We start from the raw sequence: 115,343 nt of genomic DNA on the forward strand, positions 1-115,343 counted from the left end.
CATGCGACCATTAGCACCTCATGGTAGCTGTCCCTACGAACACTGCCGAGACCGCGCGCGCGGATCGACTTGAAATGCCTGAGAGGGCATCTGGAGCGAACGTGCGTTATCTGACAAAACTAGCGGCCGGGTTGGCCGCTACCTTGCTGTGCCTGACCGCGAACGCGCAAACGCTGGTGGTCGGAGACCAAAGCTACAACGCCCAGGCCGTGATGGAAGCGGCGGGGGTGCTGGACGACCTGCCCTATACCCTTGAATGGAAGCAATTCACCGCCGGCTCACCGGTCGCCGAAGCGCTCAACACCAACAGCCTGGACCTCGGCTTGCTCGGTGATGCACCCGTGCTGTTCCTCGGTGCACTGGGCGCGCCGATCAAGGTGATTGCCATCAGCCGGCAAAATCTCGAAGGCGTGGCCATCCTGGTGAAAAAGGACTCATCGATCCACAGCCTTGCAGACCTCAAAGGCAAACGCGCGGCCATCTGGAAAGGCTCCTGGAGCCAGCAATTGCTGCTGACTGCACTGGACAAAGCCGGCGTGCCAAAGGACTCATTGGACCTGCGCTACCTCAGCGCACTGGATGCTTCCCACGCGCTGGAAGGCGGCTCCGTTGACGTCATCGCCACCTGGGAACCCTACGTCACCCAACAGGAACGCCAGGGTGCGCGGGTGCTGGCGACCGCCGACGGGTTGATCCCGGCCCAGAGCTTCGTGGCCGCCAGCACCAAGGCCGTCGACACCAAGCGTGCGCAAATCAGCGATTTTCTCCAACGCCTGAAAAAAGCCCGTGACTGGACGCGCCAAAGCCCGGCCAACGCCGACGCGTACGCAGACGCCTGGGCCAAACGCACCCGCGCCGACGCCGACATTGCCCGCGCCTGGTTCGCCCGTGCGCGTACCACGGTCGAACCTGTGACAGCCCAATCACCGGTAGAAGCGCAAAAGACCGTGGACTTTTTCGCCAACCAGGGTCTGGTCAAGTCCTACCCGGCCGCCACCTTGTTCGACGACTCCTTCGCCGCGTCGCTGCAGCCTGCCGTCGCCAAAACCCAGCCCTGAATGCTCCAAGGAATACCTTAGTCATGACCAAACGACAGCTCAAACTAGGCGCCTTGACCATGGGCTGTGGCGGGCCTGGCCGCCACAATCTATGGCTCGACCCTCAACTGCCGGCCGATGCCAGCGTCAACGTCGACTGGTACATCGACATTGCGCGCCAGGCCGAAGCGGCGTTGTTCGACCTGATGTTCATTGTCGACAGCCAGTTCATAACCCCGGGCTCGCCCTCCCACTACCTGAATCGCCTGGAGCCGTTGACGTTGTTGTCGGCGCTTGCCGTGAGCACCCGGCATTTGGGTCTGGTCGGTACGCTGACGACCTCCTACAACTCGCCGTATAACGTCGCGCGACGCCTGGCCTCACTCGACCTGATCAGCAAAGGCCGCGCCGGCTGGAACGTGGTCACCAGCGGAGACGCCGGCACCGCCGGCAACTACAGCCGCGACGAACATTACGATTACGACACCCGCTACGGCCGGGCAGCCGAGCACGTCCAGGTGGTGCAGGGCCTGTGGAACTCCTACGAGGACGATGCATTCGTGCGCGACCGGGCCACCGGCCAGTTCCTCGACCCGAGCAAACTGCACAGCCTGAATCACAAGGGCGAGCATTTCTCCGTGGTCGGCCCGCTGAATATCCAGCGCTCACCCCAAGGCCAACCGGTGATCTTCCAGGCCGGCGACTCGGAACAAGGCCGTGACCTGGGGGCCGCCACCGCCGATGTCATCTTCACCCATGCCGCGAGCATCGAGCAGGGCCAGGCGTTTTACCGAGATATCAAGGGCAGGGCGGAGCGACATGGCCGTGATCCCGGGCAACTACTGGTGATGCCCGGCGCCGAGATTTATGTGGGCGATACCGACGAACATGCCCGTGAAATCGAACAGCACTATCACCAGGCCGACCACAGTTTCGAGCTGGCGTTGAAGGAGTTCGGGCGCAATTTCGGCTGGCATGATTTCACCCAGTACGACCTTGACGCGCCGTTTCCGCAGGAGAGTCTGGAGGCGGCACGCAGCAGTTTTTTTACCAATGCCAAACGCATTGCTGATCAGGCACGGGAGAAAGGGTTTACGTTGCGCCAGGCGGTGGAGTTTGGTCGGCAGCTGCGCCCGGGTGCCTTTGTCGGGTCGGCGCAGACGGTGGCGAGCAAGATGGCGGACTGGTTTGAAGCACGGGCGGTGGATGGGTTCAATATCTACATCGGGCATCCGCAGCAGTTCAAGCGGTTTACCCAGGAAGTCATCCCGTTGTTGCAGGCCCGTGGCGTGTACCGCACGGCGTATGAGGGGACGACGTTGCGGGAGAGTCTGGGGTTGGCGATTCCGCGAGGGGTTCGTAAAAGGTAGTCGATGTCGCCATACCCTCACGATAAAAGTGCCCACTGAAATCGCTGCTCAGGTCGAGTCTTTGTGCTAAAGGTTTTCGGTTTTCTACCGACAGTAACGGAGGAGGCCAAGTTTTCCGTTCGCCCGATGTTACCTGCCAAGATTGCCGCTAAATGCTTTTCGAACCTGAGCGAAAAAATCCATGTTCTTAAGAAATATACGAATCGCCGCCAGGGCGTTCATCGCTTTTGCCGCTATTGCGCTGCTGAGTGTGTTTCTCGGCCTCTTCGCGTTGAAGCAGATTCGAGAAGTTCAGTTCCAGGCGGCTGACATCCAGAACAACTGGATGCAGCGGGTCAGGATCCTCGCGCTGGCCAATGCATCGCTAGACCGTTTTCGCCTGGGTGAGATGGCACACATCCTGTCTTCAACCAACGCAGACATGCAGACCTACGAAGAAAAATCAGCAGGGCGCCTGAAAATCGTCAAGGAACAATTGACGCAGTACGCGGGATTACTCAGTACGACGGATGAAAGATCACGTCTCGCCGTGTTCAACCAGAGTCTTGATGTTTATGCGAAGAACCATATCGAGATGCTCCGGCTCTCGCGGGCGGGCGATAAAAAGGCTGCCGTAGAGTTTCTCAACAGCATACGAGACAGCTATGAGCAGATGACAAAGAACTTCGATCAACTCATAGACCTTGCCAATAAAGGTGCCGAACAGGCTGGCCAACAGTCTGTAGACGCTTACGAGCATGCCATCGGCGGTATCGCAATCGTGATTCTGCTGGTGAGTGCGGGAACAGTCATTGTTGCCTGGCTGCTGACCCGAAGCATTACCGCGCCCATCATCGAAGCGATGCACGTGGCCGAGACCATTGCCAGAGGCGATCTGACCCAACCCATCAACCCCACCGGTAACGACGAGGCCACACGCTTGCTCAGGGCGCAGGAGGTGATGCGCGATAACCTCGTGCAGACACTCCGGCAGATAACTGGCTCCTCCAACCAACTGGCCGCTGCGGCCGAAGAACTGAATGCTGTCACCGCCGAGGGCAGTCGCGACTTGCGACAACAGCATGGGGAGATTGAGCAGGCAGCCACGGCGGTCACGCAGATGACAACAGCCATTGAAGACGTAGCGAGGAATGCCGCGTCAACTTCCGAGCTTTCACAGGAATCGCGAAACATCGCCTTAAAAGGCCAGCAGCGAATGGTTGAGGCTTTAAATTCGATTCGATCGCTGACACAGGGTGTCGAACTGAGTTCCGAGCAAGTCGGCGGCCTTGCCGATCAAGCCAAGAGTATCGGCAAAGTCCTTGATGTTATTCGGGCGATTGCCGAACAAACCAATCTTTTGGCGCTGAACGCTGCCATCGAGGCCGCACGTGCGGGGGATGCGGGCCGTGGTTTCGCGGTGGTGGCCGACGAAGTGCGTGCCTTGGCACACCGTACGGCCCAATCCACCCAAGAAATTGAGCAGATGATCGGAGGCATCCAGACCGGGACCGCCAACGCCGTCAACACCATGCACGCCAGTAGCAGCATGACTCAGCAGACCCTCGAGTTGGCCGAGCTTGCGCAAAAAGCCTTGGCGGACATTGTTGCAGCCAACGACGAAATCAATGACCGTAACCTGGTGATTACCACCTCGGCTGACGAGCAAGCGCATGTCGCGCGGGCGGTAGATCAGAACCTGCTGAATATTCAGCAACTGTCGATTCAATCCTCAGAGGGTTCCAGCCAAACGACGGCCGCGTCACAGTCTCTTGCAACCCTGGCGTCTGAGCTGAACACAATGGTCAAGCATTTCCAGGTCTGATCAGTCATGGGATCGCCACAGCGCGTTCTGATTGAACGCGCTAATCCCATTCATGCCGGATCTACTCAGAGCGGCTCGGTGTGATTGACCCCTGCCTGCTCTTGATACCCTTTGCGCAGTTTCTCCGCGACCAGCTTCTCTGCTTCGCGCGAAGCTCGCTCGGGGCTGTCGAGGGACTTGATCAGGGTCTGGCCCTTGGTGCCGATGCGGCCGAAGTGCACCACCACCTCTGCCTCGGTGACGCCGATTCGCCAGAACTTGTTGGAGTTGCCTTCACCAAAGGTGAACTCGCGCATCGGGGTCGACGCTTCAGGGGGTGGAGCCGGCTCGACCTCAACCGTTTCCGGTTCGACGTCCGGTTCCGGCTCTGGCAGCGCGGGCGTTTCTTCACCCCGTAGCAGCGCTTCGATGCGATTCAGCACCTCTTCCGGCTCTCGCAGCCAGTCATGGCTGGGCACGTCGATGATCTTCCAGCCGAAGCTGCGCAACACGGTCGGGCGGAAGATATAGCGCTCACGCACGTCAGCTGCGGCCGCCGTATTGCCGTCCAGCAGCACACCAAGGCTGAAGTGTTCACCGCTGGCGTCACTGATCGCCAGGTCGCAGCGGAACTGCGAACGTCCCACATATTCCTGCACCGTATGCCCTCGCTTGCGCAACGCGGCAGCGAGAGCGCTGCGCAGGCTGTCCCTGGGCAGGCTGACCGCAAAGGATTGCTTGGCGCCCGGGTTGAGGTTGGCGAGGATGCCCTGAGAGCGCGGCGCATCTCCGTTGGCACTGGCCTGGGCGAACTGCAGGAACGCGCGCAATGCAGCGGCACCGTCGTTGTGTGTGTTGGTGATGGCCTCTGCCTCAATGCTGGAGACGATCGCCATGCGTTTGCGCGCGCGGCTGAAGATCACATTGAGGCGTTTTTCCCCGCCACGCTGGTTGATCGGGCCGAAGTTCATCAGCATCTTGCCGTTCGGGCCCGGCGCATAGCAGATGCTCAGGATGATTACGTCCCGTTCATCACCCTGCACGTTCTCCAGGTTCTTGACGAACAGGCCATTGAACTGCCCGGCGTCTTCGCGCACGTACTCGCGCTCCAGGCGGGTGGCAAAGGCCGAGTCGCTGGCGGCCAAGTCTTCCAGGGCTTGTTCGATAGCGCCTTGCTGGGCTTCGGAGAAGGCCACAATGCCCAGGCTCAAGCCGGTCTCGCGCTGCAGCAGTTCGCGCACCAGCTGAGCGATATACCGCGCTTCGGCCAGGTTACTACGACCGAGGTAGACGCCATCGCTCATCTTCAAAAAGCTGATGGGGCTGTCGAGCAGCGTGTCGGCACCCTGCGTCACTGCCAGGGCATCCGTGGAGTCCAGGGCGGCATGGGCCGGGGCAGGGCGCTCGATACGCCGGTCGGGGATGGTGATCAGCCGGCCTTCGTAGAACGCCGCGTTGGAAAAGCTGATCAACGCTTCATGCCGGCTGCGGTAGTGCCAGGCCAGCAGGGTCGCCGGCAAATTGCGTGCGGCCTGGCTCAGCAGGCTGTCGGCATCGAGGTTGATTGCAATCTGTTCGCCGTCTTCCATGGCAATCAGTTCGTTATCGTCCTGGTCCCCTGCGCTGGAGAAGAAGTTGGTCGGCGGCAATTGCATCTCGTCACCCACCACGATCACCTGCTGCGCACGGCTCAAGGCCGGCACGGCTTCTTCGCTGGGGATCTGGCTGGCCTCGTCGAAAATCACCACGTCGAAGAGGTCCGGGGTCAGTGGCAGCGTGTCGGATACCGACAGCGGGCTCATCAACCAGATGGGCTTGAGGTCGTTGATCACTCGACCACTGTCGCCACTCGCCATTTCGCGGATGGAGCGGTAGCGCATGGTCTTGCCCAGCTCATGCTCCAGCTCGCGGCGGCCCTTGGCATAGGCTTTCTTGAACTCGCGGGCCTGGGCGTCCAGCTGGGTCACCGACATCGCCGATTGCTTCACATGTTCCAGGAAACGCTGATGCAGCGTGGCGCTGAGCACATGGGCATTGCGCTTGAGCAGGCTGCTTTCCGCCTGGCTGACCTGACGGGCTGCCAGCCCCAGGGCCGGGCCGTCGAAGCGCGCCAGTTGCGGGTTGGCGCGGTACAGGCGGGTGAGGTTTTCCTGGGCAATCAAACCCTCCAGCGCAGGTTGCGCCAGGGCGTGCTGTTGCAGGGCAAACAGGCAGACGGGATCGGCCTGGTGCAGCTCTATGAGCAGGGGCAGGGTGTCGGGCAGTTCGTCGAGTTCTTCACGCAGGTCGCGCAGGTATTCGGCCAGCGCGCCCAGGCTCGGCGCCGGCTCAAACGCACAGTGTTGCGCAACCAGCTCGGCCAGGCGAGCAACCGGCTGTCGCAGGCTGGCTTCCTGGCGCACGCCGGGCAGGGCATTCGGGTTACCGCGCAAGCCTTCGACCCACTGGCGCAACAACGGTGACGTGCTCAGTTGCTGGAGCAGGGCTTGCAGGTTGTGCACGAACAGGTCGATGTCCTGGATACCGTAGCGACTTTGCAGGCGCTGCTGTTCGGCCTGCAACTCGGCGGTGGCGCGGTGTTCGCCGGCCAGGTTGTCGAGCACATTGCGGTAGCTGGGACGGACTGCGTGCTGGCTGAAGTCGTAGCGCCGCTGCAGCTCGCCACGCAGTCGCCACCACGCCGGTTGCAACCATCGCAGCAGCGAGCCTTCCAGGCGCTGCACCAGATCCTGGGCGGCCTGGGTGTCCTGGGGCGCGAGTTTGTGGCGCCAATGGCGGGTGGCTTCACCGGCGCTGTGTTGCTGCACGGTCAGCGTCTGCAACGCCGCTTGTTCGGCGTGCAGCGCCTGGGAGCCCGGTGAGCCCGGTTCCAGCAGGTCGAGGTGCGACGCCAGGTTGGCGCCGGTCAGTTGCTCGGCGGCCTGGGTCAGCACGCACGCATCCGCCAGGCGCGTATCACTGGACAGCAGGCTGGAGGATGACTCCATCAACTGCTCGACACTGTCCATCAACCCGCTGGCTTCATCCAGGAAGGCCTTGAGCTGGCCATAGGCATGCTCGTGGGTAATGAGACTGGAAGCCAGGTGGCTGAAAGGGTGGCGCGCAAAACTGTCGAGGCCGAAGCGCTCGTTGATCGCCTGATACAAGCGACCCGTCAGTTCGTTTTGTGCCTGCCAGCGACGCCAGTCGGGCAAGCGCTCCAGGGCCTCGGGGGGTAACTGTGCAGCCACGGCCGGCAGTTCGATGAGATGCCGCACCAGCTCACGCACGGAGCAGGCCAGGGTCTCCGGCACCCCGGCCATGGCTTGTTCAAAACGCTCGATCAGGCCCAACTGTTGGCTCAGGGTGGCCAATGCAGCGCTGCGTCGGGCCTGCAACTGCGGCGATTGCGCGTCGCCGGCAATCCAGCGCTCATAACACTCGCGCAGGTTGCCCACGAAGTCCTTTTTGTCGGTCTGGGAGTCGTGAATCAGGCAGCACAATTCGCCCAGTTCACTCTGTTGCAGGCGATGGAATACCACGTCCAATGCCGCGCGCTTTTCGCAGACAAACAGCACGCGCAGGCCGCGACCGGCGTAGTCTGCAATCAGGTTGGTGATGGTCTGGGACTTGCCGGTGCCAGGCGGCCCCTGAATGATGAAATTGCGCCCGGTGCGGGCCAGGCTGACAGCGGCGTTCTGCGTAGCGTCGCCGGCCACCACGTTCCATTGTTCCGGCAGCGGGATCGGATCCGGTGATTGGACTTCGACCTCCCGTGGCTCGATGGAAAACATCCGGTCAAACGATTCGTTTTGGGCCGGCTCGTCGATCAACTGCGCGTAGTCGCGCACCAGCGACATCTTGCGGTAGTTGAAGTTGGCCAGGGTGACCTGGGTCAGGTCGATGTCCCAGGCGTATCGATGCCCCTGATTCTCGGGCAGCGCGAAGGTGCTGTTTTCGGTGCTGCTGGCGACCATTTGCGGATGCTGGTCGCGCAGCGACGGCTTGCCGCCAACCGCGAGGCGCAGCGGCAACTGGCTGGGCAACACCTTTTGCTGGAACAGTTGCAGGCCCAGCGGGCGGTAGTCTTCGCGGTCGTAGCTGAAGTCTGGCTTCACCAAAGGCATGGCCGAGCGCTGACGGGCCCGGCGGCGCTGGAAGTGGTGCAGATGCTGCACCGCCTTCTGGTGGATCAATTCGATTTGCGGTTTGCTTTGCAGGCGCAACTCAACGCCAGGCTCGGTCAGTTTGATCTGGCGAGCAATGTCGGCGTGGATGTCTTCCAGCGACGTCTTTTGCAGGTCAACGGTTTCCGGCAACTGGATATCGTAGAGCTGGCGCAACTGATGACGCAGCACCGGGTTGAACTCCGCCTCGGTTTCATCGCACTGCAACATGAACTGGTCGCGCACGCCTTTTTTACGGCTCAACTCCACCGGCAGCCACAGCAGCGGGGTGACGATGCGTTCTTCCGGGGTGTCCTTGAGGTTGTGCCAGCGCATGAAGGCCACCACCAGGCGCAGGTTGCTGAAGCCGAACTCGGCGCGGTCACGGCGAGTTTCCTGGATGATGCGTTCCAGGGACGCCTGCAACCAGGTCTGGTCTTCAAACCGCAGCCATTGCTGCAGGCCAACGGGCTTGCCGCTCAATACCTGCTCGGAGAAACCACCGAGGGTCGGCTGCCAGGTGCACAACGCGTCGGGCCGGATGCTTTCAATCTGCATCACCAGCGGTACGCTGGCCACGGTCAGGTTGACGCTGGCCTGGGTCGGCCGGAAGTACAGCAGGCGATTGCGTCGCGACAGGTCGAACAGGCGGTTGCGCAGGTGCTCCAGCACCACGGTGCGCCGCGAAGCCGGGCCCTCGGCCTGGGCCAGCACGCGCTCCACATCCAGGCTTGCCGGCTGCTCTCGCCAGGATTCCAGGCGCCGGGCCAGGGCGTTCACATCAGTGGCGCGCTGATGCCGGTTGAGCTCGGTCATCTCGACGATCAGGTTAGCCAGCACCGGATTCAGCCGGCCATTGAGCTGGAACAGGTTGCGCCGGTGGCGGGCAAACGTCTTGAGGTCGTTGATATCGGAAAAGTCCAGCCCGCAGGCCAGGCACGCCAGCAACTGGCCGAGCTGAAAAATATCGGTGATTTCGTCGTGATGCCCGAGACGATGCTCCCAGCTGTGCAAGTCCGGCAGGAACACCGGGTGAGCGATAGGCTGGTGCGGGTCTTCCTGAACGTGTAGGTCGGTAATCGCCACGCCCGTTTCCGAATCCCGGGTCAGGCGGACCTTGCCGACGATATTCAGCGCAGACTCCGGGTTGGGTTGCACCTGCTTGATCGCCTCCAGCGCCAGGCGCGGCGGCACGCCCTCGGGGTTACGCAAGTACAGGGTGCGCTCAGGCCCTTGCAGCACATCGAGGAAGCTCAGCTGGGCGACACGCCCAAGCTCATGCAGTTGCGCCACCTGACGCAGCAGCGGCAGCGCCAGGAACAACACGTCGTCGATGGGCACGGCGGCGCCATCGTGGCTCAGCAACAACTGCGTGAACGTGACAGGCTGGGTTATTGGGTCCATGTGTCGACCTCCGCTTTGAGCGCGCGAACGATCGGGTCGAGCTCACGTTTTGGCAATTTGATATCGCGCTTGAGCACGCTGATAAAGTCATCGGCGCTGCCGAGCTTCTTCGCGGTGCGCGCGGCATACAGCAATGCTTCATCACGCAGGTCGCGGTCCACCAGGCTGAGGTCGAGCATGATGAAGTGCAGGTATTCGTGAATGCTTGCATCGATACGTTCGGCATTCAGCGAACCAAGGTCCAGCAGCGTTTCATTGTCCTTCCAGTCGGGAAAAAAGCCACGCACCTGATTGAGCACAACCGCCGACTGCAACACTGCTGCATTGATAAAGCTGGCGATAAAACCGCGGGTGAGGGCGGTCAGCTCCACCTGGTCGGTTACATCCAGGCGGTTGAGCGAGAGCGGCCCGCGTAACCGACGGTGCAGCCAGGCGTCCGTCTCCGGGAGCTGCTGCCACCAACTGTCTACCGCCTGGGAACGCAGAAAAGTCTCCGGGTGCGATATGCCCTGGGACAATTGCGCATCCTTGCCATCCAGCTCGCGGGCCTGCTGCAGATAATTGGCAGCATCGACGCTGACAATCCCGGTGTGAATCTTGACCAGCGAAGTGATGGATGCTTCCGGTCCGCCGGCCACCAGGGCTGCGCCGCGATCGGCATAGATTTCGGTGTGCAGGCTATATAAACGTGCGGTCTGCTCCAGGCTGGCCGGCGTATACACATCGGCCATCGCGTGATTGAGGATTCGCTCGGCGGTGAGAAAGTCACCGTCGTGCTCCGACCATAAACGGTAATGGGCCAGCTCATGCCCCAGCAACGCCAGTAACTCCTGGGCGTCGAGCCGTTCAAGGATCGGCCCGTAGAACACCACATGCACTTCACCGGCCAGGTAATACAGGCTCGCATTCATCGCGCCATCGCCAGCCTGGTAGAGGGTGGCGGGCGCCTGGATCTGCAAGCGCTGCAACGCTGTTTCGCACGCCTGGTAGGCCTGCGGGTGGGTTTCAGGGCTCAGGCGGTAGGTGTCTCGCAGCAATTGCGCGCGCACATCCTGGGCATGTTCCTGCTGAACCCCCAGGGATGAGGCCCAGTCCCATACGGCAGGTTCACGGGTTTTCAGGTACTCGACCACCTGTTGGTGGTAAGGCAGAGGCGTCAGGCTGCTGATGTCCAGCGCGGGGGTGCTCATCGTTCGAACGTCCTTGAGGATACGGCTCCATAAACTGCGCCTGGGCAGCAGAGGCGTGGGCTGGCATCCCGGTATCAGTGGTCGGCAATAAACGCGGAGCATACCTAGGAAGGGCAGAGACGTCATTTAAATAGGGACAGGCCGTCACCCAGGGTTTTGAGAACCCTCAGCCAGCAATTCAGATAGAGTTCACCGATTCCCCCCTCAATCATTAGTTGAAGTATGAATCGTCCGCTGTTTGTTTCTCTGGATGGGCCCAAGGGGACCGGCAAAACCACGTTGTTGGAAGCCGTGACGAAAGTCCTGAGGGCAGACAACAAAACAGTGATCCGGCTGTGCGAGAAAAAAAGTGATCCCCATCGGGCTGAAACAATGGCCCTGGTTAACCAACTCGTCAGAAACCCCAGCCGGGCGTTGGAGTGGGAGGTGTGTGAGCGATTGGCCGATAGCCGTGCCTGGATTTCCCGGCACGTGCTCCCTAAACAGCCACCCGGCAGCATCGTCTTGATTGATCGCTGGTACCCGTCTGATGCGGCGTTTCGCCGGACGATCCCGTTTGCGGAAATTCTACGGTTGAATATTGATCGAAACGTGCGAGTGCCAGACCTGCATGTCGGGGTTGTGACCACGCCTGACGTTTCATGGGCGAGGGCGGCGGCACGCCGGCGTGGGCTGGGCAGTACGGTAATCCATCAGTTGGCAGAACAGGTCGCATGTACCCAGGCGTTCGAGCAAGCGATTGCCGATAACGGTTGGGTGTTATGCCGTAATGAAGGAATGGTCGAAGACGCAACGATGCAGGTGGTGGCTGCGATACGTCACCTCGAATAACGCTGCTCTAGCAACGTGCAAGCGGTATACAGGGGAGGGCAGACGTTGTCATTCTCGACAGTCAGCCCTGTTTGGCCCGTTCAACTAAACTGGCGAGCAACACACTTCCTGCCAGCGCTCGGTGAGACGCCATGATCGCTCATACCCCCACACTTTTCGCCTGTGTTGCCCTGGTGGCGACGATAATGGCGTTTTGTTTGATTCTGGTCGGCCAGTTCAATCAGCGTGACGGTTTGCTGACCATTGGCTGTGGCCTGTTGGCGCATGCCCTTGCCTATGTGGGTTACACCTTGTATGGCCATGCACCGTTGTGGTTTACCTACGGCGCCGCCAACACACTGCTAGCGGTGGCCCTGGCCTTTTATGGGGCCAGTGTATTCAGGATTGTTGAGTTGCCGGTCTCCTGGTGGCGGGTATTCGCGCCAGCGGCGTTGATGCTGCTGTTGATGGTCGGCCTGATCGACACCCTGGAACCGCGAATGCTCGCGGCCACACTGGTCTTGATGGTGCAGTGCACATTGATCATCTACTGGACCCGCCGCTACGTCCCCGCCCTGGGGCGGGCACGGATGCTGTTGATCATCGGGTCGAGCATCAGCCTGATTGGCTTGGGCATGCGGGTGGTGGCCGTGCTGGGCGGAGGGGCTGCCGAGATGCGTTACGACGTCAGCAACCTCAAGCAAACCATCTCGGTCAGTATCGGCACCTTCACCGCAATGATGATCTCCCTCGGCTTGGTGTTGTTGTCCAAAGAGCGCAGTGAATCCTTGCTTCAGCACATGGCGTTGCGTGATGTGCTGACGGGCATCCTTAACCGTCGGGCGATCCTTGATCAGTTCTCCACAGAGCTGGAACGCGCGCGCCGCGACGGTTCCTGCCTGGCGGTGGCGATGGTCGACATCGATCACTTCAAACAGATCAATGACCGGTATGGCCACCTGGCGGGGGACGAAGTGATTTGTCACTGCGTTAACCACCTCACCCAGCGCCTTCGTCAATCCGACAGCATTGGCCGTTATGGTGGCGAGGAGTTTCTGTTATTGCTGCCTGGCACTGACTCAGAAGGCGCCATTGCCGCACTGGATACACTGCGCGCCTCGTTGGCCGAGTCGCCGGCTTACTACGGTGATTCAACCATCTCACTGCGCATCAGCATCGGTGTTTGCTGCGGGGTGCCTGATGAAGGCGACACCACAGCGAGCCTGCTTGCCAGGGCGGACGCGGCGCTTTATGAAGCCAAGGGCTTGGGGCGCAATACCTTGCGGTTGGCGCCGCCGTATTTCCAGCCGAGTGAAGCGCCGCTCAGTTCTGCATGAATGCCCAGAAAGCCTGGCGTATCAGCGAGGCCCTTCACGCTGCCGCCGTCTGGAGCTTTTCCTGGGTGGCGGGCTTGAGAATCGGCGTTAAGCAGAACATCAGGATGGTGACACCAAAAAGGGTCGCGTAGGACAAGGTATAGCTACCCGAGTGGTCGCGCAAAGCACCGAAACAGAGCGGCCCAAGTGCCGCGATCAGATAGCCAATGAACAGCATGAAGACCGTCCAGGCACCTGCTTGCTCGGGTGAGTCAACGTTATCCAGCGCCAGCGTCATTGCGACCGTGAAGCCCATCCCAAGACCGACTGCTGCCAGAACTACATACGCGCCAGGGGCCAGCGTCGGCGCAAGCCACATACCCGCCATGCCAAGGCCTGCGACCAAAGAAGAGAAGCCCAGCAGTGGACGACGATCGTGTGCTTTACCTGGGACCATCCCGGCGCCGACGCTTGCCAATGCAAAAACCGCGGTGAACAAGCCAAGCAGCACGCCCGGGGGCAGGTGCGTTACCGCCGTTTCAGACGATGCAGGAGCAAGCCACGCGAACCGGGCCTTTGGATACGAAATGCGTACTCATCCAGACCCAGCTGAAGTGACAAATGTCGGCATGTGTATGGGCTGACCGAAGTGATCCATGGAGGAGGGTGGTGTGACGCGAGAAATTCGTACAGTCGCTGTTTGTGAGGCGAGTCCTGAACGCAGCGAAGATTACCTGGACTACCGTGATGTTCCCCGGCAAATGACGGTCCTGGTTCGAAATCAACACTCCGGCGAATACAATGAGCCACACACGCACAAGCACGGGCAGGTGCTTTATGCGTCCAGTGGCGTCATGCGTGTTGCCGCGCAAAATGGACTGTGGTTCCTGCCGCCGAAAAGAGCGCTGTGGATCCCTGCGGGCGTTGTGCATGACCAACTGATGCTCAGTCCGGTCAAGCTCCGTTCGGTTTATATCGATCCAGAGGCATCACAGGCATTCGGCGCCGAGTGCAAGGTGCTTGAAGTCTCAGTGATGTTGCGTGAGCTGATTCTGGCCTTGGCAGACCAGCCGGTCGAATATCCTCAGAACGTTCGCAATGCGCACATTGTGGGGTTGATCCTCAGCGAGCTTGAATTGTCGCGCAGCTTGTTCCGACGGATAATGGGCGAGTCGCCTAGAGAGTTCTTGATCAGGGGATAGCGGCGAGCCAATCGCTTGTTTACGAGAACATCCCCACGCCACGTGCGGGCTTTCCACAATGAAATAATCTTCGGATCAACGCTGGACTCAGTGAAAAGCTGAACTTATTCAATCAGCCTGCCTGCTTAATAGGCGCTATTTACCGCATAGAGGGGAATGTTAATGGATGTCTCACCACGAATATCGCTCACGTCTCAAGGACCGGAGTTTTCTCGAATCGTGTATGGCATGTGGCGCTTGAACGAGTGGTCTCTATCGGTCCGCGAACGCCAGGAACTTATTGAGGCAGCACTCGAACTGGGTGTGACGAGCTTCGATCACGCGGACATTTACGGTGGCTATCAGTCCGAAGAATTGTTTGGTGAAGCGCTCGCTGCAGCACCGCACTTGCGCAAACACATGCAACTTGTCAGCAAGTGTGGAATCAAGCTGATCTCTTCTCGGCGACCAGAGCATCGACTCAAGAGTTACGACACGAGCTTCAGTCACATTGTCGCGTCAGCCGAAAGCTCACTACGAGCCCTGCGCACCGAGTACCTTGACTTACTATTAATACATCGTCCTGATCCGTTGATGGATGCAGATGAAGTTGCACGCGCATTCATGGTGTTACGCCAGGAGGGAAAAGTTCGCCATTTCGGCGTGTCGAATTTCTCACCGGCCCAGTTTAGTCTGCTCCAGGACCGGTTGGCCGCCAATGGTATGACATTGGTCACGAATCAGGTCGAATGCTCATTGCTGCACCTGGCCCCTGTCTACGATGGGACGTTTGACCAAGCTCAACAGTTGAAGTGCGCTCCAATACTGTGGTCGCCACTCGCCGGCGGGAGTCTTTTTACCGATTCAGGCCCTGTGGCCAAGCGAATCAGGGAAAGCCTGACACGCATAGGAGAGCAATTAGGAGAGTCTGCAACAACGGTTCTTATGGCGTGGTTGCTTGCGTTGCCATGCCAACCGTTGCCCATTGTAGGATCGAGACGTCTCGATGTTTTACGTGAATCAGTACGCGCTTGCCAGCTGGCCATTACGAAAGATCACTGGTTCGAACTTTTGCTCGCGGCACAGGGGACCGAAGTACCGTAATGAGTGGTGAAGGTCGAGAGCCTTTGATGTAGATGAAGGTGTCTCCCGTCGGTAGCAATCGGGAATTGCAGGTGCAACCTTGCACCGTTCGGAATGCTGCTCAGGGGGCATCATATTACTCGCGAATTGAGGCTGCTCATTGCCCCTCTCAGCTAGGTGATGCGTCGATTTGTGGATTTCCACAGGTAACGCTTTGTCTCGGCGCACGTATCAGCAGTGGCCCGAGCATTGCCATTAAAGCGAGCATCACCAGTGGGAAAAACATCAACTTGCCCAGGCCGAAGTTGCTCACGATCACCGTGATCACAGCAGGGCCCGCCAGCATTCCGGAAAAGCCGATGCAGTTGACGATCCCGATGTTGCGCCCGGCATGTGCCGGATCTCGGCGCCCGGCGGCGGAGATCATCAACGGTGCGATGCACGAAAGGCCGAGGCCAAACATCGCGAAACCGATAATGCCGGTGACGGCCGTGCTGCCCAAAATTGTGACGACCATTCCGAGTATGCACAGCGTGCCGCATCCAAACACCACCTGCGCATTACCGAGCGCAGCGGCCAGGCGGTCGCCAAAAAGGCGCCCCACGAATGACGCACCAACGAACAGTGAGACCGCCATGCCTGCGGTCGAGGTGGTGGTCTCGAACTCCCGGCGAATGTATTCCTGGCCCCAGTCGGCAATTGCGTTTTCGCCCATCATGCTGCCCAGCAGCAAGGTGCCGAGAGCGATCATCACCAGCAGCGTCTTGGCTGAAGGGCCCTTGCCGGTTTCGTCCCGGGACTGAGTGCCGGCTTGCCAGTCGTCAAGCCGGGCGTCGGGCACATCATGCTTGCCCAGCAACCATCGGCTGAACACGCAGCCAAGAATGAACATCGCCAGGCCCAGTACGGTGTAGGGCACCAGCACGCTGTCGGTGTAGAACCGGGTCAGCCAACTGCATGCCATGCCCAGCAGGAAGCCGCCCAGGGAATAGAAGGCATGGAAGCCGGACATGATTGAGCGTCGATAAAACCGTTCAACCTGCACGCCGTGGGCATTCAAGGCGGTATCCAGGGCACCGCGCAACAGCCCCAGCGCAGAGCCGAAACATAGCGCAAACCAGAAACCGTTGACGAAGCCCAGCGGGATAATCGAAAGGGGATAGGCGAGGGCGCCAACGGTAATGACCGGCTTGGCGCCGAAGGTGTCCAGCAGCCGCCCCACCAGCAGCGCACCGGTTGCGGAGCCGACACCGACCCCGAGGGCAATCAGGCCGAAACTCGAATCCCCGAGCTCTCCCGTCAAGCCAAGCTGGGTCCTGAATACGCTCACGCCGGTGGACCAGATGTACATCATGGCGCCAATCATCATGAAGCCGAGAAAGGTGGCGATACGCGCCTTGCGAATACGCGGGGGGATCGGGGTTTTCTGGAAAGTGCTTATCACGCTGCATGGTCCCTTTTGTTTTTGTGGGGTGGTTATGCAATTTTGAGTTATACGAATAACCTTGCGAAAGTAAAACCTGCACCCTATGGGCTGTCAATGCTTTATCAATCCAGAATATGTAACAGTAACAAGGCAGTGGCTGGCGCTTGAGTTTTAAGTTATACGTATAACTCTAACTGTCCAGGTATTGGGGTTTCCGTGTCGTCTCAAGAGTTGTTGTTGCCGTGCTCCACGCCGCACATGTCGGCCTACCGCTTGACGTTTCTGCTGTCCGGCCTGTGCATGGGCGCCTGGGCGCCGCTGGTTCCCTATGCGCGCAGTCGGGCCGGGGTGGACGACGGCGCATTGGGCATCCTGTTGCTGTGCCTGGGCCTGGGCTCACTGGTGATGATGCCGCTGGCGGGCATTCTGAACGCCCGTAAAGGCTGCCGCTTTACCATGCACATCGGGATCACTCTGGTATTCCTGACGCTGCCTCTGCTGGCGACCACCCATTCATTCATAGGCTTGATGTTTGCCCTGACCGTGTTCGGTGCCGGGTGCGGCGCGGTCGATGTGACGATGAACGTGCAAGGCGTGATGGTTGAGCGCGCGACAGGCCGGTCGCTGATGTCGGGCTTTCATGGCCTTTTCAGCCTGGGCACGATCGTCAGTGCGGCGGGAATCACCGCGCTGCTCTGGCTAGGCGCCACGCCGTTGCTGGCCAGCAGCGCAGTGATGGCGGCATTGGCTGCGTTTGTCCTGAGTTACGGGCGCCAGATGCTCGGGCGCAGCGGCGAAGAGGGCAGCCCGATCTTTGTGCGGCCCACGCGTAAAGTCCTGGTGCTGGGCGTGCTGTGCCTGTTCGCGTTCCTGGCCGAAGGTGCGATTCTCGACTGGAGCGCGGTGTTCCTGACCCAGGTGCGTGATGTAGAACCTTCCATTGCAGGCCTGGGTTACGCCTGCTTCGCCGTGATGATGGCGTTGGGGCGCTTGAGTGGCGACCGGATTCTGCTCAAACTCGGTGCCCGCACGGTGCTGGTGGGCGGCGGTTTGATTGTGATCCTTGGGTTCCTCACGGTGGTGCTCGCGACGAACTGGCTGGTGAACCTGGTGGGCTTTGCCGTCATTGGTATCGGTTTGGCCAACATCGCGCCGGTCTACCTGTCCCTGGCGGGCGCACAAAAGACCATGCCGGGGGAGTTGGCGATTGCCGCGGCCACCAGCCTCGGTTATCTGGGTATCCTGATGGGCCCCGCGGTGATCGGCTTGTTCGCCCACGCGACGAATCTATCCTGGGCGCTGCTGGCGGTTGCCTCGCTGATGGTCGCAATCATGTTCAGTGCCACACGACTGGTTCCGAAGGTTTCCCCTCAACGGGTACACTGAGCGTCTGTTTTTTCATGACCTCGCATGAGGTTTCAAAAGGATTGGGAAGCAAGCGATGGCCGTTTCAATGAAAGACGTAGCACTGGCAGCAGGGGTGTCCCAGCCTGCGGTGTCTTACGCCTACAACCGACCTTCCAAACTGTCCCCGGCCCAGCGCGAGCATATCCTCGAGGTGGCCGCTTCATTGGGCTACCCGGGCCCCAATGTGCTGGGCCGCAGCCTGCGCTCGGGCAAGATCGGCGCCATCGGGTTGATGATGATGGACAAGTTGTCCCTGGCCTTTGCCGACCCGTGCACCATCGCCATGCTGCGCGGCATCAGCGAAGTGGGCGAGCTGGAAAACGTCGCACTGACACTGTTTCCGCTCAACAACAACCGCCTGGTGGGTCGCGGCCAGGCAGCGAGCCACAGCAGTCTGGCCTTGCGCGGGTTGGTGGATGGCCTGATTATCTCGACCCTGCCCGATGATCACCCGGCGGTGCTGGCCGTGGTGAAGCACAGTATTCCGTTCGTGGTGATCGACTCGCCGCTGGTAGAGAATTCTTTTTTTGTCGGCATCGACGATCGCGGCGCGGCTCGCACGCAAATGCAGCATCTGCTGGACCTGGGCCACCGCAAGATCGGCGTCATCATTGATCGCCTCAACCCGGACGGTTATCGCGGCCCGATCGACCTGCAACGCTTCAAGAGCGCCAGCGAGCGAATTGTTCGCGAGCGCCTTACCGGTTACGTGGAGGCGGCCACTGCTGCCGGCCTGGCGTTCGAAGACCTCAGCGTGATCGAGGCCGGCGGGCTGGACTCCACATCGGGGCAGGCCGCAGCGTTTACGTTGCTGACCTCCAACGAAGTCACGGCGGTGGTAGCGTGTTCGGACGTGATGGCGATTGCCTGCATGAAAACCGCACACGCCCTCAATCGCCAGGTCCCGGAGACCCTTTCGGTGATTGGTTTTGATGATATCCCCGAGGCGGTGCAGCTCGGTTTGACTACCATTGCCCAGCCTATGGTGGAGAAGGGCGTATACGCCGCACGCTTGCTGACCGAGCAACTGAATGCCCCGGCCGATGAGCCGCTTGCGCCCGAGCAGAAGATTTTCGCCACCAAGCTGGTGGTGCGCACCTCGACTCGCAGTCTCCAGCCGGCAGACGTCTGATCCTGTTGGTAAGGGATCACTGTAGGAGCTGGCTTGCCTGCGATGGCATCGACCCAATACCACTGACAGACCGAGTCGACTGCATCGCAGGTAAGCCAGCTCCCACCTTTACCCGGGCTGTCCATTGAAGTGAGCCGCTACTCTGAGGGCATTCGCCGCGATAGTGAGCGCCGGATTAACCGCCGCCGACGACGGGAAGAACGAGCTGTCCACCACCCATACATTCTCCAGGTCATGCAGCTTGCAGTTCAGGTCCAGCACGCTGGTCGCCGGGTCCTTGCCCATCACGGCAGTGCCACACTGGTGGGAGTTCGTCGCGATACCCATGCGCGCCTTGAGGATCAGCGGATACCCCGCGTCACGCATGGTCTTGGTGGCCTTGCTCACCAGGCCTTCATGGGCCTTGAGGTTGTTCGGCGTCCAGTGAACCTTGATCGCACCGCGCTGCACGTCGTAGGTGATGCGGTTGTCCTGGGTCGGCAGATCTTCCGAGGTCAGGTACAGGTCGACGCTGTGGTCAGTGATATAGCGTGAAGCAAATTTCGGCAGCCAGGGCCGCATGGCACTGATCATCGGCTCGCGGATTTTTCCCAGCATCTGTACGTTACCCAAGGGGAATGCGTTGTGCGGGCTGGCGCTGTACCAGTCGTTGATGGCCAGGGTTTTCTGGAAGGTCACGTTGTTCTTGCGTCGCGGGTCCACCGCCAGCATGAAGGTGCTGTTGTGCACCATGTAGTTACGCCCCAACTGCCCGGACCTGTTGCCCAGGCCGTGAGGATGTTGAGAGTTCGCAGACTTGAACAACAACGCCGCGCTGTTGACTGCGCCGCACGCCAGCACGAAGCGTTTAGCACGCAGTGTCACCTCGCGCCCATCGAACAGCCCCCGCGCTTCAGTCACGGTTTTGCCATCGCTACCGGTGTTCAGCTGCTTGATCGTGGTGCGAGTCATCAGCCGAACGCTGCCATTGCGCAGGGCGGGCCTAAGCGCAGAAACTTCGGCGTCGGCCTTGGCATCCATCAGGCACGGATAGCCATCGCAGGTTGAACACAACACGCAATTGCCGCCATCGCCATAGTCCACCGCCGCCGGCATCACGAACGGCTTGAGCCCGGCGCGCTGCATGCTTTGCTCCAGCGCAACCAGTGCCGGGTCATGCTTCAGTGCCGGTTGCGGGAAGGGCCCTGAACGCCAGGGTTCGCTGGGGTCAATGCCGGCCTGGCCATGCACGCGGTAGAGTTTTTCCGCTTCAGCGTACCACGGCTCAAATTCGGCATAGCTGACGGGCCACGCAGGGGACACACCCTCGGCATGCTGGATCTCGCCGAAATCCGCCTCGCGAAACCGTGGCAGCATGGCGCCGTAGAATTTGGTGTTGCCGCCGACGTAATAAAACACCCCCGGCGAAAATACTTGGTTGGCCTGGTCCAGCCACGGTTCGGCATTACGATAGCGCCCTTGGCCGAACACCGCTTCAGCGCTCCAGTTCTGGATCTCACGCGGCAGGAAATCACCCCGTTCGACAATCACGATATCCAGCCCGCTGTCACGCAAGGCATGAGCAAAGGTCGAACCGCCCATGCCCGAGCCGATAATCACCACGTCACAGTTGATCGTGCCATCTGCATCAGGTGTCACCACGTCGAGGGCGCGCGGTTCGCGCGGCGCCCCCGGTTGTGGATTCAGCTCTGCATGATGCGAAATCAATGCATCACTCATGTGAGCCGCTCCGGCATTTACAGGTGTTGTTCGGAATTACGGATTTGCCAGTACTCATCCTGGCGTTCGTCGGTGATGTATTCCGGAATCGGGAAGTCCCACCAGCCCGGTACCCAAGGGCCAGCCGCATCGCGGTCGGTCGGTACTTCGATTAGCACCGGTACGTTCAAATCCAGCGCTTCCTGCAGGATCGGCTCAAGGTCTTCCGGGCGCTCCACACGGTAGGATTTGAGACCGAAGGCTTCGCCCACCGCCTTGAAGTCGGGGCTGTAGGGCGTGCCGTCCGGGTGGTTGAACTCGGTGCCGATATGGCGGCTGGTCTGCTTGCGCTGGCCACCGCGAATCGACATGTAGCCGGCGTTGTTCTGGATCAGGAACACCACAGGGATATTGTTGGTCACGCAGATCGCAATTTCCTGGGAGGTCATCAGGAAATCGCCATCCCCGAGAATGCACACCACCGGCTGGTCAGGCGCAGCCAGCTTGGCGCCGATAGCGGCAGGCACGGCCCAGCCCATGGACGAGAAGCCGCCGGAGGTCAGGTGCGTACGTGGCGTATAGACCGGGAAGGTCTGCTTGACCGCGCCCTGGGTGTTGCCCGAGCCGACCACCACGATGGTGTCGCGCGGGAACACTTTGCGCAGCGCGCCGAGGGGGCGTTGTGAGGTGAACGGGAAGCGATCGGAGTCACGACGGCCCGCCAGTTTGGTTTCCCATTCTTCCTGATAGCCGCGCAGGTCGCTCAGGTACTCTTCGCGCTCAACCGTCTCGTTTTTCAGGCTTTCGACGATGGCGGCGAGGGCGTATTTGGCGTCGGCACAAATCCCCACGGTCACCGGGTAGTTCTTGCCGATCTCGTGCGGGTCGATGTCGATGTGGATCAGCTTCGACGGCGGGATCGCAAAGGTCACGCCCTTGGCATAGCTGGACGACGACCAGTCAGTGAAACGGCAGCCCACGGCGATGATCACATCGGCGGTGGATGCGACTTTATTGCCGCACAATGTACCGGTCTGGCCGACGCTGCCGGCGAACAACGGGTGATCTTCCGGGAAGCCGCTTTTGCCGTTCCAGGTGGTCACGACCGGGATCTTCCAGGCTTCGGCGAGGGCGAACAGTTCCGCACTGGCTTCGCCGGTAATCACGCCGCCGCCGATCACCAGCACTGGGCGCTTGCTCAGTTTCAGCTCTTCCACTGCGCGTGCGGTGGCTGCCGGGTCCGGGAAGCATTTACCGATCGGCGTACGTTCTTCGAGGGCATGCAGGGTCACTTCAGCGGCCTCGGCCTGCACGTCCATCGGGATTTCCAGGTGCACAGGGCCTGGGCGCCCAGTGACCATCGCGCTCCAGGCGCGGTGCATCATGAACGGCAGCTCTTCAACGCGGGTCGCCACCCAATGACGCTTGGTCACGGCTTCGGCAATTTTCGGGAAGTCGTTGTCGGTGTAGCGTTCCAGCTCCTGCAACAAACCGTGGCCACGCATGTGAGTGGGTGGCCCGCCGGTGATCAGCATCAGGCTGGTGGAGTCGGTAAACGCGGTGGCCATGCCGATCACGGTGTTGGCGGCGCCGGCACCGATGGAAGTCACCGCCGCCATCGGCTTGCCGCTCACCCGGTAGTAACCGTCGGCGAGGTGAACCGCGCTCTGCTCATGGAATACCTGGATGAACTTGAGCTTGGAGTCTTCCTCGAGGAAGGCGTCGGTCAGGGTCCAGATACCGTGGCCAGGGATACCGGCGACGTATTCGACGCCGTAATTTTTCAGGGTTTGAGCCACGATCTGGCTGCCGGTCAATTTAGTCATGACAGGACTCCTTGGGTTGATGAAACGGGGGTGTTTGCGTCGGTGGGTCCGGTACTGGTTGCACGTCCGCGTGTCGCCCAGTTCAGGCCTTGCTTGGTCAGACGGCGGATATTCGGGTCGGCGAGGTTGCTGGTGTCGTGCCCGATGGAGTGATAGAACACCCGGCCCTGGCCCCACTGGCGCACCCAGGCCACCGGGCTGCGATGGCCCTTGAGCCAGGGGAAGGGGTTGCCGTCGAAGGTGGTTTCGGCCAGCACGTGAATGTTCGGGTCGACCTGCATGTAGTACTGCTCGGACCGTACCTCGAAATCCTCGACGCCTCGGGTCACCTCGTGGCTGTGGTCGATGACGTTGACCTGGTACGGGTGGGGAAAGCCTTCGCCCATCGGGTGTTCGAGGAATGAACCGCCGAGCACCCAGTGATATTTGAGGCTGGCGCGAAACGCCGCGCCTGCGCCGTGCCAACCCACCAGGCCGGTGCCGCTTTCGATCGCTTGCAGCAGGCGGTTTTCCTGGGAGGCGGTGAGCGTCTCGGTGGTGACCGCGTTGTTCCAGCCGATCACGATCAGGTCATAACCGGTCAAGTCCCTGTCCAGAGTGAAGATGTCGGTGGACTCTTCGACCTCGAAATCCAGCTCCTGGAAAACGGTTCGCGCCCATGCCGCGATTTCGTAGGGGAAATGGCCGGGCCAGCCACCGAATAGATACAAGACTCGACTCACGGTTGATCACCTCTTTACGTTGGGTGTGATTATTAAGTTATACGTATAACCGCTTATTTAAGCTATCACTCCAAACCACTATGTCAATGGGGCTCGCCTATTTTTCGTGAGTGGTTATACGAATAAAGTCAGCGACCGTCGTAGTGCTTCAACACTGCGTCTGTGTTGCGTCAGGTTGCGTCATCAATAGGGTGGCTGCGAAATTGCCGGGGGCAGGGGGGTAGGAAAAGATGGTTGCCAATGCCGGGGGGCATGTCGCGTGCCCTCAAGAACCACCTGGAGCCACTGATGATTCGTTACCTGAAAACACCTAAACCGGTCGAAGCCCAAGCCGAGATTGCTGCCCAAGTCCGCGATACCGTTGAGCAAATCATCGCCAACGTCGCCCGCAATGGTGATGCGGCCGTGCGTGAATACTCGAAGCAGTTTGATCAGTGGTCGCCCGTGTCTTTCCGGCTGACCGATGAAGAAATTGCCGCGTGCGTGGCGAGCCTTTCCGAGCAGGAAATTGGCGATATCACCTTTGCCCAGGCGCAGGTTCGGCGGTTTGCCGAGGTACAAAAGGCCTCGATGCACGATGTGGAAGTCGAGACGTTGCCGGGGGTGATCCTTGGGCACCGCAATATTCCGGTGAACTCGGTGGCTTGCTACATTCCGGGCGGCAAGTATCCGTTGCTGGCGTCGGCACATATGAGCGTGCTGACAGCCAAGGTGGCCGGGGTGAAGCGCGTTGTTGCGGCCGCGCCGCCGTTTGATGGCAAGCCGCATCCGGCCATCGTGACGGCGATGTATTTGGCCGGCGCCGATGAGATCTATTGCGTGGGCGGGGTGCAGGCGATTGCTGCGTTTGCGTTGGGCACCGATACGTTCAAGCCGGTGGATATGATCGTTGGGCCGGGTAATGCGTATGTGGCTGAGGCCAAGCGTCAGTTGTTCGGCAAGATTGGTATCGACTTGATTGCCGGGCCGACTGAAACGTTGGTGATTGCTGATGACAGTAGCGATGTAGAGATTATTGCTGCCGATTTGTTGGGGCAGGCGGAGCATGGGGTTAATTCGCCTGCGGTGTTTTTGACCAACAGTGCTGAGTTGGCGGAAACGCTGCCGGTGGAGATTGAGCGTCAGTTGGCGATCCTGTCCACTGCGCCGGTGGCTTCCATCGCCTGGCGGGATTATGGCGAGATTATTCTATGCGACACGGTGGATGAGCTGGTGCAGGAGGCTGACCGGATTGCTTCCGAGCACGTGCAGGTGATGACCCGCGATCCGTTGTATTTCCTGGAGCACATGACCAATTACGGCGCGTTGTTCCTCGGTGAGCGGACTAACGTTTCCTATGGCGACAAGGTGATTGGCACCAACCATACATTGCCTACCACCGGGACCGCGCGGTACACCGGCGGGCTGTGGGTCGGCAAGTTCATCAAGACCTGCACCTATCAACGGGTGCTGACGGATGAGGCGTCGGTGTTGGTAGGGGAATACTGCTCGCGGCTTTGCGGGATGGAAGGGTTTGCGGGGCACAAGGAGCAGGCGGATATCCGGATTCGACGCTACAGCAAACCCGCTTAAGGACTGCTTTGATGATCGTTCTCACGCTCTGCGTGGGAACGATCAGGCCCTTCACCCCTGCAAAATATGATCCGCTGCCTTCTCACCGATCATGATCGCCAACGCATTGGTATTGCTCGAACATAACGTTGGCGCAATCGAGTTATCGGCCACCCGCAACCCCTCAATCCCATGCACCCGCAACACACTGTCCACCACCGCCAAGTCATTCGAGCCCATCTTGCAGGTGCCCACCGGATGCAGCGCAGCATGCGCCTGTTGCCGCACAAACCGGCGGTAATCCTCACGGCTATGCAACGGCTGCGCAGGCGCATGCTCGCGCAGGATATGCCCGGCCATGGCCTCCTGCGCCAGGATATGCCGGCCAAACTCGGTCGCTTCAACCATGCACTCCAGGTCAAACGGATCGCTCAAATAGTTGGGTCTGATCACCGGCAAGTCCTTCGGGTCTGCACTGCGCAGTTGCACCGAGCCCACGGAGCGTGGGCGGGTCTGGCACACGTTCAACGTGCAGCCATTGCCACCCGGCACCGAGCCCACACCGGCTTCGACACCGGCACCGGCCATAAAACAGTACTGCGCGTCCGCCCGGCCCTCAGCCAGTGAGGTGCGCCAGAACGCGCCGCCTTCCACCACATTGGACGTCACCGGGCCTTCGCGAAACAGTGTGTACTGCAAGCCAGCGGCCAGTTTCCAGTGAGGCTTTTTGTACTTGTCATAGCTCAGGGGCCGACGCAGCTCATTGATCAGCGAGACTTCAATATGGTCCTGCAGGTTCTGCCCGACGCCAGGCAAGTCATGCAGCACCTTGATGCCCGTATCCTGCAGATGCCCGGCAGGGCCGATCCCCGAGAGCATCAGTAACCTCGGGCTGTTGATCGCGCCGGCGCTGATGATCACTTCGCGTTCGGCCCGCAGGATTTGGCGCTTGCCTTTTTCAACGTATTCAACCCCCGTCGCACGGCCCTTTTCGAGCAGCACCTGCAACACTCGGCAGCCGGTTTTAATCGTGAGGTTAGGGCGCCGCCGGGCCGGCTTCAGATACGCCACCGGAGTGCTCGAACGCAGCCCGTCGCGGGCGTTGATTTGATACAGCCCACAACCGTCCTGAACTCCGGAGTTGAAGTCGGAGTTATACGCCAACCCGGCCTGCTGGCAGGCTTGCAGCCAGAATTTGGTCAGCGGATGGGTATAGCGCTGGTCGCTGACACCCACCGGGCCGTCGGTGCCATGGGCTTCATTGCTGAAGCGGTCGTTGGTCTCGCACTTCCTGAAAAACGGCAGCACGTCCTTATAAGCCCAGCCTTGGGCCCAACCGTCGTAATCCGCCGGTTGCCCGCGCAGGTACACCATGGCGTTCACCGAGCTGCCGCCGCCCAGCACTCGCGCCTGCACCATGCTCGGCTTGGGCACGCCGATGTAGTCTGCGGGCGGCTCCCAGGGGTAATGCTCAACCAGGTTTCCCTGGCTGGTCTTGTAGAAGCCCACCGGTAGATGAATAAGCGGATGGGTGTCCCTCGGTCCTTCCTCAAGCAGCACCACCCGCGCCTCGGGATTTTCGCTCAGCCGTGCGGCAATCACACACCCGGCTGACCCACCCCCGACCACGATGTAATCGACCATTATTATTTTCCTCCGGGCAAAAAAAACGCCGGACCAGGCTCCCGTGAAAGAGCGGATGATCCAGCGTAAAAAATGAACCTCGGCTGATTCAGCCAGGCCCCTTGTTCAAAACATCAGGCCGGGATCACCACAAAGCTTTCCGGCTTACAGGTCAGTGCCACGTTCGTGCCAGGCGGCAATGCATGGCTGCCAGGTGTGGGCAGTTGCTGGCATTTGAGGTCGAGCGTGCCGCCGGCCACTTCCACGCGGTAGATCACGCGGTTGCCGATGAAGGAAGTGTCCTTGACCTTGCCGGCAAACGCGCCGTCTGCCAACGGCGCGCCCAGAGCCGGCTCAAGACCGATGGTTTCGGGGCGGATCGACACATTCACCGGCCCCGCACCCACGCCGCTTTTGGCGGTGTGGGCATAGCGCCCGAACGGCAAGTCGACCACGCCACTCAGCCCATACGTGCCGTTGACGATATTGGTATCGCCGAAGAACTTGGCGGCGAACAAGGTGCGCGGCGACCAATACATCTCCTGCGGCCCGCCGATCTGCTCAATGCCGCCCTTGTTCAGCAACACCACACGGTCCGACAAAATCATCGCTTCGTCCTGGTCGTGGGTCACATACACAAAGGTGGTCGACGTCTCTTCGTGGATGCGCTTGATCTCGTTGAGCATGTGGTGGCGAATCTTCAGGTCCAGAGCCGCCAGCGGTTCATCCAGCAGCAGTACTGCCGGGCGGTTCACCAGTGCGCGGGCCAAGGCCACACGTTGCGCCTGCCCGCCGCTGAGTTCGGATATCCAGCGGCTCTTGAAGCTTTCCAGTTGCACCAGTTCCAGCGCCTTGTTCACTTCACGCTTGATCTCATCCTTGGGCTTCTTCTTCAGGCGCAACCCGAAGGCCACGTTGTCGAAGACGTCCAGGTGCGGGAACAGCGCGTATTTCTGAAACACCATGTTCACCGGGCGGTGTTCAGGCGCCAGGGCGGTGGAGTCCTTGCCGTCGATCACCACCTTGCCGGTGGTGGGTTCTTCGAAGCCGGCGATGATGCGCATCAGGGTGGTCTTGCCGCAGCCGCTGGGGCCGAGCAGTGTCAGGATCTCGTTGCGCTTGACCGTCAGGTCGACTTTGCCCAGGGCGGTGAGGTTACCGTAGCTCTTGGAAATTCCGGTCAGTTCAATACTGTTGGTCATGGTGATTACTCTGCAGTTTCAGCACGTTCAAGTTCGAGGCGGCGACGACGCAGGGTCATGACCAGGCCGGCGATGGCGATGATGGCGATGGTCACCACCAGCATGAATACCGAGGCGGCATTGATGGTGGGGCTGACGGCGCGGCGCATCATCGAAAGAATCATGAGCGGCAGCGTGGTGTCGCTGCCAGTGACGAACACGGTGATCAGGAATTCATCCATCGACAGCGCCACCGCGAGGATCGCGGCGCCTGCGATGGTTGGCCCGATGATGGGCAGCGTCACCAGCCAGAACGCCTTGAGGGGCGAGGCGCCGAGGTCGCGCGCGGCCTCCTCGAACGACAGGTCGAAATACTCCAGCCGCGAACGCACCGACTCCACAAAGAACGGAAAGGTGAACAGCGTATGGCCGATGATCACCGTCAGCAGCGAGCGGGGCAGGCCGATAAGCGAGAAGAAAATGACCAGCGCAATCCCCAGAAACAAACCGGGCAAGGCAATGGGCGCGAAGTTCATGAACGCGAACACTGCCTTCACCCGGCCTTTCATGCGCATCAGCGCAAGGGCCGAGAACGTGCCCAGCAGCGTGGTAAGAATCGCCGAGCCAGCGGCTACGATCGCGCTGTTGGTCAGGGCTGTCATAAAGTCCGAACTGCTGAACAGCGCCTCATACCAGCGCGTGGAAAATCCCTCGAACGGGAACGACAACGAGGCCGACGAGTGGAAGCTGAACAGCGCGATAATCGCGATGGGCGCGTAGAGGAACAGCATGTAGACGTAAGTGAATAGCCGGATCATGGCGAGTTACCTTTTTTATGGGCGGTATTCAGTCGTGGTAACGCTTGCCGGGTGCCAGGTTGGCAGCGCGCAACACCGCCAGCAGCAACGCGTACACCAGCATGAACACGATCAACAGCAGATAGGCCATCGCCGCCCCCAGCGGCCAGTTACCCACCGAGCGGAACTGGTTCGCGATCACCAGCCCGGTGGTCATCGCATCCCGGCCACCCAGCAGTTGGGGGGTGACGTAGTCGCTGGCGGCGAGCACGAAGGTGAACATGAACGAGCTGACGATGCTCTTGTGCGCCATCGGCATGATCACCCTCCACAGAATGGTGGCGCCGCCGGCGCCGAGGTCGGCGGCCGCTTCCAGGTAGTCCTTCTTGATGTCCCGCAGGCCCGACACCAGCAGCAGCAGGGTGAAGGGCAGCATGATGTGAACCAGGGTCAGCACCACTGCGAATTTGCTGAACACCAGCCATTCCAGCGGCTGGTCGATCAGGCCGAAGTGCAGCAGTGTGGAGTTGATCACGCCGTTGGTACCCAGGATTGAGCGCCATGCGTAGACCCGCACCAGATAGCTGGAAAACCACGACACGAGCGCCAGGTACAACACGGTGTTGGAGCGTGTGCGGTACACGATGTAATAGGCTACCGGCGCACTGATCACGGTGGAGAGCAGGGCGGTCCAGAAGCCGTTTTGCAGGGCGATCCACAACGAGTCATAAAACCCGGTGGCGTTCAGGGCCTTGGCATAATTGGCCAGGGTGGCGGCGGGTTCCATGCTGAAGGTCTTGGCGGTCCAGAAACTGGCGACCAGCAGCAGCACTGACGGAATCAGAAAGAACACCACCAGAAACAGCAACGGTGGCGACGCCAGCCAATACCCGCTGAGGGTTCTCTTGTCGATCTTCATGTGTTTGCCGACCCTTGAATCGCCTTCGTCCAGGGGCATGGACTCGGTGTTGTTGACTACGGTCATGATGAGATTGCCTTTGCGTTTTTATTCGATAGTCAGGGCGCGTTGACCCGTGGGGCGGGTGTGGGTGACCCCCGCCCCACGTTTGCCTGCACCGGCGTGCCAAGCGCTCTAGAACGAACCCTTGAAGTTCGCCCACTGATCGATCCATTCAGCATAGGTCACATATTTTTCGGAGCTCAGGGGCGGCTGGCCATAGAGTTTGGATTTCTCGAAAAAGCTGTCCAGGTTCGCGTAGTCGAAGGTGTTTCTAAGGTCCTCGGGCAGCAGCGGCACGGCCTTGGGGTTGACTACGCCGGAGAACATCGTGGTCGCCATCTTGGCCTGGATGTCGGGCTCCAGGGTCTTGTTGATGAACTCCAGGGCCAGGGGAATGTCCTTTGCGGTTTTCGGGATGAACAACGCATCGCACCAAAGCGCTGCACCTTCGGCGGGTACCGACAGGGCAGTGGTCACGCCACGCTTGATGGTTTCGCTCGGGGTGTTGGCGGAGGCCGAGAACACCGCGTCCACTTCACCCGACACCAGCAGCGAAACTGCGTCGCCCGAAGAGGCGGCAAACACCCGGCACTGATCACGGTACGGCTTTAGTTTTTCGAAGGCATCGTTGAATTCGGCGCGGGTCAGGTTGGGGTACTTGTCGCCGTAGCCTGCGATGGTCGCGATCAGCGACCAGTTCGATGTGCCATCATCGACAAAGGTCAGCTTGCCCTTGAGTTTCGGGTCCAGCAGGTCGGTGTATTGGGTAGGTTTTTTGACGTTCTTGGGGTTGTAGATAATGGTGTTCATACCCCACAGCAACGGGATGCCCCATTGCTTGCCGTCCCAGTACCAGCGGCTGCCCTTGTAGAACAGCGCGAGGGTATTGTCGGCGGAATAGTTGGGGATCTTCGTGGTGTCGATGGCCTTGAGCAAACCCATTTCCTGATAGATCTTTTCGTAGCCCAGGGCGTACATGGTCAGGTCGAGTTGCACCGGATCGGAGCCTGCCAACCGTGCGGTGATATCGTCCTGGTTGCTGGCATAGCTTGACCGCACGGTGACGTTGCGCTGCTTGCGCCAGTCGGCCAGTTCGGCGTCACCGGTTTCACCTTCCCAGCCGAGGATTTCCAGATGGCCGGTGGTGGCGGCAAATGCGCTGGGCACGAACGAGCCGAGGTACAAGCCGGCGGCAGAGGCGGCAGCGCCCAGCAGAAACGAGCGTCGTTTCAAGCTGAGGGAATTAAAGTCAATGCCGGTCAAACCATAACCCGTCTCTATTTCTTTTTTCATTTCGAGTTCCTGCCTGGGGTGGTGGGTGCGAACGTTGAGCGACTTGCAAGGCGTGGGCCCGGCGGTGTGGCCGGGTGCTTTCTTTCGTATGCAGTCAGTTGGATCGGCAGTGTTATGGCCAGCATTGATTCCATGCTGCTGGGGAGGGTGGTAAGGCCTCCACTGTTCCGATTGACTCTTCCTTGGCTGGGCGACGCACGCTTTTTCCGGGCTTTGGAGTTCCAGTCCTGAAGCGGTGCGCCCAGCGCTTGATAGGCTCGGCTTGTTGTTTTCATGGGTTGAGTATTGAGCCGGGAGGCGGGGGGCTCAATTTCGCAGGGGGGTTAAAAGCGACGCACTCTGACGCATTGAAGTGACCTAATCGGCGCACGCCTCTGGGTATGGGTTATGGGTCGGGATTGAGTATCAAAAATCACCCAAATAACGGATATCCCCCCAATCGCCAGGCACCTGCGTCAATCTGCGTCTCTTTTACCCAAGGTGCGAAATTGAGCCCTCCCCGCACCAGGCGAATACTCCAAGCCTGATCCCCGGCCCAGACGCCGCGCATTCGCTGGAGTGTTAAGTGAAACTCACAGGTGGCCAAATCATCGCCAAGGCACTGAAAGCCAACAGTGTCGACTACGTAGCGGGCATCCCGGGCGACGGCTCCCGGTCCTTGGTCGAAGCACTGCTGACCCCAGGCACCGACATCCCGTTCATCCACGTCATCCAGGCCCACAGCGCCGTCCACCTCGCCGACGGCTACTTCCGCGCGTGCGGGCGCCCCATGGCCGTCGTACTGACCGGTCCGCTGGGCATCCCCTCAGCCCTGGGAGCCCTGGCCACCGCACACCAGGACGCCTCCGCACTAATAGTCATCAGCAACGCCCAGGCCGAAACGGTATCGATCAACGTCTTGAAAGACCAGACGACAGTCCAGACGCTACAACAGCTACCCCAAGCCCTGCGCCAGTCCTTCGACACCATGCTGAGCGCTCATTCCGGCCCGGTCAGCCTGTCCATCGACGACACCCTCCAACGCGCCTCCACCAACGCCAGCCTGCCACTCGCCACCCTGCGCGCAGAACCCCAACCCATCCCGCGCAAAATCACCTTACTGCGCGAAGGCCGCGCCTCACGCTCCGTGCTGGAAAACGATGCGCTCCTCGTCCTGGGCGCCGGACCCACACAGCCCATGGCCCGCGAAATGTTCCCGGTGCATTACCCCGGCAGGCACCTCTGCGCTGGCAACCCCGCCACCCTCGGCTGGGCTGTCCCGGCAGCGATCGGCGCCAAGCTCGCGATGCCCGCCCGCCAAGTGGTCTGCGCCGTCGGCAGCCGGGACTTCCTGCAGTCAATGCAAGAGATGGCCGTGTGCGTGATGCACAGCATTCCGGTGGTATTCCTGGTCTTCAACCGCAGCGCTGACGACGCTGTGAACGAGGCACAAGCCCAACCCATCGAGCAGCACCGGGCCGGTGAATTCAACTTGCCCGATGGCAAGCCCTACGCCCCGGATTTCGCCGGTATCGCCCGCAACTTCGGCCTGGAAGCCTGGCGCGTCGAACACGTTTCACAACTCAACGCGACCCTCGTCAAAGCCCTGAACAGCAAGGGCCCGTCGCTGGTTGAAATGATGACCACGCGCCAACCCCTACAAACTCCTCAGTCCTGACCGCCCCAGACGATGGTGGCGTTTTCGCCGGTCATGTACTCACGTACATCCAGCGGGATCGACTGATCACTGGGCAACAGCACCGTTGCATTGCGCAAGTGATGCTTGCGGATCTTGCCCTTGTCCACCAGCCCCAGAGCCATGCGCGTAGAGAAGGGTTGGCGAAACGAGGACGACGCCACACCCGTCACCAACCCATACAGAAAACGGATCGGCCGACGATGTTGCGGCGTCAGGATCGAAAACGTCATCTCGTTACGCTGCTTGCCTTCGAAATCCACCATGAACAGGCGATCGCCCAGCAGCAAACAGAACCCGTGGTAGGTAAATGAATAACCGATCTTGCCGCTGCCATCGCGCAACGGAAACCGCTCCACGGTGACGTACTGCACCATCGAATCGGCCCGGTACAGGCAGGTGACAGAACGCAGGATGCGCCCCTTGTAGATCGACGAATTGTGATAGCGGTAATACACGCCCAGATAGTCTTCAAGCACGTCAGCCGACTGTTTCGCCAGCGGCAGGAAATGATTGAACTGCTCCGAGGCCCGCAAGCCGGTCGGCAGTTCGTTTTCATAGCCTTCATAGAACTTCTTGAACTCGGCGGGCGGACGGAAAAGGTCTTCCGCTTCCATCATGAAATAACGTCCGATCTTCTGAAGGATCTTCTGCGACGGAACGTGCTGGCCCACCAGGTACTTGTTGAACTGCTGGCGATTCACATCAACTTTGCGACACATATCGGCTACCGACCGGCAGGATTCGACCAGGGTGCTCAGGTTCCTTTGCACATTGGCCTGCAAGTCACTGCGCGCCTGCTGACGCTCGGGGTGCGAAGTGGCAGAGGCTAACGACAGGGGGGATGTGTCCGGGCGACTGGGCATTATTATCTCGATGTACTTGGCTGGGTTAAGGCGCCAGTTATTAAAGTTATAGCGCAGTTATCGAATAACCCTGCTTATAACTTTAATAACCGTTTAAGCGTTTGAAAATTCCGGTAATTACCAAAGCATCTTTCATGCCGTTTTTATAAGTTTCTACATAAAGGTTTAGAACGACTGAATGCGTCAGATTGTAAGCGCTTTTGCTGGCTGCTCGGCACCGCCGACAAGCGCGGCATCGTAGTTTAAGCCGCAGAATCGCTGCGCCCAGTAACACATTGAAATGCCGCGGGTAACACCGCGTGCTGCTTGTGAGTGCTTCAGTCCGCGTCAGGTATCACCAAGGGTGCGAAATGGTGGAAACAAACATCACCCTTGATACTCGGCCCATGCTTTTTGCGGAGGATTGGGTGATGGCAAGGTTGACCGGCGACATTCCCGGAAAGCGGCGATTCAAGGTCGGCATGGTCGGTGGCGGGCAGGGCGCTTACTTCGCCAGTTACCACCGTGCCGCGATGCGCCTGTGTAATCGCTTCGACATCGTCGCCGGGGCCTTCTCGTCGGGCGCGGACAAATGCCGCGAGGCGGGCGCTGCTCTCAATATTGAACCCGACCGCATTTACCTTTCCTTCGAGGCCATGGCCGCCGCCGAGTCGCGCCGACCCGACCCGATAGAGGCGGTGGTCATCGTGACGCCCAATCACCTGCATTTCGAGCCGTGCCGGTTGTTCCTGGAAGCAGGCATCCCGGTGATCTGCGACAAGCCGTTGGTCAACCATCCCCACGAAGCCCTCGAGCTGGCGAGCCTTGCCGAGCGCCACGGGACGTTTTTTGCGCTGACCTACACCTACCAGGGTTATCCGATGGTCAGGGACGCCCGCAGTCGGATCCAGGCCGGTGAGCTGGGGGAGTTGCGCTTCCTGTACGTGGAATATTTGCTGGAGTGGTTGGCACCGGGCGTGTCCGGCTTAAGCAACAGTCTGGCGTGGCGCGGTGACCCGCAAAAGGCCGGCCCCACCGGGGCCTTGGGCGACGTCGGCACCCACGCGTTCAACCTGCTGGAGTTTCTTTCCGGGCAGCGCTGCAACCAGCTCAACGCCAAGTTGACCAGCGTGGTGCCGGGTTGGGCACTGGACGACACCTGCGTGGTGCAACTGGAGTTCGACGGCGGCGTAGACGGCTTGTTGTGGGCCAGCTTCGCGGCGCCTGGGCATCGCAACGGCTTGCGCTTCAAGATCGTCGGCAGCCTGGCCTCGCTCGAATGGTGCCAGGAGTCACCGGAAACCCTGCTGTTCACACCCATCGACGGCGCCGACCGCATTTACCGGCGTGGCCAGGCAGACAACATGCCCCAGACGCAGACCTTCACCAGCCTGCCGGCGGGCAATACCGAGGGCTATCTGGAAGCGCTGGCGGTGTTGTACGCCGACTTCGCCGACGCCCTGGAGGCCGGGGCGCAGTGGCGCACGGCGACCAGCGTGCCGTTGCCGGATATCCAGGAGGGCATGCGCGGGGTGCTGTTGTCCCAGGCCTGCATCGAATCCCACCAGCGGCGTGCCTGGGTGCCGTTCCCGCTGTAATTGAATTCATGCGTGGAATAGCCGCGCATCCACCGAGTTGAGCGTTCCGCTCACCATAACGCTGTTGAGGAAAAGCAATGTCAAGCGAACTGCATAGCGCCGCGTATTCGGTACTGCTTCCCGCGTTCGGGGATTTGCACCTGGACGACAATGTGCGCCGTTACCTGAGCCGTGGTGGTGTGTCCCTGTTGCTCGGGGAAACCCGCGATGAATATGTTGGTCGAGGCATGAGCCCGGCGCGCAAGGCAGCCGAGTCCAAGGCTGATTTTGTCAATGTCGTTAAGGAAGCTACGGCCTTGGCGGGTTCTGCGGTATTGATCGCAGTCGACCAGGAACTCGGCGGGATCGAGCGCCTGCATCAACTGGTCCCGGCGGTCGCCTCCCGAGCGCAGCTCCAGGCCCTCAGTGCCCTGGACATCGAGCAACGGTGCTTCGATATGGCCACCGTGGCCCGCGAGCTGGGGGTGAATCTGTTTCTGGCGCCAATCGTGGACGTCGTCACCGGCGCCAATCCGTGGCTGCATAACCGTCACCTCGGCGCCGACCCGGTGGAAGTCAGCCGGGTGTCCTGCGCGTTTATTCGTGGGGTGCAGCGCGCCGGTGTGATCGCCACCGCCAAGCACTTCCCCGGGCATTACGTCACCGAACACGACCCGGCCATTGCCGAAGCCACCGTGCCGGGGCCGCTGGAATTGCTGCATGACAACCTTGAAGTGTTCAAGCAGGTAATCGCCACCGGCGTGAAAGCCATCATGCCAGGCCCGGCGGTGTTCCCTGCGATAGATACCGATCACTCGGCCTCCACCTCACCCAAGGTTATCGGGGTGCTGCGTGACACCCTCGGCTTCGACGGCTTGATCATTTCCGATGATCTGGACGCGGTTTCCATTCTGCGCGGCAACACCATTCCCGACACCGCTGTCGCGTCGCTGGTGGCCGGTGCGCACCTGCTGCTGGTTTCCAGCGAGTCCGACCTGGACAGCATCGCCGATGCGATCGTCGCCGCCGTTCACGAAGGCACGCTGGATCGCCAGGTGTTACTGGACGCAGCCGCCAGGGTCCGCCAGTTGGCAATCGCGACCCAGGGGACTAACCATGAGCGCGAATGAAGGCAAGGCCTACGGCGTGCTGTTCCCGGTGTTGCTGGACCTACAGATGACGGATGACGTGCGCCGGTTTCTCGGGAATGGCGGGCGCAGTCTGTTGTTTGGCGAGACGGGCGAGGAATACGTCAGCGGAAAAATGAGCGCCAGCCGCCTGGAAACCGAAACCCTGGACACCTGGCAACGCTTTACCGGCACGGCCATTGCGTTCGGCGGGCCGCTGCTGCTGGCGGCAGACGCCGACATCTCCGCCGTGCACCGCTTGCAAGGGATCACCCCGGCGCTGCCCGAACCCGACGTGGCAAGGGCGATGGACTGCGCGGCGCTGGAGCAGGCCTGCTTCAAGGTTGCGACCGCCGTGCGGGAGACCGGGGTCAATCTGTTGCTGTCGCCGACGGCGGACGTTGTTGGCGGCCCCAATGTGTGGCTGGCAGGACGCACGCTTTCGGACGACGTGCAGCAGACGGCGGCGATGGTCGGTGCGTATGTGCGTGGCGTGCGGCGGGCCGGGATGGCCAGCACCCTGAAGCACTTCCCCGGCCATCCGGTGTTGTTTCAGCAGCCGTCGACTGAAACGGCGGTGGTCAGCGAATCCATGAAGCAGCTGCGAGCCTATTGGCCGGGGTTCCAGGCCGGGATCGACGCGGGGGCGGATGCGGTGATGATGGGGCCGGCGATATTCGCCGCGTGCACACCGCCCACCGCGGCCTCAGTGTCGCCGGAACTGATCGGTGTGTTGCGCCAGGAGTTGGGCTTCAAGGGGCTGGTGATGACCATCGACCTCGATCACCGCTCGACCATCGGTCAGATGTCCCTCGGCGAGGTCGCAGTGGCCGCGTTGAATGCCGGGGCTGACCTGTTGCTGATTTCTGCCGGCGCCATGCCGCAGGTGCCGCAAATCGTTCGGGCGATTGTCGCCGCCGTCGCCCGGGGCACCTTGTCTCAGGCTCGGCTGGACGCTGCGGCGCTGGCCGTTGGCGCGTTGGCTGATCGCTACTCACCCGTAGGAGCGCCATATGGCAACCCAAAATAATATCCTCGCACTGCATTCCACCGTCGCCAAACACTCGACCCTGGCGATGGATATCGACATCGCCCAGACGTTGGGTTTTGACGCGCTGGAGATCAACAGCGGCAAGCTGGAGGCGTATTTGCAGGCCGGCTATTCCGAGTCGGAGCTGCAAGCATTACTGCAGCACGTACCGGTCACCGGCATCGGTTACCTTCGGGACATCGAACGCCAGGGCGCCGAGCGGGATGACCTGTTCAAGGAAGCCGAGCGGCTGTTTCAACTGGCCAACCTGGTCGGCGCCAAAGGCGTGCAAGTGCTCACGGGCCCGATCAATGTGCAGGCGGTGATTGATTTCCAGGCGACGGGCAAGAGCGCCCATTACTCGGGCTTGCTGGGTCTGGATCAAGCCGAACAGTACGCTCGCACGGCCAGCAATCTGGCGGAGCTGGCCGATGTGGCCAAGCAATACGGCCTGCTGCTTTATCTCGAAGCGCTGTCCTGGACGCCACTCAATACCCTGGACCACCAACTGCAACTGATCGAACGCACCGGGCGCAGCAACGTGAAGATGGTGATCGACTACTGGCATTGCTTTACCAGCGGCGTTACCCCTGCGGACGTCGCCAGGCTCGACAAGGGCGTGATCTACGGCGTGCATGTCTGCGACTCGCTGGCCTTCGAAGGCGGCATCCCGAATGAAGAAGTGCTGCGTGATGTTCCCACCGGCAGCGGGGTGCTCGACCTGGCCGAATGGACCGCCGCGGTAAAGGCTACCGGTTACGTCGGTTGGTGGAGTTGTGAGTTGTTCTGCAAAAAACAGCAGCAGCAAAACAGCTACGCCGTCGCCCAACAATTGAAGACGCTGTTAACCGGCCTGGTCGGTCGATAACGCGCGTTTCAACACTGGCTGAATACTAAAAAGATCTGAGGTTGTCATGGTGGATTTCATCGTAATCGGGGGCGGCTCCACAGGCTGCACGGTCGCATCGCGCTTGAGCGAGGAGGAAGGGGCGTCAGTGGTGCTGTTCGAGGAAGGGCCGCGCGATCGCAGCCCGTACATCCATATTCCCGGCGCCTACTACAAGACTGCCCAGGGCCCGCTGCTCAAGCGCTATGCCTGGGAGCCCACCGAGGACCAGCACCGCAGCGAAACGCCGACCATGGTCCAGGCCAGCGTGCTCGGCGGCGGCAGCTCGGTGAACGCGATGATTTACATCCGTGGCGTGCCCGCCGACTACGATGGCTGGGCCGAGCAGGGCGCTGCCGGCTGGTCGTACAAGGACGTGCTGCCGTACTTCAAAAAGGCTGAAGACAACGAGCGTTTCTGCAATGAGGTACACGGTGTCGGCGGGCCGTTGGGCGTGTCGGACCCGATCAATATTCACCCCTTGACCAAGGTCTGGCTGCGCGCCTGCCAGCAGTACGGATTGCCCTATAACGAAGATTTCAACTCGGGCCAGCCCGAAGGCTGCGGTCTGTACCAGATCACCTCCAAGAACGGTTTTCGCAGCAGCGCCGCCGTAGCCTATCTGGCGCCCGCCAAGTCGCGCAAGAACCTGACGGTGAAGACCGGTTGCCGGGTGCTGCGTATCCTGATGCAGGGTAACAAAGCTGTTGGTGTCGAATACCTGGAGAAGGGCGTGCGCCAGGTGATGCACGCCGACAAGGAAATCGTCCTGTCCTCCGGCGCGATCAACTCACCCCGGTTGTTGATGTTGTCCGGGATCGGGCCCGCTGCGCAGTTGGAGAAACATGGAATTAAAGTTGTTCAGGATTTACCTGGGGTAGGGCAGAACCTGCAGGACCATATCGAAGTGTCGCTGGTGTATGAGCTGACCGGCCCCCACAGCTATGACAAATACAAAAAGCCCTGGTGGAAACTCATGGCGGGCTTGCAGTACGCGCTGTTCAGGCAGGGTCCGGCGGCGTCGAACCTGATTGAAGGCGGGGCGTTCTGGTGGGGCGACAAGACGGCGGCGCATCCGGATATCCAGTATTTCATGGTGGTGGGCGCGGGCATCGAGGAGGGCGTGGATTCGGTGCCTGGCGGCAATGGCTGCACCTTGAACCTGGGGCAGATACGTCCAAGGTCCAGGGGTTATGTGGAGCTGTATTCGGCCGACCCGATGTCACCGCCACGCATTGTGCCTAACTATTTTTCCGATCCGTACGACATCGAAAGCCTGGTGGACGGTTGTCTGATTGGCGAACAGATCATGGCCCAGGCGGCTTTCAAACCCTATGTGGCACGGCGGCACGTACCGGATGTGAGCGTACGCTCGCGAGAAGCCATGAAGAAATTCTGTCACGAGGAAGCCCATGCCGCGCTGCACCCGTCAGGCACCTGCCGCATGGGGGTAGATAAACAGGCTGTGGTTGGGCCGGATCTCAAGGTGCATGGCATCAAGGGGCTGCGAGTGGCCGACGCGTCGATTATGCCAACGCTGATTTCAGGTAACCCCAACTCGGTGTGCATCATGATCGGCGAAAAGGTCGCCGACATGATCAAAAGCACCCGATAGGGTTGCCGAATGCGGACATTTCAGCTCACTCCTATCCAAGCTGCCGGTGGGTGTTTGCCAACGCGCATGATCACCCACCCTGCCTCGCTGGCCTCAGAGCGCGAGGGCTACTAGATTGAGTGGCTGGATTGACGGATCATCAACTGAGTACCGAGCAGCAGCGGTTTTATCTCGGAACCGTTTTTCAAGTTTGCGATCAGCGCCTCTGCACTCCTCAGTCCCATCTCTCCTGCGGGTACTGCAAGCGTCGTAAGGGGAGGGTCCAGGTATTCAGCGAACTCGAGATTGTCATACCCCACTACCGACATCTCTCTGGGCACATCAATACCCAGCTTTTTGCAGGCTGAGAGAACGCCAAAAGCGATAACGTCGCTGTTGCAAATGATCGCGGTCACATCCGGGTATTCCAGGCGGATTCGGCGAAGGGTTTTTTCACCGAACTCAATGGTGTATCCGCCGGCGCTTTCGTAGGTGAAGTGAGTGCATTTGGATTTGGAGACAGTGAGCGCATCAATGAATGCTTTGTGGCGCGCCTGTTGGCGATCATTGCCTTGCATGGGGCCGGTTAGCATCGCCATGTGGCGGTGCCCAAGACCAAGCAGGTATTCCGTCATCTGTTTCGTGGCCAGGTAATTATCGAAGCCGATAAAGGGAAAAGCCTTGTTTTCAAAATAGGAGTACGTGCAGACCACCGGCATGCGGTACTCCTTGAGGTACTGGATCAGGTCAGGATCGGCGATATCCCCCACGACCAGCAGCGCCTCGGCACCCCGTTCGACCAGCAACTTTACGTTGTTGGAGATTGCGTTTGAATCAAACCCGCAACTGAGCACGTAGACGACATAACCGTATTCGGCGAGTTTGTCCTGAAAGCTTTTGACCATGGTCGCGTAAATGGAATGGTCAAGTGTGGGGATGATCGCCCCAATGACGTGGGTCTTTTGAAGCCTCAAGGCCTTGGCTGCAGAGTTGGGTGTATAGCCCATTTTACTCGCCGTCTGCAGAACTTTTTCTCGCACGTCGTCCCGAACATGATGGGGTAAATTGAAGCTTCTGGAGACGGTGGCCACCGACACACCGGCAGCTTTTGCCACATCAGTGACGTTTACACGTCCCGATGGATTTCGCTTAATGCTCACACAGATTCCTCATGATGGCGCATGCAGATGAAAACGCGGCGTTTAGCGACTGATATCGATTACCGCTCACTCAGCCTACGGCCTGCTCCCTGGAGCCGTTTTGCACGGCTATATGCCCCGATTCTGCGGTATTCCGTTCCGTCCCGCATCAAAAAAAACGAGCACGCCGCGGAAGGGAGGCGCCGCGGATAAAATCCCCCTGCGGCCGCCGCTCCAGCTGGCTTAAAAGGCCTGCGCCCCATAATGTAATCAATTTCAGTAAACGTTACCATTTTTCGCACAAATGCAGTCCTGTAACACACACAAAGGCGCGATTGGGGACGGGCGTAGAGCCTGATATTGCCCCGGCAGTGGGCCCGTAGGCCCGCAAAGCAAGACGCCTCCTGACGGGCATGCGATTTGCTTCACGGATTCCATACAACACAGAGATTTCTACAAGCATCTTCCTAAGGTGATTATTTGTTGTTATTTTGAGCGACGAGATGTAAACGTTTACATGAGGCAGGCAACTATTCGCTTGGCTTCAGTGCGTTCTGTTTTCCAATGATGCTTTTTTAGTGATATGTGAAGGAATTGAACGATGAAATTACAAGACAAGGTTGCACTGATTACGGGTGCCGGTGCGGGTATTGGTGAAGCGACCGCCAAGCTGTTCGTGGCTGAGGGCGCCAAGGTTATCGTCGCCGATCGCAACATCGAGCAAGCGCTGGCCGTAGCACAAGAGCTGGGCAGCCAGGCATTTGCGGTTCAGGCCGATGTTTCTGACGCGGCTCAGGTCAAGGCTATGGTTGAAAAGGCCGTGGCGCATTTCGGCGGCATCGACATCCTGGTGAATAACGCAGGTTTCGGTACGCTGGGAACTGTCGTCACGGTCGATGAGCAAACCTGGGACGAGGTCATCAACGTCAACCTGAAGGGTGTATTTCTGTGCTCAAAATACGCCATTCCTGAAATTATTCGACGCGGCGGCGGGGCGGTCGTGAACCTGGCATCTACTATTTCTGTGGTGGGTATCAAGGATCGCGCAGCTTACGTTGCTGCCAAAGGCGGTGTCGCAGCGCTGACGCGCGCAATGGCCCTTGACCATGCCCTTGAAGGCGTTCGTGTGAACAGTGTGGCGCCAGGCGTGATCGCTTCCAGCTATTACGACAAGATTTTCGAAACCGTTCCAGACCCGGTAGCGTTCAAAAAAGGGCTGGAAGCACGTTCGCCATTGAACAAAATGGGCGAGCCCATCGATATTGCCAACGTGATTTTGTTCCTGGCTTCTCAGGATTCCAGTTTTGCAACGGGCGCGATGTTCACTGTGGACGGTGGCTACACCGCCTGGTGAGGACATGTCGATGATCGATGAACTGCGCGAATACCAATTCACCCCCGAAGCCTGGGAAAAATACTGGACTCTTTTCGAGAGCCTTTGTTTGCCGATTCGGGGTGATAAATATGGCAAGTTGCAAGGCCTGTGGCAGGAGCGAGTAGGGGACAACGTCATCTTTCGGCACCTTTGGCGGTACGAATCCCTGGACGAGCGGGCCCGCTTGAGGGCGCAATTGATCAAGGTAGATGCATGGCGAGAAACTTTTTTGCCTCAGGCAGCAGCCCAGGTCAGCCAGCAGTTCCTGCAAGTGCTTATACCCAGGCTTTACACGGTCATCGATAGCCTCGCACCGGTTCGCTACCTGCATAAATATCGCTGTCCAACGGGCAAGGCGGGTGCTGTGATCCAGCAAATCAATTGCGCAGTAACTGAGGGCCGATCTCACGTGTGCGGCCTTTGGGCGACGGAGTTTTCGGACCCCAACCAGGTGGTCGTCATGGGTGCCGACCCCGAGGCCCCCCAAGTCGATATCCAGGCGTCGTTGGTCGTAGAAACACGTTCTCTCAAGCCATTACGTGTTCTGCGCACCTGACATCCGGACACATCGGCTGGATTACTTCTCAATGACTCGGAAAAGTGACCTATGAAATTCAAACGAATGATCAATGTTGTCGGAGCTCACGTTGCTGGTGAGCGCAATGATGTGATTACCGGTGGCGTGCTGGATGTGCCTGGCAACACCATGTTCGACAAGATGAAGTACCTGGAAACCCAGGGCGATGACCTGCGTAAATTCCTGCTCCAGGAACCTCGCGGCACCGTGACCCAGTGCATCAACCTGGTGTTGCCTTCATCGCACCCGGAAGCCGATGCCGGCTTTGTCATTATGGAGTCCGAGTTCTACCCGCCGATGTCGGGTAGCAACACGATCTGTACAGTCACAGCGTTGCTTGAGACCGGCATGATAGCGATGGTCGAGCCTGTTACTCGCCTGACGCTCGAAGCCCCGGGTGGCCTCGTGCGTGTTGAAGCACGCTGCCAGGATGGCAAATGCCTGAGTGTGAAATTCACTAACGTCCCCTGCTTCGTATTTGCCCTCGACAAGCACATAGAAGTACCCGGGCTTGGTACGCTCAAAGTCGACGTGGCCTATGGCGGCATGATCTACGTACTGGCAGATGCTCAATCGCTTGGCTTCGACATTACACCTGACGAAGCGGCAACGCTGGTCAGCGTTGGGGAGACCATCAAGGCGGCGGCCGCAGAGCAAATCCCGGCGGTGCACCCCGAACAACCCGAAATTCACACCATCAACCAGACCCTCTTTGCCGGGCCAATGCGCGATGACCCTCAAGGCAAGCGCTCGCGCAACGGCGTGATCGTGTCCCCTGGCCGTCTCGACCGCTCGCCCTGCGGCACGGGCACCAGCGCACGCCTGGCCGTCATGCATGCGCGCGGCCAGATCAAGCCGGGCGAGAAGCTGATTCACGAGTCCATTCTGAGCACTGAGTTTGTCGGTGAAATCGTCGAGACGCTGACAGTAGGCGATCGCGCCGGCATTCGCCCGGCCATCAGCGGCCAAGCGTTCCTCACCGGTTTTCACCAATATGTTCTTGATCCAAATGATCCATTCCCAACGGGCTACACCCTGAGCGATACCTGGCGTAAAAATAGCTGATGATTTGCTGGGGGCTCGGCTGAAACTGCTGGGCGCACACCGTTAGAAGCTATTTTTTATCTTGAGATGTAAACGATTACTAGCCGGTAAAGCAGGTCTTTTCCGGTTCATCCAGCAAGGCTGACGGAGGTTTTCATGACTAACAAGGCAATAGATTCAAACGAAACGCCAGACGTTAAAGGAACGCTGGTTTACGTCACTCGCGAGACGGAGGTGAGTTACTGGCAGCCCAAGCCGGCTAACGGCTACGTATCAGTGGCGGTGTCACCCCAGCAGTTCGAGATGAATCACAACTTCTCTGTGGGCACCCAATTGCTTCCGCCGGGCGGCCGTGTCCGTGAGCATGCCCATGTAATGAACGAAGAGGTCCTGCACTTCGTTTCCGGCACCGGTACCGCCGTGGTCGATGGCAAGGTCTTCAAGCTTGAGCCAGGCGCGACGTTGTTTTTGGGCAAACACAACTCCCACACATTCAGCAACGACGGCGATGTCGATCTGCACTGGGTTTGGTTTATGACCCCCAGCGGCCTGGAGACGTTCTTCCGTGATATAGGCCGACCTCGTCAGCACGGCGAGGCGGCTCCGGAGCCCTTTGAGCGGCCCGAGAACATCGACCAAATCGAGTCCACGGGCCTTTTCGCCTACACCAAAAAATGAGACTGATGACATGGACAAAAAGCTCTACGCCCATGAGGAGGGAGCGGGCATCCCTGTGGTGTTGATATCAGGGCTGGGCGGGCTGGCCGACTTCTGGAAGCCCGTCGTCAATCAGCTCAAGCATGACTACCGGGTCATTACGTTCGACCATCCAGGAGTAGGCCAGAGCGAAATTGCAGGCGCACCCTGCATTCCCGGTATCGAGGATGCTTTGCTCCGGCTGTTGGATGAGAAGGGCATTGAGTCTGTGCATATTTTAGGGCACTCGACCGGTTCACTGGTCGCGCAAAGCATGGCGCTGGATCACCCGAAACGGGTGAAGAGCATCGTGTTGAGCTGTGGCTGGGCGAAGCCCGACAAGCGCTTCAAGGACTTTTTTGCCTATCGCCAATACTTGCTGATGAAGCTGGGTGGCTCTGCCTACAACGCGCTGACTCGCCTGGTCGCTTACCCGTCCACCTGGTATGGCGAGCATTTCGCAACAGAGCATCCGCTGGATTTTGAAGAAAGCTCATCGCTGGATGTCGAGATGACCTACGCGCGGATGGAGATGCTTTTGAACTTCAACCGCCGTGACGAGTTGGCGTCACTCAAGCTGCCCACCTGGGTGATTGGGGCCAAGGATGACTACATCATCCCGTTTCACCACTCGCAGGAACTCGCCAGCCTGATTCCGGGCGCCAGTCTTGTAGAGCTCAGTGGTGGGCACTTCCCACCGGTTACATGCACTCAATATTACTCATTACTGCTTCGTCAATTCTGGGAGTCCCTAGCATGAGTACCCATAAAATCAGGCGCGTCGGGATCATCGGACTTGGAGCGATCGGCAAGCGTGTCCTGGACGCCCTGCAAACCCGGCACCTGCCATTGGCTTCCTATGCTGCGATTAACCACGCTGCTGATGTTGATGGCTATGCCAAAGGTCGCAAGGTCGAGCTATTTACTGAAGTTCAGGATCTGATCGACTGGAAACCAGACCTGGTCATCGAGTGTGCAGGGCACAGCGCGGTTGTTCATGCGGTGCCGGCTTTCCTCAACGCAGGAGTCGATGTCGTCATCGCCTCTATCGGCGCGCTCGCTGATAAGGCGTTGGCGGCGACTCTTGAGCACGCCGCCCAGTCCGGTGGGTCACGCTTGATCCTTGTCTCTGGCGCAATCGGTGGTTTGGATGCCATGCGTTCCGCTCGCTCTGCCGGCCTTGATGAAGTGTTGTATATCGGTCGTAAACCTCCCAAGGCATGGGCTGGGACGCCTGCCGAGGAAGAATTCGATCTGGATCAGATCAAGGTTCCAACGACCATCTTCCGAGGCACGGCCGCTCTTGCATCCGTTCGGTTCCCAAAAAATGCGAACGTCACGGCGGCCGTCGCGTTGTCGGGCGTGGGTTTTGATCACACGCAGGTGGAGCTGATCGCTGACCCGAGCGTCGCAAAAAACGTTCATGAAGTGAACGCCAAGGGGGCGTTTGGTGAATTGTCGATTCGACTGGTCAATAATCCACTGCCGGACAATGTTAAGACATCGTGGCTGGCAGCGTTGAGCATTGAGGAGGCGGTCAGCAAGCAGTTGCTCAGTACGGTGTTCTGATTTTCGAGCTTTAATGTAATCGAATACAATGTTTCAGCAGTAACCCATAGAAAACGGCGACGCCATCCATGAATGTGCGTCGCCGTTTGTATTTGTCAGTGGATCTGATGAGAAAGGAATTGCTGCGTACGCACGTTCCTGGGTGAGTCGATGACTTGAGCCGCAGGGCCAATCTCCGCGATCTTGCCGGCGTCGAAGAAGGCAACCCGGCTGGAAACCTCTCGGGCGAAAGCAATTTCATGCGTGACGAGCACCATCGTCATCCCTTCTGTCGACAACATCAAAAGCGTATCGAGCACCTCACGCACCAACTGAGGGTCGAGTGCGGCGGTGACCTCGTCAAACAGCATGTACCGGGGCTGCATCGCCAGGGCGCGAGCGATAGCCAGGCGCTGTTGCTGGCCTCCGGATAACTGGGTCGGGGACATGTTCGCCTTATCGCCCAGCCCGACTTTTTCGAGCTGGGCGTAGGCAACTTCCTCGGCGTTCTGGCGCTTCATCTTGCGAACAACCTTGAGGGCCAATGCCGCGTTGTCGAGCACTGAAAGGTGCGGAAAAACGTTGTACTGCTGGAACACGATGCCTACGTTCGCACGAAGCGCGTTGAGGTCAGTAGCTCGCGAAAAAACATCGATGCCATCGACACAAATATTGCCGTCACTGATGCTTTCAAGGCCATTGATGCATTGAAGCAGGGTTGATTTTCCAGAGCCGCTTGGCCCGATTATAGATACCACTTCACCCTTCTCAACACTCATGTCGACACCCTTTAAAATGTTCAGGTTGCCGTAGGACTTATGGACGTTCTTGATTTCGATCATTGACTCAGACCTTTTTCAACTTTGGCACCCAAGCGAGCGATGGGGTAGCACAACAGGAAGTAAAAGACGCCGACGATCAGTAGCACCAACAGAGGCTCCTGAGTTCGGGTAACGATGATTTGCGATCCACGCAGAAGCTCTATGTAGCCAATGACCGCAGCCAGGGAGGTATCCTTCAGGACACCCAGGACAATGCCGATCCATGAGGCAAATGTGCGCCGCAGCATGATAGGTGCGGTGACGCTGACGAATGCCTGCAAGTAGCTCATGCCGAGAGACCGTGCCGCCTTCTGCAGGTTTTGCGGTACCGCCTCGAATCCGCCCTTGTAGATTTCCGAGCAGAACGAGGCCATGTACAAGGTGAGTACGAGTGCGCTGCACAAGAATGGGCTTAACGGAAAACGAAAGGCGGCCAACGCAGCGTTCACCACGATTAACTGTATAAGCAGCGGAACAGAGCGGGAAACATCCACCAGTATCATGATCAGGCCATTGCCGATTTTTGACACCGATCTCAGCCAGCCCATCAAGAAGCCCAGCACGGTGCCCAGGACGATCGCCCAAAGCGCGAGCCAGAGTGTGTGTCCTGCACCCTGGAGCAAGTAGAGAAGGTCGTTGGGCTGCAGGCCCGAGAATAACGGCACACTGTTCATGCTTGAGCTCTCCGTTTTCCGCCGTACAGCCGAGCGGCCCCGTAAAGCATCAGCGTCACCAATTTGGCGAGCACGTAATAGATGATTGCGGTAGCAATGAAAAACTCGAACGAGCGAAAGGTTAGCGACTGGGCGGTGTACGTTGCCCCGGTTAGTTCCTGGAGGCCAACAACCATGCCCAACGACGTGTTCAGCAGACTCCAGATCAACTGGTTACCGCCGCCTGGCAAAATCAACGGCACCAATTGAGGAAGGATGATTCGCACGAATGTTTGGCGCCGGTTCATTCCCAGCGCTGTACCCGCACGGTATTGCCGCGGGTCAACACCCTCTATTCCGCCGCGAATCACTTCGGCCAGGTACCCGGCCGTATTGAACGTAATAGCGCCCAGCACGGCATAGAAGGAGTTCACATCAACGCCGAGTGCTCCCAGGCCGAAGTACGCCATATAGATCTGGAACAAACACGGTGTATTGCGCGCAATCTCGATCCAGCTGACGCAGATTCCCTTCGCGAATTGATTGCTCGAGGATTTACCCCAAGTCAATACGAACGCAATCACTGACCCGAGAACGAACGCGAGCAACGTCAGCTCCAGGGTCATGATCAACCCGGGCAGCAAGTCGGGGAAAGCCTTCCATACTGGCGCCCATTGGAAGTGATAGTTCAAGGCATCGCCCCTCCTTCAATAGGGTGGGAGCCCGAAGGCTCACACCGTTCAACGTAATTAAAGCTTGTCCAGGGCAGGGGCGTCGGCTTGATACCACTTCTTGTACAGCTCTGCGTAACGGCCACTCACTTGCTGCTGGTGCAGGAACAAGTTGGTGAAACGAAGGAAGTCCGTGCTGTCGCGTGTCACCATCATCCCAACAGTGTCCTTGGGAAACGGGGCATCGCAGCAGGTATGAAACGCCTGGTACTGAGGCAGTTTTGTCAGCTCGCTGGCCGCTTGAACATTGACGATAAAGGCGTCCACCTTGCCTTGGGCCAGTGCAAGGTTCCGGTCACTGTCATTGCTGACGGTCAGGTATTGGCCGCTGGCGTCATTCCATTTTTTGAAGTAGTTCTGGAACAGCGAGTCCTCTGCTGCTCCACGAACGCCGGCTACACGTTTGCCTTTCAAATCATCAAACGTTTTGATGTTCGCGTCTTTGCGCGCGACCACCACAAAGCTGTATGAGGAATAAGGAGAGGTAAAGGCGACCGTTTTTGCGCGCTCCAGAGTGATGGTTGCGCTGGCAATCGAGATATCGACCTGGCTCGACAATAGGGCCGGAATACGCTGAGGGGAGGGCGTCTCGACAATGACCGGCTTGACACCCAACGCCTTGGCCAGGTCCTGGCAGTACTCCACGTCATAACCTGTCGGGTTATTGGACGAGTCGCGAAAACCGTTAGGCGGGTAGTCCAGCATGACGCCGCATTTAAGCTCGCCTGCCGAGATCACGTCGTCGAGTTTGTCTGCCATGGCGGGTGCCGCTGCTGCCATCAGCGAGACCAGAGCGGCGGTGGTAACAAGTTTCTGCTTCACGTTCATTCTTCATACCTTTGGTTGATGGGAAGGAATGTAATCCTTTACATTTTCAGGAGCAGAAAGCGTGCCATATCGCTTTTCAACGGCCCTGACTGCCTTCATGCGCCTGTCTTTTGCGGGTTTTTACCTTCGTTTGATAGAATATAGTCCGTATTTACAGCCTTTGGAGACTCTCAAACGGCCGAAATGAGCTGATGTGTCACACTCAACGCTCTGTTTTGGTGCTGATTAATGTAATCGATTACTTTTGTGTTCCGATGGTGAGAAAATTTGTAACGCTGGGCGTGTGCGAGTGAAGGATAAGATGCGGCGAAGGGTGACGGATCGACGGCGCTCCTTAACCCTGAGAGCCCGCGGCTACCTGCCAAAGCGCCAACGCCGGATGCAATGCATCGGGCGCTGGCGGCGCAGGTGAAACCTGTTGCGGATGGTTTAAACCGTCGACTGCTTGAACGTGAGCCGAAATTTATGCAACAGCGGTTCGGTATAACCATTGGGTTGGGCTCGTCCTTCGAACACCAGCGCGCAAGCCGCTTGAAATGCCAACGAGCTGTAGAAGTCAGGCGCCATCGGGGCATAGTGGGGGTCTGCCGCGTTTTGCTCATCGACGACCCGCGCCATACATTGCAGAACATCCAGGGCTTGAGCTTCAGTAATAACCCCATGCCTCAGCCAGTTGGCCATGTGTTGGCTGGAAATACGCAGCGTTGCGCGATCCTCCATCAATCCCACGTTATGGATATCGGGAACCTTCGAACAACCAATACCCTGTTCGACCCAGCGCACCACGTAGCCCAGCAAACCCTGCGCGTTGTTTTCGACTTCCTGGCGGATTTCATCGGCCGACCACTCGTTGTCGGTAACCACCGGCACACTGAGCAATCCATCCAGAAGCGTTTGCCTGGTGCTGCCCGACCGGGTGCCTTCAAGTGACTCCTGCACCGCTCTTACGCTGACTTGGTGATAGTGCAGTGCGTGCAAGGTAGCGGCTGTCGGGGAGGGGACCCACGCTGTATTGGCACCCGACTTTGGATGGGCGATTTTCTGCGCCAACATATCTGCCATCCGATCGGGCATGGCCCACATGCCCTTGCCTATTTGGGCTCGCCCGCGCAGCTTGCAGTCCAGCCCGACCAGAACGTTATTAAGCTCATAGGCCTTGATCCAGGCGGTGTTTTTCATGTCGCCCTTACGCAGCATCGCGCCGGCTTCCATGGACGTGTGCATTTCGTCGCCGGTCCGATCCAGGAACCCGGTATTGATAAACGCGACCCTTGACGACGCTGCGCCGATGCAGGCCTTCAGGTTAATACTGGTGCGTCGCTCCTCATCCATGATGCCAATCTTGAGCGTGTGCCGTGGGAGCACAAGCAGGTCCTCGATACGGTTGAACAAGTGGTCGGCGAAAGCGACTTCGGCAGGGCCATGCATTTTCGGCTTAACAATGTAGACACTGCCAGTGCGTGAGTTGCCCTTGCGCGGCAGGTCGTGCAGGGCAATCAGACTGGTGATGACACCGTCGAGAATGCCCTCTGGAATTTCAAGCCCGGTGTTATCGAGAATGGCCGGGCAGGTCATCAGGTGCCCGACGTTCCGGATAAAAAGCAATGAGCGCCCGGGGAGTGTCAACGAGCTGCCATCTGCGGCGGTGTACATCCGGTCCGGGTTTAGGCGGCGGATAATGGTTTTGCCATTTTTCTCGAGGCTTTCCGTCAGGTCGCCCTTCATCAGGCCCAACCAGTTGCTGTAGACCTGGACTTTGTCTTCAGCGTCGACCGCTGCCACCGAGTCTTCGCAATCGATGATCGTGGACAGTGCGGACTCAATCAGCAGATCCTTGACGCCCGCACCGTCGCCTTGACCGATGAGGCTCTCCCGGTCGATTTGTATTTCCACATGCAGGTCATTGTGTTTCAGCAAAATGGCGACCGGATCTGCCGGCACACCCTGGTAGCCGGCGTATTGCGTGGTCTGCGACAACACTGCCTGGGTGCCATCTTGCAGAGTGGCCCGCAGTGTTGCGCCTTCTACCGTGTACTGAACCACGGCAGCGTGTGAGCCGTTGCTCAGGGGAAATGCGTCATCCAGGAACGCCCGTGCAAACGCAATCACCTGGGCTCCCCGAACCGGGTTGTAACCTGCGCCAGGTTGGGCGCCATTCTCATGAGGGATCGCATCCGTTCCGTATAGCGCGTCGTACAGCGACCCCCAACGTGCATTCGCGGCATTCAGCGCGTAACGAGCGTTAACTGCGGGCACCACCAGTTGCGGCCCGGCTTGCACGCTAACCTCAGCGTCAACGTTGCTGGTGGTGACGTTGACGTCTTCGGGTTCCGGTTGCAGGTAGCCGATACTCGTCAAGAATGCTTGATAGGCCGGCATATCGGTCACAGGCCCTGGATGGGCTCGGTGCCAGTCGTCCAGTTGTACCTGCAGGCGATCACGTTCAGCCAATAGCGCGCGGTTCTGGGGTGCCAAATCATGCACCAGGCTTGCAAAGCCGCTCCAGAACGCTTCAGGGGAAAGCCGGGTTCCCGGCAGCACTCGAGCATCCACAAAATGCCGCAGGACGGGGGCGACTTTAAGGCCATGGCAGTTAACGAAATCGGTCACTTTGTGCATCTCCATCATACTGTGTTCATTCGGTTGCTTTGGTTTTGTGCTCAGCTCACGCATTGCGCGCCAGCTCTTGCGACCTGTGCATCCTGCTCGGCTTTAACCCCGGAAACCCCGACGGCCCCTATCACCTGTCCATCGACGAAGATCGGTACGCCGCCTTCCAGGGAGGTAAGCAATGGCGCCGATAAAAAGGCGTGTCGCCCACCGTTGACCATGTCTTCGTAGCCTTTGGATTCGCGTCGCCCCAATGCGGACGTGCGCGCCTTTTCGACGGCGATGTAGGCGCTGATCGCGGCGCAACCGTCCAAGCGTTCGAGCGCTAGAGGGTGGCCGCCGTCATCAACAATCGCGATGGTCACCGCCCACTGGTGGTTGTGTGCTTCGGCACGTGCAGCGTTCAGGATTTGGTTGATTTCGACTTGACTCAATATGGCTTTGCTTTTCATGGGGTTTCTCCAGGGGGGCGGCGGTTAGGGCAACGCAGCTTCAACCAACTCGATCCAGTGCCGCACAGGGGTGCGACCAGCGCCACCGAGGTGGGTCTGACAGCCAATATTGGCCGTGGCGATGACGTCGGGTTTTCCGCTTTCCAGGGCATTCAGTTTGTTGTCACGCAATTGCAGTGACAGTTCGGGTTGGGTAATTGAATAGGTGCCCGCCGACCCGCAGCACAAGTGACCCTCCGGAACAGCGGTGAGGTTGAAGCCAAGGCTTGTGAGCACCGCCTCGACGGCTCCGCCGAGCTTCTGCGCGTGCTGCAAGGTGCAGGGGCAATGGAAGGCAATTGATTGGGCGCTTTTAACCCCCAGCCGCTCAAGTTGCTCGTCACGCAACACTTCAACCAGGTCTTTGGCTAACGCGCTGACCCTTCTTGCCTTGTCGGCGTAGGCCGGGTCGGTGCTCAGCAAGTGACCATATTCCTTGATGAACGCACCACAGCCACTGGCTGTCTGCACAATCGCTTCGGCCCCAAGCTCGATGCTCGGCCACCAGGCATCAATGTTTCGACGGGCTCGATCAAGCCCGGCCGCTTGAGCGTCCAGGTGGTATTCCACCGCGCCGCAGCAGCCGGCCTGTTTGATCGAGGTGACACTGATCTGGAGTTGGTCCAGAACTCGCACAGCGGCCGCGTTCGTGTTGGGCGAAAGGCTTGATTGCACACAGCCTTCCAGGATCAGCATCTTGCGCGCATGCAGGGCGGTGGGACGCTGTTTCGCCGGCTCAGCGCTGCGCGGCAATTTTGATTCGAGGTGGCCTGGCAGCAATGCACGGAAGACCTGGCCGCTGCCAATCAATCCTTTGAACAACCCAGGATTAGGCACCAGTTTGCGTAACCCCTGGCGCAGGAGCCGCTGGGCGAGGGGCCTTTGCACCGCCGCATCAACCACCGCCCGGCCGATATCCAGCAGGTTGTGGTACTCCACGCCGGAGGGGCAGGTGGTTTCGCAATTGCGGCAGGACAGGCAGCGATCCAGGTGTTCCTGGGTCTTTCGGGTGACTTCGTTGCCTTCCAGAACCTGCTTGATCAAGTAGATGCGGCCTCGGGGCCCATCCAGCTCGTCACCCAGCAGTTGGTAGGTCGGGCAAGTTGCATTGCAAAAGCCGCAGTGCACACAACTGCGCAGGATGCGTTCTGCTTCCGCGGCGCGAGGGAGTTGGCTGGCGTGTTCACTCAAGGTGGTCTGCATCACTCAAAGCTCCGCGTAAAGGCGTCCGGGGTTGAAGATTCCGCTGGGGTCCAGGTGCCGCTTGAGGTTTTGGTGGTAGCGCATCAGAGCAGCCGGTAGCAGCTGGAACGTGCTTTCGGCGTGGCCTTGGCTATAGCAGGTCACATGCCCACCGGCTTTTTCGACAACCTGGCGAATCAACGCAGCGTCGGCGTCGGACTTAAGCCAACGCTGCGCTCCGGCCCAGTCGATCAATTGCTGACCGGGCAAGTCGAGCATCGGCGTGTTGTTCGGTAGCGACAGCCGCCAAAGTGGTTGACCCGCATCGAAGAAACTCAATCGATGCTCGTTGAGACCGGCCCAGTACGAACCGTCCAACAACTCGCCACCGAGCCGGTCATGGGCCGCAGCTACGGAGCCTTCACCGCCCTCCAGGCGCAGGTGCAGGCGTTCACCGTCATGACACGCCGCACTGATTGGCAAAGGTTGCTGACCCCATTGCGCCAAGTGCTGCAAGGCACGTTCGCTACCCATTTCCAGGCTGATGCTCAAGGTTTGACGGGGCTTGGGAAGCACCTTGAGGGAAACTTCCGTGATCAGGCCCAGTGTTCCGTAACTGCTGGCCATTAACCGCGAAACGTCATAACCGGCGACGTTCTTCATGACCTCGCCGCCAAAACGCAGATGCTTGCCCTGGCCGGTAATCACGCGGGTTCCCAGGATGAAATCGCGCACCGACCCAGACCAGGGGCGACGTGGCCCCGACAACCCGCTGGCAATCATGCCGCCAACCGTCGCGGTGCCAGCGAAGCCTGGAGGCTCGCAAGGCAGCATTTGCTGCGCGGCGTCCAATACCTGTGACAGTTCCGCTAGCGGCGTTCCGCAGCGCACGGTGACCACCAACTCGGTGGGGTCGTAGCTGACGATGCCGCGATGGCCGCGAGTGTCGAGCACATCACCGGCAACGCTGCGCCCCAGGAACGCTTTGCTGTTGGAGCCCTGGATACGTAAAGGCGTTGCATCGCGCAGCGCTTGATTGACCTGCTCCAGCAGCGCACCACTGGCATCGATATCGAGTTGATTGCGCATCAGAAACGCTCCAGTTCAGGGAAGGGCAGTTGGCCCATATGAACGTGCATCGCGCCAAACTCGGCGCAGCGATGCAGGGTCGGAATATTCTTGCCCGGGTTGAGTAACCCGCTTGGGTCGAAGGCTGCCTTGACCGCATGGAACAGGGTCAGTTCGTCGCTGTTGAACTGCGCGCACATCTGGTTGATCTTTTCGCGGCCCACACCGTGTTCACCGGTGATGCTGCCGCCGACGCGCACGCACAACTCCAGGATCTTGCCGCCCAACGCTTCGGCACGTTCGAGTTCACCCGCCTGATTGGCATCAAACAGAATCAGCGGGTGCATATTGCCGTCGCCGGCGTGAAAGACGTTGGCCACCCGCAGGTCGTACTCGGCAGACAGCGCCGCGATGGCCTGCAGCACGCCAGGCAACTCGCGCCGTGGAATGGTGCCATCCATGCAGTAATAGTCCGGTGAAAGCCGGCCCACCGCCGGGAACGCGTTCTTGCGTCCTGCCCAGAACCGCACGCGCTCTGCCTCATCCCGGGCTTGGCGTACTTCGGTGGCACCCGCCAGCTCCAGCACTTGGCGGACTCTGTCGCAATCTTCATGCACGTCGGCTTCAACACCGTCGAGTTCGCAGAGCAGAATGGCGTGTGCTTCGACCGGGTAGCCGGCGTGAATAAAGTCTTCGGCGGCACGTATCGCCAGGTTGTCCATCATCTCCAGGCCACCGGGAATAATCCCGGCAGCAATGATGTCACCGACCGCGCGCCCAGCCTTTTCCACAGAGTCGAAGGCGGCCAGCAGCACCTTCGCAGACTGTGGTTTGGGCAGGAGTTTGACCGTCACTTCGGTGATCACGCCCAGCATGCCTTCAGAGCCGGTAAACAAGGCCAGCAGGTCAAAACCTGGAGAGTCGAAGGCGTTCGAGCCCAGGCTCAGGTAATCACCTTCAACGGTGAGGATGTCGACCTTAAGGAGGTTGTGTACCGTCAGCCCGTATTTAAGGCAGTGCACGCCGCCTGCGTTTTCGGCAACGTTTCCGCCAATGGAGCAGGCGATCTGAGAGGAGGGGTCCGGCGCGTAGTAAAGGCCATACGGCGCGCTCGCCTGGGAAATCGCCAGGTTGCGCACCCCAGGCTGAATCCTGGCGGTCCGCGCATCCGGGTCGATGTGCAGTATCTGGTTAAAACGCGCCATCACCAGCAGCACGCCCTTTTTCAGCGGCAGGGCACCGCCCGACAAGCCCGTTCCTGCGCCTCGCACCACCACCGGTACCTGGCGCTCATGACACAGCCTGAGCACACCCTGAACTTCATCGAGATGACGGGGCAGTACCACCACCATGGGGGTGGTGCGATAAGCCGACAGGCCGTCGCATTCGTAGGGCTTGAGCTCTTCTTGCTGTTGGAGGATCTCCAGCTCGGGCAATCGCGCCTGCAGCGCCTTTACAAGTGCGTATTTGTCGACGTCTGGCAGAGCGCCGTCGACGCGCTCATCGTAGAGAATGTTCATAGGCAGGTGGCAACTCTCATTTGTTTTTATTAGAGGCTGTTGCGGTTACGGCTGGCTTGCATCATTGACCTGAGGCGTTTTACTGTCTATGTGATGTTTTACTGGTCGAACCAGTTTTTTATTTATTGTGTTTTTAGGTATCAGATAAATATGTTTTAAAACATATGGTTAATTCTTGGTATTTGGTGGATTTAAAAAGAGGTTTGTACTGGTAATACCACTCGGAGGCAGGATGGACGGCACAGGTTCGAGACGAAATCCCCAGGTTGCAGACGTGGTCTGTGAACGCATCGAGCGCTTGATCGTGGACGGTGTGTTCAAGACCGGGCAATTGTTGCCGTCCGAACGGCGCCTGACCGAGAAACTTGGCGTATCCCGTACGGCGCTTCGCGAGGGGTTAAAGCTGTTGCGTGCTCGTGGAATTATCGACACAGAGCACGGCAAGGGCTCGTACGTTGCCGACCTGTCGAGCCACGGTGCTGCGTCGCCGCTGATGCATCTTTTCAGCTCGCAGCCACGCACACTCTACGATCTGTTCGAGGTACGCAGCCTTCTTGAAGGGGAGTCCGCACGTCTGGCCGCTTTACGCGGGACCGACGCCGATTTTGTACTGATCACCCGTAGCTACCAGACGCTGGTTGACGCACATACCCGAAGTCTGGATACCGGCGAGCACGCCCGGCTTGATCATGCCTTTCATTTGGCAATCTGCGAGGCCTCACACAATCCGGTGCTGGTACAAACGCTGCGTTCGCTGACGGACCTGTTGCTTAATACGGTGTTTGCCTCGGTCAATAATCTTTATCACCGAGAGCCGCAAAAACGCCAAATCGACCGCCAGCACGCAAGGCTCTATAACGCCGTGATCGGGCGTATGCCGGACCAGGCGCGCAAAGCGGCCATTGCTCACCTGCGTAGCATCTGTGAGAACCTCAAGGAAATCGAAGTCGAGGAGCAGCGCTTGATCCGCGCAACATTGCGCCTCGAGGGGTGGGCGTGAGGAGTTCGGATTAATGACGTGGTTTGCGACAGCGTTATGAACCCGATGATTTGCACCGTGAGACCCGTGGTGATGCGCGTCGCGCTGAAATGTTTGGCATAGCTGTGAGTCGTGAAAGGCTACTTTCGACTATGGATTCAATCCCGTAATGACGGTTTAGGAGGTCTTGCCTATAGGCGCCAACGCAATTGTCACAAACTGCTTACTTGATAATTGTTCTCTGTCACGCATCTGTCATTCGTCACTCCTATATTCCTGCGACACCTGTCACGAGGCGCCTATACCGGGCCTCGGGCCCAACTTTCGCAGGGAATGCGCCCGATGTACCCGGCTACCGGCCTGGAGGAAATCAATCGTGGATGCGACGCTGACACCCCTGCTGCACCTTCAGCCATTGCCTGCCGGCAGTGCTTCACGATTACTGCGCAGAGGCTGCGCGGTGGCGCTGGTGGTGGCGGTGCATGTGGTGGCATTGAGCGTGGTGAGCCGGTCATCGACCCCGGCGCTCGCACCACCGGTGATTCGTACTATTTACGCTTCGGTCATCAATGAGCCGAGTCCGGTGCCAGCCGCCACTGCGGCACCCGCACCACCACCGCCCGTTGCCTCGATCGCTCCGCCGCCTGTCGCCGTTCAGCCAGTCGTCCGGCCTAAACCCGTGGCCAAGCCGCATGTGATGCAACGCCCGGTTGCGGCCGTCGCAACAACCGCCCCCGCGGCCGCCGCACCAGCAGTCATGCCGACTCCAGCGCCAACTCCCGCATCACCGCCTCACCCCAAGACACTCACCCGTGGCGTCGAGTACGTGCATGAACCGCAACCCGAATACCCCGACAGTGCCCGCGAAGAGGGCCACGAGGGCACCGTAATTCTGCGGGTGCTGGTGGACGAACACGGTAAGCCTGGCGCGGTGGACGTCGTGCGTTCCTCCGGCTTCGGTAACCTCGACGAAGCGGGTAGGGCGGCGGTGCGCGGCGCACTGTTCAAGCCTTATCTGGATGAGGGGCATGCGGTGTCGGTATACGTGATTGTCCCACTGCGATTCCAGCTCGACAGTTAGCACTCCTGTAGGTGTAACCCCGCCATCTTTTATCGAAGGGCCTCCCGGTCAGGGCAGCGCTCACCTCCAAAAAAGGAAATACACATGGAAACCGGAACACTGGGTTTGAATGTTTTGTGGCAACAGGCCGACTTTGTCACCCGTGGCGTGGCCTTGATGTTGTTGGTGATGTCGATTGCGTCCTGGTACGTCATGCTCGACAAGCTGGTGCGCCTGGCGCTGCATCGCCTGCGTTCACCGAAGTTGCTGGCGGCGTTCTGGAACGCACCGACGCTCAAGGATGGCGTGCAACGGCTGGGTCATCACAGTGCCTACGCCGAACTCACCCATGCCGGCGTCAGCGCCGCACGCCAGCACCGTGATGCGTTGGATGGCGACATGAACCCGCCAGCCTTCAGCGAATGGCTGACCCGCGCCTTGCGCCATTCCACCCTGACCGTGGGCGGGCAATTGCAAGGCGGCATGGCGATTTTGGCCACTGTGGGTTCCAGCGCACCTTTTGTCGGTTTGCTCGGCACCGTATGGGGCATCTATCACGCCTTGATGAAGATCGGCCTGACCGGCGACGCGAGCATCGACAAGGTCGCAGGCCCGGTCGGTGAAACCCTGATCATGACCGCCCTGGGCCTGGCCGTGGCCATTCCGGCCACCCTCGGCTACAACCTGCTGGTGCGCAGTAACAAGCAGACGCTGGCTGAATTGGGCAAGTTTGCCTTCGAGCTGCACGACTTGCTGGTGATCGGCGCCCGTGCTGCCCCACGCGGCGGGCAGCCAGCGCGCAGCACGTTCAATGCCCAGGCGGAATACGTCTGATGGCCGGTGGATTGCTGGACGGGGACGATCTGGATGAGGACGGCTTCAACCCCGAGATCAACACCACGCCGCTGGTGGACGTGATGCTGGTGCTGTTGGTGATCTTCATCATCACCGTGCCGGCCATCCAGCACGCTGTGAAGATTGACCTGCCCAAGGCCGTCGCGCAGCAGGACAACAAACCGCCGCCCTCCGTGGATCTGGCGCTGGACAGCGACGGTCACCTGCATTGGGACGACCACGCCATCAGCGACAGGGATTTGCCAGCACTGATCGCCGAGGCCGCAGCGCGTCAGCCAGTACCGGAGTTGCACCTGCGCGCCGAGCGCAACACCCCCTATGAAAAGGTGGTGCAGGTAATGGCTGCTGCGCAGTCCGGAGGCCTGGACAAGATCGGCTTTGTGACCCAGGCCGTAACACCTTAACAACCGCGTCGCCTTCGTCCAACTCGCTGCGTCGGCTGTTACAGCCGGCCACGGCGAAGTGCGCGCCACAGAAATCAACCAGGCCGTGAACGGCCGTTTTCGAAGGTGCAGTCATGTTTCGCAAATCCCCGTTGTATGTGCGTACAGGTCTCGGTTTCGCAGCGTTTGCCCTGGCCTTGCCGTCTTTTGCGGCCGATGTTCCACCGGCCATCGACGACAGTACGTTGGCCACATTGCCTCAAGTCACCGTAAAGGCTGTCAAGCGCAAGCCGGCGCTGCACCAGCAGACCAATAGCGGTGCCCTGGGCAGCCACGCGGTGATCGACACGCCGTTTTCGTTCAAGAGCGTAGGTAGCGACGAAATCCAGGCCCGTCAGGCGGGCATCCTGTCTGAGGCCATCAAGTACGATGCCTCGGTCACCTCCATCAGCTCCAGCTATGGCACCCACCCAGCCACACTGGCCGTTCGTGGCCTGCCGCTGGATGACCTGAACGGCTATAAAGTCGACGGCATGGCCAACATCAACCGCGGTGTGGAAATGCCTCTCGAGATGTTCGAGCGGGTCGATGTGCTTAAAGGCCTGTCGGGCTTCATGTACGGCTTCGGCAGCCCGGGCGGCATCGTCAACTACGTGACCAAGCGGCCTACCGACAAGACCACCCTCAGTGTTGAGGCGGGCTACCAGTCCAACACCCTCTATAAGGAGCATCTGGACGCCGGAGGGCGCCTGGATGACCCGCGTTTCGGCTACCGGGTCAACGTGGTGCACGAGGAGGGCGGTGCCGCTTCGGGTGACGCCAGGGTCAACCGTACGGCAGTCGGCATAGCTCTGAACGCGCAGCTCAGCGATGACCTGAGTCTCGACTTCGACACCCTCTACCAGACGCGCAATACTAGCGGCGGCACCGACATCATCGTCAACACCAAGAACGCCTTGCCCAGCCCGATTGATGGCAGCAAGCGCCTGTACAGTAATGGCTCCTACACCGATGTCGACTACAGCCTGTCGACCGTGAGCGCCACCTACAAGTTCTCGCCCGACTGGACCGGTAAGTTGGCCTACCGCTACACCGATTCGACACGCCGTTATGTGAAGGATCAGTTCCAGATTTCCAGCGACGCCGGCGCCTACTCCGACAAGGTTACGTCCGAGTACCACGCTTACGATTACAACGACACCATGGGCACCCTGGAAGGCAAGTTCACCACGGGATGGTTCACTCACGACCTGGTACTGGGTGCCAGTTATTCGCAACTGAACTCGGACAAATCGGTGGTCACCCCCAAAACCACCGTGGGCAAAGGCAACCTGTACGATCCGACGATCTTCTCGGTCTACAACATCGACTACAGTGGCGGCACTTACGGCGATGACAACGTCAAGGAAAGCGCGGTGTTCGCCAGCGACACCATCGGCCTGGGCGAGCACTGGTCGTTACTGGCGGGCCTTCGCAACGAAACCTTCCTTGAGCAAACCCACGATTCCGCCACTTCCGCGGCGACACAATACAAGGCGCGGCCGGTAACCCCAACCGTTGCGTTGATGTACAAGCCGACCCAGGACGTGACGCTGTACGCCAGTTACGTCGAATCCCTGGAGAGCGGCGGTACCGCACCCACCACCGCCGTCAACTCCGAGCAAACCCTTGGCCCGCTGCGTAGCAAGCAATACGAGGTGGGCGTGAAGGCCCAGCAGCGTAACTGGAGCGCCACCGCCGCGGCGTTTCGCATCGACCGTGGCGCCGAGTACACCAACGACGCCAACGTCTACGTGCAAAGCGGCACCATCCGCTATCAGGGCCTGGAGCTGAACGCCAGCGTCGATGCCACACCGGACCTGACCGTGGAAGGCAGCGTCATGTCGCTGGACTCGGCCTACCACGATGCGGGGGACGGCGTGGACGGAAACCGCGCAGCCGGTGCGGCGCGTTATCAGGCCGCGACCCAGGTCACGTATCGTGTGCCGTTGGTACCGGGTATGTTCCTGCACACCGGTGCCCAGCGTATTGGCGAAATGGCGGTGGACTCGGGCAACGTGCACACCCTGCCGGCCTACAGCCTGTTCGATGCCGGGGGCGGTTATCGTCTGCGTCTGGGCGATGGCCATGCGCTGACTTTTGGGGCCAACGTCACTAACCTTGCCAACAAGAAGTATTGGACCTACTACCAGGAAAACTACCTGCAGCCGGGTTCGCCGCGTACGTTAAGCCTCAATACCCGCTATGACTTCTAGGCCCTTGATGATGAAGTCGACGTTATTGAAGTACGCGAGTTTGGCGCTGGGCGTGTGCCTGGCGCTTCCATCGGTGGCCGCGCCCCTGGACACCACTGGCCTGCGCCTGGACAAGGTGGTGCTGGTGATGCGCCACGGCATCCGCCCGGCTACCGACACCGCCGAGTTGCAACGCTGGTCGGCCAAGACCTGGCCGGCGTTTGGTACCCCGGACGGCCAGTTGACCGCCCACGGCCGCGCTGCCACCGTACTGCTGGGCCAATGGCAGCGCCACACGCTGGATTCGCTCGGCCTGTTCAAGGCCGGGCAATGCCCACAGGCGGGGGAGGTCTACGTGTGGTCCAGCCCGGTAGCACGTACTCAGGCCACCAGTGCGGCGTTGGTACAGGGGATGTTCCCGGGCTGCGGCGTAGCGGTACACCATGTGCGCGAAAGTGAAGACCGACTGTTTCACGGCGATGAAAATGGCCTGGCACCACTGGACCCGACGCGAACCCAGGCGGCGATGCTGGCGGCCATGGGCGGCAGCCCAGACGCGGCGCGCGAGCGCTACGCCGCGCCGGTACTGGCCATGCAGCAATTGGTTGGCGTGCCGACGCCCTGCGGGAAAAACACCTGTGCCCTGAGCGAGCAACCCTGGGCACTGACAGAGAAGACGGGCGTCATCAAACTCAGCGGCCCTTTGAGCGTGGGCGCGGCCATGAGCGAAACCTTCCGCATGCAATACGCCGAAGGCTTGCCACTGGATCAAGTGGCGTTTGGGGAAGGGCGCACCGCCGCAGACGTATCGCGCTTGATGGCCTTGCGTTCGGGCAAATACGCGTTGAGCAATCACGTACCTTACATCGCACAGCGGGGTGCTTCGCAATTGCTGGGACAAATCATCCTGGCCCTGCAACCGGCATCCGTGGGCAGCCCGCCGGGTAGCAAATGGTTGGCGTACGTGGGCCACGACAGCAACATCGCGCAGTTGCGCACGCTGCTGGGCTTTGACTGGAAAATCGCCGAATACCCCGAAAATGACGCAGCACCGGGCGGCACTATTGCGTTTGAGCGCTGGGTGAACGATCGCACAGGCGCGCAGTTTGTCAGCGTTGCCTATGTGGCGCAGAGCCTGGACCAGTTACGCAGCTTGTCTGACGCACCGCCCTATCAAATACAGTACCCGGGGTATGCGGGAGAGGGGTTGATGCCGTTGAAGGGGTTTGTTGCCGAGATGGAAGGGCGCATCGATCCCTCTGCGACCGAGGTGCAGCATTACGGCAGGCGGTGATTATTCGGGTGGAGGTTTTGGTATTACATCAGTGACGCTTACAGCGCAACGGTCGTTGCTGATCGCTGTAAAGCAGGGTGATTACGGTCCCCGCCGCCCTGCTTTTTATTCTCCCCAAGTGTGTCCTTCTCGCTGGCGTTTTCAGTCCTGGCGCAGGGAAATTTTCAGATAAAAATGCCTCAAAAAGGAGCGATATTTTCTTTTTTGACTTCTTTGAGTGCGCTTTTCGCCCAGTAAATACGGGCTATTTACGACCTTTAAAAATTGTTACCTAGCTTGACACCGTTTTTGAAAGGTGATGTCATGTAAACGTTTACAGAATAAAAAAATTGGTTGCATTCCTGCCTATTGACGAACCAGAAGCTGGTTCCAGCTCAACACAACCGGAACGATTTCCATGAAAAATTACTTGAAGCGCTTCACTCAAACAGCTTTCGCCGCAGTCATTGCAGTACTCGTGTTTTCAGACTTGGCGATGGCGGCTGAGCCCGCCACGGAATCGCTTTGGGTTAATGCTCAAAAGGCAGGTGTGCTCCGCGCCGGTGCCGGCCTTGCGCCACCCGATGTGATTCGCGATCCGCAGACCGGTGAGTACAGCGGCATTTTCGTGGATCTGCTGCGCGAATTTGCCGACAAGGAGCTGGGCGGGGTCAAGGTTCAGTTCGTCGACACCGACTGGGACAATATGATCGCCGGCCTGAACAGCAACAAATGGGATGTGGCCATGGCGATCAACCGCAAACCACAGCGGGCAATGGTCATTCATTTCAGTGAACCATCGCGGTTCTTTGAAGTGTCACTGGTCTACAACAAAGACAACCCGAAAATCAAAGCTATCAGCGACTTCTCAAAAAACTTTGATAACGAAAACATTACCTTTGCCGTCGTAGGCGGGACCGCTGAAGAGCAGGCACTGTCCGCCCGGATTCACAAAGCCAAGATTCTAAAGTTGCCTAACATTGGTGATGTAGGTCTAGCGGTTTCCAGTCGTCGTGCTGATGTATCAGTCGCCGACTCGATCACCAATCAGTTGTTCATCAACGCCAACGAGGGCTGGGCTGTTGCTGCGACACCGGACCCGGCGCTGGCAAAACAGGGGATCGCTTATGGTTTCCGTCGTTCGGTACCCCTGGACGACATCGAGGCTTTCAACATTTTCATTGAGCAGAAAGCGGCGGATGGCAGCGTTGCTCGTCTTACCCAGAAGTACTCTGCCAAGGCAACCGCCCAGTAACGTTCCACGAACGATGGTAGTGACCGGGGCCGCCAGTCGGCGGTTCCGCCGCACAGTTCTTGTGAGAGATACCGAGATGTCCGACGCGTTCATCAATATTTCGAACCTGCATAAAAGTTATGGCCTCGGCGCGCTCAAAGTCCTCAATGGCTTGGACCGTACGATTAACCGCAATGACCGACTGGTTATCGTCGGGCCCAGCGGTGGTGGAAAAAGCACCATGCTGCGCTGCGTCATGGGCCTGGAGGATATTGACTCCGGTAGCATCGAGATGGACGGCGAACGCTATATTTCTACCGGCCGCAATGGCAGGACCATGATCAACCGCAAGTTGCAAAAGCAAATCGGCATGGTGTTTCAGCACTACACTTTGTTTCCTCATTTGACGGTTCGACAAAATCTGACATTGGCGCCGGTCCGGGCCCATGGGGTATCGCCAAGAGTGGCGAATGAGAAGGCCGAGAGCTTGTTGGAGCGTTTTGGATTAGCTACCAAGCTGGATGCGCATCCCTCCAAGTTGTCCGGCGGACAAAAGCAACGGGTAGCTATTGCTAGGGCATTAATGCTTGATCCCAAGTTAATGTTATTCGATGAGGTTACCTCGGCGCTGGACCCTGAGTTGGTGTTTGAAGTTGAAGGCATGATGTCGGCGTTGGCCGAGGGCGGCATGCCAATGATGATCGTGACGCATGACATGAACTTTGCGAAGAACATTGCTACCGAAATCGTATTTTGTGCAGGCGGCATCATTGTTGAATCCGCGCCGCCCAAAGAGTTCTTCGGTTCTCCCAAGATGCCGCGGACTCAAGAGTTTCTGAAATCTATTCGATCCGGTGGATCTGAGTGAGGGTTGAATAATGGACATCCACTCAGTCATTAATAATGCCGGGCAGCTCTGGTCCGGGGTGATTATTACGCTGGAACTATCAGCGATCACGATTGCAATCTCTACCTTCACCGGGTTTATTGTTGCGTTGCTATCGATCAGCCCTTACAGAGTCGTGCGGTTGCCGATCCGAACCTACATTGAAATTTTCCGCTGCACGCCGGCGCTGGTGCAGGTGGTGTGGTTCTTTTATTGCGTACCGGTGCTGTTCAATGTGTTCTGGGAACCCTTCACCATGGGCGTGATCGTTTTTTCCTTGAACCTGACGGCTTATAACGCGGAGGCTTATCGGGCGGCTATTCAGGCAGTACCGGGCGCTCATAGCGATGCTGCCGTGGCGCTTGGGCTCAAGCGCACTCAGTATTACCGTTTCGTGGTATTCCCCCAGGCCCTGAGACTGGCAGTGCCCGTATTGCTGACCAACAGCATCGGCATGATCCAGCAAAGTGCGTTGGTGGCATTGGTTGCAGTCAACGACCTGATGTATGAATCCAAGGCGCTGGCCTCGCAAACCTATCGGCCGGTCGAAGTATTCACGGTTGCGGCCGGGGTCTACTTTCTGATTTCCCTGGTTATGAGTCGCGTCGTTGAGTTCGTCAGCAAGCGCACCAGTCGATTGATTGACGCAAGGTAGGGGAGCGATCATGACGTACACTTTCGATTTTTCGATTCTCTGGAAGTTTTTACCGGTTATCGGCTCGGGATTGCTGGTTACTTTGCAGGTCGCATTCGCCGCTATCTTGGTCGGCGCCGTGGTGGGATTTTTTCTCGCCTATATAAGAAATTACGGCCCGTTTGTTTTGGCAGCGATTGCAACCACCGTAGTTGAATTTTTGCGGGGTGTCCCGGTTCTGATTCAGTTGTTTTGGGTGTTCTTTTGCTTTCCGGTTATCTTTGGAATCGAAACCAGCCCGTTCTTTGCTGCATTCTTTGCGCTGATGATGTACATGGCGGCTATTTGTAGTGAATCTTTCCGGTCGGCGTTTGCGACCATTGAAAAAGAACAATGGGATGCCAGTGTGGCGCTGGGTATTCCAGGGCGAGTCATGATGCTATATGTGATTCTACCGCAATCGTTGTTGCGGGCCGCACCGACTTTATTGTCTAACGCTGTTTCGGTATTCAAAGAGTCCGCCATTGTCTCGGCGGTCGGTATGGTGGACATGATGTTCGTGGGCCGTAATGTCTCAAGTGCAACGGGGCACCCCATTGAAGTATTAACCTTGATTGCCGTTATTTATTTCATCATTGCTTTTCCATTGACCCAAGCTGTTTCAGTAGTCGAAGCACGGATACTGCATCGCTTGAAGCTTTAGCGTTTCATCCACTCAACACATCATCAATCCAACAGCATTCGCTGGTGGGTGGCTCAATGATGTCTCCCGATCGATAGTCAGGTGAACATTAATGAAACTAAAAGATATGGTTGTATTGATTACGGGTGCCGGCGCCGGTACCAGAGAGGGAACCGCGAGGTTGTTTGCCGAGCAGGGTGCCAAGGTGATCGTCGCGGATCGTTATATCGACCAGGCCAGGGCAGTGCCTGACGCCATTGGAGCTCAGGCTTTTGCGGTGCACTCAAGGGGAATTTCCATGCCCTAAGTACGTAGTGCCGCACGTCGTCAATCGCGCCGGTGGCGTGATCATAAATATCTCGTCTACCATCTCGGTGGTCGGTATCAGGATCGTGCAGCGTATGTCGCCACCAATGGCGGCATCGCCGCATTAAACAAAGCCATGGCGCTCGAACACGCAGCGATTCATGATGTTCTGTTGCGCGATCGGCATGGATCGAGCCCACCGCGAGATTGATCACGTCCGGGAGGAGGGCAAAACTGCAGTAATGATGAGTTGCAACGAAAACTGGAGTCGTCTTCTTGAATCGTAATTTCTTTAAGATCATTCAGCCCATGACCAAGTGAAGGGAGGGGGCTATGTCAGTGGTGTTCTTTCTGCCTTGGGTAGCGGCTGCTGAAGAGCTGCGGATCGCTGACATGTGCTTGGTGCCTTACGAGCGTGGGCGGCAACCTGGCGAGCTTCTGGGCATCCCGCAGGCAGCATTCGACGGTGTCCTGGGCAACTACGGCGACCGGGGATTCGGCTCTCAGCCTTCACAGCCGATCCAGCAAGCAGCGGTCATCATCTGGGACAACGATACACCAGGCCTTGAAGCCTCGGATGCCCAAATCCAGCAGCGATTAGTTCAATGTTCGTACCTCGCATTCTCCGCCTTGGCAGACCGATCGCTATGTTCAGCGTTCGAGTACTACAACGCCGACACACTCCAGGTCGTCGCGCAGCGGTTTGATATCACCTCACCGGCTCACTCCTGTATGACCACGCGCCGGCGTGACGGTGGAACGCAAAACATGCTGGCGGGGAGTGGAGGGCTCAAGTTCATTCGGCCGTACCACGTCGACAATCGCGCGCGGATCTCGATCGACACGCCACTGCTCGAAGCACTGCTCAAGCTACCTGACGGGGAACTAAAGGAACGCATAGACGAGGCGATCGTGTCCTTTCTCAGGGCCAATACCGATGCCCCATCCATGGATGAGCGATCCGAGCTGATCCTGATGAGGGTTGCCATAGATACGCTGCTCAACGTCCCACATGACAAAGCTGCCTTCCGCGGGGCCATCAACGAACACTTCGATGAGCTACCGACCCCGCCCATCTGGCATAAAGGGAACCTAGACGAATCGTGGTGGCGCGAGCACTGGGACAAAAACGTCAATCGCCCGCTCGACGCCTGGGCTCACGATTTGTGTGCCGCTCGGAACGCCGCAGCTCATGGCCCCGCAAATGGTGAGAAGGGAAGCATCTGGCCTCGCCACAACCACCTCATTTTCTCCGCCTGGTTATTGCCCCTGATCGTCAAGAAGCTGCTTGTCCAAGCGGGGCTTTACGAGTTCAGCGCCGAGGACAAGGTTGCAAGGTCGGGCTTTGAGGTTTTTCTGGCTCACAATCTGCTGTCAGCCACCGACGAGGATGAAAACAAGGCCTGGTGGCAGGTTGCTGAGTCCGCGCTTTTTCTGCCGCTCTTCACGGAGCGACTACGCCAAGCCTGTGAATGAGGGCTACAGCCTTAACAGTGACCGCGTTAGGGCTTAGGCTCCTGAACTTATCCAGCACAAGGGTCTATCGAGCTCGACTTTCCGACGTAGTTTAATGGCACCCTAGTCATCGCTAGCAATGCCGAAACAAGTGCTACTCCAGCTCCCACCCCAGTAGAGACCGACATGTCCTTCACTCATGCGCATCAGACAGCAATGGCTCAGCAACGCAACAGGGGGCGATGCCTCCACTACAACAATGGGGCCCGCTGCGACACCATCATCTCCGCGCACTCAATTCAGAAGGGTGGTCAGCTAAACCTGATCGTAGAGCAAGGTCATGTCTATCAACTTTCCGCCGATCTCACCACGTTGAAATCCACTGGAGGTAAGCCTCAACTGAAGAAAGTGGGCATCAATAAGGTGTCCACCTTCCGTGGCATGTGCAAGCACCACGACAACTGGTTGTTCGCACCGATCGATGACAGACCACTGGCATTCGATCACGAACAGATAGCTCTCTATGCCTACCGCAGTATTTGTCGTGAGTACTTCGTTAAAGAAAACGCCGCACGCTCTCTAGCAGAGATGATCGACCACTTTGACGTACCTCAGGCATACTGAATCGCCCCGGCTTCTCTAGATACCTCGCAAGCTCATTGCGTAACGCTTTGCAAACCTCCCGCCTGATGTAGATTTTTCGCTTGATCCGTTCCCGTTTCAGAAGCTGGAAAAAGCTCTCGGCCACGACGCTGTCATGACAGCTGCCTCGGCGACTCATGCTGGCAACCAAATTCTTTGCCTTCAAAAAGCTGCGCCAATCGGAGCTGCTGTACCGGCTGCATTGGTCGGAATTATCCATCACCTCTTGCTTCGGTTTACGCTTCCAAACCGCCATCCACAACGCATCAATAGCCAATCACTGGTCATCTGCGACTTGATTGACCAGCCAACGACCTGACGAGAAAACAGATCCAGCACCACCGCCAAATACAACCAGCTTTGATATCCTATGTCTTTTACCCGCAACTAGTTAGGTCGCAGGCTGGCGGCTTGCTTTCCATTACCAATTCAAAGAGAGCGATATTTCGTTTTTTCTCTGCTATTACTCGTAGCGAAGAGTGCTTCTTGAGATTGATCAGGGCGCCGGACGACCACGAGAGTATGGCGGCCGCATGTCGCGCCACCATCGGCGTTTCTCAGCCTCCAGGCCACGGCAGTGAGCCATCTGGATTCGGGCATTGGGGGAAGATCGTAGACAGATAGCCGAAGATCTGTGGGGCACCGAGGAGTACGGATTTTACCGCCTGACCATTGGCCTTTAGGTGCTGGCCAGTGCCCTCACGCAATCCTTGAAGGCGGAAAGGGCCATAGCGAACCATGCGGCCCAACTCGAATTGCTCAGCCAGCCACGCGTGGGTCTTCTCGCATGAGGTTCGCACCATAATATCCTTGGCCAGAAGCGCCGTCGTCGGCAGCACCGGCATCACCCCTGAGGCCACCTGATTTCCCGCCACCGAGCCACCTGTAGAAATATCGATACCGAAGCCAATGCTCTGTGGCGACCAGCGCCAAGTGCGGCTATAGAAAACATTGCTGTCCATCCATGGGCGGATGATGTTGATGCGCTTCAACGAGAGTTCGAGCTCAAGATGCTCGGGATCGACTTGGTGAGGAATGTACACCTCAGTAGCTGAGGCGTCATCCCAAGCACCTAAAGGCTGAAACTGATCATATCGCCGGTGCAAGTCTATTGCCGACCGTGCGCTGTGGACGCGGCCCTGCACCTCATCTCGTGTGCAGCATGTGCAACCACCGGCCTGCATGCCGGTGCCGCCGGATCGCCGCTGATTCTTGTAATCGTTGCTATCGAAACGGAAAGGCGTCCACAGATCTTGGTTGAACCAATTCTTGTAGGCCGGCAGGCTTGTTATCTCCTGAAAACTACTGTTGTTCGGCAGGAGCCGGGTTGCATTTTCATAGCGCTCCCGCAGCGCCTGCCAGTAAACATAGGGATTGCGACTCTCGAGTTCGGCAATGATCGCCAAGTCACGCTGAACTGCTTCCTTATAGCCATGGGCCAGCCACTCTTTGTCCGCCTTATCCAAAGCGTCTTTGGTTTTTTTCGGGACCTTCGACCCTCCGTTCAAATGGGTCTGACGCTGGGTGTTGTAGGTGTCCAAAGCAGCGTAATAACGCTCAGAGCACTTCTGATAGGCCAAGAACTTCGCTGTGGGCTGCTGGCTCGCGCGGTCATAGAGCTGTTCCTGGGCATGGTTCAGATCGGCGAGCTGCTTCTTTGTGAGTTCAATATCAGGGGTTTCTTTGCCATCGAGAATCAGTTTATAGACGTCTGAGACTAATGCGGCTTTGGTGGTCACCACGTAGTTGCATTCGAGCGTGACGTTAAGCAGGTTGCTGATGAGGTACTGGGTGGCCGGATCGTCCGGATCTAGCCCCGGCGGGACGACGACACCTGGTAACTGGATGGAAACCAGCGCCGCCGGATTCTGTCCGACGACACCAGCTGCTCCGAGGGATTCGGCGAGCTTGCTGTAGAGCTGGACGAAATTTGCCGAATCGTCCTGAGGGGGAGGATTGATCAACATGATAGACACCTTGTGCTGATTATCGGGAGAGGGTCCGAAGTGCCCCACAGGCACGAAGGCCTGTGGGGGGGGGGCGGACTCAGCCTCGGTCAGGCCACGGCAGGTTGTTGTCCGGGTTGGGAAGTTGAGGCAGCACTTGGCTAATGGAGGCGATGATCTGGGTGTCCCTGATCTCGATGGTGTTGCCAGCGATTGAGCCCCTGATTTTGTGGGTCTCATCATGGTAGGTCACCCGACCAGTAATGGAGAATGGCCCAATCCCTATGCTTGCCTCACCGTTAATGGCAGTTTTGATGGTCTCCTCAACGGTGTCCTGGAACTTGCCGATGATCTTTACATTTCGCGCCAAGATCACAGTGGTAGGTATTGAGACGAACGGTCCCGTAGGCACGATATCGTCCTTGATGCTGCCGCCGGTGGAATATTCGCTCGTTCCGGATGCAGGATTGAACTTCCAAGCTCGGCTGTTGAATACCAAAGGATTCATCCACGGACGGGTGAGGGTCACGCGCATCAACTCGCAGGAGAACCGTAACTCGGTCTCGTCGATCTTGATGTAGCTCGACTCCTTGCTGTAGTCACCGGAACCGGAGATCTTGAATATACCGAACGTGGCATCCAATGATCCCGCTACGCCAAGGGCGTTGGAGTTCGACTGGTTGTCCATATCCTTCTGAGAGAACTCGAACTTGGTCCAGCCGGAGTCTTTGAACCAGTTGGCGTAGCGTGGCGATGGGACAACCGGTGAAAACTGCATTCCGGAAACATCACGTTGGTTGCTGCCGAACTTTTCGTCCAATCCCTGCCAGAAGTTTGCGCCATCGCGCCCTTCGTACTGGGCGATGATTGCAATGTTGGTTGCCTGCTGGTTTTTGCCGACGGCTATCCATTTATCCAACGCCGCCTTAGCCTCACCCTTCTGTCGCGACGTCGGCCCAGGGCCAGTGCCGTTCTTCTCATTGGCGATCGCTGCGTCGACCACATCGCAGGCATCCATGTACTTGTACATGGCCTCATTGCACGGTTCCTCAAGCTCCGCGTAGCTGCGACGTGCATCCTCGAGTTTTTTCTTTTCCGCCTCGGTTAGATTTGAAATGGGAAAAATCTTCGACTTGAGGATGTTTTCGTAAGCCTGGGAAACCTGCATCGTGACGGGGACGTAGGTGAAGTTAAACATCGGTGAGGTATCGAGGATCAGGGAGATTTCTTGGTCGTCCTCCGCCTTGCCCACCGGGTCCAGCCCTACAGGCAGGTACTGGCCTGGGTTGTAGATGGACAGCAGCGACTCACCAATAGTGTAGCCGCCATCGCGGCTACCCACGCCTAGCGCGATGGCGAGTTTGGAGTAGAGTTTCTCGTACAGGACCGCGTTAAAATCTTTGCTATCTGTCATGATATCCATTCCTTTGAACGCTGATTGATTTGCGGGTTAGATACTCAGGCGGGACTCACAGGGTCCACGGAAGTCCACTCGAACTGATAGAAACCGACGCAGTCGCAGCCCAGACAGGCGTTGGCGGCGGCTAGGAAGCCATCGACGTTGCCTCCTAGATTATTGAGGTTGGTTTGAAGGAAGGCCTGGAAGGTCGGATGCAGCGTGATCCCTGGCGCATTCGGTGTGGCGAGCAGTTTGTCGACCACTTCCCGGTCCGGCGCATTGGCCGGATAACCATTGCGATGATCGTCAGAAGGCGCCCGGCAAATGTTCACAGGGTTCCAGTTGATCACCGAGAAATAGCCACCAATGCGGTCCTCGAGATCTGTACCCGCGGGATCTACGAAGATGGACTCTGTCGCACCACCGTTGGTTTGCAACTGCTGGATGATGTAAGCCGTGACGTTCTGGAAGTTCAGTGCCGGGTAGTTATGGACTAGAAACGCATTGACTCCGGCCAGGGTGTATTGAGCAGTGCCGTAGAGATGCTGATCCACTTGGCTAGCAATATCTTCAAGGCGACCCTGGTAGATCGTTTGGGAAATGATATGACCCTGATGGTCCAGATAGTTCGTCCCAGCCACCGCCTGGAAATGAAACCGTTCCGGAGTAGGGCGATACGGGCTCATTGAAAAAGCGGTGAACCGACCTTCGGGGGAGTCCTCCAAGTAGCGATAGCCCCTGTAGTAGCCATGCAGCGTGCTTGTTTCGAACATAATGCCTCCTTGCAAACTCGGTTACGGAAACCTTCGGTTTTGCACCTTGGCCTTAGCTTCGATGTCCGCATTGAGCCGGGCGCAGGTGCAGTAAAGCAGACACCTTGGTAATGGCAAATTGCTGGCTAGTTTTTTAATACAGTAATAGCGTAAGGGGCGGGTCGAGCGTCCACCTCATACCGTTGGCCTGTGCGGCGGCCGAACACCTCCAGCATAGGCGTTGTATTGCAATGCTTTGCCTCTTCGCAACGAATGATTTTTGCAATGATGCAGCGCAGATCGCTGATGTATCCAACACGGTTAAGGGAATTGCAGACCTAGGTCGAACGTCCGCTTTTGGCCGATTTCTGCGGCTAATGACGGGCAGCATTCGGCCAGGAGCGGACATTTTGCAGCGACCGATAGAGTTGGAGGGGTAACATTCTCGCGTTCGAATAAACCCGGTCAGGGTAATTCAAAGGCATTCAGGAATATGAGCCGAGAATTCCACCACATCAAACATGTATAAACACTGTACAACCACCCGCTCGATCAATAGGATGAGAAGTATTATCATTCGTGCAGTGCGAGCCTTACATGCAGGATGCCAGCCCAACATCGTCCGTCGAACAGTTGTACGAGAATCATCACGGCTGGCTACGGGGCTGGCTGAACCGCCGGTTGGGGCACAGTGCCGACGCCGAGGATTTGGCCCACGACACGTTCATCCGCGTGCTGCGCGCCCCTCAGCAGGTGCGCGAGTTGCGTCAGCCCATGGCGTTTCTAGCGGCGATTGCCAATGGACTGCTGGTCAATCGCTGGCGCCGTCAGGAGATTGAGCGGGCTTATCTTGCAGCGTTGGCTGCCCGGCCCGAGGGGGTGGAATCGTCACCCGAGGACCGGTATCTGGTGATCGAAACCTTGTTGCAACTTGACTCGCTGCTGATTGGCCTCTCCGAGCGCATACGGCAGATTTTCTTCATGTCTCAGCTCGACGGCCTCACGTATCCGCAGATCGCTGCGCAGTTGGGGCTGACCGTGGCTCAAGTGCAACGAGCGATGGGCAAGGCATTCAGTGTTTGCTATGCGAGCCGTTTCGAATGAGGGCCGAGATTAGTCCGCAGGTGCGCGATATCGCCATTGATTGGCTTGTCAGGATGCAGTCCGGGCTTATGAGTGCGCCTGATCTGGACGCATTGCAGCGTTGGCGCGAGGCGAGCAATGAGCATGAACAGGCTTGGCAACGTGTCGCCAGCTTGCTGCTGCTGCAACAGCCTGGAGCGAATCTTTTGCGCGATGCCACCGCGCGTAGGGCACTGGAGTCGGCCGGACCGGACATTCATAAACGTCGGCAGGTACTCAAGCGCCTGCTGGTCCTTGGTGCGGTTGGCGGGGTTGCCTGGCAAGGCGCGGGTTCCACGCCAGTGCGCGCCGCACTGGCGAACCACCGTACAGGTACGGGCGAGCGTCACCAGTGGACGCTGGTTGATGGCAGCTCGCTGTGGCTGAACACGGCCAGTGCCGTGAACCTGGATTTCACTGATCAGGTGCGGCGCATCCAAATGATCGAGGGTGAGTTGGCCTTGCGCGTGCGGGCAGAGTCGCGCTCGCTGCAACTAATCACACCGGACGCGATCCTGCAGAGTAGCGAAGCGCATTTGCAGGTGCGCCATGATCGGCAAGGCACGCAAGTAACCGTGCTGGAAGGCCAGGTGCAGGTGCACTCACGGGGCCAACAAGCGCCATCCTCGCTTGAGGCAGGATGGCAGGCACGCGTGGACCGCTTCGGGATCGGCGTGCCAAACCGCGCCGACCTGCTGGTCACCCAGGCTTGGCTGCGCGGAATTTTGCCAGCGAATCGCCTGCGCCTGGATACGCTGGTGGCCGAGCTCTCGCGTTACCGTCCCGGTATTTTGCGGTGTCATGAGCAGGTGTCAGGGTTACGCCTCACAGGCAGTTTTTCGCTGGATGACACCGATGCGGCACTGACGCTGATAGCTCGCACGCTGCCGGTGCGTATCGAGCGCATGACTCGGTATTGGGTCTCGATCGTACCGGCCTGAATTATTTTTTTCGCTGCGCGATAGTTTTTTCAAACTCGCTTGGCCTATAGGGATCACCCGCCCGCTAGAGGTGGGTCGTCACCCCTTAGGAGCCCCGTATGACTTCACCTTCCCGCGCCCTGCGTGCCGGTACGCTTGGGCTGTTGTTGCTCAGCGTGCAACCGCTATGCAGCCTGCCGGTTTTCGCCGCCGGCAGTTCGCAGCATTACAGCATCGATGCAGGCCCCCTGGATGCTGCGCTATCGCGTTTTGGCGCACAGGCGGGGATTACCATGGCGGGCAGCTCGACGCTGACGGCCGGCAAGAATACCCAGGGGCTGCAAGGTGATTTCAGTACTGGGGCCGGCCTGGCGCAGCTCTTGCTCGGCTCGGGGCTGACTTATGAGCTCCAGGACGATGGTAGCCTGCTGCTGGTACCGGGCAACAGCGACGTGCTGGAGTTGGCGCCGACCGCAATCAGTGGCACCGCGTACGACACCTCGTTGGGCAACAACGACGGCCTGGTCGCCAGCCGAACCATGAGTGCCAATAAGACCGATACGTCGATCATGGAAACGCCTCAATCGATCAGTGTGGTCACCCGTAAGCAGATCGACGCCCAGCAGCCACAAAGCATCGGGCAGGTGCTGCGCTACACGGCGGGGGTCAATGGTGAAGCCAATGGCGTCGATACCCGGCGCGACACGATCAGCATCCGTGGCTTTGACGCGACGACTGGCGGGGGTATTTACCGTGATGGCCTGCGCCAGTACAGCTTTGCCAACCAGAGCCGTGCCGTGGGTGAAGTCTATGGACTGGAGCGCGTGGAAGTACTGCGCGGGCCATCATCCGTGCTCTATGGTCAAACCTCACCGGGCGGCATGGTCAACGTGATCAGCAAGCGCCCCACCGATGAGCCGCTTCATGAACTGGTGATGCAGGCCGGCAGTTTTGATCGCAAGCAATTGGCTGCGGACTTCGGCGGCCCGCTTACCGAAGATGGCGTCCTGACTTATCGCCTCACCGGGCTGTGGCGAGAGAGTGGCACGCAAATCGACTACGCCCGTGATGACCGTCAATTCATCGCCCCGGCGATCAGTTGGCGCCCCTCGGAAGACACCTCGCTGACGGTGCTGGCGTCATTTCAAAAAGACCGCAATGTGCTGGGCTACTACGCCTTGCCACGGGTGGGCACCCTCGACAGCTCGAGTTACGGACGGATTGCCACGGATCGCTTTGTCGGCGACCCCGACTTCGACAAGTACGATGTAGAACAGTGGTCGCTGGGTTATCAGTTTGAGCATCACCTCAACGATATCTGGACATTTCGCCAAAACGCCCGTTACAGCCGCTCCTATCAGGAGCAACGCACGATTTACCAATACGGCCTGGATGACGACCAGCGCACCGTGGGCCGCTTCGGTTATCTGGGCCACGAAAAGGTGAAGAACGCGCTGCTCGATAACCATTTCCAAGCCCAGTGGAACGCCGGCCGTTTCGAACACACAACGTTGGTCGGTATCGATTTGCAACACGCAAGCACCAATCAGTTGGGGGGTGGCAACGTGGTTGATCCGCTGGATATCTATGCGCCGGTCTACCACCAGGATTACAGCGACCTGGACGCCTTTTACGACATCAACCAGCGTCGTCAGCTTGACCAGGCGGGTGTGTATCTCTCGGAACAGCTCAAATTTGACGAGCACTGGGTGTTCAACCTGGGTGGTCGTCAAGACTGGGCACGTTCGAAAACGGTCCATTACGCCACCGATACGGCGGCGGACCTCAAGCAACGCGATCACGCCTTCACGTGGCGGACCGGTGTGATGTACCTGGCAGACAACGGCGTGGCACCCTACGCGAGCTATTCCGAGTCGTTTTTTCCTAACATCACGGCGGTGGCGCGTGACGGCAGTGCCTTCGAACCCGAAACTGGCCGCCAGTACGAAGTCGGGATCAAATTCCAGCCCAAAGGGAGTGACAGCTACGTGACTGTCTCGCTGTTCGACCTGACGCGGCAAAACGTACTGACGGCAGATCCCGGCAACAATCGTTTCTCGGTGGCGACCGGAGAGATCCAGTCGCGCGGTATCGAACTGGAAAGCAAGGCGCAACTGTCCGATGCTCTGGAGTTGATGGCCAACTACAGCTATTCACACCTTGAAATTACCCGCAGCAATACGGCCGGTGAAAAAGGCAATCAACCTGGCAATACCCCTGAACAACTGGCCTCGCTGTGGTCGCAATACACCGTTCAGAGCGGTGCGCTATCGGGCTTGGCGATAGGAGGAGGGGTACGCTACGTCGGCCCGAGCTATATCGACTCGCAAAATAGCGAAGGCATCCCCCACTACATGCTGTTTGACGCCAGCCTGAGTTACGACCTTGGCAAGCTGTCTTCAGCCTATGCCGGGGCGAAACTGTCGCTCAATGCGTCCAACCTGACCGACGAAACCTATGTCTCTCAGTGCGGTTACACGGGCGACAGCTGCAAATACGGGTATCGCCGAAATGTGACCGGATCGGTGAGTTACAACTGGTAAGGCGCTGTGCTTGCTTGCGAAAATTATCGATTGGCAAGCGTCATCTTGGCGCCCGGATCGGCAAGTAAGCGCAATTGCCAGACAAAACCGCTTTCGTACTCGATATTTCAACAACGTCGGCTGATAGGGGGTGTTGACAACTGACTGCTATCGGCCAAAAGCGGCCGTCGGGTTTCTACGAAACTTGGGGCTATTCAGCATACTGGGCCACCACTGTCAGATTCGGTCGACGTCTGTGATGTCAGTCGGTGAGACGTTTTGCTCGGGGTGAAGATGTGGCCACCAAGATAGGTTGAAACTTATCCCAAGCTCTTCGCTGGTACTGGCAAAATTTTCAGCATCGGTATTTTGCTGTGGTTTATCATTAATCGCTAGCTCAAGATTTTTTCGTATGTTTACAAGCGAGTAAAGCATGGCTTTTTCACATGCAAGAATTCGTTTGTAATACCTATCGTGAGCCGCCTTTATTTCTTTTACGTCGGTGTACTTTGTTTCGTTCAAAACGTCTTTTAGGCTTTCATCAAACTTCTCGGCTTTACTTTCAAGCTTGGTTACATGCACTAGCCCGTAAATAACTACTTCAATAATTTTTCTCTGTTCTTTGCTTAGTGATAGATAGCACTTCTCAAAGTCGTCATGGAGGTTAGGGGTTTTTATGAACGGAAGGAGAAATACCGAATGATTATGGTCGTCCTGATTGATGTATGCTTCCCGGAGGCTGCATGTTCTATTGAGCGTGCTAATGGCGTTGGCGAGTATGTCTTTAGATATATTTAGTTTATTTATTATTTTCTTTTTGTTGTCGCGTGCGGCGATGCTCAATTTGATTTTTTCTGTAACCGGATTAAGCGCGAAGCCTACCACTGCAGCAATCAGAATTTTGTAGACGTCATCCATGCATTATTCACCAAGGTCAAGGGGCCAGCGCGCTCAATGTAGACGATGGCAGGTCGATGGCACAGCCCTTTTGCCCGGACGGGCGATTTCTTGTGCTGCGTGATGTGTCGTCTGCCACGTACCGACAGACGGCATCGAGCCCTATTGTTGGAGGATGCCATCTACCTGCAGCCAGAAAGGCAAAAGAGCGGTCAGTACTCCGCCAGAGCTGCTGCGTTTTTTACTACAGGAACATAAATATTTTAATCAAGCATCTGATTTTGTTGAGATTTATTTTTCATAGCTCCGATCCATCATCGATGCCAGTGAATGGCTCCTTTCGGCCAAAAGTGGCCGCTCGCGATCATTGCTCCTGATAAGGTACCGCTTCATTGGGTCCAAGAAAGACAGGCACATGCCACCCCACATCGCGCAACGAGTGTTGGATTTGGTCCTGAACCCCCAACAACGTAGCAAAGAGAGCCATGCGAACGGCAATTCCATTATCCGTTTGCTTGAAGATGGCCAGTCGTGGATCCAGGTTCAGATCAATACTTAGATCATTGGCGTTCGGGTGTGAGTCTCGTGGAAGTGGATGCATGATCAAGGTGTTTGCACCGCAGACCGCATTAACCATTGCCTGGTTAAGCTGAACGCTGGCGTTGTAGCCCTCGACCGTCTCCTGCTCGGCGAAGCGCTCCTTTTGGATGCGTGTTGCATAGACTACATCGGCGCCTTTCAATCCATTAGCCAAGTCTTGGGTTTGCTCGATGTGGTGGCCATTGCGCGCGAGGTGATGTGCTAGGTGCTCTGGCAGTGCCAGCGAAGTTGGCGAGATTAAGGTGAACTTGAGATTGCGATAGAGCGACAGGAGTTTGCTCAGAGAGTGCACCGTACGGCCATATTTGAGATCGCCGACAAAGGCAATATGCGCACCATCAACCAACTTGTCCAGGCGCGAAAATTCCCGCTGTATGGTGTACAGATCCAGCAGCGCTTGGCTTGGATGCTCACCCGGCCCATCGCCGGCGTTGATCACCGGCACGTGAGTAGCGTTGGCGAACTCAGTCACGGCCCCCAGCTCCGGATGACGCACAACGATAACGTCGGCATAGCCACTGATAACCCGACTGGTATCAGCGATCGATTCGCCCTTGGCCATCGACGAAAAGGTGAAGCCGGTGGTGTCGCACACTGACCCACCCAATCTTGCGAAAGCGGCGCTGAAACTCAGTCGTGTTCGAGTGCTCGCTTCAAAAAACAGGTTGGCGAGCACGGCGCCTTCCAGTACCCGCGTTGTTTTCTGCCTGCGAGCAACCGGTTGCATCATGTCGGCGATACGTAACAACTCTTCTACCGAGTCGCGTGTGTAGGTATCAACCGACAGTAAATGCCTGGCCTGCTCTCCGTTCCCGACCGAAGCTGAATGTACACTCTGAGTAATCGCTGAAAAGCTTTTAAATATCTCCAATACAAACCGCTGAGCGATCTCCGGCATTTTGCGCATTTCGGCAGATTCTTCAGGTAGTAGCCAGCTATCCAGCGCGCGCCGTGAAACGCCGATTCGCTGGGCGAACGCGTCCCTTGTAAAGTTAAGGCGCCGCATGGCATCACGCAAAAAAACTTGTTGGGACATTGGCATCGACTCACGATAAATGTACGCTTTGAGTAATATATTTTAAGAAGTTATCGCCATCAAGCGTATATCTCTAATATTTCATGATCGGCTTGAACCCTAGGCTCGTTTCACAGCTACATAAAAGAGGCTCGTAACGCTGTCGCTTCAAGAAATGACAGGCAGTCTTTGAGCGATAAATGCCTGTCACGTACGGCTACAATCGGCCAAAAACAAAGCTTTAACTTCCTCGCTCGCGTCCAGTGAAACGTGCTTCGATGAGAGGCTTGCGCAAACTGAGTATCGATATCATCAATCGTCCGGGTGGGGGGGGGCGCGAATCGCAGTGCTTCTGAAGCAACAATCCGCGCGCTGAGGCCGTCAGCGTTTAATCAATAACGACAGCATGGCGCTTGCTGCACAAAGTCCTGCGACCACCGGAAAAATGATCGACGTACTACCGGTCGTATCGATCAAATGGCCGATGACCGGTTCACCAATGCCGGCGAATGCGTAGGACATGGTATTGAGCACGCCCGTTGCGGTGCCTGCCGCGTGGCGCCCAAAGATGTCCGGGCAGAGCGCCCAGAAAGATGATGCGGGCCCGAACACAAAAAAACCGCAGAGGAACAGCAGACCAATCGAAACCATACTGCCGTGTGGGACGAACATCATGATGATCGCGGTGGCTGACGCGAGTATCATGTAGGAGACGATTGCCAGATATCGCCTGCCCTGAAACACCACGTCGGAAATCCAACTGTTCGACAGTGCGCCCAAGGCCATTCCTATAGGCAGTGCCACGGTGATCCATTTCGGGTCAATCAACGTTGACGAAGTCTTCCAATCCAGGCCTAGAAAATGTACGGGTACCCAAACCACCAACGCATATCGCGCGGCATTCTGAAAACCGATTGCGAATCCTGCGATATAAAGTCTCCAGTTTCGCAGCACGATCAAATATCGCTGCGTGCTGGTTAAAGCGCCCTCGGCTGCCAATGCTGAGTTTTCATTCGAGTGGCCAATGGAACGCAGGTTTTTGTCTTCGGGACGCTCAGATACGAAAAGCCACAATACTATTGCCCCTAAGAGCATCGACAACGGCGCCAGCCTGAAAATCCAGATCCAGTCGAGCTGCATCGTGCCCAGAATGACAAGGGGTAGAATAAATGCGAGCACTGAGGAAAACCCGGAAAATCCTACATATATCCCATAAACAAAACCGCGTTTTTCAACCCCCCACCAATTCGAAAGTAGACGGCTACCGGGCGCAAAACCCATCGACTGAAAGTAACCGTTCGCCCCCCAGGCGAACATGAAAAACCAGAACGAGTGACCGAAACTAAAGACCCAATTTGCCCCCAGCGAGAGGATCGCGCCGGCGATCATCATTCGTTTGCCACCGAGTTTGTCGCCTAGGTTGCCGTTAATAAATTGACCGCCCGCGTAGCACCACAACATCGCCGCGCTGATCCAGCCTATTTCGTATTTCGATAATCCGTAGTCATGCTGTATTCCGGGAATCGCGAAGCCCAAGGTCTGGCGCCCGGTGTAATAAAAGAGATAACAGAACGTCACGCCGATCAATGCACGCCATTTATATTGATCAAATGCAGAGAGTCGTGATCTGGGTTTGTAATGTAGCGTATCAACGGTTTTTGTAGGCATGCCTGTCTCCGAGTGGCGCGCAGTCTTTCGCTGCGCTCACCAGTTTTTGGATTAAGCGAGTAAGGGCGCAGGCTTCGCTGCGCTATGGCGCTTTCGGATCAGGCCAGATGGTTGAGTGCGATATCGATAATGTCGAAGTTGCGCAGGCGCCCCGGGTTGTCCATGCCGACCAGTTTGCGGTTGAAGATCAACGGCACTTTTTGCTCAGACACGCCACCGTGGGAGCGCAAAGGCACAGTCAGTCCGGACAAGTCGTGTTTGTCGGAAGCCGTTCCCAGCACCGTCAAGCGCTCTCCAAGCACAACCAGATCGCCAATCCGGTCTTCAGGCAACTCGAAGCGCTGGCTGGCTTGTGTACGCGTCAGAACGGCCTCGACACCCGCAATGTCGGCTAGAAACTCTATGACGTCGCGTTGCTGTACGGTGTCATTCAGGTACACAGTCGCGTAAGAGCCCAATGCACCGTGATGCACCACGTAAGGGTCGGTAATAGGCAGCAGAACGCGTGCCTGCTGCGTGCCGTATCGGGCGTCCAGCAGGTCTTGCAAGAACAAAATATTGGGGCGCCCCACTGCGTCGGTCTTGGCGTTCATTCCGTGATCCGCCGTAATCGCTACAATCGCTCCTGCCTCGTGATAACGCTGGAAGTAGCTGTCCATCATGGCGTAGAACGCATTGGCCTGCGGTGTGCCCGGCGCGTGCTTGTGCTGTATGTAGTCGGTCGTAGACAGGTACATGAAATCGGGCCGCTCATTAGTCAGCAAAGAAAGTCCGGCAGCAAATACGAACTCCGAAAGCTCCGCGCTATAAACGGAAGGCACGGGCATGCCAACACGCGCCACAATGTTCTCCACACCGTGTTCTTCGAGGTTCACCTGATCGGCTTTTTCAGCCGAAAAGCAGATGCCTTTCAGTTGATGCCCCAGCAGGTTGCGAAGTTTGTCCTTGGCGGTCACCACTGCAACCAGCTGACCCGCCCTGGCCATTTCGGCAAGAATGGTCGGCGCACGAAGGTACTTGGCGTCGTTCATCAAGACTTCTTCTTGCGCATCCTGATCAAAGAAGAAGTTGCCGCAGATACCATGAACGGAGGGTGGCGCGCCGGTAACGATAGATAGATTGTTCGGGTTGGTGAATGACGGCACCACGCAGTCACCGGTCAATACCGTGCCGAAACCGATAAGCTCGGCGAGAAAGGGCGCATGTCCGGCTTGAATAGCTTGATTGATGTATTCCTGCTCACAGCCGTCGACACAGATAACAATCGTCGGTGCCGAGGACAGGCGATAGACGCGCGAATTCACGTTGATCAGTTGAGTCATGGACAGGCCTTCTCTTCGGTTTTTGAGCGAGCAACGAGCGCTCGAATGTCAGCGGTGCGTCACTAGCAAAGTAGGTAATCGGTTTCTAAAATCTGCAACTCACCGTATTCTGGGTGGCTGCCTCACACAATCGAATAAAAGTCGCGATATCTGTGCGCCGGGCTCACATATGAGACAAAGACTTCCACCGCTGCATGCGTTACGCATTTTTGAAGTGGCCGCCCGTTCTGGCAGTTATTCGGCGGCGGCTCGGGAGTTGAACCTGACTCATGGCGCCGTGAGTCGGCAAATCGCCGTCCTGGAAGACTGGCTCGGCCAGCCGCTGTTCGTGCGGGATGGGCAGAGCATGGTGGCGTCTCCTCATGCCCGGGCACTCGCGCGGGAAATCAGTGCCGCGTTCGATCACATCGCGGACGCGGCCGAACGTTATGGCAAGAACCAGCGACTGAAAGTCATTCGGGTTAGCGCCTCCGCCACAGTGGCGATGCGCTGGCTGATCCCCCGACTGCCGTCATTCGCCGAGATTTGCCCGGGCGTGGATGTTCGAGTTTCGACTGTCCTTTCGACGCAACCTGAGTTCACCGGAAGCTTTGACGTTGCGATACGCCGGGCCGTACCGCACGGTGGCCAATTTCAGGCCATTCACTTGTTTTGCGAGTTGAATACGGTCATCGCGAGTCCGTCCCTGATTGCCCGAACCGGCGTCCAGACGATTGAGCAACTGGCCGCGCAGACCTGGTTGACCACCGAAACCCGGCCGGGTGATTGGGAACGCTGGCTGGAGGTCGCGAATTACCCGACGCTTCGCGCAAATAGAGCGCTGCGCTTCGACCATTTTTTTGTGACCTTGCAGGCCGCCGTGGATGGGCTTGGTTTCGCCATCGGTCCCTTTCCAACACTGGAAGAGGAATGCTCCGCCGGACGTTTGCAGAAGGCCTTTCCCGAAGTGCGTTCACTTGGCTCAACTTACTATGCGTTGGTTCCGCTCGACGCCGACAAGCCCAGCCACCTGAGGGCGTTTGTCGATTGGTTGCAATCATTGAGTGGGGCGGGTGAGGGGACTTGGTGAGGGGCACTGCGTATTTCGATTTGGTCCATGGGCTACGCGAGTCGTGACGTTGAATCATGGCGCTGGTTTTTTACTTTGAGTCGCAGCATCGGGTCACGGTTGACTTGTGCCTTGAACATCATAACTTTCACGGGGCAATGTTGCCTGGGTTGGAGTGCTGCTACTGCCCGATGGCAGCCGTTCTCGACCGGCGGCTTTCGGCCAATAAGGGTCAGTCGAATGATCAAATATAGACGGCCAAAAGCAGCATGGTGCGAATCAAATCTGGCAGGGTGATCCCGTTTTAAAGAGAACACATTACTCATGCGTCTTTCGCCACCGTATTTGCCAGCAATCGCTCCGTGACAGTCTTCGACACTTCGCCTAAAGAAACGCACTGCTGAAAAGTTGACGCCAGCAGTGCAATCGAGGGAGGTTAATTTGCCTGCTGCGCCGTCGGCACTTTCCAGCTGTTGTCCAGAACAGCTTGTTGCGGGCGATACATCCGGAATAGGTAATTCCATCCTGGCATGATCGGCAGGTAGTTCACCGCAGTGGTATCGCCGCCACCGAAGTGAATCGTCACCGAGCCATCGGCGTTCGGTTTCGCCGTGACGTTGTTGACGGTGTAGGCATTCTGCGGGTTTTTCTCGAAGAATCCGGACTTGTTATAAACACTTACCGACCAAAAACCGTCTACGGGGACGTTCTTGACTGTGAGTGCGTAGGCGGTCTTGCCATCGTTCTGAGCCGGAGCTGCCCCTGTGTACATCGCAGCAGTTCGAGGGTTTCCGCCCCAGCCCGCAGCGGTTCCTAGCAGGTGCTGCACGGGATCGACCTGTTCCTTGCTACCGAACATGCGATCCGAATCGATCCCACCGGCAGCCTCGACCACGCTAAGCAACGCTTTGCGCATTTTGTCCCGCGAGGCGGCGTCCCACTCTGGAACGACGAAGGTTCCGACAGACTTCTGCTCAACTTTCACCGCGTCCTGCAACTCGTGCACGGTCTTGAGATCCGCCGCGCTATTGGGGTCGACAAAGGTACGAATCGCCAAAGCCACGTAGCGTGTTCCGACTTGCTCCTTGGTGATGATGTGTTTGCCCGGTGCGTAAAACACCTCGGGGGCATAGTGATCTTCGCTGATGACTTGCAGCGCCATATAGCGCTTTCCTGCATCGGGCAGGGTTACGGTCACCGGTGAAGCCTCAAGGTCGAATACGCCAAACGAGTACAGAGTGTCACGGTTCAACCGAATCACGGTCTGGTGATCGATGGACGCCAACTCGCGCGTGTGGCTGAATTTGCCGAAGCCACCGTCCCTGACGAAATTGCTGAAGTACATATCTGATTCAGCACGAGCAAAGTTGGCTGCCGTCACCGTTTGCGTTTTCGCCTCCTTGGCAGTTGCAGTCAACGTCCAGCCCAAGATGGCCAGGATCAGGGCAGTTTGCATAATTCGAACTTGCATATATCGCTCCTTGCTATGCGGAATATGGAGTATCCGGGCGTTGATGTCATGCGAGAACATCGGGACATACTTGCGAAAGCCGTCTCTTTGTAGCCTTGTGGACCCGACCGTGCCCTATGCAGCGATATGTTCGAAACACCAAGACAGAACACTTTCTTTTTTTGGATTACAGAAATGTAGCTTATGGATTGAGTTTCGCTACAAGGCGAGCCTGATTGGCCCGGGTCAGACACGCAACGGGGGAGTGTTGATCGAACAGATCAGTAACAGTGAGTCTAGTGAGCTCATTTGAATGACCACTTCTGGCCGGTGGCTGCCCTTCATGAGCAGCGGATTTCGACCCAAAGGAGACCGTTGCGTAATATAACTAACCAGACAGAGGTATGACCAAGGATAACCAGGTGTTCCAGCCCTCTGGCCGATTCTCTGCATCAAACTCGTAGTAGCCTTTTAGGTTGACGTACCAGAGGTCTTTGCCGACCTTGAAGAAATGCCCGGCTTGGGGTCCTACGGCGCTGACTTTTGATTTGAAGTCGCCCAAGGTGGCACCGCTACCGCTATCCCCTGTGATCTGATTGTAGAAGTAACCAACCACGCCCAACTGAGTCTGGCTTGTGATGAAGTGCGAGGCACTCCAGTCCACGTGAGCATCTACGCCATTTTTATAATGGGTATCTGGGTTCTCCCAGTTGTAGGTCAGGCCCGCTACGACGGAAAACTCGTTGGTTTTGTCGAAATATGTGTATCCACCGCCGGCGTCAAGCGATGCATGGCCAAGTCCGATGTTCACCAATCGATCCGGGTCATACGCGCCGACTGGCAGGTTACCCATGCTGTAAGCCATGAAGTTGTGAACGCCATAGTTCCATTTCAGAGTGCCCAACAAGTAGACGTCGCTTGCACCCTTCAAACTGTCGTTCGCTCCACCGGAAAAGCTTCTGCCACGGGGACCGGTCAATGTCGCATCCACGCTCGCTTCGGATTTCCCAACGGCGGCTACCATCGAGATTGCAGCTTGAGCCCCTAGCAACGGTTCGGTGAATGTGTAGGTCGGGCTGGCAAACAGCAGATCAGCTTTTGCATCCAACCCAAGTGTGGTTCGCCCCCCTCTGGGGAATGGCTTGCTGCCGCCGTCGCTGGCGTTAACGTGGTAATAGACAAGTGGAAGACTCCAGCCTGGGGCAGTTGGCGCCGCCGCCAGCGTACCGAATTGGCCCGGGAGCCAGAAACTAATGCCGCCGTCATCAGCGTTCACGGTAAAAGCAGTAAGTAAGGCAAGAACGCCAATCAGTCTTCTTGTAGTCATCAGGAGGCTCTTTCAGGCGGACGATGATGATTTTTACGATTGTGGTAATCGAGTTAAGAACGCACTGAAAATTAGCTTAGGCGAATTTACATTTTTCGCAGGTTGCTGCCACGAGCGGCCGCAACTGGCCGATTGCTGCCTGTCGCGAGGGGTACCTAACGGTCAGAAGCTGTCATTGACCATCTACAAGATCAGGGCCCGTTTAGCGGCTGAATGCGCAGCAATGGGTACCGGTCCACCTGGCTGGAGTTGTTGACTCTAATGGCTAAGCGCCAAAGCTCGCATGCATAAGGGTGCCGGAGATTCAGACACTGAATATTGCGGTCCAGTCAGCTGATTTCTGAAGTTGCTGGTGTGTCGTTGAGGACGAAATGTGCTGTTGATTTCTCACTGCATGTTAGAATTTGTGCGAAATTAGGGGCGAAGCGATCTATGGATAAGCACCAACTAGACAAGCTCATTGAAGAAACCTTTCACTCGCTTACACCGACACTCCAGCGTGCAGCACGCTTCATTCTTGACCATCCCAACGAAGTTGCCTTGCAGTCGATGCGCACGGTGGCCGGTATGGCTAAGTTACAGCCAGCGTCGATGCTGCGTCTGGCTCGGCAGTTGGGTTTTGGTGGTTATGAAGAGCTGCGCGATTGTTTTCGCCGCTGGTTGACGGAGCGCGATTCGATGTTCACTCAGCGCGCTGACGCGCTGCGCAAACGTTCGAAGGGCGATCAAAATACCGGGCTGATCAGCGAGATGTTGAGTGCCGAGCAGGCCAACCTGGAAGACACGTTCAGCCCTGAACGTTACGAGCAGATTCTGGCGGCACATGGCTTGTTGACCAGCGCCAGGCATATTTATGTTGTTGGTTTGCGCAGTCTTTTTCCCGCAGCGTATTACTTCAGTTATGTCTGTGGAATGTTTCTCAATAATACCACCTTGCTCAGCGGCATTGGCGGTGCGTTCGCCGATGAGTTACGGCGCATTGGCCCGGAAGACGCATTGGTGGTGTTCAGCTATCACCCCTATGCGCAGGACGCGTTGCGTGCGGTGCAGTTTTCCCGCGAACACGGGGCCAAAATCGTTGCGATCACCGACAGCCCGGTATCGCCGGTAGCGGCGCCTTCCGATGTGTTGATTGTGGTGCGCAACGCTACACCATCGCTTTTCCCTTCGGTGGTTCCCGCGCTGGCAGTGTCCCAGACGCTGGCGGCCTTGCTGGTCGCCAACGGCAGTGAAGACAGCCTGCAGAAAATCGCCAACAGCGAAGCCCAACTCAAGCAATTCAGCGTTTACGTCGAATAAACCTTGCAAGCACCTCCTTGCAGAGGTGCTTGAGGTTGGCCTCAGGGTTGCAGCCGATTGTATTTTTTCAGGATTGCGTTCAGTTCGCCGTGGGGCAGGGCGTATGACGTGTAACCGTTGATGCCGGTCATGTCGCGAGCCGCTACCAGAGCATTGGTGATGGCTTCTTCTGTCGCCTGCACGGTGGCATTAAACACCGGGTCAATTTTGTCGTTCGGAAACTGGGTAACCGTGACCGGATTTTCTTCTTCGACATCGTTGATGGCGTCGCCTGTCGAGAAGGACACGATGATGTCACCCGATCCATTCCCTGCGAACGAACCCATGCGAGCCAGCCCCATCGAGGCGCGTTTGGCGATGCGGTTCAACTGGGTACTCAGCAGCGGTGCGTCAGTGGCGACTACGATGATGATTGAGCCTTGATCCTTGCTCGGGGCACCGCCATCGCCGTTTTTCAGGCAATGCGGTGTTTTGTCCGTCGCCGCAACACCCGGTTGGAAGCAGCCCAGCCATTTTTGCGCCAGCTCCTGGCCGACCGGCGCACCGGCTACGCGCAAGGTGTCGCGCTGCCCGGTGTTGCATTGCACCAGCACACCCACGGTGTACGACTTGCCATCGACCTCAATCACACGCGATGACGTACCGATGCCGCCCTTGAAACCGAAGCACACCATGCCAGTGCCGCCGCCCACGTTGCCTTCCTGTACGGCGCCACCCTTGGCCACTTCGATCGCCTTGATCGCATGCTCCTGCTTGACGTGCAAGCCTTCAATGTCATTGAGGCGGCCGTCCCAGGTTTCCGCCACCACCGGCCAGATCGCATTGCCGAACGTCTTGGCAGACCATTCGGTAATCCCCGCATACACCGGACCGATGGCATTGGTGTTGGAAATGCCGATCGGGCCGTACACCAGGCCGAAATCCTGTAGATACGATTGCCCGGTCATTTCGCCGTTGCCGTTCAGGTTGAAGAACCCGCCGTTCACCGCTTTCACCGACGCCTTGCCACGCGGGATGACCATGGTCACCCCGGTGTGTATCGGGCCTTTCCCTGGCACCAGTTTGCCCTCGCCACTGTTGAGGGTGACCTGGCCGACTTCCACGCCGGCGACGTCGGTAATGGCATTGAGTTTCCCCGGCGTCCCTTCAAAGGGAATGCCCAGGTCCCGGGCACGTGGTGGTTCAGCAGCCAGCGCGGCCTGACTGATCAGGGCGGCACCGCAAGCCAGGAGCACAGAGTTCAGATAACGGTGATTCATTGCTTTTGCCTCTTGTGGTTGTCATTGAAGGGCGAGCGTTTCATCCAGCGCCACGGCGAGTGTGTCGACCGCGAACGCCAGTTGTTCCGGAGTGCTGATATAGGGCGGGGCGAGCAACACGTGATCCCCCGTGACGCCATCGACCGTGCCGCCGCCGGGGTAGCACAGCAGGCCGTGCGCCTGGGCGGCCTGTTTGATTTTTGCGTGCAGGCGCAAGCCCGGCACGAACGCCCGGTTACCGTCGCGGTCCTGCACCAGTTCGATGGCCCAGAACAGGCCACGGCCGCGAATATCACCCACATGGGAGTGCTTGCCGAAGCGCTCGTTGAGCAGCCCGCCAAGCAGTTCGCCGCTGCTGCGCACGGTGGCGCAGAGGTTCTGTTCGATGATTTCCTGTTGCACCGCCAGGGCCGCGGCGCAGGCGATTGGATGGCCGACGTAGGTGTGACCATGCTGGAAACTGCCACTGCCGCGGCTGATGGTTTGCACCACTCGGTCGCTGGCCATTACGGCGCCAATCGGTTGAAAACCTCCGCCGAGACCCTTGGCCAGAATCAACAGGTCAGGCACCACCCCTTCCTGTTCGAAGGCGTGATAGCTGCCGGTTCGACCGATGCCGCACATCACTTCATCGAGAATCAACAACACGCCATAGCGGTCACAGACTTCACGCATCCGCGCCAAATAACCCGGCACTGGCGCTACCGCACCGGAGGTCGCACCCACCACCGTCTCGGCGACAAACGCCGCCACGGACTCGGGACCCAGATCAAGAAAGGTATGTTCCAGTTCCAGGCCCAGGCGCTCGACATAGTCAGCGTCGCTTTCATCAGCCAGGCGGTAGCGAAAGGCGAAGCAGGGTGAGACTTGGGTGGTCTTCATCAGCAACGGTTCATACAACTTCCGCCGTGGCAGATTGCCGCCGATGGCCAGCGCACCGAGGGTGTTGCCGTGATAACTCTGGCGACGGGACACGAAGTGACAACGCTGAGGCTGGCCGTTCTCAACGTGGTACTGGCGCGCCATTTTCAGTGCCGTTTCCATGGCTTCCGAGCCGCCGGACAGAAAGTACACGTTGCCCAGCGTTGCGGGACTTTGCCCGGCCAGCAGGCTGGCGAGTTGTTCCGCCGGCTCGCTGCTGAAAAAACTGGTGTGGGCATAGTCCAGCGTTTCCATCTGGCGCTTCATCGCCGCGATGACCTTCGGATGCTTGTGGCCCAGGCACGATACAGCCGCACCGCCGGAGCCATCGAAGTAGCGCTGGCCGGCGGAATCGATCAAGTAGCAGCCCTCGCCACGCACGGCGAGGGGCAACGTCAGGGCAGGATTTCGGTGAAAAATATGAGTCATACGGACACTTCCTTGGCGTCACCCGTCATGGGGATTTAACGCGACTTGTCTCGGTTGTTTGATTTTTTAGATTGATGAAACAAATGGTTTATTTTCAGGCGTGGCAAAGGGTTCAGGGCTGCGCAGCGACGTCCCGAGGAAAGCCTTGAGTCGTTCGCTGGCAGGCGAGCGGAACAGCGTCGCGGGCGCGCCTTGCTCCTCGATCCGGCCCTGGTGCAGGAAGATCACCTGGCTGGACACCTCGCGGGCGAAGCTCATTTCATGGGTGACCATGATCATGGTGCGGCCCTCGCTGGCCAGGTTCTGGATAACCGTCAGCACTTCACCGACCAGTTCGGGGTCAAGGGCGGACGTCGGTTCGTCGAGCAGGATCATTTCTGGTTCTACGGCCAGCGCCCTGGCAATCGCGACCCGTTGCTGCTGGCCACCGGAGAGCTGCGACGGGTAGCTATGGGCGAACCGCGCCGGGTCCATTTGCACCTTGTTCAAATAGTGCAGGGCTTTTTCCGTGGCTTCGGCCCGGCTCAGTTTCTGCACGCGCATGGGCGCGGCGATGACGTTTTCCAGCACGCTCAGGTGCGCCCATAAATTGAAACTCTGAAAAACCATCGACAGCTGTGTGCGCAGGCGTTGCAGCTGGCGCGCATCCCTGGCCTGCAGGCTGCCGTCACGCGTGCGCTTCATGGCGATGGGCGTGCCATCCCAGATGATCTCGCCGGACTGCGGTTGCTCCAGCAGGTTCAGGCAGCGCAGGAAGGTGCTTTTGCCTGAGCCGCTGGAGCCGATCAAGGTGATCACGTCGCCGGCATTGGCGGTCAGCGAAACACCCTTTAGCACCTCGTGCTGACCGTAGCGTTTGTGCAGGTCGTTGACCTGGAGTTTGGACATGTCTTTCACCTTTGCAGCCATGCCTGGCTGTCTTGTCATGGATGGGTTGACCGAGGGCGCAGGTACGCCAGCCATTTGCTTTCGGCAAGGCGAAACAGCAGGAACACCAGGCCGGTAAACAAGGCGTAGAGTACCAATGCGGCGATATAGGCTTCGTAAGGCGAGGCGTAGCGCATGCTGATCGAGCGGCCGACCCCTGCGAGGTCAAGCAAGGTGATGCTGGACGCCAGCGCGGTGCAATGCAGGGTCAACACCACTTCGTTGCTATACGCCGGGATTGCCCGGCGCATCGCACCCGGGAGGATGATGTGGCGCATCTGCGTCCACCGGCTCATGCCCATGGCGCGAGCCGCCTCGATCTCGCCGTGAAAGGTTTTCTGGATGCAGCCCGCCAGGATTTCAATGGTGTAGGCCGCAGTGTTCAAGCCAATCGCCAGCCATGCGCAGATGTAAGCCTCTCGTAGATACGTCCAGGCCCAACTGGAGCGGATCCAGCCGATCTCGGCGAGGCCGAAATAGATGATGTAGATCTGCACCAGCAGCGGTGTCCCGCGAAACAGGTAGGTGAACAACCAGACCGGCGTTCGCAAAAGCGGGTTGCTCGACACGCGCAACAACGACAGGGGAATCGCCATCACCAGGCCGAGCCCCAGTGATGTGATGAACAACTCGACCGTCAGCAGCAGGCCTGTGGTGCGGGTGCCGTCGCCCCACAGGAACAGCGCCAGGTTATCGAACACGACATGCCAGTTCATAAGGTGATCTCCTTGCTGCCAGCGGCATAGTGCGCCGCGATAAACCTGAGGGCGACAACCGAGACCGTGCTCAGCAGCAGATAAATAAGCGCCGCGACGATCAGCAATTCCAGGCCGTGGCCAGTGGCTTTACCGGCCGAGCGTGAAAGGAAAATAAGTTCGTTCAGGCTGACCATCGACGTGATGGCGGTGGCCTTGAGCATCACCAGCCAGTTGTTGCTGATGCCGGGCAGGGCGAAGCGCATCATTTGCGGCACGACGATATGCATCTGGATTTGCAACGTGTTGAAGCCGAACGCCTGTGCCGATTCCGCCTGGCCCTTGTCGACCGCCAGGAAGGCGCCGCGAAAGGTCTCGGCGAGGTAAGCCGAATAGATCACCCCAAGAATGATGATGCTGGCAGCAAAGGCATCAATATCGAGCGCCTGAAAGCCCATGCGCTGACCGAGCAGGTTCAGCGCGGTCTGCCCGCCGTAGTAGAGAAACAGCAACCAGACAAAGTCCGGCGCGCTGCGCATCACCGACGTGAAGGCGGTGGCGGGCCAGGCCAGCCAGCGGTGTTTTGAAAGCTTGGCGTTGGCGACAAGCAGACCCAGCGCCAATGCCACTGCAAAAGAACACACGCCGACTTTGATCGTGACCAGGGCACCCGCGAGGATGCTGTCCGCATATCCATAAAACATGTTCGTATTCTCACTGTTCAAAGAGGGGCGCAGGTGTGCAAATCAATGGCAGCTCGCGCGCGTATTCGTGGGGCGCAAGGTCGCTGTCCAGATAGCGTGAGAACTTGTGACCCTGATACACGGCCGCCGCGATCGTGCCGGGCGCCAGGCTGTCGCCAATCAGGCTGACCGTACTGATGCCCGCTTCGCTCAGCGCAGCCCCCTGGCCGAGCAACGCTTCATGCAGTTCATCCCTGGGCAGGCGGGCGGTGACGTTAATCAGCGACTGACAGGCCAGTACCTGTGTGCGCCCGCTGATCTCGCAACGCAGATGCACGCGACCTGACTCAAAGCGGGTGATGTTGTGATGCCGGACCAGATCAACCTCCAGCGTCATCAGGCGCTTTAGGATGTGGGTCGACTCCAGGGTGTTGCCAGCCCAACTGGCGATCTGCAGGGCAGGGGTGACCAGGATCACTTTCAGGCCCAGTTCGACGCAGCGTTCTGCCAGGACATTGCCCATGTAGTAATGGTCGTCATCGAAAATGACCACCGGACTCTCCGGAAGATGCCCTGCCATCAGGTCATCCGGCGTGTACACGCCGGGCGAATCGAAACCGGGGATGGCCCAGCCATTTGCCCTGCCGATGCCATCGCGACGCCAGTAGGCACCGGTGGCAATCGCAACGTGGCCCGCGCCAAATTCGAGGATATCGCTGGCGCTCATCGGGCTCATGCGATAGATGCTGACATTGGTCATGGGTAACAACTGGCCGATACGCCATTCGCGAACCCGCCCCCATTCGCGCAGACCGGGCAGGCCGGATTCGCGCAAAACCCGTCCACCCAACTCTGCGCCGGCTTCAGCCAGGTGCACTTCATAGCCGCGCTTGGCAGCGGCCAATGCGGCCTCCAGCCCTGCCGGTCCGGCGCCGACGACCAGTAATGTCTTGTCGGACCCGCGGACCGGAATTTTTTCCGGGTGCCAGCCGCGTCGCCATTCCTCCCCCATGGTTGGATTTTGAGTGCAGCGCAGGTTGGAGCTGGAATAGTCACTGGACACACAGATGTTGCAGCCGATGCATTCGCGAATGTCATCGGTGCGGCCCTCGTTGATCTTGTTCGGAAGGAACGGGTCGGCAATCGAAGGTCGGGCCGCGCCGATGAAATCCATCACGCCGCGACGAATCTGGCTGACCATGGTGTCTGGCGAGGTGAAACGGCCCACGCCCACTACCGGTTTGCTGGTCAGGGATTTGACGAACGCGGTGTGCTCCTCCTGATAACCCTCTTGTTTGAACCGCGAGGTCACGCTGTCATTGGCCCAGCTGCTGACGTTGACGTCCCACAGGTCGGGCAGTTCGGCGAGCATCGCAATGATGTCGCGACCTTCTTCGGTGCTGACGATGCCATCCGGCCCCAGTAACTCCTCGACGCCAAGGCGCACGGCGACGGCGCAACGATCACCCACGGCGTCTTTGGTGTCCTCGATCAGTTCGCGAAGGAGGCGCACGCGGTTTTCCAGGCTGCCGCCGTACTCGTCGCAGCGATCATTCTTGCGGCGCTGCAAAAAGTGCATCGGCAAGCCGAGGTCATGGGAGGCGTACACGTAGACGATGTCGAACTCGGCGCGTTTGGCCCGTAATGCAGCCTGGCGATGCCACTGGCGCAGTTCGCGAATGTCGCTTTTGCTCATGGCGCGGGCCTGCACCGGCGCGTTGTAAGTGATGGGGCGGTGCGAAGGGCCGATGGGAATCTCGCGGCTTTCGTAGTTCGCACACGACGGGCCGTGGTGCATGATTTCGATGCCGGCCAGCGCGCCGTATGCGTGGACGGCTTCGGTCATCAGCGCCAGGGCCGGGATGTCGAGGTCGCTCCAGAGGCGACCCTCGTGAAAAGGCGAGCAATCGCTGCTCGGATGGATTTCCACTTCTTCGGTACAGATCACGCCCCAACCGCCTTCGGCTTTGATCCGACGCAGTTGCGCGAGCCCGCGCGGTTGCGTCCAACCCATGCCGTTGCAGTGCGGTACCTGGAAAAAGCGATTCTTCGCCGTGACCGGGCCTATCTTCATCGGCTCGAACAGGATGTTGAAACGTGGATCGCGAGACACGGCAAAACCCTCCGGCTGATCACGCAGCCGCGTTGTTCTTATTGTTCGTACTAACCGGTTAAACGCAGGAGCAGCCGGTCGACTGCTCTTGCACGGACAGGCGCAGGTAGCGCCCGCCAGCGATCAGAGGATCGGTACGTCGAAGTACTTTTTGCGCAGGGTTTCGTACGTACCGTTGGCGATGATTTCCTTGAGCGCCTTGTCCATGGCCAGGCGCAGATCGTCGTCTTCCTTGCGCAGGCCGATGCCCTGGCCGTCACCGAAGTACCGCGGGTCGTTGAGCTGTTGCCCGACCAGCGCAAACCCTTGGCCATTCGGTTTCTTCAGGAACCCTTCGACGCCCGGAATGGTGTCTTGCAGCGTGGCGTCCAGCCGGCCGTTTTTCAGGTCCATAAAGGCTTCCTCCAGCGACGGGTAGCTGACGATCTCGGCCCCGCCCTTGGCGAGTACTTCATTGGCGAATTTCTCGTGGGTGGTTTCGCGCTGCACGCCGATGCGGATGCCTTTGAGTGTCGTGGGCTGCGCCGCGTCAAAACGCGCCCCGGCCTTGGCGATCAGTTGCACCCAGGAGGTGTAGTACTTGTCGGTGAAACCGATCTTTTGCTTGCGCTCCGGCGTGATGGTCATGGAGGCGACAATCGCGTCGAACTTGTTGGCCAGCAGCGCCGGGATCATCCCGTCCCAATCCTGAATCGCCCAGGTACAACGGGCTTTCATTTGCTCACAGAGGGCGTTGGCGATATCCACATCGAAGCCCCTCGGTTTGCCGTCCGGCCCTATTTCATTGAACGGGCTGTAGGCGCCCTCGGTCGCCAGGCGAATGTCCTGCCAATCCCTGGCCTGGGCGGCCAGCGCCGCCAGGCTCAACACAACAGCCAATACACCGTGCAGCTTCTTCATGTCTACGTTCCTCGGAGAGTGATGGTGGTCAGTCGTTCAGGGTTTCAGCCAGTGCCGAGTCGAGTAACTCGATGGCTTCGTCACACAGGTTTTTGTCGATCATCAAGGGCGGCATCAAGCGCACGGTGCTGACACCGCAGGTCAATAGCAGCAAGCCCTTGCGGTAGGCGGTATGCAGCAAACGGTCGGCGAAAGCCTTGGCTGGCTTGCGGGTGGTGCGGTCGGTAATCAGCTCGATGCCGATCATCAGGCCCTTGCCGCGCACTTGGCCGATCAGGTCCGGGTAGCGTTGTTGCAATTCGCCGAGACGGCCCATCAAGTACTCGCCCATCTGCGCGGCGTTCTGCATGAAGCCGTTTTCGACCAGCTCCAGCGTCGCCGACGCCGCCGCACAGCACAGTGGGTTGCCGCCGTAGGTGTTGCCATGGGCGCCGCGTTTCCACTGTTGCATGATGGTTTTTTTCGCCGTGACCAGGCCGATCGGCAGCCCCGAACCCAGGCCTTTGGCGAGGGTGATGATGTCTGGCTTGAGGCCCCAATGCTCACACGCGAACATCTTGCCGGTGCGCCCTGCACCCGATTGCACTTCATCGGCAATCAGCAGGATGCCGTGGCGATCACATAACGCGCGCAAGCCTTCAAGAAATCCGTCCGGCGGCACCAGGTAGCCGCCTTCACCCTGAATCGGTTCCAGCAGAATCGCCGCCACTTCATTGGCCGGAACGTTGCTTTGGAACAACACGTTTTCCAGGTAGTCGAGTACTGCTGCGCCCTGATCCTCGCCCGCCAGCAGGGGCCGGTAGTTGTTCGGATAAGGAATGTGCGTGACGCCCGGCATGCTCGGAAAGAACCCTGCCTGTTGCGTGTACTTGCTCGCCGTGAACGCCAGTGAGCCCATGGTGCGGCCGTGGAACCCGCCGATGAAACCGATGAACCGCGAACGCCCGGTGACGTAGCGGGCCAGCTTGATCGCGCCCTCAACGGCCTCGGTGCCGGAGTTGCAGAAGAACGTCATGGCCGGCTCACCGAAAGGCGACAGGCGATTGAGGGTCTCTGCCAGGTGCACCTGTTCTTCGTGCCAGTAATCGGAGGAAATGTGCAGGAATTTGTCCGCTGCATCCTTCACGGCCTGGACCACTTTCGGGTGGCTGTGGCCGGTGGAGCAAACCGCGATGCCGCTGGCGAAATCGATAAAGCGATTACCGTCCACATCCCAGACCTCGGCACCTTTGCCATGGCTCATCACGAATGGGTAATCGCGCGGGTAGGAGGGTGAGACGACGGCGCTGTCCCGCTCGATCATAGCGAGGGAGTTGGGGCCGGGAAGTGCGGTAAACAGATGCTTGTTGTGGTTGTTATGCACGTGCGTTGTCCTCTGTAAATACTATGAAACGGGGGGTTACTCGACACGGGTCTGGGATTGTTCTCGCAGGTACTGTGGCAAGTAGTAAAACGATGCAATGGCTTTGCCGGTGTTGCCCGATCCCTTCCAGCCACCAAATGGCTGATAGCCTGGCCAGGCACCGGTCGTGGCCCCCTGCGGACGGTTGGCGTAAGTGACGCCGGCCTCGATGGTGTCGAAGAACGCGTCTGTTTCCTTGTCGTTGCCATAGAAGCCTGCGGTCAACCCGTACTGGCTTGCGTTGGCCAGGTGAATGGCCACATCAAGGTTTTTAACGCGTGCGAGCATCACGATCGGCAGGAACATTTCGACGGCCCACAGCGGGTGGTCAAGCGGTGCTTCCGCCAGCGTTGGTGCGCAATAGAAACCGGCGACGTACGACTCACTCTTGAGCTGTTCGCCGCCGGTGATCAAGCGTGCGCCGTGCTCTTGCAGTTGCTTGCTGTAGGCGGCGAAATCGTCATAGGCCTTGCGAGTGGAAACCGGGCCCATCCAGTTCCCGGGCACAGCCGGGTCGCCGATCTGAATAGCGTGGATTTTCTCCGTGAGCAGCGCGATCAACGAGTCCGCGACCTGTTCTTCGACGTAGATGCGCGACAATGCCGAGCACTTTTGCCCTTGCATGCCGAAGGCTGAACGAAGGATGCCCAATGCCGCGCGTTCCAGGTCGCCGTGGCGGCTGACGATGACCGCATTCTTACCGCCCATTTCAGCGATACAGGGCCGTGGATAGGCTTTGTCGAGTTGAGCCCGCGTAATCCGCATGCCCACCTCAAAGGAGCCGGTGAAGGTGATACCGGCGGTGTACGGGTGCTCGACCAAGGCTTGCCCGGCGAGGCTGCCGCTGCCGTTGAGGTAGTTGAAAACACCGTCGGGAATGCCGGCGTCGCGAATGCATTCAGCCAGCAGGATGCCGGACCAAGGCGTCTCCCTTGCGCCCTTGAGCACCACTGTATTCCCCGTCACCAGGGCGGCACTGGCGGGGCCGCCGGCAAGAGCGAACGGGAAGTTGTAAGGCGCAATCACTGCCCAAACGCCATAGGGTTTGAGCACGCTGCGATTGGTGCTGGTGAAATCGTCCAGCGGGTCGTTGGGCAGGGCGTGATCGAAGCCGTTGTTTTGCTCCATCAGGTCGCAGTAATGATCGAAGAACACTGCGGTTTCCTGCACTTCACCCAAGGCTTCCATGCGGTTCTTGCCGGTTTCAAGACTGACGGCGGCGGCGATCCGGTAGACCCTGTCTTCAATCAGTCTTGCTACCTTGCGCAACAGTTCGATCCGGGCTTGCCATGGCGTGGCACGCCAAGCCGGAAAGGCTTTGCTGGCCGCTTTCATAGCGGTGTCGACGTCCTCTTCCCGTGCCATGTGGAAACGCCCCAACAACCAGTATTGGTCGATCGGGCTGCGCTTTTCGATCTTCTGCGGGCTGAACACCTGCTTGCCGTCGATGAACAGCCCGTAGTCGCGTCCCAGGTCGTGTTTGAGCGCAGCCAGCGCCCGCTCGAATTGATCGTGCAGCCCAGCGGGCGGGTTGAACATCGTGGAATAGGTCAGCTTGAAATCGCTCATTATTATTTTCCTCGGGTGCCTGCCGGCACGGCGACTTGGGGGTGAAGGGTTGACTTAATAATTCATCTGAATCATTTTGTAGTCAATAGATACATGTGGATTATTTCTGCGATCGCTGCATGTGCTCAGTCATTCAGAGGGCTGCAAGCTCGGGAGCGGAAACGTTGTGTGAGATTTTCTCCGTGCCACCTTTGTGTGGCATGGAAGCAGGCCTTCATCTAGCGCGCCCTCCGTCATGGCTGAGCCATGGCACCCGCCTCGGTGCAGGAACAGGTGTCTTCACAGCGAGGTGTTGCGGAAGTTGGGCTTGCAGTCGGTTATGACAGCCCCTCGCAGTTCAGCCGCGAGTACCGACGTTTTTTTGGTAGGCCTCCGCGCGAGGATGGGGAGGTATACCGATCTGCTGCGATAGGTGTTTCAGGGGCGGCAACTTAACCCTGCAAACTATGAGTGCGTCGGTTCAACGTGCTAGCAATAGGAGGGGCTGCCATTCCCAAGCTAACTCCGTCTTAGTACCACGGGTTGACGGTAGTGTATGCCCACCATGCCGCCGATGTTTTCTGCTGGATGGTTGGCCACCCAGGCTTATTGAAGAGGAGTGCCAACGCGGGGCCATCCAAATACTCATCCGCCGTGACATGGAATTTATCGCCCATCACGCCGACGATGTTTTGGTCTTGCATAAAGCGGGACCGGTGTGGACCGATGCTCGTTCTTTTTTTGCTGATGCTGAGCGGGCGCAGCGCATTGGCGTTGGGCGACCGTTGGCCATTGAGCTGTGCCAGCATCTTTGCCAGCCGGCGACTTTGAGTCTGGACCAGGCTCTGAGCGCATGACTGGAACAACACACGGGCTAACTGTAATTCCTGATAAAGAGTTACCCGCTTCGCATCGTTGGTGCCTCCAAGAGCCCGTCAGGAAGAAGATCGCCGTTTTCTTCAAAGCTTCTTACCTGGCTCAGAGGCAAGCGTTTTTTTCCTGCGGTAGGTGCCTTTCTGCCAGGAAGGCGAGGCCGTTTGAAATCAGCTACTTCCGCCATAGGGAGCCGTAGAGGGACTCGCTATCGCCCTGGAGCCTTTCCAGCCCACGCGATGGTGTGTGGTTTTGGAGGTGCTGAAGTGAATACAAAACCCGTGAACTCTTTTTTTTCCGTAAGTCTAGGTCGCCGACTTTGTAGCTTGCGATGGCGGTTCGATAAACAACCGCGTTTGCGTTAGTTGCGACCCCCTGAAAGACAACGATGCTCTCAAGCTTCTCAAGAGCCCATTCACTTCGACCGCTGACCGTCGGAGGACACATCATGTGGACATGCTCGACCACGACGTCTTTCACCGCGGAAAGGTAATGCTGCAATTCATACGCGCATTCGATCACAGCAGCTCGGTTTTTCTCACCCGTGCGCATAGACGTGATGGTAGCGATGAAGCAAGGACCTTCGATTTCGCCGTGAGTCCAGGTGCGAACCTCTCGATGGGCTGCGTCAAAAACAAAAATCACTCAAGGCACCGTAATAAGTGAGTTATGGCTGCTCAAGTGAGCAGCAAGGACTGGCCCGACGTAAGGATGGCGTACGGGGAGGATTACGGCAGAGAATCACACGAACACACTAATTCTACCTAAATGAATACTATAGATTGTAGTCCTATAGTGCTCAAAAAGGCTTCATCGTTCCTTTTGCGAGGAACGGTAATGGAAGTCAAAGAAGCCTTCGGGATTGCGTTGCGTAACGCGCGCGCACGGCGAGGTCTAACTCAGGAAGATTTTCACGGTATCAGCAGCAGGACATACCTGAGCACCCTAGAAAGGGGTCTTAAGAATGTCACCTTAGAAAAAGCAGTCGAGCTTGCCAGACGTACCGGGGTCCACCCGTTGACCCTTATAGTTGAAATGTTCTTGATTCTCGATCCTGAAGCGGATCTTGCTTCCCTGTTTAAGCAAGTCATCAAAGAAATCGAGTCCTGATTTTGGGTCCAGCTAAGAGAAATCAACGGCGGCCAAGAGGCTTAGCCTCCGGTGTTTCGAGCTCAGGGCGGAGTAAAACGCTTTTCGTCTGCGCATGCCGCTTGCATTTCGATATTTGAAAAATGAACACTATAGGGCACAATGCTTACTCAGCAGACGAAATCAGGTCGCCGCTGTCGATTTTAGGGTAATAGCATAGACATGCGTAAAACCTCCAACGTCTAAGTCGGCCCCTTCTACACAGAAATGCCTATGGCTGACGCGGCTATTCCCTGACTTACACCGCAAGAAAACACCAACCTGGAGGCCCGCATAATCATTTCAAAACCGCGGAAAATTTTTCTCAGGTGATTGAGGTGATGGAACGCGCCGGATTGCTTTGGGCTAGCGCAAGGTACGCAGTATCAGGTGCCGACTGCTAAACAAAAACGCTCGTAAGGCTGGGGTCGAATAGAGGAGGGCAGTGATAGCGATACATTACGCTGCCCTAGTCCCTGCTCCATCTGTATTTGTCGGTAACGAAATCGGGAATTCGCGTAAATGCGCGATGAATCGTCAGCACGTAAACAGAGGCCGATCAGATGGACGACATGAGCAGGGCTACACAAGCTCTTCGTGCGGCTCGAAAGGTTGTATTTTTCACAGGTGCAGGTATATCAGCAGAGAGTGGTATTCCCACTTTCCGGGATAAGCTCACGGGGCTATGGGCGAAGCATGATCCCCAGCGCCTCGAAACGGCAACCGCGTTTCGAGAGAATCCGGCTTTGGTTTGGGGTTGGTACCTATGGCGTCGCAATCAGGCGAAGCAAGCAAAACCTAACGCCGCACACCACATGGTTACGCACCTGGCTGACTCAGGCCGAAGTGTCTTCGTGGTAACTCAGAATATTGACGACTTGCATGAGCGTGCCGGCTCTCGAAATGTATTGCACCTCCATGGAAGCTTGGCCACACCGATCTGTTTCGCATGCAAGCGTGCTGCGGACCTGACAAACGAGCAAACGGCGATCTCAGATGAGTTCGAGTTAATCCAGCCACCTCGTTGTCTGCGCTGCAACGGTCGGCTCCGTCCCGGGGTAGTTTGGTTTGGGGAAGACCTCCCAGACGGAGCGTGGAAAACAGCGATGGCTGAAGTGAAAAGCTGCGACGTCCTGATATCCGTCGGCACCTCAGGCATAGTCCGCCCTGCGGCTGATATTCCCGAAATCGCTGTGGCAGCAGGTGCAACGGTCATCCATGTCAACTTGACAGACGTGTCTCTTGGTAATCCCAACGAGTTGATGTTGGTAGGCTCGGCAGTGGAGGTATTGTCTCTCCTACTGCTAGCCATCAATGATCCTTCCCCAGCAAACGCTCCAACAATTTACGTTGACGATGCTCTATAAACGGTAGAACAAACCGACCGAGTGGCGGTAAGTCTTGAGGCGGGCGATGAAGATTATTGAACGAGTCGAGATAGACGCAGTAACCGACGTAAAGTGCGACGTGTGTAGGCGCTCAACCCGATTGGAGATGGATGGACTTCAGTTCGCCACTCTCCAAGCACATTGGGGTTTTGGCACAAAACATGATGGAGAACGCTATGAGCTTCATCTCTGTGAGAACTGCTTCTTCAGAACGATTGCTTACATAAAGCAAGAGCGGCGCATACAGAGTCTTTTCGATGAAAGTGAGCAAGCTAACTCTGAAGAACTTGGCTTGGTTGTCAGGGATGACTTTTTTGGTGACTTCGGGCATCGGTAGCCATCCAGCTTGGTCAATGAGACAACGTTCTTCAGCAGTTGCAGAATCAATTTTCGTTCGACTTCAGACAGTCCGCTGAGCGCCAAGATGAAGGCTCTTCGATCCCATGAAGCGGTACCGGATACCCTTTGCTTTGCTTCCTTTGACCTCGCGCGGTTCCCTCTGGAAAGCTCGGCCGCGGCAGGGAATAACCTTAAAACTCACTAATTGAATGGCTCCGGCGCGGTTCCGAATTTCCGCCAATCCTGATAGGCGGAAATTGGGATAAAAGAGGAGGGCGGTCATCCACTTCAAAAGACGTATGAAATTGGCCCCCTGCGAAGCGCTTAACACGTATTCGACTGCTGACACCGGATGATAGGATTATCAAAATCCTGCTTCCCGCGTGAAGGAGTAGAACCATTGAGCACTTCAGCACCTGAGCGGCGCCAAAATGGAAAGCATGAGAGGGTGCGTAACTTAGGGGCCGAGGAGTTTTGGGCCTTCAGTTCCCATCGCTTAGCGCTGAGGGATTCTGAGCGGCTGGCCCAGATCAAGAACGGATTTCCAGCCCATCTTTTTCAGGCCATGCGCCGAACTTTTAACCTTCAAGAACACGCCTTGAGTGTTCTCCTCAATACCTCGAAGACAACGCTTGAACGACGAGTTAGTGAGCACCGAGCCCTTGGTGCCGCCGTGTCCGAACGCCTAGATCGCATAGCAACCGTTTCACACTTGGCAGAAAGAGTATTTGAGGACCGAGATGCCGTAGTGCAATGGATGACAAGGGCGAACAAGACCCTGGCCGGGAACGCACCAATCCTGCTCTGCGAGACTGAAATTGGTGCTCGGCAAATCCGCCGGGTACTCCGTGCTTTAGACTCTGGAGGCGTAGCTTGATTGCATCTCTTGGATAATTCAAAACGGGAAAGCAACGATTTTTAGTGGTGTTAAATACGGAAGTAACACGAAGAACTGGTACGTGCTTTCGGTAAGGAAAAAGCTGGTGGAGAGTTCGGACCTGCGTCTCGCATGCGTGACGCCTGTTACGAGCAGCTCGTCGTGCACGCCAAGTCTTGAGGGACACTAAGCGTTGGTTGTCGGAATGTTTAATAAAATCTCAGGCTTGGTCATGTCAACACACGCTGTAGGATGCATCAGTAAGGAGAAACAGCTTACGGAATTCTTTGCAATCAATTTGGCAGTAATTATCGGAAGCAGAGTACATTTAGGAAGTGAAAAGTTGGTCTCGAGCTCGAGGAGAAGTAAGAAACCAATCGGCATGAACTTTGGAAGAGAAAAATCGACGCGGTGTGAGCTACGACATTTTTGCCAGATGTGCGCTCAAGGCTCGGAAGCAATTCGTTGGTCCCGTGTAAAACGCGTCAGTTCTCACGATTACTTCACGTTCCGAACCAAGAATTGCTTCCGAGGACTAGAGAGTAGACGTCAAATACGGATTCGTCGAATCAGTGACTTACGTGGCTTATGAACATATCTGACATAGCATCTGGTTTAACATAATATACATTATGCGTAATCATATGATTCGTTATCAGGGGCAGTGCCAGTCAGATTTCAACGGGCACCGCCCCTCAAAACGCTGCGTCTCAGACTTGTGCAAACCCACCGTCCACAAACATTTCACTGCCGGTCATGAAGCTGCTTTCATCCGACGCCAGGAACAACGCCGCCGCCGCAACTTCTTCCGGCTGACCGATGCGTCCCAGCGGCAACTGTTCAACCATGCTGTCAACGATCGCATCCTTTTGACCGGTACCCGAAAGCGCCAGGTCCAGGCCTGGTGTCGCGATCGGTCCAGGCGAAAGTACGTTGACACGAATGCCCGTGCCTTTCAGGTCAAGCGCCCAGCTCCTTGCGAAGTTACGCAGCGCCGCTTTTGTGGCGCTGTAGACGCTGAAAGCCGGTGTTCCCATGGTTCCTGTGGTCGAACCGGTCAGGATGACTGAGCTGCCAGCACTCATCAGTGGCAATGCTTTTTGCACGGTGAACAGTGTGCCTTTGACGTTGATGCCGAAGGTACGGTCAAACGATTCCTCGGTGATCGATCCGATCGGCTGGAAATCCCCCAGGCCGGCATTGGCAAACAGCACGTCAACCCGACCTTTGGTGGCTTTCACTTGAGCGAAGATTCGCTCCAGATCCTCCAGATTTGAAATGTCACCTCGGATAGCGACAGCGTCAGGTCCGATCAGCTGCAGCGCTTTATCCAGTTCTTCCTGCCGCCGTCCGACGATCACCACCTGCGCGCCCTCAGCCGCAAAGCGAATGGCCGTTGCCAAGCCGATGCCGCTGTTGCCGCCGGTCACCACCGCAATTTTCCCGTTGAGCCTGCTCATGATTAACTCCAAAGAATAACGTTGAGGCCCAACTGTAGAACTGCGCTATTCTTTTGAATAGTATGCACCTTTTAGTAAGTACCCTCCGGAGCCTGCACAACCATGGCCAACAACTCTTTCAACTGTGGTCTCGAAGCCGCTCTGGCGGTGATTGGTGGCAAATGGAAGCCGCTCGTTCTGTTCAACCTGGCGCAGAATGTTCACCGATATGGCGAATTAAGGCGCGCAGTTGGCGGTGTCACCGATAAGGTGCTGATCCAGCAACTCAAGGAACTGGAGCGTGACGAGATCGTTGAACGCGTTGATTTCCACGAAATACCGCCCAAAGTCGAGTATTCCCTGACGCCCTTCGGGCAATCCCTGGCCACAGCGTTGGGTGCACTGTGCCAGTGGGGCACGGAACATATGCAAACGGTGGAACGCATTGCTGAACGACGCACGTCTGCCCTCGCCCAACCCTGATCCCCTGCCCCTGATACCCAACTCAACTAAATGGATATTTAGTTGAGTTATCACCCTTCGAGCGGCCTTACAGCCCCCCACTGACCACCAGTACATCGCCGGTGACCCAGCCCGACTCATCCGATGCCAGGAATAACGCCGCTTTCGCAAGATCCTCGGGCAACCCCATCCGGCCCAATGGCGTCTGGTCGATCAGTACCTGGCTCATCTCGCTTTCCATCATGCTCCGCGTGCCATCGGTACGTGTCGGCCCGGGGTTGAGCGTGTTAACCCGTATTCCTTGCCCACCCAACTCCTTGGCCAGTACGCCGCTGATGCCCTCCAATGCGCTTTTGCTCGCGGTGTACACCGCAGACGTGGGGGGTTTCATGTGAGTGACATTGGAACCGATGTTAATCACGCTGCTGCCCTCCCCCAGATACTTCGCGGCAGCTTGCGTCATCAGCAGCGGGCCCAGCACGTTGATGTCGAACACCTTATGAAAGTGCCCTTCGGTGATCCCGGCCAGTGGCGCGAACTCATAAACGCCGGCGTTGTTGACGAGGATATCCAGCCGCCCAAAGGTTGAAATGGCCGCCTCGACAATCCCGATGGCCTGGGCACCAACGGACACGTCGCCCTTGACCGCAATCGCCTTGCCACCCGACGCATGGATCTGCGCGACCACGGCCTGCGCACCGCTCTGGCTGCTGGAATAATTGACGACAACCGAGGCTCCTTCCGCGGCGAACAAGACGGCGATCGCCGCGCCGATGCCCTTGGATGCACCCGTTACAATGGCTACTCTATTGACCAAACGGCCCATGACGAATCCTCTGAATGTCACTCGAATGCGTTCACAGTAAGTCGCCCGAAAAATCATTGTAAGTAGGCACTTTCAAGTAACCGGGTGCCCTGGAGTCATGCCGATGTCATCGATCCAAATCGAAAAAACACCCTGCGAAACAGGCGAATCCGAGGCCCAACGGTGTGCAATGAGGGTGCTGCTGGAGCTGATTACGGCGCCGTGGACTTTGCATATCCTGCTGGTACTGACGGCCGACGGCCCTACCCGGTTTGGCGCTTTGCGGCGTCGGGTCGAAGGCATCTCTGCGCGGGTGTTGACTGTGCGTTTGCGCTCACTCGAAGAGCGCGGGCTGTTGGTCCGCAGGGCCACATCGAGCAAATCCCCCGAAGTCACGTATTACCCCACGGCGCGCCTGCACGACATGCGCGAGTTCATGCAGCAAATGCGCGACTTGTCGCTTAAGTGGCAGGACGAGGACCTGCGCAACACCTAGCCGGTTACTCTGCCGTACCTGCTTGTATACCCGGGCCGCGCTACTTAAGCTTGCCGCTCTTTTGATGCCGCCCGGAACCCCCATGTCTAGAAGTATCGCCCACCTCGCCCTGTTGCTGGGGTTGATTACCGCCGTCGGCCCCTTTGCCATCGACAGCTACCTGCCGGCCTTGCCGACGCTGGGCGCCAGCCTGCACGCCTCGCCTGCTGCCGTGCAGATGAGCCTCACGGTATTCTTCATGATCATCGGGGTGTGCCAGTTGTTTTACGGGCCGATCAGCGACGTGTTCGGGCGCAAGCCGCCGATCTATGCCGGCCTGGTGATTTTCATCGTGGGCAGTATTGGCTGCGCCCTGGCGCCAAACATCGAAGTGCTGATTGGCTTCCGGGCCTTGCAGGCCTTTGGCGCCTGCGCCGGGATGGTGATTCCCCGGGCGGTTGTCCGTGACCTGTACACCGGCCATGAAGCCGCCCAGTTGATGGCTTTGCTGATGCTGGTGGTGAGTATTTCACCAATCCTCGCACCGCTGGCCGGCAGCCTGGTGATCGCAGTGTGGAGCTGGCGCGAAGTGTTTTGGGCGCTGGCCGTGGCCGCGGTGCTGTGCCTGATCATGACCGCCGTGCAACTGCCGGAAACCCATCCCGCCGAACGGCGCCTGGGCAAGACCCTGGGCAATGCGTTCGGCAGCTACGGCGCGCTGCTGCGTGACCCGGTGTTTACCGGGTTGTCGGTGGTGGGCGGTTTTGGCCTGGCGACCTTCTTCGTGTTCATCGGCAGCGCGCCGTTCGTTTACATCGAGTACTACGGGCTTACGCCGACCCAATTCAGCCTGTGCTTCGCCCTCAACGCCGCGTCGTTTTTTGCCCTCAGCCAACTCACGGCGCGCTTGAGCGCACGCTTCGGCCTGGCACCGCTGATTCGCTGGTCGGTGACCGGCGTGGCAACGGTCATGACCGTGCTGGCGCTCACCACCCTGTGGGCCAATAGCCTGCCGTTGATGATGGCGTTGCTGTTTATCGGCTTTGGTTTTCTCGGCCTGCTGCTGCCGGCAGCCGGGGTGTTGTCCCTGGAAGACCACGGCGCCGTGGCCGGTTCTGCATCAGCACTGCTGGGCGCGATCCAGATGATCACCGCCGCCGTGTGCATGGCGGTGGTGGGTGTGTTTGCCGACCATACGCCGGCGCCGATGTTGATCGGCATCGCCCTGAGCGCCGTGGCGGCACTCTTCACCACGCTATGGACGCTCCGCCGTTTGCCTCCGCACCTGGCCGGGACCTCTTCATAGCGCTCAGGTCATTTTGATTCCCCCAACCCGGCCAGATAAGCCCACGGGTAAATCCCCCGCTGGTGCCCATCACTGAAGATCAACTGCACCCCATATCCCTGGGAATGAATTTCCAGCACCCGCACGCCGTCCGACACCAGCGGCGTCGTGCCTCTCAGCCGAAAGGCCCTGCACTGTGAGCATGGGCATTCACGGCGCAGGCGGGCATGGTCGATCCATTGCACGCCCTCGCGCCACTCCAGCCTCAAGCGCCCCTCGTCATCCCGGCCAATGCGTTCAGGCGCGCTGTTCATTGCAGTTGGGCCAGGGCAATGCGTACGGCCTTGCGCACTTCCGGGTCGCCGTCGTCGGCAGCGTCCCGCAACGGGCCAAGGGCTTGCCGGTCGCCCAACTCGCCCAGCGCCAGGGCGGCTTCTTTGCGGAGGTTGCTGATGCTGTGCCCCAACGTCAGGATCAGTGGCTGCAACGCCGGTGTGTACCGCAAGCGCCCCAGGCTGCGGGTGGCGCGCAGGCGCACTTGCCAGTAGTCGTCGGCCAGTGCGTGGATCAAGGCTTCGCCGGCGCTGGCGCTACCGACTTTGCCCAGGGTGGTCGCCGCCTCTTCTCGCACCTGCCAGGTGGCGTCCTGCAACGCTTCATACAGTGCCGGCAGCACACGCTCATCGCTGGCAAGGCCGAGGGCGCCGGTGGCAGCTCGGCGGACTTCAGTGTCCGGGTCGCTGCTGGCCAATGTCGCCAATGCGTCCAGGGCTGGCAGGTGTTTGAGCCAGCCGAGCACGCCCACTGCTTCACGGCGTACGCCGGCATCGGCATCGTTCAGCGCCAGCAACGCCGAAGGCGCCGCGGCCTCCAGGCGCAACTCGCGCAGGGCACGGAATATCGCGGCGCGTACGCTGACATCGGCGTGAGTGGTCCACGGCAATAACAACCGGCCCGCCTGCGTTGTCTTGAGCACGCTCAAACTCTGGGCGGCGGCGTCACGTACCGACGCTTCGGTGTCGGTCAGTGCCCGGCACAGCGCCTCGACCACCTCATCTTCTTCCCAGGCTTCCAGCAGGCTGGCGGCCTGGGCGCGCACGTCGGTGGCCGGGTCGTTGCTCAGGCTGTCCACCAGCCACACCAGGCCGTCGGGGTCTTCGAGGTCGGCCAGCTCAATCAGGGCGATCCGGCGCATGCCGGCATCCGCCGCCTGGAGCCGTGGGCGCAGGGCTTCGATGTCGGGGTTTTCGGTTTCATAGGTCATATGGCAAATCGCGGTCTTGGGTGATCGTTGGGCAGCCCGAGCGGGTTCAGCCGGGGCAACTGGCGACCATCTTCGTGGTGCAGCAGCTCCAGGCAATGGCGCTTGAGGTGGGTAAATTCCGGCGAGGTCATCAGCTCGGTGCTGCGGGGTCTCGGGAAGGTCAACTGGAAGTCTTCGATGATGCGTCCGGGGCGCGGGCTCATGACCAGAATGCGATCAGCCAGGAACAACGCTTCGTCGATGTCATGGGTGACAAACACCACGGTGGTGCGGATACGTGTCCAGATGTCGAGCAGCAAGGCCTGCATTTTCATGCGGGTCAAGGCGTCCAGCGCGCCGAAGGGTTCGTCCATCAACAGCAGGCCGGGACGGTTGATCAGCACCCGGGCAATTTCCACCCGCTGCTGCATGCCGCCCGACAGCTGGTTTGGCCAACGCTCGGCAAAGCCTTCGAGGCCCACCAGCTCAAGGATTTCATCGGCGGCGGCGAGGCGCTCGGCCTTGCCCACGCCGCGCATCTTCAGGCCGAAGGCGACGTTTTCGCGCACCGAGCGCCAGGGGAACAGCGTGTGTTGCTGAAACACCATGCCGCGCTGCTGTGACGGCCCGACCACCGGCCGGCCGTCCATTTCCAGGGTGCCCAGGCTCGGGGTGAGGTGCCCGGCCAGCGCGCCGAGCAAGGTCGACTTGCCACACCCGGACGGGCCGAGGATGCACACGAACTGCCCCGGTTCGATCCTGCAATCCAGGGCCTTTACCGCCTCGAACGCCTGCTGCTGTTCGCCCAGGACAATGGACAAGCCGCGTATGTCGACACAGCCTTCAAGATGACTCATCAGGCTTTACCTCGTGGTCGATGCCAGGGAGTGAACAATGCGCCAAGGCGCTTGACCAACAGGCTGCTGCCCATGCCCAGCACGCCGATCAACAGCATGCCGACGACAATGTCGGCATAGTTCTGGATGGTGTAGGACTCCCAGGTGTAATAGCCGATACCGTACTGGCCGGAGATCATTTCCGCCGTCACCAGGCAGAACCAGGAGGTGCCCATGCCAATTGCCAGGCCCGTGATGATGCTCGGTGCGGCGCCCGGCACAATCACCTCCAGCAGGATTGCCCGGCGCCCTGCCCCCAGGCTGCGCGCCGAGGCGATCAGGCGCGGGTCGACACCTTCCACGCCATGCACGGTATTGAGCAGCACCGGAAACAGCGCGCCGGTGAAAGTGATGAAGATCATCGACAACTCCGACGACGGGAACATCAGGATCGCCAGCGGGATCCAGGCCACCGCCGGAATCGGCCGGATCACCTCCAGCGGCGGCAACAGCAGGTCTTCCGCCCACTTCCAGCGGCCTATCGCGATGCCCAGGCCGATCCCCACCACTGCCGCCGCCAGGTAACCTTCAAACACCCGGGTCAGGCTCGCACTCAGGTGCCGGGCGAGCTTGCCCGAGTCCACCAGGCCCAGGGCGGCCTGCACCACGGAACCCGGCGTGGGCACATTGGCAAAGGTCACCAGGCCCAGGTTCCAATGCAGGCTGGCCGCCAACTGCCAGAACAGCAGGCACAACAGCAGCGAAGCGGCCTTGGGCAGCCAGCGCCATGGGGTGCTTGTCATGAACGCGCTCCCTCAGCGACCGGCAACGGCCTGCGCGCCGGCGTCGGTAAAGTTGAACACCTTGCCGCCCTGGGCCTGGGCGAACTGCTGCGCCTGGCCCTTGAGCAGGAACGCACTGAGCTGGCCTTGCTTGTTGGTTGCAAACCAGGCCTGGCTCGCCAGCAACTTGATGCCGCTGTCCTCGGCCTGGGCATACACCGCCCGCACGGCCTTGCCTTGTTTGTTGAGGCTGTCCAGCGCGGTGAATGCCGCCTCGGCGGACGCGTAATCCCGCACCTTGGGCTCACCCTTGACCCAGATTTGCGCGACATGCTTCCAGTCAGTGATCGGCGCACCAGTCAGCGCATCGTTGGCCTTCAGCGGCGACTGGGCGTAGTTGCCCAATTGCGCCTGGTAGTCCAGGCCCGACGCCTTGAACGCGGCGCGGATGTACTGGTCATCGATAAAGGTCGTGAGGTCCAGGCCACGGTCGGCCTTTTTCAGCAACTTGAGGGTGTCGATGGCGGTGCCGACGGCCTGGCGGTACTCGGGCTTCCAGCTCAAGTCGCGGGTTTGCACGCCCAGCGGGCCATGGAACAGGTAGTTGACCTCGGCTTCAACGCCGGTGACTTTTTCGATCAGCTCGCTGTACTTCTCCGGCTCTGCGGCCAGCAACTGATTGGCCTCGATGCTCGCACGCAGGTAGGCGACGACGACCTCCGGGTACTGCTTGGCGTAGTTCTCGTCCACCAGCGCGCCGTGGAATGTCGGGGTGTCGGATTGCGAACCGTCGTAGATCTTGCGGGCGAAACCACGGTTGGGGAACAACTCGCCAAACGGCACAAAGTCGGCGTGGGCGTCGATCTTGTTGGCCTGCAACGCCGAGCCCGCCACTTCAGGGGCCTGGGCAATGATGTTGACGTCCTTGAGCGGGTCCCAACCCTGGGCCGCTACGGCGCGCAGCAACATGCCATGGGCCGTCGAGGCGAACGGCACGGAAATCGTCTTGCCCTTGAGGTCCGACAACGACTGGGCGCTGGAAGCGACCGGCACCACGATGCCGTTGCCGCTGCCCTTGATATTGCCCGACAGCACGCTGATAAACAGGCTGTGCTTGCCCGCGGCCTCAAACGCCACGCCGTTGAAGGCGCCGGGGAAGTCGGCCATTGCGCCAAAGTCCAGTTTGCCGGCGACCATTTCATTGGTCAGCGGCGCGCCACTGGTGAAGTTTTTCCACTGGACGTCGTAGGTGGCGTCCTTGTACTTGCCGTCGTGTGGCAGGTACTTGTCCAACAGCCCCAGTTCGCGGATCAGCAAGCCGCCGGCCGCGCAGTTGATGGTGGTGTCCTGGGTGCCGATGGCCACCCGGATCGTTTGTGCCTGAGCCGAAAGGCTCAAGGAAGCCAGCACCAGGCCGGCCAACGTTGCGCGCAATAACATTGGGTATTTCCCCTCGAATCATGGTTAAAAGAGTCGTCTCCGCCACGGTCTGGCGTGGTGGGAAACGAGGGGGTGTTGCTCGGGCGGCGTCCGGGGTTGGCGGATGGCTTTTGCGGCAGACCTCAGCGCAGCAGGTACGGGATCTCGACCTTGACTGCGCCGGTGGGGCAATCTTTTTCGCAGGGCATGCAGTACCAGCACTCATCGAACGCCATGTACGCTTTCTGCGTTGCCGGGTTGATCGCCAACAGGTCCATCGGGCACACATCGACGCAGACCGTGCAGCCTTTTTCGGCGATGCACTTGTCTTCGTCCACCGTCACCGGGGCGTTGGAGCGGAAGAATATTTCCTGGGGCTGATAGGCCATTTCACGGTGTCCTGTGGTGAGCGAGCTTGGGGAGGCACATTCAGGCGGCGTCAGCCCCTACGCGCAGGCGGTCGTAAGCCTGCATCTCTTCGGCATCCAGTGGGATCACATAGGGCTCGACGGGTTTCTTGAAGCTGACCATCTGCCCGTCGTCGCCCTTTTTCAGGTGGCAATGGCAGAACCAATCGGCGTCGTTGCGCTGTGGGTGATCGACCCGGTGGTGGTACAGGCCCCAACGGCTTTCGGCACGGTACAGCGAGGCGCGGGCGGCCATTTCGGCGCAATCGCGGATCACGCTGGTTTCCATGGCGCGCATCAACTCGTGGGGGTTGTGGGCCTTCATCTGGTCCAGGTCGCGCTCGATGTCGGCGAAGCGTTGCAAGCCGATTTCCATCTTGCGGGTGACCTTGGGCGGTTGCAGGTAATCGTTCACGAAACGCCGCAGCTTGTACTCGACCTGGGCCGGCGGCAGGCCGGTTTCGCGCTCCAGCGGGGCGTACACCCGGGCCTGTTCGGCGGCCACTTGCCCCGCATCCACGGCGCTGAACTCGCGCCCGGCCACAAAGCTGGCGGCGTTGGTGCCGGCGAACCAGCCATAAGTGAACGCACCCAGCATGTAGTTATGCGGCACCGCGGCCATGTCGCCCGCCGAATACAGGCCCTTGACCGAGGTCTCGGCGCGCTCGTTGACCCACACACCCGACGCGGAATGCCCGCTGCAAAAGCCGATCTCGGAGATGTGCATTTCGACCATCTGGCTGCGGTAATCGGTGCCCCGGTTGGCGTGGAACTGGCCACGGCTCGGGCGCTCATTGCTGTGCAGGATCTGTTCGATGTTCTGGATGGTTTCCTCGGCCAGGTGATCGAGCTTGAGGAACACCGGCCCGTTGCCGCTTTCCAGCTCCTGGTGGAACTCCCACATCATCTGCCCGCTCCAGTAGTCACACTCGATGAAGCGTTCACCCTTGTTGTTGGCGGTATAACCGCCCAAGGGCCCGGTGACATAGGCGCAGGCCGGGCCGTTGTAATCCTTGATCAGGGGGTTGATCTGGAAGCACTCCAGGTTCGCCAGCTCGGCACCGGCGTGGTAGGCCATGGCGTAGCCGTCGCCGGCATTGGTCGGGTTTTCATAGGTGCCCATCAGGTAACCCGACGACGGCAAGCCCAGGCGGCCGGCCGCGCCGCAGCACAGGATCACGGCCTTGGCCTTGATCACCTGGAAGTCCGCAGTACGGCAGTCAAACCCCATCACGCCATTCACCGCGCCGTCGCTGTCGGTCAGCAAACGGGTGCACACCAGACGGTTGGTGATCGTCACCCGGGCCCGCTTGAGTTGGCGATACAGCACCTTCTTGATGTCGTGCCCTTCGGGCATCGGCAATACGTAGGCGCCCATGTGGTGGACTTTCTTCACCGCATAATCGCCGGTCTCGTCCTTCTCGAACTTCACGCCCCAGCGGTCCAGTTGCTCGATGGTTTCAAAGCTGTGGGTCGCGTAGGCATACACCGCCGCCTGGTTGACGATGCCGTCGTTGGCAATCGTGATTTCCTTGGTGTACTGCTCCGGCGTGGAGTGGCCGGGGATAATCGCGTTGTTCAGCCCGTCCATGCCCATGCTGATGGCGCCGCTGCGCTTGACGTTGGCCTTGTCGATCAACAATACGCGCAGGTCACGGTTGGCCTCCTTGGCCTTGATCGCCGCCATGGGGCCGGCAGTACCGCCGCCGATCACCACGATGTCGTATTCCAGTTCCAGGGTTTTGCGGCTCACGGGCGGCTACCTCGCTGACGGTCGATACGCAGGCGATACTGGAAGGCATCGCCGCGGTAATACAGGTGTTCAAAGTCCACCGGCTGGCCGTCGGCAGTGTGGGTCAGGCGTTCGATGCGCATGATCGGCGAACCGGCCTCGACGTTCAGCGCCTGGGTCAGCTCGCTGTCGGCGAGTACCGCGTCAATTGCCACGTCGGCGTGGCCCAGTTGCAAGCCGCAGTCGTTCTCCAGGATGAGGAAGATGTCGCGGGTCACCAGGTCGGCGTTTTCCAGGCGTTCGCCCAGGGCCTGGCCGAGGTAGGTGATTTCCAGCGACACCGGTTCGCGGTTGATCAGCCGTACGCGCTTGATCTGCGCGACCGTGGTGCCCTCCTCCACACCCAGGCGCTCGGCAACCAGCTTGTCGGCGGGCACAAAGCGGTAGCTGCGCAGGCGGTTGATCACTTCATAGCCGCGCTCGGTCATGGACTCGCCCAACCCCTGCAGGGTGCTGACGTTCTGATAGGCCTTGGGTTTGGAGACGAAGGTGCCTTTGCCGTGGATCTTGTAGATCAGGCCTTCCTTTTGCAGATCACCCAGCGCCTGGCGCACGGTGATGCGGCTGACCTTGAAGCGCGCACCCAGTTCGCTTTCGGAAGGCATCTGGGTGTTCGGTGCGTATTCACCATCGAGGATGCGGCTGCGCAGCAGATCCCGCAGCTGGGCATGCAGCGGAACGCTGGACAGAGGGGATAAGGCGACGGTTGATTCGTTCATCAGGACCACTTGTCATAACGAGTTATGACGTGATCATAAGGAGTCTTATGAAAGACGTGGAAATACCGTTTTGGAATAAGGTTATGGACAGGCCGATCCGCTGCACCTACCCGGTATGTGCAGCGGATCAGCCTGTTTTATAGGGCCGCGTTAGATCTGATGATTATAAAAATCAGAAGTTGTAACTGACTCGGGTATACAGGATCCGACCAAACGGGTCGGCGTATTTCGGGTCGTACCCGCTCTGGAAGGCGTAGGTCTGGTTGCTGAAAGGCGGCGCCCGGTCAAACAGGTTTTTCGCGCCCAGGGTGACGGCCAGGGACTTGCTCCAGTT

Annotated in this window: 101 protein-coding genes and 1 pseudogene (1 of these 102 only partly in view); 47 read left to right on the forward strand and 55 right to left on the reverse strand. The window is 58.5% G+C overall.

Translation table 11 applies throughout. The features are described from left to right. The first annotated feature begins 101 nt into the window (after positions 1 to 101). From MUM_RS0114325 to MUM_RS0114335, 3 genes are all read left to right on the forward strand, one after another. Positions 102 to 1,058 carry an ABC transporter substrate-binding protein gene (locus MUM_RS0114325; protein ID WP_010170862.1) on the forward strand — a complete coding sequence of 319 codons (957 nt, stop codon included), beginning with the start codon at positions 102 to 104 and terminating at the stop codon, positions 1,056 to 1,058. A gap of 23 nt (positions 1,059 to 1,081) precedes the next feature. Next, positions 1,082 to 2,407 (forward strand): LLM class flavin-dependent oxidoreductase, encoded by a 1,326-nt coding sequence (locus MUM_RS0114330; RefSeq protein WP_010170864.1) that lies wholly within the window; start codon positions 1,082 to 1,084, stop codon positions 2,405 to 2,407. A 181-nt stretch (positions 2,408 to 2,588) separates the two neighbouring features. Further along, the gene (locus tag MUM_RS0114335) at positions 2,589 to 4,211 is read left to right on the forward strand and encodes a methyl-accepting chemotaxis protein (RefSeq protein ID WP_010170865.1); all 1,623 of its coding nucleotides are present in this window, start codon (positions 2,589 to 2,591) and stop codon (positions 4,209 to 4,211) included. Between the two features lie 65 nt (positions 4,212 to 4,276). Here the strand turns inward: MUM_RS0114335 and MUM_RS0114340 are convergent, their stop codons facing one another. After that, positions 4,277 to 9,739 carry a WGR domain-containing protein gene (locus MUM_RS0114340; RefSeq protein WP_010170867.1) on the reverse strand — a complete coding sequence of 1,821 codons (5,463 nt, stop codon included), beginning with the start codon at positions 9,737 to 9,739 and terminating at the stop codon, positions 4,277 to 4,279. Then, entirely contained in the window at positions 9,727 to 10,929 is a 1,203-nt protein-coding gene (locus tag MUM_RS0114345; RefSeq protein ID WP_010170869.1) for a M48 family metalloprotease, read from the reverse strand. Before MUM_RS0114345 ends, MUM_RS0114340 begins: the two co-directional genes overlap by 13 nt. A 222-nt stretch (positions 10,930 to 11,151) precedes the next feature. Between MUM_RS0114345 and MUM_RS0114350 the strand changes: the two genes are divergently transcribed. Together MUM_RS0114350 and MUM_RS01000000132535 are read left to right on the forward strand one after the other, a co-directional pair. Further along, positions 11,152 to 11,760 carry a dTMP kinase gene (locus MUM_RS0114350; RefSeq protein WP_010170871.1) on the forward strand — a complete coding sequence of 203 codons (609 nt, stop codon included), beginning with the start codon at positions 11,152 to 11,154 and terminating at the stop codon, positions 11,758 to 11,760. Positions 11,761 to 11,891: 131 nt separating this feature from the next. Beyond that, the gene (locus tag MUM_RS01000000132535) at positions 11,892 to 13,076 is read left to right on the forward strand and encodes a GGDEF domain-containing protein (protein WP_050543209.1); all 1,185 of its coding nucleotides are present in this window, start codon (positions 11,892 to 11,894) and stop codon (positions 13,074 to 13,076) included. Positions 13,077 to 13,110: 34 nt separating this feature from the next. Here MUM_RS01000000132535 and MUM_RS01000000132540 read toward each other — a convergent pair whose 3' ends face one another. Continuing rightward, a complete protein-coding gene (locus MUM_RS01000000132540) occupies positions 13,111 to 13,554 on the reverse strand; it encodes a hypothetical protein (RefSeq protein ID WP_177325000.1) in 444 nt (147 codons plus the stop codon). 172 nt (positions 13,555 to 13,726) lie between these two features. Between MUM_RS01000000132540 and MUM_RS01000000132545 the strand changes: the two genes are divergently transcribed. Further along, positions 13,727 to 14,257 (forward strand): AraC family ligand binding domain-containing protein, encoded by a 531-nt coding sequence (locus MUM_RS01000000132545; protein ID WP_081480082.1) that lies wholly within the window; start codon positions 13,727 to 13,729, stop codon positions 14,255 to 14,257. Positions 14,258 to 14,419: 162 nt separating this feature from the next. Continuing rightward, entirely contained in the window at positions 14,420 to 15,340 is a 921-nt protein-coding gene (locus MUM_RS0114370) for an aldo/keto reductase (protein WP_202946956.1), read from the forward strand. Between the two features lie 148 nt (positions 15,341 to 15,488). On the opposite strand, the gene MUM_RS0114375 is transcribed toward MUM_RS0114370, so the two are convergent. Continuing rightward, positions 15,489 to 16,760 (reverse strand): MFS transporter, encoded by a 1,272-nt coding sequence (locus MUM_RS0114375; protein ID WP_032881948.1) that lies wholly within the window; start codon positions 16,758 to 16,760, stop codon positions 15,489 to 15,491. A 243-nt stretch (positions 16,761 to 17,003) separates the two neighbouring features. On the opposite strand from MUM_RS0114375, the gene MUM_RS0114380 reads away from it, so the two are divergent. Together MUM_RS0114380 and MUM_RS0114385 are read left to right on the forward strand one after the other, a co-directional pair. Next, positions 17,004 to 18,131: an MFS transporter gene (locus MUM_RS0114380; protein WP_010170884.1), complete on the forward strand. Its 1,128-nt coding sequence runs from the start codon at positions 17,004 to 17,006 to the stop codon at positions 18,129 to 18,131. A 55-nt stretch (positions 18,132 to 18,186) separates the two neighbouring features. Next, positions 18,187 to 19,284: a substrate-binding domain-containing protein gene (locus MUM_RS0114385; RefSeq protein WP_010170885.1), complete on the forward strand. Its 1,098-nt coding sequence runs from the start codon at positions 18,187 to 18,189 to the stop codon at positions 19,282 to 19,284. A gap of 108 nt (positions 19,285 to 19,392) precedes the next feature. Here MUM_RS0114385 and MUM_RS0114390 read toward each other — a convergent pair whose 3' ends face one another. From MUM_RS0114390 to MUM_RS0114400, 3 genes are read right to left on the reverse strand one after another with little or no spacing between them, the layout of a single operon-like run. Then, positions 19,393 to 21,003 carry an FAD-dependent oxidoreductase gene (locus MUM_RS0114390; RefSeq protein ID WP_010170888.1) on the reverse strand — a complete coding sequence of 537 codons (1,611 nt, stop codon included), beginning with the start codon at positions 21,001 to 21,003 and terminating at the stop codon, positions 19,393 to 19,395. Positions 21,004 to 21,020: 17 nt separating this feature from the next. Continuing rightward, positions 21,021 to 22,808, reverse strand: coding sequence for a thiamine pyrophosphate-binding protein (locus MUM_RS0114395; RefSeq protein WP_010170890.1), 1,788 nt, complete (start codon positions 22,806 to 22,808; stop codon positions 21,021 to 21,023). Continuing rightward, positions 22,805 to 23,530, reverse strand: a complete 726-nt coding sequence (locus MUM_RS0114400) for a ThuA domain-containing protein (RefSeq protein WP_029615896.1) — start codon at positions 23,528 to 23,530, stop codon at positions 22,805 to 22,807. Before MUM_RS0114400 ends, MUM_RS0114395 begins: the two co-directional genes overlap by 4 nt. A gap of 288 nt (positions 23,531 to 23,818) precedes the next feature. On the opposite strand from MUM_RS0114400, the gene hisD reads away from it, so the two are divergent. Further along, a complete protein-coding gene (gene hisD, locus MUM_RS0114405) occupies positions 23,819 to 25,102 on the forward strand; it encodes a histidinol dehydrogenase (RefSeq protein WP_010170894.1) in 1,284 nt (427 codons plus the stop codon). Positions 25,103 to 25,153: 51 nt separating this feature from the next. Here the strand turns inward: hisD and MUM_RS0114410 are convergent, their stop codons facing one another. From MUM_RS0114410 to MUM_RS0114430, 5 genes are all read right to left on the reverse strand, one after another. Further along, a complete protein-coding gene (locus tag MUM_RS0114410) occupies positions 25,154 to 26,725 on the reverse strand; it encodes a GMC family oxidoreductase (protein ID WP_010170896.1) in 1,572 nt (523 codons plus the stop codon). Positions 26,726 to 26,838: 113 nt separating this feature from the next. After that, on the reverse strand, positions 26,839 to 27,906 hold the full coding sequence (locus MUM_RS0114415) for an ABC transporter ATP-binding protein (RefSeq protein ID WP_010170898.1): 1,068 nt from the start codon (positions 27,904 to 27,906) through the stop codon (positions 26,839 to 26,841). A 5-nt stretch (positions 27,907 to 27,911) separates the two neighbouring features. Beyond that, complete coding sequence (locus MUM_RS0114420; RefSeq protein ID WP_010170899.1) at positions 27,912 to 28,703, reverse strand: ABC transporter permease; 792 nt, start codon at positions 28,701 to 28,703, stop codon at positions 27,912 to 27,914. A gap of 28 nt (positions 28,704 to 28,731) precedes the next feature. Then, on the reverse strand, positions 28,732 to 29,667 hold the full coding sequence (locus tag MUM_RS0114425) for an ABC transporter permease (RefSeq protein ID WP_010170901.1): 936 nt from the start codon (positions 29,665 to 29,667) through the stop codon (positions 28,732 to 28,734). A gap of 108 nt (positions 29,668 to 29,775) precedes the next feature. Then, positions 29,776 to 30,936, reverse strand: coding sequence for an ABC transporter substrate-binding protein (locus MUM_RS0114430; RefSeq protein ID WP_010170903.1), 1,161 nt, complete (start codon positions 30,934 to 30,936; stop codon positions 29,776 to 29,778). Positions 30,937 to 31,501: 565 nt separating this feature from the next. On the opposite strand from MUM_RS0114430, the gene MUM_RS0114435 reads away from it, so the two are divergent. Beyond that, on the forward strand, positions 31,502 to 32,593 hold the full coding sequence (locus tag MUM_RS0114435) for a thiamine pyrophosphate-dependent enzyme (RefSeq protein ID WP_010170905.1): 1,092 nt from the start codon (positions 31,502 to 31,504) through the stop codon (positions 32,591 to 32,593). Here the strand turns inward: MUM_RS0114435 and MUM_RS0114440 are convergent. Next, positions 32,584 to 33,450 carry a transcriptional regulator gene (locus MUM_RS0114440; RefSeq protein ID WP_029615897.1) on the reverse strand — a complete coding sequence of 289 codons (867 nt, stop codon included), beginning with the start codon at positions 33,448 to 33,450 and terminating at the stop codon, positions 32,584 to 32,586. The two genes, MUM_RS0114435 and MUM_RS0114440, sit on opposite strands and share 10 nt — an antisense overlap. Positions 33,451 to 33,887: 437 nt before the next feature. Between MUM_RS0114440 and MUM_RS0114445 the strand changes: the two genes are divergently transcribed. The 5 genes from MUM_RS0114445 (at position 33,888) to MUM_RS0114465 (ending at position 39,691) form a co-directional block, all read left to right on the forward strand. Then, positions 33,888 to 35,054, forward strand: a complete 1,167-nt coding sequence (locus MUM_RS0114445) for a Gfo/Idh/MocA family protein (protein WP_032881950.1) — start codon at positions 33,888 to 33,890, stop codon at positions 35,052 to 35,054. A 77-nt stretch (positions 35,055 to 35,131) separates the two neighbouring features. Further along, a complete protein-coding gene (locus MUM_RS0114450) occupies positions 35,132 to 36,163 on the forward strand; it encodes a glycoside hydrolase family 3 N-terminal domain-containing protein (protein WP_010170911.1) in 1,032 nt (343 codons plus the stop codon). Then, positions 36,150 to 37,190 (forward strand): glycoside hydrolase family 3 N-terminal domain-containing protein, encoded by a 1,041-nt coding sequence (locus MUM_RS0114455; protein WP_010170913.1) that lies wholly within the window; start codon positions 36,150 to 36,152, stop codon positions 37,188 to 37,190. The genes MUM_RS0114450 and MUM_RS0114455 overlap by 14 nt, the downstream gene beginning before the upstream one ends. Beyond that, entirely contained in the window at positions 37,174 to 38,058 is an 885-nt protein-coding gene (locus MUM_RS0114460; RefSeq protein ID WP_010170915.1) for a sugar phosphate isomerase/epimerase family protein, read from the forward strand. Before MUM_RS0114455 ends, MUM_RS0114460 begins: the two co-directional genes overlap by 17 nt. A gap of 46 nt (positions 38,059 to 38,104) precedes the next feature. After that, positions 38,105 to 39,691, forward strand: coding sequence for a GMC family oxidoreductase (locus tag MUM_RS0114465; protein ID WP_010170916.1), 1,587 nt, complete (start codon positions 38,105 to 38,107; stop codon positions 39,689 to 39,691). Between the two features lie 110 nt (positions 39,692 to 39,801). Here MUM_RS0114465 and MUM_RS0114470 read toward each other — a convergent pair whose 3' ends face one another. Continuing rightward, positions 39,802 to 40,830: a LacI family DNA-binding transcriptional regulator gene (locus MUM_RS0114470; protein WP_081480079.1), complete on the reverse strand. Its 1,029-nt coding sequence runs from the start codon at positions 40,828 to 40,830 to the stop codon at positions 39,802 to 39,804. A 580-nt stretch (positions 40,831 to 41,410) separates the two neighbouring features. On the opposite strand from MUM_RS0114470, the gene MUM_RS0114475 reads away from it, so the two are divergent. From MUM_RS0114475 to MUM_RS0114500, 6 genes are all read left to right on the forward strand, one after another. Next, a complete protein-coding gene (locus tag MUM_RS0114475) occupies positions 41,411 to 42,163 on the forward strand; it encodes an SDR family oxidoreductase (RefSeq protein ID WP_010170918.1) in 753 nt (250 codons plus the stop codon). A 10-nt stretch (positions 42,164 to 42,173) separates the two neighbouring features. Further along, positions 42,174 to 42,740: an NIPSNAP family protein gene (locus MUM_RS0114480; protein WP_010170919.1), complete on the forward strand. Its 567-nt coding sequence runs from the start codon at positions 42,174 to 42,176 to the stop codon at positions 42,738 to 42,740. Positions 42,741 to 42,791: 51 nt separating this feature from the next. Continuing rightward, complete coding sequence (locus MUM_RS0114485) at positions 42,792 to 43,826, forward strand: proline racemase family protein (RefSeq protein ID WP_010170920.1); 1,035 nt, start codon at positions 42,792 to 42,794, stop codon at positions 43,824 to 43,826. Positions 43,827 to 43,961: 135 nt separating this feature from the next. Further along, complete coding sequence (locus MUM_RS0114490; RefSeq protein ID WP_010170921.1) at positions 43,962 to 44,483, forward strand: cupin domain-containing protein; 522 nt, start codon at positions 43,962 to 43,964, stop codon at positions 44,481 to 44,483. A gap of 10 nt (positions 44,484 to 44,493) precedes the next feature. Continuing rightward, a complete protein-coding gene (locus tag MUM_RS0114495) occupies positions 44,494 to 45,261 on the forward strand; it encodes an alpha/beta fold hydrolase (protein ID WP_010170922.1) in 768 nt (255 codons plus the stop codon). Next, entirely contained in the window at positions 45,258 to 46,070 is an 813-nt protein-coding gene (locus tag MUM_RS0114500) for an aspartate dehydrogenase (protein WP_010170924.1), read from the forward strand. Before MUM_RS0114495 ends, MUM_RS0114500 begins: the two co-directional genes overlap by 4 nt. Before the next feature lie 95 nt (positions 46,071 to 46,165). On the opposite strand, the gene MUM_RS0114505 is transcribed toward MUM_RS0114500, so the two are convergent. From MUM_RS0114505 to glcD, 9 genes are all read right to left on the reverse strand, one after another. Further along, positions 46,166 to 46,891 (reverse strand): amino acid ABC transporter ATP-binding protein, encoded by a 726-nt coding sequence (locus MUM_RS0114505; protein WP_010170926.1) that lies wholly within the window; start codon positions 46,889 to 46,891, stop codon positions 46,166 to 46,168. Next, the gene (locus MUM_RS0114510) at positions 46,888 to 47,544 is read right to left on the reverse strand and encodes an amino acid ABC transporter permease (protein ID WP_010170928.1); all 657 of its coding nucleotides are present in this window, start codon (positions 47,542 to 47,544) and stop codon (positions 46,888 to 46,890) included. The genes MUM_RS0114505 and MUM_RS0114510 overlap by 4 nt, the downstream gene beginning before the upstream one ends. After that, positions 47,541 to 48,215 carry an amino acid ABC transporter permease gene (locus MUM_RS0114515; protein WP_010170930.1) on the reverse strand — a complete coding sequence of 225 codons (675 nt, stop codon included), beginning with the start codon at positions 48,213 to 48,215 and terminating at the stop codon, positions 47,541 to 47,543. Before MUM_RS0114515 ends, MUM_RS0114510 begins: the two co-directional genes overlap by 4 nt. Before the next feature lie 57 nt (positions 48,216 to 48,272). Next, a complete protein-coding gene (locus tag MUM_RS0114520) occupies positions 48,273 to 49,082 on the reverse strand; it encodes a transporter substrate-binding domain-containing protein (protein WP_010170931.1) in 810 nt (269 codons plus the stop codon). A gap of 429 nt (positions 49,083 to 49,511) precedes the next feature. After that, a complete protein-coding gene (locus MUM_RS0114525) occupies positions 49,512 to 51,692 on the reverse strand; it encodes a malate synthase G (protein ID WP_010170932.1) in 2,181 nt (726 codons plus the stop codon). Between the two features lie 50 nt (positions 51,693 to 51,742). Then, positions 51,743 to 52,144 carry a heme-binding protein gene (locus MUM_RS0114530; RefSeq protein WP_010170934.1) on the reverse strand — a complete coding sequence of 134 codons (402 nt, stop codon included), beginning with the start codon at positions 52,142 to 52,144 and terminating at the stop codon, positions 51,743 to 51,745. Positions 52,145 to 52,168: 24 nt separating this feature from the next. Next, positions 52,169 to 53,386, reverse strand: coding sequence for a glycolate oxidase subunit GlcF (gene glcF / locus MUM_RS0114535; RefSeq protein ID WP_010170937.1), 1,218 nt, complete (start codon positions 53,384 to 53,386; stop codon positions 52,169 to 52,171). A 3-nt stretch (positions 53,387 to 53,389) separates the two neighbouring features. Then, complete coding sequence (gene glcE, locus MUM_RS0114540) at positions 53,390 to 54,454, reverse strand: glycolate oxidase subunit GlcE (RefSeq protein WP_010170939.1); 1,065 nt, start codon at positions 54,452 to 54,454, stop codon at positions 53,390 to 53,392. Next, entirely contained in the window at positions 54,454 to 55,953 is a 1,500-nt protein-coding gene (gene glcD / locus MUM_RS0114545; RefSeq protein ID WP_010170941.1) for a glycolate oxidase subunit GlcD, read from the reverse strand. Before glcD ends, glcE begins: the two co-directional genes overlap by 1 nt. Before the next feature lie 232 nt (positions 55,954 to 56,185). Between glcD and glcC the strand changes: the two genes are divergently transcribed. The 13 genes from glcC (at position 56,186) to MUM_RS1000000134165 (ending at position 68,558) form a co-directional block, all read left to right on the forward strand. Further along, positions 56,186 to 56,953 carry a transcriptional regulator GlcC gene (gene glcC, locus MUM_RS0114550; RefSeq protein ID WP_010170944.1) on the forward strand — a complete coding sequence of 256 codons (768 nt, stop codon included), beginning with the start codon at positions 56,186 to 56,188 and terminating at the stop codon, positions 56,951 to 56,953. Positions 56,954 to 57,689: 736 nt separating this feature from the next. Beyond that, a complete protein-coding gene (locus MUM_RS1000000134765; protein WP_238535535.1) occupies positions 57,690 to 58,013 on the forward strand; it encodes an energy transducer TonB in 324 nt (107 codons plus the stop codon). Positions 58,014 to 58,097: 84 nt separating this feature from the next. Then, positions 58,098 to 58,826 (forward strand): MotA/TolQ/ExbB proton channel family protein, encoded by a 729-nt coding sequence (locus MUM_RS0114560; protein WP_010170948.1) that lies wholly within the window; start codon positions 58,098 to 58,100, stop codon positions 58,824 to 58,826. After that, a complete protein-coding gene (locus MUM_RS0114565) occupies positions 58,826 to 59,251 on the forward strand; it encodes an ExbD/TolR family protein (RefSeq protein WP_010170950.1) in 426 nt (141 codons plus the stop codon). The genes MUM_RS0114560 and MUM_RS0114565 overlap by 1 nt, the downstream gene beginning before the upstream one ends. A gap of 113 nt (positions 59,252 to 59,364) precedes the next feature. Next, positions 59,365 to 61,485, forward strand: a complete 2,121-nt coding sequence (locus MUM_RS0114570) for a TonB-dependent receptor (RefSeq protein WP_010170952.1) — start codon at positions 59,365 to 59,367, stop codon at positions 61,483 to 61,485. A 7-nt stretch (positions 61,486 to 61,492) separates the two neighbouring features. Next, entirely contained in the window at positions 61,493 to 62,758 is a 1,266-nt protein-coding gene (locus MUM_RS0114575) for a histidine-type phosphatase (RefSeq protein WP_029615901.1), read from the forward strand. A 397-nt stretch (positions 62,759 to 63,155) separates the two neighbouring features. Further along, a complete protein-coding gene (locus MUM_RS0114580) occupies positions 63,156 to 63,992 on the forward strand; it encodes a substrate-binding periplasmic protein (RefSeq protein ID WP_010170954.1) in 837 nt (278 codons plus the stop codon). Between the two features lie 76 nt (positions 63,993 to 64,068). Then, complete coding sequence (locus tag MUM_RS0114585) at positions 64,069 to 64,839, forward strand: amino acid ABC transporter ATP-binding protein (protein ID WP_029615902.1); 771 nt, start codon at positions 64,069 to 64,071, stop codon at positions 64,837 to 64,839. Between the two features lie 10 nt (positions 64,840 to 64,849). Then, positions 64,850 to 65,512 (forward strand): amino acid ABC transporter permease, encoded by a 663-nt coding sequence (locus tag MUM_RS0114590; RefSeq protein WP_029615903.1) that lies wholly within the window; start codon positions 64,850 to 64,852, stop codon positions 65,510 to 65,512. Positions 65,513 to 65,522: 10 nt separating this feature from the next. Then, positions 65,523 to 66,194 carry an amino acid ABC transporter permease gene (locus tag MUM_RS0114595; protein WP_010170960.1) on the forward strand — a complete coding sequence of 224 codons (672 nt, stop codon included), beginning with the start codon at positions 65,523 to 65,525 and terminating at the stop codon, positions 66,192 to 66,194. A 91-nt stretch (positions 66,195 to 66,285) separates the two neighbouring features. After that, positions 66,286 to 66,480 carry an SDR family NAD(P)-dependent oxidoreductase gene (locus MUM_RS0114600; RefSeq protein ID WP_010170962.1) on the forward strand — a complete coding sequence of 65 codons (195 nt, stop codon included), beginning with the start codon at positions 66,286 to 66,288 and terminating at the stop codon, positions 66,478 to 66,480. 332 nt (positions 66,481 to 66,812) lie between these two features. Beyond that, on the forward strand, positions 66,813 to 67,955 hold the full coding sequence (locus MUM_RS0114605) for a hypothetical protein (protein ID WP_010170964.1): 1,143 nt from the start codon (positions 66,813 to 66,815) through the stop codon (positions 67,953 to 67,955). Positions 67,956 to 68,120: 165 nt separating this feature from the next. Continuing rightward, positions 68,121 to 68,558, forward strand: coding sequence for a hypothetical protein (locus MUM_RS1000000134165; protein WP_010170966.1), 438 nt, complete (start codon positions 68,121 to 68,123; stop codon positions 68,556 to 68,558). Here MUM_RS1000000134165 and MUM_RS1000000133235 read toward each other — a convergent pair. The 4 genes and pseudogenes from MUM_RS1000000133235 to MUM_RS0114625 all read right to left on the reverse strand — a co-directional run. After that, positions 68,491 to 68,942, reverse strand: a pseudogene (locus tag MUM_RS1000000133235) (DDE-type integrase/transposase/recombinase); the annotation flags it as partial. The gene MUM_RS1000000134165 and the pseudogene MUM_RS1000000133235 sit on opposite strands and share 68 nt — an antisense overlap. Before the next feature lie 191 nt (positions 68,943 to 69,133). Continuing rightward, the gene (locus tag MUM_RS0114615; protein ID WP_010170970.1) at positions 69,134 to 70,543 is read right to left on the reverse strand and encodes a hypothetical protein; all 1,410 of its coding nucleotides are present in this window, start codon (positions 70,541 to 70,543) and stop codon (positions 69,134 to 69,136) included. Positions 70,544 to 70,622: 79 nt separating this feature from the next. Then, positions 70,623 to 71,936, reverse strand: coding sequence for a hypothetical protein (locus tag MUM_RS0114620; protein ID WP_010170973.1), 1,314 nt, complete (start codon positions 71,934 to 71,936; stop codon positions 70,623 to 70,625). 44 nt (positions 71,937 to 71,980) lie between these two features. Continuing rightward, positions 71,981 to 72,694: a hypothetical protein gene (locus MUM_RS0114625; RefSeq protein WP_010170975.1), complete on the reverse strand. Its 714-nt coding sequence runs from the start codon at positions 72,692 to 72,694 to the stop codon at positions 71,981 to 71,983. A gap of 576 nt (positions 72,695 to 73,270) precedes the next feature. On the opposite strand from MUM_RS0114625, the gene MUM_RS0114630 reads away from it, so the two are divergent. The 3 genes from MUM_RS0114630 to MUM_RS0114640 all read left to right on the forward strand — a co-directional run bounded on the left by MUM_RS0114630 (position 73,271) and on the right by MUM_RS0114640 (position 77,258). Then, entirely contained in the window at positions 73,271 to 73,777 is a 507-nt protein-coding gene (locus tag MUM_RS0114630) for a sigma-70 family RNA polymerase sigma factor (RefSeq protein WP_010170977.1), read from the forward strand. After that, positions 73,774 to 74,736 (forward strand): FecR domain-containing protein, encoded by a 963-nt coding sequence (locus MUM_RS0114635; RefSeq protein WP_029615905.1) that lies wholly within the window; start codon positions 73,774 to 73,776, stop codon positions 74,734 to 74,736. The genes MUM_RS0114630 and MUM_RS0114635 overlap by 4 nt, the downstream gene beginning before the upstream one ends. A 98-nt stretch (positions 74,737 to 74,834) precedes the next feature. Beyond that, the gene (locus MUM_RS0114640; protein WP_010170981.1) at positions 74,835 to 77,258 is read left to right on the forward strand and encodes a TonB-dependent siderophore receptor; all 2,424 of its coding nucleotides are present in this window, start codon (positions 74,835 to 74,837) and stop codon (positions 77,256 to 77,258) included. Positions 77,259 to 77,474: 216 nt separating this feature from the next. Here the strand turns inward: MUM_RS0114640 and MUM_RS0114645 are convergent, their stop codons facing one another. The 4 genes from MUM_RS0114645 to phnA form a co-directional block, all read right to left on the reverse strand. Then, positions 77,475 to 78,155 carry a hypothetical protein gene (locus tag MUM_RS0114645; RefSeq protein ID WP_010170983.1) on the reverse strand — a complete coding sequence of 227 codons (681 nt, stop codon included), beginning with the start codon at positions 78,153 to 78,155 and terminating at the stop codon, positions 77,475 to 77,477. Positions 78,156 to 78,498: 343 nt separating this feature from the next. Next, the gene (locus MUM_RS0114650; protein WP_010170985.1) at positions 78,499 to 79,770 is read right to left on the reverse strand and encodes an aspartate carbamoyltransferase; all 1,272 of its coding nucleotides are present in this window, start codon (positions 79,768 to 79,770) and stop codon (positions 78,499 to 78,501) included. A gap of 360 nt (positions 79,771 to 80,130) precedes the next feature. After that, positions 80,131 to 81,417, reverse strand: coding sequence for an MFS transporter (locus tag MUM_RS0114655; RefSeq protein WP_029615907.1), 1,287 nt, complete (start codon positions 81,415 to 81,417; stop codon positions 80,131 to 80,133). Positions 81,418 to 81,515: 98 nt separating this feature from the next. Further along, positions 81,516 to 82,739 (reverse strand): phosphonoacetate hydrolase, encoded by a 1,224-nt coding sequence (phnA, locus tag MUM_RS0114660; RefSeq protein ID WP_010170989.1) that lies wholly within the window; start codon positions 82,737 to 82,739, stop codon positions 81,516 to 81,518. Between the two features lie 169 nt (positions 82,740 to 82,908). Between phnA and MUM_RS0114665 the strand changes: the two genes are divergently transcribed. Then, positions 82,909 to 83,808 (forward strand): LysR substrate-binding domain-containing protein, encoded by a 900-nt coding sequence (locus tag MUM_RS0114665; protein WP_029615908.1) that lies wholly within the window; start codon positions 82,909 to 82,911, stop codon positions 83,806 to 83,808. 415 nt (positions 83,809 to 84,223) lie between these two features. Here MUM_RS0114665 and MUM_RS0114670 read toward each other — a convergent pair whose 3' ends face one another. Together MUM_RS0114670 and MUM_RS0114675 are read right to left on the reverse strand one after the other, a co-directional pair. Then, the gene (locus MUM_RS0114670) at positions 84,224 to 85,258 is read right to left on the reverse strand and encodes a DUF1214 domain-containing protein (protein ID WP_010170993.1); all 1,035 of its coding nucleotides are present in this window, start codon (positions 85,256 to 85,258) and stop codon (positions 84,224 to 84,226) included. Between the two features lie 367 nt (positions 85,259 to 85,625). Further along, positions 85,626 to 86,564: a SphA family protein gene (locus MUM_RS0114675; protein ID WP_010170995.1), complete on the reverse strand. Its 939-nt coding sequence runs from the start codon at positions 86,562 to 86,564 to the stop codon at positions 85,626 to 85,628. Between the two features lie 354 nt (positions 86,565 to 86,918). Between MUM_RS0114675 and MUM_RS0114680 the strand changes: the two genes are divergently transcribed. Next, positions 86,919 to 87,863: a MurR/RpiR family transcriptional regulator gene (locus MUM_RS0114680; RefSeq protein WP_202946957.1), complete on the forward strand. Its 945-nt coding sequence runs from the start codon at positions 86,919 to 86,921 to the stop codon at positions 87,861 to 87,863. 41 nt (positions 87,864 to 87,904) lie between these two features. Here the strand turns inward: MUM_RS0114680 and MUM_RS0114685 are convergent, their stop codons facing one another. The 9 genes from MUM_RS0114685 to MUM_RS0114725 all read right to left on the reverse strand — a co-directional run bounded on the left by MUM_RS0114685 (position 87,905) and on the right by MUM_RS0114725 (position 98,761). Beyond that, positions 87,905 to 89,122 (reverse strand): DmpA family aminopeptidase, encoded by a 1,218-nt coding sequence (locus MUM_RS0114685; RefSeq protein WP_010171000.1) that lies wholly within the window; start codon positions 89,120 to 89,122, stop codon positions 87,905 to 87,907. Positions 89,123 to 89,143: 21 nt separating this feature from the next. After that, positions 89,144 to 90,472 (reverse strand): aspartate aminotransferase family protein, encoded by a 1,329-nt coding sequence (locus tag MUM_RS0114690; protein ID WP_010171002.1) that lies wholly within the window; start codon positions 90,470 to 90,472, stop codon positions 89,144 to 89,146. 66 nt (positions 90,473 to 90,538) lie between these two features. Then, positions 90,539 to 91,360: an ABC transporter ATP-binding protein gene (locus MUM_RS01000000132560; RefSeq protein WP_010171004.1), complete on the reverse strand. Its 822-nt coding sequence runs from the start codon at positions 91,358 to 91,360 to the stop codon at positions 90,539 to 90,541. A 35-nt stretch (positions 91,361 to 91,395) separates the two neighbouring features. Then, positions 91,396 to 92,115, reverse strand: coding sequence for an ABC transporter permease (locus tag MUM_RS0114700; protein WP_010171006.1), 720 nt, complete (start codon positions 92,113 to 92,115; stop codon positions 91,396 to 91,398). Further along, a complete protein-coding gene (locus tag MUM_RS0114705) occupies positions 92,112 to 92,798 on the reverse strand; it encodes an ABC transporter permease (protein WP_010171008.1) in 687 nt (228 codons plus the stop codon). Before MUM_RS0114705 ends, MUM_RS0114700 begins: the two co-directional genes overlap by 4 nt. Positions 92,799 to 92,808: 10 nt before the next feature. Beyond that, entirely contained in the window at positions 92,809 to 94,890 is a 2,082-nt protein-coding gene (locus tag MUM_RS0114710) for an oxidoreductase (protein WP_010171010.1), read from the reverse strand. Between the two features lie 123 nt (positions 94,891 to 95,013). After that, positions 95,014 to 95,790, reverse strand: a complete 777-nt coding sequence (locus tag MUM_RS0114715) for an ABC transporter substrate-binding protein (protein WP_010171012.1) — start codon at positions 95,788 to 95,790, stop codon at positions 95,014 to 95,016. A 28-nt stretch (positions 95,791 to 95,818) separates the two neighbouring features. Further along, the gene (locus tag MUM_RS0114720; RefSeq protein WP_010171014.1) at positions 95,819 to 97,153 is read right to left on the reverse strand and encodes an acetyl ornithine aminotransferase family protein; all 1,335 of its coding nucleotides are present in this window, start codon (positions 97,151 to 97,153) and stop codon (positions 95,819 to 95,821) included. Between the two features lie 36 nt (positions 97,154 to 97,189). Further along, the gene (locus MUM_RS0114725; protein ID WP_010171016.1) at positions 97,190 to 98,761 is read right to left on the reverse strand and encodes an aldehyde dehydrogenase family protein; all 1,572 of its coding nucleotides are present in this window, start codon (positions 98,759 to 98,761) and stop codon (positions 97,190 to 97,192) included. A 246-nt stretch (positions 98,762 to 99,007) separates the two neighbouring features. Here MUM_RS0114725 and MUM_RS1000000135035 point away from each other — a divergent pair, with 246 nt between their 5' ends. Next, positions 99,008 to 99,196 (forward strand): helix-turn-helix domain-containing protein, encoded by a 189-nt coding sequence (locus MUM_RS1000000135035; protein WP_202946958.1) that lies wholly within the window; start codon positions 99,008 to 99,010, stop codon positions 99,194 to 99,196. A 74-nt stretch (positions 99,197 to 99,270) separates the two neighbouring features. Here MUM_RS1000000135035 and MUM_RS0114730 read toward each other — a convergent pair whose 3' ends face one another. After that, the gene (locus MUM_RS0114730) at positions 99,271 to 99,549 is read right to left on the reverse strand and encodes a hypothetical protein (protein WP_141629503.1); all 279 of its coding nucleotides are present in this window, start codon (positions 99,547 to 99,549) and stop codon (positions 99,271 to 99,273) included. A gap of 901 nt (positions 99,550 to 100,450) precedes the next feature. Here MUM_RS0114730 and MUM_RS0114740 point away from each other — a divergent pair. Then, positions 100,451 to 100,723 carry a helix-turn-helix domain-containing protein gene (locus MUM_RS0114740; RefSeq protein ID WP_010171022.1) on the forward strand — a complete coding sequence of 91 codons (273 nt, stop codon included), beginning with the start codon at positions 100,451 to 100,453 and terminating at the stop codon, positions 100,721 to 100,723. 581 nt (positions 100,724 to 101,304) lie between these two features. Beyond that, positions 101,305 to 102,108 (forward strand): SIR2 family NAD-dependent protein deacylase, encoded by an 804-nt coding sequence (locus MUM_RS0114745; protein ID WP_010171025.1) that lies wholly within the window; start codon positions 101,305 to 101,307, stop codon positions 102,106 to 102,108. Between the two features lie 112 nt (positions 102,109 to 102,220). Here MUM_RS0114745 and MUM_RS1000000134910 read toward each other — a convergent pair whose 3' ends face one another. Then, entirely contained in the window at positions 102,221 to 102,460 is a 240-nt protein-coding gene (locus tag MUM_RS1000000134910; protein WP_010171027.1) for a hypothetical protein, read from the reverse strand. A gap of 360 nt (positions 102,461 to 102,820) precedes the next feature. Between MUM_RS1000000134910 and parS the strand changes: the two genes are divergently transcribed. Further along, positions 102,821 to 103,345, forward strand: a complete 525-nt coding sequence (parS, locus tag MUM_RS1000000134890) for a type II RES/Xre toxin-antitoxin system antitoxin (protein WP_274379890.1) — start codon at positions 102,821 to 102,823, stop codon at positions 103,343 to 103,345. 710 nt (positions 103,346 to 104,055) lie between these two features. Here the strand turns inward: parS and MUM_RS0114755 are convergent. After that, on the reverse strand, positions 104,056 to 104,805 hold the full coding sequence (locus tag MUM_RS0114755) for an SDR family NAD(P)-dependent oxidoreductase (RefSeq protein WP_010171031.1): 750 nt from the start codon (positions 104,803 to 104,805) through the stop codon (positions 104,056 to 104,058). A gap of 102 nt (positions 104,806 to 104,907) precedes the next feature. On the opposite strand from MUM_RS0114755, the gene MUM_RS0114760 reads away from it, so the two are divergent. Then, a complete protein-coding gene (locus MUM_RS0114760; protein ID WP_010171033.1) occupies positions 104,908 to 105,267 on the forward strand; it encodes a winged helix-turn-helix transcriptional regulator in 360 nt (119 codons plus the stop codon). A gap of 67 nt (positions 105,268 to 105,334) precedes the next feature. Here MUM_RS0114760 and MUM_RS0114765 read toward each other — a convergent pair whose 3' ends face one another. Further along, complete coding sequence (locus MUM_RS0114765) at positions 105,335 to 106,072, reverse strand: SDR family NAD(P)-dependent oxidoreductase (protein ID WP_010171035.1); 738 nt, start codon at positions 106,070 to 106,072, stop codon at positions 105,335 to 105,337. 103 nt (positions 106,073 to 106,175) lie between these two features. Between MUM_RS0114765 and MUM_RS0114770 the strand changes: the two genes are divergently transcribed. Both MUM_RS0114770 and MUM_RS0114775 read left to right on the forward strand, forming a co-directional pair. Beyond that, positions 106,176 to 106,547: a winged helix-turn-helix transcriptional regulator gene (locus tag MUM_RS0114770; RefSeq protein ID WP_010171037.1), complete on the forward strand. Its 372-nt coding sequence runs from the start codon at positions 106,176 to 106,178 to the stop codon at positions 106,545 to 106,547. An 82-nt stretch (positions 106,548 to 106,629) separates the two neighbouring features. Further along, a complete protein-coding gene (locus MUM_RS0114775) occupies positions 106,630 to 107,832 on the forward strand; it encodes a multidrug effflux MFS transporter (protein ID WP_010171039.1) in 1,203 nt (400 codons plus the stop codon). 8 nt (positions 107,833 to 107,840) lie between these two features. Here the strand turns inward: MUM_RS0114775 and MUM_RS0114780 are convergent, their stop codons facing one another. From MUM_RS0114780 to MUM_RS0114820, 9 genes are all read right to left on the reverse strand, one after another. Next, positions 107,841 to 108,125, reverse strand: a complete 285-nt coding sequence (locus MUM_RS0114780) for a DUF971 domain-containing protein (RefSeq protein ID WP_010171041.1) — start codon at positions 108,123 to 108,125, stop codon at positions 107,841 to 107,843. Beyond that, on the reverse strand, positions 108,122 to 109,075 hold the full coding sequence (locus tag MUM_RS0114785; protein WP_010171043.1) for a HEAT repeat domain-containing protein: 954 nt from the start codon (positions 109,073 to 109,075) through the stop codon (positions 108,122 to 108,124). The genes MUM_RS0114780 and MUM_RS0114785 overlap by 4 nt, the downstream gene beginning before the upstream one ends. Then, complete coding sequence (locus MUM_RS0114790; RefSeq protein ID WP_010171045.1) at positions 109,072 to 109,911, reverse strand: ABC transporter ATP-binding protein; 840 nt, start codon at positions 109,909 to 109,911, stop codon at positions 109,072 to 109,074. The genes MUM_RS0114785 and MUM_RS0114790 overlap by 4 nt, the downstream gene beginning before the upstream one ends. Continuing rightward, positions 109,911 to 110,693, reverse strand: a complete 783-nt coding sequence (locus tag MUM_RS0114795) for an ABC transporter permease (protein WP_010171047.1) — start codon at positions 110,691 to 110,693, stop codon at positions 109,911 to 109,913. Before MUM_RS0114795 ends, MUM_RS0114790 begins: the two co-directional genes overlap by 1 nt. Positions 110,694 to 110,705: 12 nt before the next feature. Continuing rightward, positions 110,706 to 112,112 (reverse strand): ABC transporter substrate-binding protein, encoded by a 1,407-nt coding sequence (locus MUM_RS0114800; RefSeq protein WP_010171049.1) that lies wholly within the window; start codon positions 112,110 to 112,112, stop codon positions 110,706 to 110,708. A 122-nt stretch (positions 112,113 to 112,234) separates the two neighbouring features. After that, positions 112,235 to 112,480: a 4Fe-4S dicluster domain-containing protein gene (locus tag MUM_RS0114805; protein ID WP_003217650.1), complete on the reverse strand. Its 246-nt coding sequence runs from the start codon at positions 112,478 to 112,480 to the stop codon at positions 112,235 to 112,237. A gap of 40 nt (positions 112,481 to 112,520) precedes the next feature. Beyond that, on the reverse strand, positions 112,521 to 114,251 hold the full coding sequence (locus MUM_RS0114810) for a fumarate reductase/succinate dehydrogenase flavoprotein subunit (RefSeq protein ID WP_010171053.1): 1,731 nt from the start codon (positions 114,249 to 114,251) through the stop codon (positions 112,521 to 112,523). Beyond that, the gene (locus tag MUM_RS0114815) at positions 114,248 to 115,009 is read right to left on the reverse strand and encodes a GntR family transcriptional regulator (protein WP_010171055.1); all 762 of its coding nucleotides are present in this window, start codon (positions 115,007 to 115,009) and stop codon (positions 114,248 to 114,250) included. The genes MUM_RS0114810 and MUM_RS0114815 overlap by 4 nt, the downstream gene beginning before the upstream one ends. A 172-nt stretch (positions 115,010 to 115,181) precedes the next feature. Further along, positions 115,182 to 115,343 carry the 3' end of a TonB-dependent receptor gene (locus MUM_RS0114820; protein ID WP_010171056.1) on the reverse strand. Its footprint extends 2,760 nt past the window's final position, so 162 of the gene's 2,922 nt are visible here — the last part of the coding sequence; the start codon falls outside the window, past its right edge; its stop codon occupies positions 115,182 to 115,184.

It is taken from the genome of Pseudomonas sp. PAMC 25886, from assembly GCF_000242655.1.
Lineage (GTDB): Bacteria > Pseudomonadota > Gammaproteobacteria > Pseudomonadales > Pseudomonadaceae > Aquipseudomonas.

Bases quoted from the DNA above. Each gene is read 5' to 3' on its own strand.
- MUM_RS0114330 (WP_010170864.1), top strand. From the start codon at position 1,082: ATGACCAAACGACAGCTCAAACTAGGCGCCTTGACCATGGGCTGTGGC.
- MUM_RS0114335 (WP_010170865.1), top strand. From the start codon at position 2,589: ATGTTCTTAAGAAATATACGAATCGCCGCCAGGGCGTTCATCGCTTTT.
- MUM_RS0114340 (WP_010170867.1), bottom strand. From the start codon at position 9,739: ATGGACCCAATAACCCAGCCTGTCACGTTCACGCAGTTGTTGCTGAGC.
- MUM_RS0114345 (WP_010170869.1), bottom strand. From the start codon at position 10,929: ATGAGCACCCCCGCGCTGGACATCAGCAGCCTGACGCCTCTGCCTTAC.
- MUM_RS0114350 (WP_010170871.1), top strand. From the start codon at position 11,152: ATGAATCGTCCGCTGTTTGTTTCTCTGGATGGGCCCAAGGGGACCGGC.
- MUM_RS01000000132535 (WP_050543209.1), top strand. From the start codon at position 11,892: ATGATCGCTCATACCCCCACACTTTTCGCCTGTGTTGCCCTGGTGGCG.
- MUM_RS0114370 (WP_202946956.1), top strand. From the start codon at position 14,420: ATGGATGTCTCACCACGAATATCGCTCACGTCTCAAGGACCGGAGTTT.
- MUM_RS0114380 (WP_010170884.1), top strand. From the start codon at position 17,004: ATGTCGGCCTACCGCTTGACGTTTCTGCTGTCCGGCCTGTGCATGGGC.
- MUM_RS0114385 (WP_010170885.1), top strand. From the start codon at position 18,187: ATGGCCGTTTCAATGAAAGACGTAGCACTGGCAGCAGGGGTGTCCCAG.
- MUM_RS0114390 (WP_010170888.1), bottom strand. From the start codon at position 21,003: ATGAGTGATGCATTGATTTCGCATCATGCAGAGCTGAATCCACAACCG.
- MUM_RS0114395 (WP_010170890.1), bottom strand. From the start codon at position 22,808: ATGACTAAATTGACCGGCAGCCAGATCGTGGCTCAAACCCTGAAAAAT.
- hisD (WP_010170894.1), top strand. From the start codon at position 23,819: ATGATTCGTTACCTGAAAACACCTAAACCGGTCGAAGCCCAAGCCGAG.
- MUM_RS0114410 (WP_010170896.1), bottom strand. From the start codon at position 26,725: ATGGTCGATTACATCGTGGTCGGGGGTGGGTCAGCCGGGTGTGTGATT.
- MUM_RS0114415 (WP_010170898.1), bottom strand. From the start codon at position 27,906: ATGACCAACAGTATTGAACTGACCGGAATTTCCAAGAGCTACGGTAAC.
- MUM_RS0114420 (WP_010170899.1), bottom strand. From the start codon at position 28,703: ATGATCCGGCTATTCACTTACGTCTACATGCTGTTCCTCTACGCGCCC.
- MUM_RS0114425 (WP_010170901.1), bottom strand. From the start codon at position 29,667: ATGACCGTAGTCAACAACACCGAGTCCATGCCCCTGGACGAAGGCGAT.
- MUM_RS0114430 (WP_010170903.1), bottom strand. From the start codon at position 30,936: ATGAAAAAAGAAATAGAGACGGGTTATGGTTTGACCGGCATTGACTTT.
- MUM_RS0114445 (WP_032881950.1), top strand. From the start codon at position 33,888: ATGGCAAGGTTGACCGGCGACATTCCCGGAAAGCGGCGATTCAAGGTC.
- MUM_RS0114450 (WP_010170911.1), top strand. From the start codon at position 35,132: ATGTCAAGCGAACTGCATAGCGCCGCGTATTCGGTACTGCTTCCCGCG.
- MUM_RS0114455 (WP_010170913.1), top strand. From the start codon at position 36,150: ATGAGCGCGAATGAAGGCAAGGCCTACGGCGTGCTGTTCCCGGTGTTG.
- MUM_RS0114460 (WP_010170915.1), top strand. From the start codon at position 37,174: ATGGCAACCCAAAATAATATCCTCGCACTGCATTCCACCGTCGCCAAA.
- MUM_RS0114465 (WP_010170916.1), top strand. From the start codon at position 38,105: ATGGTGGATTTCATCGTAATCGGGGGCGGCTCCACAGGCTGCACGGTC.
- MUM_RS0114475 (WP_010170918.1), top strand. From the start codon at position 41,411: ATGAAATTACAAGACAAGGTTGCACTGATTACGGGTGCCGGTGCGGGT.
- MUM_RS0114480 (WP_010170919.1), top strand. From the start codon at position 42,174: ATGATCGATGAACTGCGCGAATACCAATTCACCCCCGAAGCCTGGGAA.
- MUM_RS0114485 (WP_010170920.1), top strand. From the start codon at position 42,792: ATGAAATTCAAACGAATGATCAATGTTGTCGGAGCTCACGTTGCTGGT.
- MUM_RS0114490 (WP_010170921.1), top strand. From the start codon at position 43,962: ATGACTAACAAGGCAATAGATTCAAACGAAACGCCAGACGTTAAAGGA.
- MUM_RS0114495 (WP_010170922.1), top strand. From the start codon at position 44,494: ATGGACAAAAAGCTCTACGCCCATGAGGAGGGAGCGGGCATCCCTGTG.
- MUM_RS0114500 (WP_010170924.1), top strand. From the start codon at position 45,258: ATGAGTACCCATAAAATCAGGCGCGTCGGGATCATCGGACTTGGAGCG.
- MUM_RS0114505 (WP_010170926.1), bottom strand. From the start codon at position 46,891: ATGATCGAAATCAAGAACGTCCATAAGTCCTACGGCAACCTGAACATT.
- MUM_RS0114510 (WP_010170928.1), bottom strand. From the start codon at position 47,544: ATGAACAGTGTGCCGTTATTCTCGGGCCTGCAGCCCAACGACCTTCTC.
- MUM_RS0114520 (WP_010170931.1), bottom strand. From the start codon at position 49,082: ATGAACGTGAAGCAGAAACTTGTTACCACCGCCGCTCTGGTCTCGCTG.
- MUM_RS0114530 (WP_010170934.1), bottom strand. From the start codon at position 52,144: ATGAAAAGCAAAGCCATATTGAGTCAAGTCGAAATCAACCAAATCCTG.
- glcF (WP_010170937.1), bottom strand. From the start codon at position 53,386: ATGCAGACCACCTTGAGTGAACACGCCAGCCAACTCCCTCGCGCCGCG.
- glcE (WP_010170939.1), bottom strand. From the start codon at position 54,454: ATGCGCAATCAACTCGATATCGATGCCAGTGGTGCGCTGCTGGAGCAG.
- glcD (WP_010170941.1), bottom strand. From the start codon at position 55,953: ATGAACATTCTCTACGATGAGCGCGTCGACGGCGCTCTGCCAGACGTC.
- glcC (WP_010170944.1), top strand. From the start codon at position 56,186: ATGGACGGCACAGGTTCGAGACGAAATCCCCAGGTTGCAGACGTGGTC.
- MUM_RS1000000134765 (WP_238535535.1), top strand. From the start codon at position 57,690: ATGCCGACTCCAGCGCCAACTCCCGCATCACCGCCTCACCCCAAGACA.
- MUM_RS0114560 (WP_010170948.1), top strand. From the start codon at position 58,098: ATGGAAACCGGAACACTGGGTTTGAATGTTTTGTGGCAACAGGCCGAC.
- MUM_RS0114565 (WP_010170950.1), top strand. From the start codon at position 58,826: ATGGCCGGTGGATTGCTGGACGGGGACGATCTGGATGAGGACGGCTTC.
- MUM_RS0114570 (WP_010170952.1), top strand. From the start codon at position 59,365: ATGTTTCGCAAATCCCCGTTGTATGTGCGTACAGGTCTCGGTTTCGCA.
- MUM_RS0114575 (WP_029615901.1), top strand. From the start codon at position 61,493: ATGATGAAGTCGACGTTATTGAAGTACGCGAGTTTGGCGCTGGGCGTG.
- MUM_RS0114580 (WP_010170954.1), top strand. From the start codon at position 63,156: ATGAAAAATTACTTGAAGCGCTTCACTCAAACAGCTTTCGCCGCAGTC.
- MUM_RS0114585 (WP_029615902.1), top strand. From the start codon at position 64,069: ATGTCCGACGCGTTCATCAATATTTCGAACCTGCATAAAAGTTATGGC.
- MUM_RS0114590 (WP_029615903.1), top strand. From the start codon at position 64,850: ATGGACATCCACTCAGTCATTAATAATGCCGGGCAGCTCTGGTCCGGG.
- MUM_RS0114595 (WP_010170960.1), top strand. From the start codon at position 65,523: ATGACGTACACTTTCGATTTTTCGATTCTCTGGAAGTTTTTACCGGTT.
- MUM_RS0114600 (WP_010170962.1), top strand. From the start codon at position 66,286: ATGAAACTAAAAGATATGGTTGTATTGATTACGGGTGCCGGCGCCGGT.
- MUM_RS0114605 (WP_010170964.1), top strand. From the start codon at position 66,813: ATGTCAGTGGTGTTCTTTCTGCCTTGGGTAGCGGCTGCTGAAGAGCTG.
- MUM_RS1000000134165 (WP_010170966.1), top strand. From the start codon at position 68,121: ATGTCCTTCACTCATGCGCATCAGACAGCAATGGCTCAGCAACGCAAC.
- MUM_RS0114615 (WP_010170970.1), bottom strand. From the start codon at position 70,543: ATGTTGATCAATCCTCCCCCTCAGGACGATTCGGCAAATTTCGTCCAG.
- MUM_RS0114620 (WP_010170973.1), bottom strand. From the start codon at position 71,936: ATGACAGATAGCAAAGATTTTAACGCGGTCCTGTACGAGAAACTCTAC.
- MUM_RS0114625 (WP_010170975.1), bottom strand. From the start codon at position 72,694: ATGTTCGAAACAAGCACGCTGCATGGCTACTACAGGGGCTATCGCTAC.
- MUM_RS0114630 (WP_010170977.1), top strand. From the start codon at position 73,271: ATGCAGGATGCCAGCCCAACATCGTCCGTCGAACAGTTGTACGAGAAT.
- MUM_RS0114635 (WP_029615905.1), top strand. From the start codon at position 73,774: ATGAGGGCCGAGATTAGTCCGCAGGTGCGCGATATCGCCATTGATTGG.
- MUM_RS0114640 (WP_010170981.1), top strand. From the start codon at position 74,835: ATGACTTCACCTTCCCGCGCCCTGCGTGCCGGTACGCTTGGGCTGTTG.
- MUM_RS0114645 (WP_010170983.1), bottom strand. From the start codon at position 78,155: ATGGATGACGTCTACAAAATTCTGATTGCTGCAGTGGTAGGCTTCGCG.
- MUM_RS0114650 (WP_010170985.1), bottom strand. From the start codon at position 79,770: ATGTCCCAACAAGTTTTTTTGCGTGATGCCATGCGGCGCCTTAACTTT.
- MUM_RS0114655 (WP_029615907.1), bottom strand. From the start codon at position 81,417: ATGCCTACAAAAACCGTTGATACGCTACATTACAAACCCAGATCACGA.
- phnA (WP_010170989.1), bottom strand. From the start codon at position 82,739: ATGACTCAACTGATCAACGTGAATTCGCGCGTCTATCGCCTGTCCTCG.
- MUM_RS0114665 (WP_029615908.1), top strand. From the start codon at position 82,909: ATGAGACAAAGACTTCCACCGCTGCATGCGTTACGCATTTTTGAAGTG.
- MUM_RS0114670 (WP_010170993.1), bottom strand. From the start codon at position 85,258: ATGCAAGTTCGAATTATGCAAACTGCCCTGATCCTGGCCATCTTGGGC.
- MUM_RS0114675 (WP_010170995.1), bottom strand. From the start codon at position 86,564: ATGACTACAAGAAGACTGATTGGCGTTCTTGCCTTACTTACTGCTTTT.
- MUM_RS0114685 (WP_010171000.1), bottom strand. From the start codon at position 89,122: ATGAATCACCGTTATCTGAACTCTGTGCTCCTGGCTTGCGGTGCCGCC.
- MUM_RS0114690 (WP_010171002.1), bottom strand. From the start codon at position 90,472: ATGACTCATATTTTTCACCGAAATCCTGCCCTGACGTTGCCCCTCGCC.
- MUM_RS01000000132560 (WP_010171004.1), bottom strand. From the start codon at position 91,360: ATGTCCAAACTCCAGGTCAACGACCTGCACAAACGCTACGGTCAGCAC.
- MUM_RS0114700 (WP_010171006.1), bottom strand. From the start codon at position 92,115: ATGAACTGGCATGTCGTGTTCGATAACCTGGCGCTGTTCCTGTGGGGC.
- MUM_RS0114705 (WP_010171008.1), bottom strand. From the start codon at position 92,798: ATGTTTTATGGATATGCGGACAGCATCCTCGCGGGTGCCCTGGTCACG.
- MUM_RS0114715 (WP_010171012.1), bottom strand. From the start codon at position 95,790: ATGAAGAAGCTGCACGGTGTATTGGCTGTTGTGTTGAGCCTGGCGGCG.
- MUM_RS0114725 (WP_010171016.1), bottom strand. From the start codon at position 98,761: ATGAGCGATTTCAAGCTGACCTATTCCACGATGTTCAACCCGCCCGCT.
- MUM_RS1000000135035 (WP_202946958.1), top strand. From the start codon at position 99,008: ATGGCACCCGCCTCGGTGCAGGAACAGGTGTCTTCACAGCGAGGTGTT.
- MUM_RS0114730 (WP_141629503.1), bottom strand. From the start codon at position 99,549: ATGCTGGCACAGCTCAATGGCCAACGGTCGCCCAACGCCAATGCGCTG.
- MUM_RS0114740 (WP_010171022.1), top strand. From the start codon at position 100,451: ATGGAAGTCAAAGAAGCCTTCGGGATTGCGTTGCGTAACGCGCGCGCA.
- MUM_RS0114745 (WP_010171025.1), top strand. From the start codon at position 101,305: ATGGACGACATGAGCAGGGCTACACAAGCTCTTCGTGCGGCTCGAAAG.
- MUM_RS1000000134910 (WP_010171027.1), bottom strand. From the start codon at position 102,460: ATGCCCGAAGTCACCAAAAAAGTCATCCCTGACAACCAAGCCAAGTTC.
- parS (WP_274379890.1), top strand. From the start codon at position 102,821: ATGATAGGATTATCAAAATCCTGCTTCCCGCGTGAAGGAGTAGAACCA.
- MUM_RS0114755 (WP_010171031.1), bottom strand. From the start codon at position 104,805: ATGAGCAGGCTCAACGGGAAAATTGCGGTGGTGACCGGCGGCAACAGC.
- MUM_RS0114760 (WP_010171033.1), top strand. From the start codon at position 104,908: ATGGCCAACAACTCTTTCAACTGTGGTCTCGAAGCCGCTCTGGCGGTG.
- MUM_RS0114765 (WP_010171035.1), bottom strand. From the start codon at position 106,072: ATGGGCCGTTTGGTCAATAGAGTAGCCATTGTAACGGGTGCATCCAAG.
- MUM_RS0114770 (WP_010171037.1), top strand. From the start codon at position 106,176: ATGTCATCGATCCAAATCGAAAAAACACCCTGCGAAACAGGCGAATCC.
- MUM_RS0114775 (WP_010171039.1), top strand. From the start codon at position 106,630: ATGTCTAGAAGTATCGCCCACCTCGCCCTGTTGCTGGGGTTGATTACC.
- MUM_RS0114780 (WP_010171041.1), bottom strand. From the start codon at position 108,125: ATGAACAGCGCGCCTGAACGCATTGGCCGGGATGACGAGGGGCGCTTG.
- MUM_RS0114785 (WP_010171043.1), bottom strand. From the start codon at position 109,075: ATGACCTATGAAACCGAAAACCCCGACATCGAAGCCCTGCGCCCACGG.
- MUM_RS0114790 (WP_010171045.1), bottom strand. From the start codon at position 109,911: ATGAGTCATCTTGAAGGCTGTGTCGACATACGCGGCTTGTCCATTGTC.
- MUM_RS0114795 (WP_010171047.1), bottom strand. From the start codon at position 110,693: ATGACAAGCACCCCATGGCGCTGGCTGCCCAAGGCCGCTTCGCTGCTG.
- MUM_RS0114800 (WP_010171049.1), bottom strand. From the start codon at position 112,112: ATGTTATTGCGCGCAACGTTGGCCGGCCTGGTGCTGGCTTCCTTGAGC.
- MUM_RS0114805 (WP_003217650.1), bottom strand. From the start codon at position 112,480: ATGGCCTATCAGCCCCAGGAAATATTCTTCCGCTCCAACGCCCCGGTG.
- MUM_RS0114815 (WP_010171055.1), bottom strand. From the start codon at position 115,009: ATGAACGAATCAACCGTCGCCTTATCCCCTCTGTCCAGCGTTCCGCTG.